This is a genomic window from Ramlibacter sp. MAHUQ-53, assembly GCF_052600055.1.
This window is the reverse complement of sequence record NZ_JBQWTS010000012.1, coordinates 1-90,709: the sequence shown is the minus strand read 5'-3', so window position 1 is coordinate 90,709 and position 90,709 is coordinate 1. Positions and strand designations below refer to the sequence as shown.

General features: G+C 71.7%; 89 protein-coding genes. 49 read left to right on the top strand and 40 right to left on the bottom strand.

Translation table 11 applies throughout. The features are described 5' to 3' along the window. Nucleotides 1-333 precede the first annotated feature (333 nt). Together ACT80S_RS17045 and ACT80S_RS17040 are read left to right on the top strand one after the other, a co-directional pair. Nucleotides 334-1,269, top strand: a complete 936-nt coding sequence (locus ACT80S_RS17045) for a LysR family transcriptional regulator (protein ID WP_377418034.1) — start codon at nucleotides 334-336, stop codon at nucleotides 1,267-1,269. A 289-nt stretch (nucleotides 1,270-1,558) separates the two neighbouring features. Further along, nucleotides 1,559-2,926 carry a glycosyl hydrolase family 8 gene (locus ACT80S_RS17040; protein ID WP_377418032.1) on the top strand — a complete coding sequence of 456 codons (1,368 nt, stop codon included), beginning with the start codon at nucleotides 1,559-1,561 and terminating at the stop codon, nucleotides 2,924-2,926. Nucleotides 2,927-2,956: 30 nt separating this feature from the next. Here ACT80S_RS17040 and fghA read toward each other — a convergent pair whose 3' ends face one another. Beyond that, complete coding sequence (fghA, locus tag ACT80S_RS17035) at nucleotides 2,957-3,802, bottom strand: S-formylglutathione hydrolase (protein ID WP_377418030.1); 846 nt, start codon at nucleotides 3,800-3,802, stop codon at nucleotides 2,957-2,959. Between the two features lie 2 nt (nucleotides 3,803-3,804). After that, nucleotides 3,805-4,911 (bottom strand): S-(hydroxymethyl)glutathione dehydrogenase/class III alcohol dehydrogenase, encoded by a 1,107-nt coding sequence (locus tag ACT80S_RS17030; RefSeq protein WP_377418028.1) that lies wholly within the window; start codon nucleotides 4,909-4,911, stop codon nucleotides 3,805-3,807. 144 nt (nucleotides 4,912-5,055) lie between these two features. Here ACT80S_RS17030 and ACT80S_RS17025 point away from each other — a divergent pair, with 144 nt between their 5' ends. Continuing rightward, a complete protein-coding gene (locus ACT80S_RS17025; RefSeq protein WP_377418026.1) occupies nucleotides 5,056-5,967 on the top strand; it encodes a LysR family transcriptional regulator in 912 nt (303 codons plus the stop codon). 70 nt (nucleotides 5,968-6,037) lie between these two features. Then, nucleotides 6,038-6,505 carry an RrF2 family transcriptional regulator gene (locus tag ACT80S_RS17020; RefSeq protein WP_377418024.1) on the top strand — a complete coding sequence of 156 codons (468 nt, stop codon included), beginning with the start codon at nucleotides 6,038-6,040 and terminating at the stop codon, nucleotides 6,503-6,505. 65 nt (nucleotides 6,506-6,570) lie between these two features. On the opposite strand, the gene ACT80S_RS17015 is transcribed toward ACT80S_RS17020, so the two are convergent. After that, on the bottom strand, nucleotides 6,571-6,741 hold the full coding sequence (locus ACT80S_RS17015) for a hypothetical protein (protein ID WP_445323092.1): 171 nt from the start codon (nucleotides 6,739-6,741) through the stop codon (nucleotides 6,571-6,573). Between the two features lie 158 nt (nucleotides 6,742-6,899). Between ACT80S_RS17015 and ACT80S_RS17010 the strand changes: the two genes are divergently transcribed. Then, nucleotides 6,900-7,580 (top strand): hypothetical protein, encoded by a 681-nt coding sequence (locus ACT80S_RS17010; RefSeq protein WP_377418020.1) that lies wholly within the window; start codon nucleotides 6,900-6,902, stop codon nucleotides 7,578-7,580. 151 nt (nucleotides 7,581-7,731) lie between these two features. On the opposite strand, the gene ACT80S_RS17005 is transcribed toward ACT80S_RS17010, so the two are convergent. Genes ACT80S_RS17005 through ACT80S_RS16990 form a run of 4 tightly spaced genes read right to left on the bottom strand, consistent with a single transcriptional unit; the run spans nucleotide 7,732 to nucleotide 11,523 of the window. Then, nucleotides 7,732-8,895 carry an acyl-CoA dehydrogenase family protein gene (locus ACT80S_RS17005; protein WP_377418018.1) on the bottom strand — a complete coding sequence of 388 codons (1,164 nt, stop codon included), beginning with the start codon at nucleotides 8,893-8,895 and terminating at the stop codon, nucleotides 7,732-7,734. Between the two features lie 19 nt (nucleotides 8,896-8,914). Continuing rightward, the gene (locus ACT80S_RS17000) at nucleotides 8,915-9,298 is read right to left on the bottom strand and encodes a cupin domain-containing protein (protein WP_377418016.1); all 384 of its coding nucleotides are present in this window, start codon (nucleotides 9,296-9,298) and stop codon (nucleotides 8,915-8,917) included. 24 nt (nucleotides 9,299-9,322) lie between these two features. Further along, the gene (locus ACT80S_RS16995; RefSeq protein WP_377418014.1) at nucleotides 9,323-10,555 is read right to left on the bottom strand and encodes a CaiB/BaiF CoA transferase family protein; all 1,233 of its coding nucleotides are present in this window, start codon (nucleotides 10,553-10,555) and stop codon (nucleotides 9,323-9,325) included. 2 nt (nucleotides 10,556-10,557) lie between these two features. Beyond that, complete coding sequence (locus ACT80S_RS16990; protein WP_377418012.1) at nucleotides 10,558-11,523, bottom strand: Bug family tripartite tricarboxylate transporter substrate binding protein; 966 nt, start codon at nucleotides 11,521-11,523, stop codon at nucleotides 10,558-10,560. A 128-nt stretch (nucleotides 11,524-11,651) separates the two neighbouring features. Between ACT80S_RS16990 and ACT80S_RS16985 the strand changes: the two genes are divergently transcribed. Then, nucleotides 11,652-12,572 carry a LysR family transcriptional regulator gene (locus ACT80S_RS16985; RefSeq protein WP_377418010.1) on the top strand — a complete coding sequence of 307 codons (921 nt, stop codon included), beginning with the start codon at nucleotides 11,652-11,654 and terminating at the stop codon, nucleotides 12,570-12,572. Between the two features lie 10 nt (nucleotides 12,573-12,582). On the opposite strand, the gene panC is transcribed toward ACT80S_RS16985, so the two are convergent. The 5 genes from panC to lplT all read right to left on the bottom strand — a co-directional run bounded on the left by panC (nucleotide 12,583) and on the right by lplT (nucleotide 16,997). Beyond that, nucleotides 12,583-13,410 carry a pantoate--beta-alanine ligase gene (panC, locus tag ACT80S_RS16980; protein WP_377418008.1) on the bottom strand — a complete coding sequence of 276 codons (828 nt, stop codon included), beginning with the start codon at nucleotides 13,408-13,410 and terminating at the stop codon, nucleotides 12,583-12,585. A 7-nt stretch (nucleotides 13,411-13,417) separates the two neighbouring features. After that, a complete protein-coding gene (gene panB / locus ACT80S_RS16975) occupies nucleotides 13,418-14,230 on the bottom strand; it encodes a 3-methyl-2-oxobutanoate hydroxymethyltransferase (protein WP_377418006.1) in 813 nt (270 codons plus the stop codon). 70 nt (nucleotides 14,231-14,300) lie between these two features. Beyond that, a complete protein-coding gene (locus tag ACT80S_RS16970; RefSeq protein ID WP_377418004.1) occupies nucleotides 14,301-14,786 on the bottom strand; it encodes a glutathione peroxidase in 486 nt (161 codons plus the stop codon). After that, nucleotides 14,770-15,705, bottom strand: a complete 936-nt coding sequence (locus tag ACT80S_RS16965; RefSeq protein ID WP_377418002.1) for an EamA family transporter — start codon at nucleotides 15,703-15,705, stop codon at nucleotides 14,770-14,772. The genes ACT80S_RS16970 and ACT80S_RS16965 overlap by 17 nt, the downstream gene beginning before the upstream one ends. 5 nt (nucleotides 15,706-15,710) lie before the next feature. Continuing rightward, the gene (gene lplT / locus ACT80S_RS16960) at nucleotides 15,711-16,997 is read right to left on the bottom strand and encodes a lysophospholipid transporter LplT (protein ID WP_377418000.1); all 1,287 of its coding nucleotides are present in this window, start codon (nucleotides 16,995-16,997) and stop codon (nucleotides 15,711-15,713) included. Between the two features lie 126 nt (nucleotides 16,998-17,123). Between lplT and alr the strand changes: the two genes are divergently transcribed. Both alr and ACT80S_RS16950 read left to right on the top strand, forming a co-directional pair. Continuing rightward, complete coding sequence (gene alr / locus ACT80S_RS16955) at nucleotides 17,124-18,221, top strand: alanine racemase (RefSeq protein ID WP_377417998.1); 1,098 nt, start codon at nucleotides 17,124-17,126, stop codon at nucleotides 18,219-18,221. Nucleotides 18,222-18,239: 18 nt separating this feature from the next. Then, nucleotides 18,240-18,764, top strand: coding sequence for a zeta toxin family protein (locus ACT80S_RS16950; RefSeq protein ID WP_377417996.1), 525 nt, complete (start codon nucleotides 18,240-18,242; stop codon nucleotides 18,762-18,764). Between the two features lie 141 nt (nucleotides 18,765-18,905). Here the strand turns inward: ACT80S_RS16950 and ACT80S_RS16945 are convergent, their stop codons facing one another. Continuing rightward, a complete protein-coding gene (locus ACT80S_RS16945; RefSeq protein ID WP_377417994.1) occupies nucleotides 18,906-19,904 on the bottom strand; it encodes a LysR family transcriptional regulator in 999 nt (332 codons plus the stop codon). A 144-nt stretch (nucleotides 19,905-20,048) separates the two neighbouring features. Here ACT80S_RS16945 and ACT80S_RS16940 point away from each other — a divergent pair, with 144 nt between their 5' ends. The 5 genes from ACT80S_RS16940 to ACT80S_RS16920 all read left to right on the top strand — a co-directional run bounded on the left by ACT80S_RS16940 (nucleotide 20,049) and on the right by ACT80S_RS16920 (nucleotide 24,711). Then, nucleotides 20,049-21,710 carry an FAD-dependent monooxygenase gene (locus ACT80S_RS16940; protein WP_377417992.1) on the top strand — a complete coding sequence of 554 codons (1,662 nt, stop codon included), beginning with the start codon at nucleotides 20,049-20,051 and terminating at the stop codon, nucleotides 21,708-21,710. An 87-nt stretch (nucleotides 21,711-21,797) separates the two neighbouring features. After that, nucleotides 21,798-22,802 carry a Bug family tripartite tricarboxylate transporter substrate binding protein gene (locus ACT80S_RS16935; protein ID WP_377417990.1) on the top strand — a complete coding sequence of 335 codons (1,005 nt, stop codon included), beginning with the start codon at nucleotides 21,798-21,800 and terminating at the stop codon, nucleotides 22,800-22,802. Nucleotides 22,803-22,822: 20 nt separating this feature from the next. Beyond that, nucleotides 22,823-23,398, top strand: a complete 576-nt coding sequence (locus ACT80S_RS16930) for a VOC family protein (RefSeq protein WP_377417988.1) — start codon at nucleotides 22,823-22,825, stop codon at nucleotides 23,396-23,398. A 7-nt stretch (nucleotides 23,399-23,405) separates the two neighbouring features. Next, nucleotides 23,406-23,870, top strand: a complete 465-nt coding sequence (locus tag ACT80S_RS16925; protein ID WP_377417986.1) for a nuclear transport factor 2 family protein — start codon at nucleotides 23,406-23,408, stop codon at nucleotides 23,868-23,870. A gap of 1 nt (nucleotide 23,871) precedes the next feature. Then, nucleotides 23,872-24,711 carry a fumarylacetoacetate hydrolase family protein gene (locus tag ACT80S_RS16920; protein WP_377417984.1) on the top strand — a complete coding sequence of 280 codons (840 nt, stop codon included), beginning with the start codon at nucleotides 23,872-23,874 and terminating at the stop codon, nucleotides 24,709-24,711. Nucleotides 24,712-24,760: 49 nt separating this feature from the next. On the opposite strand, the gene ACT80S_RS16915 is transcribed toward ACT80S_RS16920, so the two are convergent. The 4 genes from ACT80S_RS16915 to ilvD form a co-directional block, all read right to left on the bottom strand. Beyond that, on the bottom strand, nucleotides 24,761-25,675 hold the full coding sequence (locus tag ACT80S_RS16915; RefSeq protein WP_377417982.1) for a DMT family transporter: 915 nt from the start codon (nucleotides 25,673-25,675) through the stop codon (nucleotides 24,761-24,763). Next, nucleotides 25,676-26,650, bottom strand: coding sequence for a 2-dehydropantoate 2-reductase (locus tag ACT80S_RS16910; RefSeq protein ID WP_377417980.1), 975 nt, complete (start codon nucleotides 26,648-26,650; stop codon nucleotides 25,676-25,678). Between the two features lie 112 nt (nucleotides 26,651-26,762). Next, complete coding sequence (locus tag ACT80S_RS16905) at nucleotides 26,763-27,776, bottom strand: Bug family tripartite tricarboxylate transporter substrate binding protein (RefSeq protein WP_377417978.1); 1,014 nt, start codon at nucleotides 27,774-27,776, stop codon at nucleotides 26,763-26,765. 56 nt (nucleotides 27,777-27,832) lie between these two features. After that, nucleotides 27,833-29,548 (bottom strand): dihydroxy-acid dehydratase, encoded by a 1,716-nt coding sequence (gene ilvD / locus ACT80S_RS16900; protein ID WP_377417976.1) that lies wholly within the window; start codon nucleotides 29,546-29,548, stop codon nucleotides 27,833-27,835. Nucleotides 29,549-29,716: 168 nt separating this feature from the next. On the opposite strand from ilvD, the gene ACT80S_RS16895 reads away from it, so the two are divergent. The 9 genes from ACT80S_RS16895 (at nucleotide 29,717) to ACT80S_RS16855 (ending at nucleotide 38,964) form a co-directional block, all read left to right on the top strand. Further along, complete coding sequence (locus ACT80S_RS16895; protein ID WP_377417974.1) at nucleotides 29,717-30,766, top strand: NAD(P)H-dependent flavin oxidoreductase; 1,050 nt, start codon at nucleotides 29,717-29,719, stop codon at nucleotides 30,764-30,766. Between the two features lie 69 nt (nucleotides 30,767-30,835). After that, nucleotides 30,836-32,215 carry a DNA repair protein RadA gene (gene radA / locus ACT80S_RS16890; RefSeq protein ID WP_377417972.1) on the top strand — a complete coding sequence of 460 codons (1,380 nt, stop codon included), beginning with the start codon at nucleotides 30,836-30,838 and terminating at the stop codon, nucleotides 32,213-32,215. Nucleotides 32,216-32,234: 19 nt separating this feature from the next. Further along, nucleotides 32,235-32,657, top strand: a complete 423-nt coding sequence (locus tag ACT80S_RS16885) for a glycerate kinase (RefSeq protein ID WP_377417970.1) — start codon at nucleotides 32,235-32,237, stop codon at nucleotides 32,655-32,657. 44 nt (nucleotides 32,658-32,701) lie between these two features. Beyond that, a complete protein-coding gene (locus tag ACT80S_RS16880) occupies nucleotides 32,702-33,637 on the top strand; it encodes a branched-chain amino acid transaminase (protein ID WP_377417968.1) in 936 nt (311 codons plus the stop codon). Between the two features lie 11 nt (nucleotides 33,638-33,648). Further along, nucleotides 33,649-33,873, top strand: coding sequence for a zinc-finger domain-containing protein (locus tag ACT80S_RS16875; RefSeq protein ID WP_377417966.1), 225 nt, complete (start codon nucleotides 33,649-33,651; stop codon nucleotides 33,871-33,873). Between the two features lie 6 nt (nucleotides 33,874-33,879). Then, nucleotides 33,880-34,878 (top strand): lipopolysaccharide heptosyltransferase II, encoded by a 999-nt coding sequence (gene waaF, locus ACT80S_RS16870; protein WP_377417964.1) that lies wholly within the window; start codon nucleotides 33,880-33,882, stop codon nucleotides 34,876-34,878. A gap of 223 nt (nucleotides 34,879-35,101) precedes the next feature. Continuing rightward, nucleotides 35,102-36,079, top strand: coding sequence for a Bug family tripartite tricarboxylate transporter substrate binding protein (locus tag ACT80S_RS16865; protein ID WP_377417962.1), 978 nt, complete (start codon nucleotides 35,102-35,104; stop codon nucleotides 36,077-36,079). A 16-nt stretch (nucleotides 36,080-36,095) separates the two neighbouring features. Then, entirely contained in the window at nucleotides 36,096-37,646 is a 1,551-nt protein-coding gene (locus ACT80S_RS16860; RefSeq protein WP_377417960.1) for a malonate--CoA ligase, read from the top strand. 34 nt (nucleotides 37,647-37,680) lie between these two features. Beyond that, on the top strand, nucleotides 37,681-38,964 hold the full coding sequence (locus tag ACT80S_RS16855) for a malonyl-CoA decarboxylase domain-containing protein (RefSeq protein WP_377417958.1): 1,284 nt from the start codon (nucleotides 37,681-37,683) through the stop codon (nucleotides 38,962-38,964). 25 nt (nucleotides 38,965-38,989) lie between these two features. Here the strand turns inward: ACT80S_RS16855 and ACT80S_RS16850 are convergent, their stop codons facing one another. From ACT80S_RS16850 to ACT80S_RS16835, 4 genes are all read right to left on the bottom strand, one after another. Next, nucleotides 38,990-39,838, bottom strand: a complete 849-nt coding sequence (locus tag ACT80S_RS16850) for a 3-hydroxybutyryl-CoA dehydrogenase (protein WP_377417957.1) — start codon at nucleotides 39,836-39,838, stop codon at nucleotides 38,990-38,992. Nucleotides 39,839-39,941: 103 nt separating this feature from the next. Continuing rightward, nucleotides 39,942-40,925, bottom strand: coding sequence for a Bug family tripartite tricarboxylate transporter substrate binding protein (locus ACT80S_RS16845; protein WP_377417956.1), 984 nt, complete (start codon nucleotides 40,923-40,925; stop codon nucleotides 39,942-39,944). A gap of 18 nt (nucleotides 40,926-40,943) precedes the next feature. Further along, nucleotides 40,944-41,339: a nuclear transport factor 2 family protein gene (locus ACT80S_RS16840; RefSeq protein ID WP_377417955.1), complete on the bottom strand. Its 396-nt coding sequence runs from the start codon at nucleotides 41,337-41,339 to the stop codon at nucleotides 40,944-40,946. A 7-nt stretch (nucleotides 41,340-41,346) separates the two neighbouring features. After that, nucleotides 41,347-42,339, bottom strand: a complete 993-nt coding sequence (locus ACT80S_RS16835; protein ID WP_377417954.1) for a Bug family tripartite tricarboxylate transporter substrate binding protein — start codon at nucleotides 42,337-42,339, stop codon at nucleotides 41,347-41,349. A 165-nt stretch (nucleotides 42,340-42,504) separates the two neighbouring features. On the opposite strand from ACT80S_RS16835, the gene ACT80S_RS16830 reads away from it, so the two are divergent. Genes ACT80S_RS16830 through ACT80S_RS16815 form a run of 4 tightly spaced genes read left to right on the top strand, consistent with a single transcriptional unit; the run spans nucleotide 42,505 to nucleotide 46,251 of the window. Then, complete coding sequence (locus ACT80S_RS16830) at nucleotides 42,505-43,062, top strand: VOC family protein (RefSeq protein ID WP_377417953.1); 558 nt, start codon at nucleotides 42,505-42,507, stop codon at nucleotides 43,060-43,062. Then, nucleotides 43,059-44,588 carry a bifunctional 3-(3-hydroxy-phenyl)propionate/3-hydroxycinnamic acid hydroxylase MhpA gene (mhpA, locus tag ACT80S_RS16825; protein ID WP_377417952.1) on the top strand — a complete coding sequence of 510 codons (1,530 nt, stop codon included), beginning with the start codon at nucleotides 43,059-43,061 and terminating at the stop codon, nucleotides 44,586-44,588. The genes ACT80S_RS16830 and mhpA overlap by 4 nt, the downstream gene beginning before the upstream one ends. 6 nt (nucleotides 44,589-44,594) lie before the next feature. Next, a complete protein-coding gene (locus ACT80S_RS16820) occupies nucleotides 44,595-45,347 on the top strand; it encodes an IclR family transcriptional regulator (protein ID WP_377417951.1) in 753 nt (250 codons plus the stop codon). Between the two features lie 46 nt (nucleotides 45,348-45,393). Next, nucleotides 45,394-46,251: a fumarylacetoacetate hydrolase family protein gene (locus tag ACT80S_RS16815; RefSeq protein ID WP_377417950.1), complete on the top strand. Its 858-nt coding sequence runs from the start codon at nucleotides 45,394-45,396 to the stop codon at nucleotides 46,249-46,251. 63 nt (nucleotides 46,252-46,314) lie between these two features. On the opposite strand, the gene ACT80S_RS16810 is transcribed toward ACT80S_RS16815, so the two are convergent. The 3 genes from ACT80S_RS16810 to ACT80S_RS16800 all read right to left on the bottom strand — a co-directional run bounded on the left by ACT80S_RS16810 (nucleotide 46,315) and on the right by ACT80S_RS16800 (nucleotide 49,637). Beyond that, complete coding sequence (locus ACT80S_RS16810) at nucleotides 46,315-47,484, bottom strand: HAMP domain-containing sensor histidine kinase (protein WP_377417949.1); 1,170 nt, start codon at nucleotides 47,482-47,484, stop codon at nucleotides 46,315-46,317. 4 nt (nucleotides 47,485-47,488) lie between these two features. Beyond that, nucleotides 47,489-48,214, bottom strand: a complete 726-nt coding sequence (locus tag ACT80S_RS16805; protein ID WP_377417948.1) for a response regulator — start codon at nucleotides 48,212-48,214, stop codon at nucleotides 47,489-47,491. Between the two features lie 79 nt (nucleotides 48,215-48,293). After that, nucleotides 48,294-49,637, bottom strand: coding sequence for an AmpG family muropeptide MFS transporter (locus ACT80S_RS16800; RefSeq protein ID WP_377417947.1), 1,344 nt, complete (start codon nucleotides 49,635-49,637; stop codon nucleotides 48,294-48,296). Nucleotides 49,638-49,663: 26 nt separating this feature from the next. On the opposite strand from ACT80S_RS16800, the gene ACT80S_RS16795 reads away from it, so the two are divergent. Further along, nucleotides 49,664-50,548, top strand: a complete 885-nt coding sequence (locus ACT80S_RS16795; protein WP_377417945.1) for a M48 family metallopeptidase — start codon at nucleotides 49,664-49,666, stop codon at nucleotides 50,546-50,548. Nucleotides 50,549-50,563: 15 nt separating this feature from the next. On the opposite strand, the gene ACT80S_RS16790 is transcribed toward ACT80S_RS16795, so the two are convergent. Together ACT80S_RS16790 and ACT80S_RS16785 are read right to left on the bottom strand one after the other, a co-directional pair. Continuing rightward, nucleotides 50,564-51,202, bottom strand: coding sequence for an MBL fold metallo-hydrolase (locus ACT80S_RS16790; RefSeq protein ID WP_377417943.1), 639 nt, complete (start codon nucleotides 51,200-51,202; stop codon nucleotides 50,564-50,566). A 53-nt stretch (nucleotides 51,203-51,255) separates the two neighbouring features. Further along, entirely contained in the window at nucleotides 51,256-52,077 is an 822-nt protein-coding gene (locus tag ACT80S_RS16785; RefSeq protein ID WP_377417941.1) for an FRG domain-containing protein, read from the bottom strand. An 88-nt stretch (nucleotides 52,078-52,165) separates the two neighbouring features. Between ACT80S_RS16785 and ACT80S_RS16780 the strand changes: the two genes are divergently transcribed. Then, nucleotides 52,166-53,203 (top strand): acyl-CoA dehydrogenase, encoded by a 1,038-nt coding sequence (locus ACT80S_RS16780; protein WP_377417939.1) that lies wholly within the window; start codon nucleotides 52,166-52,168, stop codon nucleotides 53,201-53,203. 104 nt (nucleotides 53,204-53,307) lie between these two features. Further along, nucleotides 53,308-55,500, top strand: a complete 2,193-nt coding sequence (locus tag ACT80S_RS16775; RefSeq protein ID WP_377417937.1) for a hybrid sensor histidine kinase/response regulator — start codon at nucleotides 53,308-53,310, stop codon at nucleotides 55,498-55,500. Between the two features lie 43 nt (nucleotides 55,501-55,543). On the opposite strand, the gene ACT80S_RS16770 is transcribed toward ACT80S_RS16775, so the two are convergent. Then, on the bottom strand, nucleotides 55,544-56,428 hold the full coding sequence (locus tag ACT80S_RS16770) for a DMT family transporter (protein WP_377417935.1): 885 nt from the start codon (nucleotides 56,426-56,428) through the stop codon (nucleotides 55,544-55,546). Between the two features lie 52 nt (nucleotides 56,429-56,480). Here ACT80S_RS16770 and pyrF point away from each other — a divergent pair, with 52 nt between their 5' ends. After that, nucleotides 56,481-57,305, top strand: a complete 825-nt coding sequence (gene pyrF / locus ACT80S_RS16765; RefSeq protein WP_377417933.1) for an orotidine-5'-phosphate decarboxylase — start codon at nucleotides 56,481-56,483, stop codon at nucleotides 57,303-57,305. Nucleotides 57,306-57,318: 13 nt separating this feature from the next. On the opposite strand, the gene ACT80S_RS16760 is transcribed toward pyrF, so the two are convergent. After that, a complete protein-coding gene (locus tag ACT80S_RS16760; protein ID WP_377417931.1) occupies nucleotides 57,319-58,008 on the bottom strand; it encodes a YggS family pyridoxal phosphate-dependent enzyme in 690 nt (229 codons plus the stop codon). A 35-nt stretch (nucleotides 58,009-58,043) separates the two neighbouring features. Here ACT80S_RS16760 and ACT80S_RS16755 point away from each other — a divergent pair, with 35 nt between their 5' ends. The 4 genes from ACT80S_RS16755 to ACT80S_RS16740 all read left to right on the top strand — a co-directional run bounded on the left by ACT80S_RS16755 (nucleotide 58,044) and on the right by ACT80S_RS16740 (nucleotide 61,898). Further along, nucleotides 58,044-59,087 (top strand): type IV pilus twitching motility protein PilT, encoded by a 1,044-nt coding sequence (locus tag ACT80S_RS16755; protein ID WP_377417929.1) that lies wholly within the window; start codon nucleotides 58,044-58,046, stop codon nucleotides 59,085-59,087. A gap of 22 nt (nucleotides 59,088-59,109) precedes the next feature. Next, complete coding sequence (locus ACT80S_RS16750; RefSeq protein WP_377417927.1) at nucleotides 59,110-59,754, top strand: Crp/Fnr family transcriptional regulator; 645 nt, start codon at nucleotides 59,110-59,112, stop codon at nucleotides 59,752-59,754. 28 nt (nucleotides 59,755-59,782) lie between these two features. Then, on the top strand, nucleotides 59,783-60,919 hold the full coding sequence (locus ACT80S_RS16745) for a PilT/PilU family type 4a pilus ATPase (protein ID WP_377417925.1): 1,137 nt from the start codon (nucleotides 59,783-59,785) through the stop codon (nucleotides 60,917-60,919). Between the two features lie 76 nt (nucleotides 60,920-60,995). Further along, a complete protein-coding gene (locus tag ACT80S_RS16740; protein WP_377417923.1) occupies nucleotides 60,996-61,898 on the top strand; it encodes an NAD(P)-dependent oxidoreductase in 903 nt (300 codons plus the stop codon). Nucleotides 61,899-61,983: 85 nt separating this feature from the next. Here ACT80S_RS16740 and ACT80S_RS16735 read toward each other — a convergent pair whose 3' ends face one another. The 3 genes from ACT80S_RS16735 to ACT80S_RS16725 form a co-directional block, all read right to left on the bottom strand. Then, entirely contained in the window at nucleotides 61,984-62,640 is a 657-nt protein-coding gene (locus tag ACT80S_RS16735; protein ID WP_377417921.1) for a BON domain-containing protein, read from the bottom strand. Next, complete coding sequence (locus ACT80S_RS16730; protein ID WP_377417919.1) at nucleotides 62,637-63,236, bottom strand: phosphoheptose isomerase; 600 nt, start codon at nucleotides 63,234-63,236, stop codon at nucleotides 62,637-62,639. The genes ACT80S_RS16735 and ACT80S_RS16730 overlap by 4 nt, the downstream gene beginning before the upstream one ends. Nucleotides 63,237-63,364: 128 nt before the next feature. Beyond that, nucleotides 63,365-63,760, bottom strand: a complete 396-nt coding sequence (locus ACT80S_RS16725; RefSeq protein WP_377417917.1) for a YraN family protein — start codon at nucleotides 63,758-63,760, stop codon at nucleotides 63,365-63,367. Here ACT80S_RS16725 and rsmI point away from each other — a divergent pair. Next, on the top strand, nucleotides 63,759-64,670 hold the full coding sequence (rsmI, locus tag ACT80S_RS16720) for a 16S rRNA (cytidine(1402)-2'-O)-methyltransferase (RefSeq protein WP_377417915.1): 912 nt from the start codon (nucleotides 63,759-63,761) through the stop codon (nucleotides 64,668-64,670). The two genes, ACT80S_RS16725 and rsmI, sit on opposite strands and share 2 nt — an antisense overlap. 56 nt (nucleotides 64,671-64,726) lie before the next feature. On the opposite strand, the gene ACT80S_RS16715 is transcribed toward rsmI, so the two are convergent. Continuing rightward, on the bottom strand, nucleotides 64,727-66,763 hold the full coding sequence (locus ACT80S_RS16715; RefSeq protein WP_377418036.1) for a primosomal protein N': 2,037 nt from the start codon (nucleotides 66,761-66,763) through the stop codon (nucleotides 64,727-64,729). A gap of 366 nt (nucleotides 66,764-67,129) precedes the next feature. Then, a complete protein-coding gene (gene hemE, locus ACT80S_RS16710) occupies nucleotides 67,130-68,230 on the bottom strand; it encodes a uroporphyrinogen decarboxylase (RefSeq protein WP_377417913.1) in 1,101 nt (366 codons plus the stop codon). Nucleotides 68,231-68,350: 120 nt separating this feature from the next. On the opposite strand from hemE, the gene ACT80S_RS16705 reads away from it, so the two are divergent. Further along, nucleotides 68,351-70,126, top strand: coding sequence for a glycoside hydrolase family 2 TIM barrel-domain containing protein (locus ACT80S_RS16705; RefSeq protein ID WP_377417911.1), 1,776 nt, complete (start codon nucleotides 68,351-68,353; stop codon nucleotides 70,124-70,126). A 31-nt stretch (nucleotides 70,127-70,157) separates the two neighbouring features. Here the strand turns inward: ACT80S_RS16705 and ACT80S_RS16700 are convergent, their stop codons facing one another. Then, nucleotides 70,158-72,299, bottom strand: a complete 2,142-nt coding sequence (locus tag ACT80S_RS16700; RefSeq protein WP_377417909.1) for a protein-disulfide reductase DsbD family protein — start codon at nucleotides 72,297-72,299, stop codon at nucleotides 70,158-70,160. A 188-nt stretch (nucleotides 72,300-72,487) separates the two neighbouring features. Here ACT80S_RS16700 and ACT80S_RS16695 point away from each other — a divergent pair, with 188 nt between their 5' ends. Beyond that, a complete protein-coding gene (locus ACT80S_RS16695; RefSeq protein WP_377417908.1) occupies nucleotides 72,488-73,654 on the top strand; it encodes a hypothetical protein in 1,167 nt (388 codons plus the stop codon). A gap of 4 nt (nucleotides 73,655-73,658) precedes the next feature. Here ACT80S_RS16695 and ACT80S_RS16690 read toward each other — a convergent pair whose 3' ends face one another. Continuing rightward, on the bottom strand, nucleotides 73,659-74,123 hold the full coding sequence (locus ACT80S_RS16690) for an Lrp/AsnC family transcriptional regulator (protein ID WP_377417906.1): 465 nt from the start codon (nucleotides 74,121-74,123) through the stop codon (nucleotides 73,659-73,661). Between the two features lie 121 nt (nucleotides 74,124-74,244). Here ACT80S_RS16690 and mdeB point away from each other — a divergent pair, with 121 nt between their 5' ends. The 11 genes from mdeB (at nucleotide 74,245) to ACT80S_RS16635 (ending at nucleotide 85,554) form a co-directional block, all read left to right on the top strand. Continuing rightward, nucleotides 74,245-76,857 (top strand): alpha-ketoglutarate dehydrogenase, encoded by a 2,613-nt coding sequence (gene mdeB / locus ACT80S_RS16685; RefSeq protein WP_377417904.1) that lies wholly within the window; start codon nucleotides 74,245-74,247, stop codon nucleotides 76,855-76,857. An 89-nt stretch (nucleotides 76,858-76,946) separates the two neighbouring features. Beyond that, on the top strand, nucleotides 76,947-77,783 hold the full coding sequence (locus tag ACT80S_RS16680; protein WP_377417902.1) for a creatininase family protein: 837 nt from the start codon (nucleotides 76,947-76,949) through the stop codon (nucleotides 77,781-77,783). 130 nt (nucleotides 77,784-77,913) lie between these two features. Further along, nucleotides 77,914-78,417, top strand: coding sequence for a CBS domain-containing protein (locus ACT80S_RS16675; protein ID WP_377417900.1), 504 nt, complete (start codon nucleotides 77,914-77,916; stop codon nucleotides 78,415-78,417). Nucleotides 78,418-78,491: 74 nt separating this feature from the next. Next, nucleotides 78,492-78,968, top strand: coding sequence for a nuclear transport factor 2 family protein (locus ACT80S_RS16670; protein WP_377417898.1), 477 nt, complete (start codon nucleotides 78,492-78,494; stop codon nucleotides 78,966-78,968). 5 nt (nucleotides 78,969-78,973) lie between these two features. Then, nucleotides 78,974-80,158: a sensor histidine kinase gene (locus ACT80S_RS16665; protein WP_377417894.1), complete on the top strand. Its 1,185-nt coding sequence runs from the start codon at nucleotides 78,974-78,976 to the stop codon at nucleotides 80,156-80,158. Further along, nucleotides 80,151-80,810: a response regulator gene (locus ACT80S_RS16660; RefSeq protein WP_377417892.1), complete on the top strand. Its 660-nt coding sequence runs from the start codon at nucleotides 80,151-80,153 to the stop codon at nucleotides 80,808-80,810. Before ACT80S_RS16665 ends, ACT80S_RS16660 begins: the two co-directional genes overlap by 8 nt. 119 nt (nucleotides 80,811-80,929) lie before the next feature. Further along, nucleotides 80,930-82,297: a CmpA/NrtA family ABC transporter substrate-binding protein gene (locus ACT80S_RS16655; protein WP_377417890.1), complete on the top strand. Its 1,368-nt coding sequence runs from the start codon at nucleotides 80,930-80,932 to the stop codon at nucleotides 82,295-82,297. A 3-nt stretch (nucleotides 82,298-82,300) separates the two neighbouring features. Next, nucleotides 82,301-83,161, top strand: coding sequence for a nitrate ABC transporter permease (ntrB, locus tag ACT80S_RS16650; protein ID WP_377417888.1), 861 nt, complete (start codon nucleotides 82,301-82,303; stop codon nucleotides 83,159-83,161). Continuing rightward, on the top strand, nucleotides 83,151-84,005 hold the full coding sequence (locus ACT80S_RS16645; RefSeq protein WP_377417886.1) for an ABC transporter ATP-binding protein: 855 nt from the start codon (nucleotides 83,151-83,153) through the stop codon (nucleotides 84,003-84,005). Before ntrB ends, ACT80S_RS16645 begins: the two co-directional genes overlap by 11 nt. Nucleotides 84,006-84,029: 24 nt before the next feature. Then, entirely contained in the window at nucleotides 84,030-84,473 is a 444-nt protein-coding gene (gene cynS / locus ACT80S_RS16640; protein WP_377417884.1) for a cyanase, read from the top strand. Between the two features lie 34 nt (nucleotides 84,474-84,507). Next, a complete protein-coding gene (locus ACT80S_RS16635; RefSeq protein WP_377417882.1) occupies nucleotides 84,508-85,554 on the top strand; it encodes an RNA methyltransferase in 1,047 nt (348 codons plus the stop codon). 15 nt (nucleotides 85,555-85,569) lie between these two features. On the opposite strand, the gene ACT80S_RS16630 is transcribed toward ACT80S_RS16635, so the two are convergent. Both ACT80S_RS16630 and ACT80S_RS16625 read right to left on the bottom strand, forming a co-directional pair. Then, nucleotides 85,570-85,791: a KGG domain-containing protein gene (locus tag ACT80S_RS16630; protein ID WP_377417880.1), complete on the bottom strand. Its 222-nt coding sequence runs from the start codon at nucleotides 85,789-85,791 to the stop codon at nucleotides 85,570-85,572. A 136-nt stretch (nucleotides 85,792-85,927) separates the two neighbouring features. Next, nucleotides 85,928-86,314 (bottom strand): thioredoxin family protein, encoded by a 387-nt coding sequence (locus tag ACT80S_RS16625; RefSeq protein WP_377417878.1) that lies wholly within the window; start codon nucleotides 86,312-86,314, stop codon nucleotides 85,928-85,930. Between the two features lie 101 nt (nucleotides 86,315-86,415). On the opposite strand from ACT80S_RS16625, the gene ACT80S_RS16620 reads away from it, so the two are divergent. After that, nucleotides 86,416-86,631 (top strand): DUF6496 domain-containing protein, encoded by a 216-nt coding sequence (locus ACT80S_RS16620; RefSeq protein ID WP_377417876.1) that lies wholly within the window; start codon nucleotides 86,416-86,418, stop codon nucleotides 86,629-86,631. A 22-nt stretch (nucleotides 86,632-86,653) separates the two neighbouring features. Here ACT80S_RS16620 and ACT80S_RS16615 read toward each other — a convergent pair whose 3' ends face one another. From ACT80S_RS16615 to ACT80S_RS16605, 3 genes are all read right to left on the bottom strand, one after another. Then, nucleotides 86,654-87,520, bottom strand: a complete 867-nt coding sequence (locus ACT80S_RS16615; RefSeq protein ID WP_377417874.1) for a PhzF family phenazine biosynthesis protein — start codon at nucleotides 87,518-87,520, stop codon at nucleotides 86,654-86,656. Nucleotides 87,521-87,550: 30 nt separating this feature from the next. After that, nucleotides 87,551-88,165, bottom strand: coding sequence for a LysE family translocator (locus ACT80S_RS16610; protein ID WP_377417872.1), 615 nt, complete (start codon nucleotides 88,163-88,165; stop codon nucleotides 87,551-87,553). A 108-nt stretch (nucleotides 88,166-88,273) separates the two neighbouring features. Continuing rightward, nucleotides 88,274-90,151, bottom strand: a complete 1,878-nt coding sequence (locus ACT80S_RS16605) for an ABC-F family ATP-binding cassette domain-containing protein (RefSeq protein ID WP_377417870.1) — start codon at nucleotides 90,149-90,151, stop codon at nucleotides 88,274-88,276. Nucleotides 90,152-90,709 lie beyond the last annotated feature (558 nt).

The window sequence follows — 90,709 nt, the reverse complement described above, 5'->3', positions numbered from 1 at the left end:
TGAGCTTCTTGACGAAGGCTCGGGCCAGGCCGGAGTTGATCGCCCAGAACAGCAGGGCATGCAGCACCACCACCGCGGCGAAGCCGACCAGGTGCTTGCTGGGTTTGCGTTGGCTGCTGGCGTAGTCGTGGGTCACCGGCATGTCTCTCAATTCACGGATCAGGGGCGCAACCTTAAGGACGCGGCTCCCATTTGAGAAATTGATTCGAGACATGCGAGGAATCGAACCGGGAAATACTTTTAGGGTATCTACTTAGTTCGGGTCCCGTCCTCTGCCGCAGGCGCGCGGGCCACTACACTGCGCGCTCCTCATCCCTACCCACGAAGCGGCGCATGCGGTTCAACAAGCTGGATCTCAATCTGCTGGTGGCGCTCGACGCGCTGCTGGAGCACCGCAGCATCACGCTGGCGGCGGAGCGGGTCTACCTGAGCCAGTCGGCCATGAGCAACGCGCTCTCGCGCCTGCGCCAGTACTTCGACGACGAGCTGCTGGTGCAGATCGGGCGCCGGATGGAGCTCACGCCGCGCGCCGAGGGCCTGCGCGACGCGGTGCGCGACGTGCTCGTGCGCATCGACGCCACGGTGGCCAACCCGCCGATGTTCCAGCCGCACGACTCGAACCGGCAGTTCCGCATCGTCGTCTCCGACTACACGCTCAGCACCCTGGCGCCGCACGTGCTGGCGCTGGCGCACCAGGAGACGCGCTCGATCCGCTTCCAGTTCCTGCCGCAGGTGGACTCGCCCCAGCGCATGCTGGAGCGCGGCGACGCCGACCTGCTGGTCATCCCGAACAACTACGCCTCCACCGACCACCCCACCGAGCCGCTGGTGGAGGAGTCCTTCTGCTGCGTGGTGTGCCATGACAGCCGCCACGTGGGCCGGCCGCTCTCGCTGGAGGCCTACCAGGCCGCCGGCCATGTGGTGATGCAGCCGTCGGCCAGCCACAAGAGCTTCGAGAGCGTGGCCCTGGAGCAGCTGGGGGTGGAGCGCCGCATCGAGGTCAGCTCGTACGGCTTCACCTCGCTGCCCATGCTGCTGGCCGGCACCGACCGCATCGCCACCGTGCAGCGGCGCCTGGCCATGCAGCTGGCGAACCACCATCCGCTGGCGCTGCTGGACCTGCCGGTCGCGCTGCCCCGCATGGACCAGCGGATGCAGTGGCACAAGTACAAGTCCTCGGACCAGGGCCTGCTGTGGCTGCGGCAGCTGGCCAAGCTCGCGGCGCTGCGGATGGACCGCGCGCTCGGGCTCGCCGGCGCGGCGGGTTGACCCCGCCCGGCTGCCGCAAGCAGCGGTAACTCCATCCCCACGCCCGTAACCGCGGCGCGCCCTCGACGCCGCGCGCGGCTCGTGCCCCGCCGGGGCGCTGCGTCCCTCGGCTGAGGCAGCGCTCGCCAGCTCAGGCTCATCCACGGTCCCGCCGTCCATGCGCCGGTGCGCCTGGTTACGCGTGCAAGCAATCTCCTACATGGATGTCGGACACGTCCTACTAGAGTCGCGCCGCCTGCTGAGGCGCCAGCCCGCGCCCGGCTTCGTTCCGAGTCCTTCCGCATCCCCGATGAAACGACGCCTGTTCCTCCATGGCGGCTCCGCCGCCGCCCTCCTGACCCTGGCCGCCTGCGGCGGCGGCGGCACGTCCGCGCCGGCGCCCGATGCCGAGATCGCCCGCAAGCCGGTGAAGCCGCCGCCGGCCCCGGCCCCGGCGCCGGCGCCCGCGCCGGCCCCCGGCACCGTCGCCTACCCCTTCGGCTCCCGCAAGGACCTGGTGAACGGGCGCTACCCCTTCGGCATCCTGCCCGCCTCCGCCAGCTTCGCGGCCATGGACGCCAGCATCACCGCCTGCCATGCGGCGTGGAAGGCCCGCAACCTGGTGAAGTCGCCCGCGTTCACCGCCACGGCGGGCACGCTGGCCGGCCTGGTGATCACCGATGCCTGGCATGTGCGCTTCACGAACACGAGCTACGCCTGCGTGTCCGAGGGCATCGGCTACGGCATGCTGATCTCGGTGCTGATGGCGGGCAGCGATCCCGACGCGCGCACCGCCTTCGACGGCCTGCTGCGCACCGCGCGCGGCCGCCCCGCCTACGGCCACATCAACGCCGGCCGCGCCGAGGCGAAGTACCTGCACGAGTGGCGGCTGTCGTCCGCGATGGGCAGCGCCGGCGACGGCTGGAACGCCACCGACGGCGACCTCGACATCGCCCTGGCCCTGCTCATGGCCGACCGCCAGTGGGGCTCGGGCGGCGCGGTGAACTACCGCCAGGAGGCGCTGGCCACCATCGCGGCGCTCAAGTCGGTGAACTTCGCCGCCACCGGCGAGCCGCGCGGGCCGCAGCGCACCAACACCCGCACCTCGGACCACATGGTCGGCCACTTCCGCGCCTTCCGCCGCGCCACCGGCGACGCCTTCTGGGACCTGGCGATCAGCCGCTGCCTCAGCCTGGTCACCGGCATCGTCGCCAGCCACTCGCCGGTGGCGCGCCTGCAGCCCGGCTTCATCGTCGACTGCACGACCCGCCCCGCGCCCTCGCCGGGCAACCTCATCGAAGGGCCCTACGAGGGCCTCTACGACGCCAACGCGGTGCGCAACCCCTGGCGCTGGGGCACCGACTACCTGTTCTCGGGGGACGCGGGCTGGAAGGCGGTGGTCAGCGACATGACCCGCTTCCTCCGGGCCGACTGCGGCGGCAACCCGTTCAACGCCGCCGGCCTCTACAACCTCGACGGCAGCGCCGTCGGCGGGCGCTACTTCGCCGAGAGCACGGTGGGCCCGCTGATGGTGGGCTGCATGGTCGACGCCGAGCACCAGGCCTTCCTGGACACGCTGTGGTCGGCCAATGCCGCCCACTTCACCACCGACTACTACGACAGCGAGCTGCAGCTGATCCCGATGCTGGTGGCCTCGGGCAACTGGTGGAACCCGTGACGGGCGCCACCCGCGGGCGGCGGCGCGCCCTCAGCCCGCCAGGGCCTGCGCGTGGTGGCGCAGGTGGTCGTCGATGACGGTGGCGATGAAGTAGTAGCCGTGGTCGTAGCCCTCGTGGCGGCGCAGCGCCAGCGGCTGGCCCGCCTCGCGGCAGGCGGCCTCCAGCAGGTGCGGGTGCAGCTGCTCGGCGAGGAACTTGTCGGCCAGGCCCTGGTCCACGAGCAGCGGCGGCAGCCGCCCGCCGGCGCGGATCAGGGCGGTGGCGTCATGCGCCGCCCAGGCCGCGCGGTCCTCGCCCAGGTAGCCGGCGAAGGCCTTGGCGCCCCACGGGCACTGCGAGGGCGCGGCGATCGGCGCGATCGCCGAGACGCTGCGGTAGGCGCCGGGGTGGCGCAGGGCGAGCGTCAGCGCGCCGTGCCCGCCCATGGAGTGGCCGCAGATGCCGATGCGGTCACCGCGCGCCGGGAAGTTCGCCAGCACCAGCTCGCGCAGCTCGCGCGCTACCCAGGTCTCCATGCGGAAGCTGGCGGACCACGGCGCCTGCGTGGCGTCGAGGTAGAAGCCGGCGCCGTGGCCGAAGTCCCAGGCGGCGTCCGCGCCGTCGATGCCGGTGTCGCGCGGGCTGGTGTCCGGCGTGACCAGCATCAGCCCGAGCTGCGCCGCCAGGCGCTGCGCGCCGGCCTTGAAGGCGAAGGTCTCCTCGGTGCAGGTCAGGCCCGCCAGGAAGAACAGCACCGGCACCGGGCCCGCCGCCGCCTGCGGCGGCACGAACACGCCGAAGCGCATCGGCCCGCCGGTGGCCGCGGACGCATGCCGGTAGAAGCCCTGCGTGCCGCCGAAGCAGCGGTGCGCGGACAGGGTCTCCAGGGCCGCCATGCTCAGAACTCCACCACCGAGCGGATCGACTCGCCGCGCTTCATCAGGTCGAAGCCTTCGTTGATCTGGTCCAGGCGCAGCTTGTGCGTGATCAGGCTGTCGATGTCGATCTTGCCCTCCATGTACCAGTCCACGATCTTCGGCACGTCGGTGCGGCCGCGCGCGCCGCCGAAGGCCGAGCCTTCCCACTTGCGGCCGGTCACCAGCTGGAAGGGGCGGGTGCTGATCTCGGCGCCCGCCTCGGCCACGCCGATGATGATGCTGCGGCCCCAGCCCTTGTGCGTGCACTCCAGCGCCTGGCGCATGGTGGTGGTGTTGCCGATGCACTCGAAGCTGTAGTCGGCGCCGCCGTCGGTGAGCTGCACGATGGCGTCGACCACGTTGTCCACGTCCTTCGGGTTGATGAAGTGGGTCATGCCGAACTGGCGGGCCATGGCCTCGCGGCCGGGGTTCAGGTCCACGCCGATGATCCTGTCGGCGCCGACCATGCGCGCGCCCTGGATCACGTTCAGGCCGATGCCGCCCAGGCCGAACACCACCACGTTGGCGCCGGCCTCCACCTTGGCGTTGAAGATCACCGCGCCGATGCCGGTGGTCACGCCGCAGCCGATGTAGCAGACCTTGTCGAAGGGCGCGTCGGGGCGGATCTTCGCCAGCGCGATCTCCGGCACCACGATGTGGTTGGCGAAGGTGGAGGTGCCCATGTAGTGGAACAGCGGCTGGCCGTCCAGCGAGAAGCGGCTGGTGCCGTCGGGCATCAGGCCCTTGCCCTGGGTGGCGCGGATCGCCTGGCACAGGTTGGTCTTGCGCGAGAGGCAGAACTTGCACTGGCGGCACTCGGGCGTGTACAGCGGGATCACGTGGTCGCCGGGGCGCAGGCTGGTCACGCCGGCGCCCACGTCCACCACCACGCCCGCGCCCTCGTGGCCCAGGATGGCGGGGAACAGGCCCTCGGGGTCCGCGCCGGACAGGGTGTACCAGTCGGTGTGGCAGATGCCGGTGGCCTTGACCTCCACCAGCACCTCGCCGGCGCGCGGGCCGTCCAGGTCGACGGTCTCGATGGTCAGGGGCTGGCCGGCTTTCCAGGCGACGGCGGCTCGGGTCTTCATGGTCGTGTCCTCTTCTCGGGTCGGGGGTCGGTGCGGGCCTCGCGCCCGCGCAAGCCCGGGATGGTCGGTCACCGGCGGCTGGCTGTAAATGGAAGAAAGGGGACTTTAGAATTCCGCCGACTGGAACAATCGGCGCCGTCCTGCTTGCAAAACCACCTCGAACTCCTGCGCATCTTCCAGGCCGCCGCCGAGGGCGGCAGCTTCCGCGAGGCGGCCGCGCGCCTGGGCACCTCGCCGCAGTCGGTGACCCGCTCCATCCAGGAGCTGGAGGCGCATTTCGGCGAGCTGCTGTTCCACCGCAGCACGCGGCAGGTGCGCATCACCGCCTTCGGCGAGCAGCTGGCGGTGCGGGCGCGGTCCCTGCTGTCGGAGGCGGAGGCGCTGTTCCACCCGGCGGCGCAGGACGCCGCCACCGCCTTCACCGGGCGCGTGCGCATCACCGCGCCGCGGGTGCTGGGGCGGGTCTGCGTGGTGCCGGCGCTGGGCGGGCTGTCGGCCACGCAGCCCGGGCTGGCGCTGGACGTGCTGCTGTCCGATGCCTTCGCCGATGTGGTCGACGAGCAGATCGACGTCGGCGTGCGCATCGGCTTCCTGCGGGACAACCGCTTCGTCGCGCGCAAGGCCGGCGAGGTGGCGTTCTGCCTGGTCGCCACGCCGGGACTGCTGGCGCGCATCCGCGCCCCGCGCCGGCTCGAGGACCTGGCGGACCTGCCGGTGACGGCGCTGCTCGACCCCAACACCGGCCGCACCTGGCCCTGGCACTTCGAGGGCGGGCGCCAGTTCACGCCCGGCGCGCGCACCTTCCTCACCGACGACCCGGACGCCGAGCTCGGCGCCATCCTCGCGGGCGCCGCCATCGGCCAGGTGCCGGACTACCTGTGCGCGCCGCTGCTGCGGGCGGGGCGGCTGGTGAGCCTGCTGCCGCAGCTGGCGCCGCCGCCCTGGGGCGTCTACGTGTACCGGCCGCAGCGCGGGCCGGTGCCGGCGCGGGTGCGGCTGGTGTTCGACCACATCGTCGAGGCGGTGCGCCGGCACGGCGAGGGCCTGCGCGGGTGACGCGCCGAGCCGGCCGGCCCGGGGCAGGCGGCGACGGTAAGCTCGCCCGATCGAGACCCCGCCTGCGGCCATGAAACTCTCCGCCTTCACCGACTACAGCCTGCGCGTCCTGATCTACCTGGCGGCGCAGCCCGGGCAGCGGGCGACCATCGCCCGGATCGCGCAGGCGTTCGACGTGTCCGAGAACCACCTGGTGAAGGTGGTGCACTTCCTCGGCCGGCAGGGGTGGCTGGCCACCGTGCGCGGCAAGGGCGGCGGGATCGAGCTGGGCCTGGCGCCCGGGGAGATCGGGGTCGGCGCGGTGGTCCGGGCGACCGAGGGCGGGGACGAAGTGGCCGAGTGCTTCGGCGAGGAGCTCCGCTGCGCGATCGAGCCGGCCTGCCGCCTGCGCGGCGTGCTGCGCGAGGCCCTCGAGGCCTTCTACGCGGTGCTGGACCGCTACACCCTCGCCGACCTGGCGCGCAACCGCCACCAGATCGCGCGCATCCTGTTCATCGAGCCGGTGGCGGCCCCGGCGGACGCCGCGCGCCGGCGCTGACCCGGCCGGCCAGCGCCGCAGCGGCCGTCGTTGAGGCGGTTGTCGCTCGATGCCGGCTCCACCCGTCACAGCGCGCGCAAGGCGCCGGTGGCGACGTCGAACGGGAGCGGCCCCGGGTCCAGGCCCGCCAGCACCAGGCCGTCGCCCCTGCGCACCGGCGCCGCCATCGAGCTCATGCCGTGCGCCTGGGTGTCCTGGACCACGCTGTAGCCGCGCGTGCGGGGGTCGGCCAGCATCTTCAGCAAGGCCTCGGTGGCGACCTGCGCGAGGCCGGCGCCGTCGGGGGACGTTCAGATTTTTTGGCATGATGGGCCGGGACGCCCCGGACACAGGCGGGCGCAGGAGACATGGACATGATCGTGATGCGCGCACCCGCCGCGCCGGAGGCACCGGCATGGCGTTGATGGGAACCGCCGCCCTGGCGATGTGGTGGGACATGGCGCCGGAGATGCGCGCCGAGTTCGAGGACTGGCATTCGCACGAGCACTTCCGCGAGCGCCTGGGCATCCCCGGGTTCCGGCGCGCCACGCGCTGGGCCAGCGCCGATGGCGGCGAGGGCGTCTTCCAGGTGTACGAGCTGGAGGCCTACGAGGTCCTCTCCTCGCCCGCCTACCAGGCGCGCCTGAATGCGCCCACGCCCTGGTCCACGCGCATGATGCCGCACCACCGCCACATGGTCCGCAGCCAGTGCCGGGTGCTGGAATCGGCGGGCAGCCACACCGCGCGCCACGCGCTCACCGTGCGGCTGTCGCCGGCCGCGGGGCGTGACGGCGCGCTGCGCGGCGCGCTCGGCGCGCTGGGCGCCGCGCTGGCGGACCGCCCCGGCTGCGTCGGCGGCCACCTGCTGCGCCACGAGACGCCGGCGATCGCGCAGACCACCGAGCAGAAGATCCGCGGCGGGGACGGCACGGCGGACTGGGTCTTCATCGCCACCGGCTACGACCTCGAGGCCCTGCGCGCCCTGGCGGCCGGCGAGCTGTCCGACGCCGCGCTGCAGGCGCAGGGCGCCGCGCCCGGGGCGGCCAGGGGCCTGTACACGCTGTCCTATTCGGCCACGCCGGCCGACGTCGCCTGACCTCGCCGCAGGAGCAGAAGATCATCCAGGAGGTGGCGCTGGAAGCCGCCTCCTGCGAGCAGGCGACGGTCAAGGTCTGCCGCGACGAGATCGAGAAGGTCCGTGCCTCGATCCGCTGACGGCCCGCCGATGCCGCAGGCCGCCGTCCGGGTCAGTACGACTTGGGCAGGCCCAGGGCCTTCTCCGCGATGAAGCACAGGATCAACTGCGGGCTGACCGGCGCCAGCCGCGGGATCCAGGCTTCGCGCAGGTAGCGCTCCACGTGGTATTCCTTGGCGTAGCCCATGCCGCCGTGGGTGAAGATCGCGTTCTCGCAGGCGCCGTAGCAGGCTTCCGCGGCGAGGTACTTGGCGCTGTTGGCCTCCGCGCCGCAGGGCAGGCCCTGGTCATAGAGCCAGGCCGCCTTCTGCACCATCAGGTGCGCCGCCTCCAGCTCCATCCACGACTTGGCCAGCGGGTGCTGGATCGCCTGGTTCTTGCCGATCGGGCGGCCGAAGACCTCGCGCTCGGTGGCGTAGTTGGCCGCGCGGCGCAGCGCGGCGCGGCCCAGGCCGATGGCTTCCGAGGCGATCAGGATGCGCTCGGGGTTCAGCCCGTGCAGGATGTAGCTGAAGCCCTTGCCTTCCTCGCCCACGCGGTCCTCCACCGGGATGCGCAGGCCGTCGATGAAGACCTGGTTGGAGTCCACGCACTTGCGCCCGAGCTTCTCGATCTCGCGCACTTCGACGGTGGCGCGGTCCAGGTCCGTGTAGAACAGGCTCAGGCCCTCGGTGCCCTGGCATTCCTCCACCGGCGTGGTGCGTGCCAGCAGCAGGATCTTGTTGGCCACCTGCGCGGTGCTGATCCAGACCTTCTGGCCATGCACCACGTAGTGGTCACCCTCGCGCACCGCGCGGGTCTTGAGCTTGAGGGTGTTCAGGCCGGTGTTCGGCTCGGTGACGCCGAAGCAGGCCTTGTCCTGGCCGGCGATGAGGGGCGGCAGCCAGCGCTGCTTCTGTTCCTCGGTGCCGAATACGACGACCGGGTGCAGGCCGAAGATGTTCATGTGCACCGCCGAGGCGCCGGACAGGCCGGCGCCGGTCGCCGCGATGGTGTGCATCATCAGCGCCGCCTCGCTGATGCCCAGGCCGGCGCCGCCGTAGGCCTCGGGCATGGCGATGCCGAGCCAGCCGGCATCGGCCAGCGCGCGGTGGAAGTCGTGCGGGAAGCCGCCTTCGCGGTCCTTGCGCAGCCAGTAGTCGGCGTCGAAGGGCGCGCAGGCCTTCTCGATGGCCTCGCGGATCTGCTCCTGCTCGGGCGTCCAGTGGAAATTCATGTCGGGGCCTCGCTCGCGGTCACTGGGGGCGGACGACCTTGTCCGGCGATTCGCCGTAGGGCGGGCTGTAGATCACGAGCAGCTTCACCGGCGTGTCGCTGGTGACGGTGAAGACGTGCAGGGCGTCCGCGGGGAAGAAGCAGGTGTCGCCCGGCACCATCTCGAACGACTCGCCGGCCACTTCGACATGGGCCGTGCCTTCCAGCAGGTAGCAGGCCTGCTCCAGCCCGGGGTGGGCATGGGGCAGGGCGCCGCCGCCCTTGTGCAGGGTGCCCAGCACCACTTCCATGTGGCGCGCGCCGACGGTCTCGGGGCCGATCAGGCGCTGGTTGGTGGTGTGGTCGTGGTTGGCGGGGTGGTAGCCGGGAACGTCCGCGGCGCGGACCAGGTACTTGGGTTTCATGGGAGGACGGGAAGGAGGAAGGGGTCAGGCGGCGGCCATGCAGGCGCCCTGGTCGGCCAGGGCCCGCAGGTCGTTGTCGGAGTAGCCCGCCTCGCGCAGCACCTCGAGGGTGTGTTCGCCCAGGCGCGGGGCCGGCGCGAAGCGGCGCTCGGGCGGCGTGGCCGACCAGCGCGTGGGGTGGGCCAGCGTGTGCAGCGGGCCCTCGGTCGGGTGCACCGTGTCGTGCACGAAGCCGGTGGCGCGCAGCTGGGGGTTCGCCAGCAGGTCGGCGGGGCTGTTCATCGGCATGTTCGGCACGTCGGCGGCATCCAGCAGCGCGCGCCATTCGGCGGTGGTGCGGGTGCGCATGATCCGGGCGACCTCGGCGTACACCGCGTCGATGTTCGCGGCGCGCGCGCCGTGCGTGGCGAAGCGCGGGTCGGCGCCCAGGCCGTCGCCCTCGCCGATCGCGGCGAAGAAGCTGCGCCAGTGCTTGTCGTTGTAGATCAGGACGCACAGCATGCCGTCGCGCGTGGCGTAGGGCTTGCGGTGGCGCGTGAGCAGGCGGGCGTACCCCGGCTCGCCGCGCGGCGGCTCGAAGCTCAGGCCGGCCATGTGGTCGCCCAGGATGAACTGCGACATGGCCTCGAACATCGGCACCACCACCTCCTGGCCCAGGCCGGTCTGGCTGCGGGCATAGAGGGCCGCCGTGACGGCGTAGACTGCGTGCAGGCCGGTGACCCGGTCCGACAGCGTGGTCGGCGCGTAGCCCGGCTCGGGCGCTCCGTACTGCTGCATCAGCCAGGGCACGCCGGTGGCGCCCTGGATCAGGTCGTCATAGGCCGGGCGGGCGGCGTCGGGGCCCTCGGGGTCGAAGCCGCAGCAGCTCACGTAGATGAGGCGCCCGTTGCGCTGCCGCATCGCCTCGTAGCCCAGGCCGAGGCGGGCCATGGCCAGCGGCCGCACGTTGGTGATGAAGACGTCGCAGCCCTCGGCCAGGCGCAGGGCGGCTTCGCGCCCCTGCGCCTGCTTGAGGTCCAGCACCACGCTCTTCTTGCCCGCGTTGGCGTGCAGGAAGATGTGGCCCATGCCGGGATGGTTCATCGGCCCGACATGGCGCATGTTGTCGCCGTCGGGAGATTCGACCTTGATCACCTCGGCCCCGAGCTGGGCCAGGATCTGGGTGGCGAAGGGCCCCATGATCACCGAGGTGAGGTCGAGGATGCGCACGCCGGCCAGGGGGCCGGTGCGCGCCGGGCGGGAGTCGGCAGGCTGCATGCTCACTCGGGCCGGATGCCGGCGCGCTTGATCAGGTCCGTCCAGTTCGCGAGCTGGTCGGCCACGTACTTGGTGAATTCCTCGGGCGTCTTGCTGGGCCAGACCTCGAAGCCGAGCTGGCTCAGCTGGTCCTGCACCTCCTTCTCGGCGAGTACCTGCAGCACCTCGGCGTTGAGGCGGTCCACCACCGGCTTGGGCAGGCCGGCGGGGCCGAAGATGCCGTTCCAGGAGGTGAGGTCGAAGCCGGGCACGGCGCTGGCCACCGGCGGCACGCCGGGCAGGCTCTTGAGCGGCGCGCGGGTGGTCACGGCCAGGGCGCGCACGTTGCCGCCCTTGATCATGCCCATGCTCGAGCCGAGGTCGGCCACGTACATCTGCACCTGCCCGCCCGCCAGGTCGGTGAGCGCCTGCGGGCTGGACTTGTAGGGGACGCCCAGCACGTCGATGCCGGCGATGCGCTTGATGGTCTCCGAGGCCACCAGCGAGGTGCTGTTCGGCGTGGCGTACGACAGCTTGCCGGGCTGGGCCTTCGCGATGCCGATGAACTCCTGGAGGGTCTTGGCCGGGTGCGAGGCGTTGACCAACAGCGCGAAGGGCAGCTCGCCCACGCGCACCACCGGCGTGAAGTCCTTGATCGGGTCGTACTTCAGGTTGGTGAACAGCGCCGGGTTGGCCGAGTGCGAGGTGTTCGTCGTCATGAACAGCGTGTAGCCGTCGGGTTTGGCCTTGGCGACGAACTGCGCGCCGATCTGGGCGCTGGCGCCGGCCTTGTTGTCGACGAGCACCGGCTGCTTGAGCCGCTCGCCCAGCCGCTTGGCGACGATGCGGGCCACCGCGTCGGTGCCGCTGCCGGCGGCGAAGGGCACCACCATCGTGATCGGGGCGGTGGGGTAGGCGGGGGCCTGCGCCATGGCGGCCGCGGAGGCGGCGAGGGCGGCGGCGCCGAGGGCGCGGGTGATGAACGTCATGCGAGTCTCCTGGAGGCGGTCTGTGGTTATGTGAGTCCGGGCGAGACATCGTGGCCGGGGTGACGATTCCCGTCCAATTCATTTTTTGGCTCGTATGATTCTTTTCTCGAATCCTTGAGGTTCCCGGGATGAAGCTGCATTTCCTGCGTTATTTCGTCGTACTCGCCGAGGAGCTGCACTTCGGCCGGGCGGCCCAGCGGCTGTCCATCACGCAGCCGCCCCTGAGTTCAGCCATCAAGTCCCTGGAGGAGGCGCTGGGCGTGCAGTTGCTGCTGCGAAACAGCAAGCATGTCGCGCTCACGCCGGCCGGCACCGCCTTCCTCGTCGAGGCACAGCAGATCCTGGACCGCGTGGCCCGCGCGGGCAGCATCGCCCAGGCGGTGGCCGGGGGCATCAGCGGCCGGCTCGACGTGGGCACGACCGGCTCCCTGGTCTACCGGGACGTGCCCGCCATCGTGCAGGCCTTCAGCCACGAGATGCCGGGCATCGACGTGGTGCTGCGCGAGATGTCCACCGCCGAGCAGCTGCAGGACCTGCTGCATGGCCGCCTCGACGCCGGCTTCATCAATGCCCCGTCGGTGCCGCCGCAGCTGCAGTCGCTGCCGCTGGTGCCCGACGAGTTCGTGGTGGCCCTGCCCGCCACCCACCCGCGCAGCGGCGCGCGGGTGGTCGACCTGCAGGCGCTGCGGGACGAGAGCTTCGTGATGTTCTCGCGCGAGGTCTCGCCGGCCAACTACGACAACGTCATCGCCATCTTCAGCCGCGCGGGCATCCACCCGCGCACCGTGCATGCGGCGCGCCAGTGGCTCACCATCGTGGCGATGGTGGCCCAGGGCCTGGGGGTGTCGCTGGTGCCCCGCTCGATCGCGCAGTCGCGCGTGGAGGGCGTGCGCTTCGTGCGCTTCGCGGGGCCTGCGGCGCCTGCGCCGGCGCTGCTGGTGTGGAATCCGGCGCATGCCCGCCCGGCGCTGGACAGCTTCCTGCGCAGCGCGGCGCAGACGCTGCGCGGGCTGGGAACGGGCCGCCGGCGCGCCCGGGCGCCGGGGTGAGCCCGCGGCGTCAGGCGATCTCGAGGTTGTCGATCAGGCGCGTGGCACCCAGCCTGGCCGCGCCGAGGGCGACCAGGGGCTCCTCGCCCTGCGGGGCCTGCAGGTCGTGCTGGCGGCGCACGGTGAGGTAGTCCGGCTGCCAGCCGCGCGCGCGCAGGGCGTCCAGGGCCTCGCGCTCCATTGCGGCGAAGTCGCGGCGGCCGGACTTCACCTGGGCGGCCAGCGCCTTCAGCGCCAGCGACAGCTGCACCGCCTCCTGGCGCTCCGGGGGCGAGAGGTACATGTTGCGCGAGGACAGGGCCAGGCCGTCGTCGGCGCGCAGCGTTTCGCCCGCGACGATCTCGATGGGCAGCGCGAACTGCCGCACCAGGCCGCGAATGACCATCAGCTGCTGGTAGTCCTTCTTGCCGAAGCAGGCGTACTTCGGCTGCACGCACCCGAACAGCTTCATGACCACCGTGCTCACGCCGACGAAGAAGCCGGGGCGGAACTCGCCCTCGAGGATGTCGGCGACCTCGGTGGGCGGGTGCACCTTGTAGCCCTGGGGCTCGGGGTACAGGTCCTGCTCGGAGGGGGCGAAGACGATGTCGCAGCCGGCCGGCGCGAGCTTGGCGCAGTCGGCGTCCAGGGTGCGCGGGTAGCGGTCGAAGTCCTCGTGCGGCAGGAACTGCAGGCGGTTGACGAAGATGCTGGCGACGACCACGTCGCCCAGCGTGCGGGCCTGGCGCACCAGGGCCAGGTGGCCGTCATGCAGGTTGCCCATGGTGGGCACGAAGGCGGGGCGCTGCGCCCCGGCGAGCGCGGCGCGCAGCTCGCCGATGGTGTGGACGATCTTCATGCGGAAATCAGTAGGTGTGGACCTGCGGCTGCGGGAACGTGCCCGACTTCACGGCGTCGACATACGCCTTGATGGCCGCGGGGATGCTGGGCGAGCCGTCCATGAAGTTGCGCACGAAGCGTGGCAGGCGGCCGTGGTTCAGTCCCAGCATGTCGTGCAGCACCAGCACCTGGCCGCTGGTGTCGGGGCCGGCGCCGATGCCGATGGTGGGGATGTCGATGGCCTGCGTGACCTGCGCGCCGACCGCGGAGGGAATGAGCTCCAGCACCAGCATCGAGGCGCCGGCATCGCGCACCTCGCGCGCATGCCGCACCAGCGTGGCGGCGGCCGCGTCGTCGCGGCCCTGGATGCGGTAGCCGCCCAGGGCGTGCACGTACTGCGGGGTCAGGCCCAGGTGGGCGCACACCGGGATGCCGCGCTCCACGAGGAAGCGGATGGTCTCGGCCGTCCAGCCGGCGCCTTCGAGCTTGACCATGTGCGCGCCGGCCTGCATCAGCGCCGTGGCGCTGGCGATGGCCTGCGCGTTGGATTGCTGGTAGCTGCCATAGGGCAGGTCGCCGATGATCCAGCCCTGGCGCGCGCCGCGCGCCACGCAGGCCACGTGGTAGGCCATGTCGGACAGCTGCACCGGCACGGTGGAGGCATGGCCCTGGAGCACCATGCCCAGGGAGTCGCCGATCAGGAGGCAGTCGACGCCGGCATCGTCGAGGACGTGCGCGAAGGTGGCGTCATAGCAGGTCAGCATGGCGATCTTCTCCCCGGCGGCGTGCATCTCGCGCAGGCGGTGGAGCGTCATGGGCTTGCGGACGGTGTCGGTCATGGTCGCAGCGGTCGTTCGGAAGTCGGGGTGGAGTCTAACGAGGTCGGCTGACGGCGCGCACTGGCGGCCCTCAGCGCGCCAGGGCCGCCTCGATGTCGCGCGCCAGCGAGCCGGGCTTGGCCAGCGGCGCGTAGCGGCGGATCACGCGGCCATCGCGCCCGACCAGGAACTTGGTGAAGTTCCACTTGATCGCGCGCGTCCCCAGCAGGCCCGGCGCCTGCGCGGTGAGCCACCGGTACAGGGGGTGGGCCCCGGGGCCCTTGACCTCGACCCGCTCCATCATGGGAAAGCTCACGCCGTAGTTCGCCTGGCAGAACGCGCCGATCTCGGCGTTGCTGCCCGGGTCCTGCGCGCCGAACTGGTTGCAGGGGAAGCCGAGCACCGCCAGCCCGCGCGGGCCGTACTGCCGGTGCAGGGCCTCCAGCCCGGCGAACTGGGGCGTGAAGCCGCAGGCGCTGGCGGTGTTCACCACCAGCAGCACCTGGCCGCGGTGCTGCGACAGCGGCCAGGGCGTGCCGTCGATGCGGCGGGCCTCGAAGTCATGGGCGGTGGTCATCGGCGTGGGGTCCATCGGCCGATTGTGCGGCGGCCGGCGCGCGCGCGGGCCAGGCCGACCAGATGGCCGCGGCGAGGATCAGGGCGCCGCCGGCGAGCACGCCCGGCGTGAGGTCGGCCGCGCCCAGGGCGACCGAGGAGACGCTGGCGAACACCACCTCGGACAGCATGATCAGCGCGGTGGCCTGCGCCGGCAGGCGCGTGGCGCCGTACTGCAAGGCCACGTTCCCGAGCAGGAAGGCCAGGGCCAGGACCGCCGCCAGCGGCACGCCGTCCAGGCCCAGGCGCGGCGCGGCCACGGCACCCAGCATCCCGCCGGCCAGGGCGGTGAGCGCGGACAGGAGGGCGCCGCCGGCGAACATGGCCAGCACGCGCGAGGGCGCCGGCACCTGCTCCATGCGCCGCAGCATCAGGTTGGTGATGGCGAAGCACAGGCCCGCGCCCAGGCCGAGCCAGTCGGCCAGGCTGGCGGGCAGGGGTAGGCCGCCGTGGCCGGCCGGGTCCAGCACCACGACCACGCCGGCCAGGGCCAGCGCCAGGCGCGCCACCGCCACCGGGGTGGGTTTCTCGCCGATCAGGGGCCAGGCCAGCACGATGGACCAGGCGGGCATCAGGTAGAACAGCAGCACCACCCGCACCACGTCGCCGATGGACACGCCCCAGTTGAACCCCACGTTGGTCAGGCCGGCCACCGCGCCCAGCACCCAGGCCGAGGGGTGGCCCACCGCCTCGCGCAGCGCGCGCGGGCGCCAGGCGAGCAGGACGGCGAGGGACAGCAGGTAGACGCCGGCGGTGGCCCACAGCGGGTGCAGGCCGCGCGCCTGCAGCTCGCGGAACGGCCACCAGGAGATGCCCCAGACGAAGGCGTTGGCGACCAGCGCCAGCGCCGCGCCCGCCGCCTGGCGGTTGATGCCGTGCACAGGCCTCAGCTGCCGTGCATGTTGTCGTGGCGCGCGATCTCCAGCAGGTGGTCGACCTCGTCCTTGTGCTTGACGAGGTTGCTGGCGTGCCAGCGCTGGATCACGTACATCGCGCCGGCGACGATCAGGCCGAAGCCGGTGATGGCGCCGAAGGCCGACAGCCCGATGCCGGTGGACAGGCTGTACAGCGCGCCCAGGCCCAGGATGCAGGCCTGCTCGTTGAAGTTCTGCACGGCGATGGAGCGGCCCGCGCCCATGAGGTTGTGGCCGCGGTGCTGCAGCAGCGCGTTCATCGGCACCACCAGGAAGCCGCCGAGCGCGCCCAGCAGGATCAGGAACGGGGCGGCGGCCCAGACGTTGCTGATGAAGTTCATGAGGATCACCAGCAGGCCCATGCCGATGCCCAGGGGCATCACGCTGGTGGCCATGTCCAGGCGCATGCGCATGGAGGCGGCGACCGCGCCGATGGCGGTGCCCAGGGCCACCACCCCGGTGAGGGCCGAGGCCTGGGTGGTGCCGTAGCCCAGGGCCACCGCGCTCCAGGCCAGGATGATGTAGCGCAGGTTGCCCGAGACGCCCCAGAACAGGGTGGTGGTGGCCAGCGAGATCTGGCCCAGCTTGTCGCGCCACAGGCGGGTGTTGCAGGTCCAGAAGTCCGGCACCAGGGCCAGCGGGTTCGGCGGGATGGGGCGCATCTCGACGCCGGTGTCCGGTATGCGGGTGTTGAACCACGCGGCCAGGCCGTAGACGAAGATCAGCAGCGCGATGGCGGCCTCGGGCGGGGTGTCGACGCCGGTGGCGATGAGGGGGAAGTCCAGCGCCAGCAGCTGGCTCGAGACCGCATGGCCCACCAGCTGGCCCCCGAGCAGGATGCCCAGGATGATGGAGGCGATGGTCAGGCCCTCGATCCAGCCATTGGCCTTGACCAGCTGGGAGGGCGGCAGCAGCTCGGTGAGGATGCCGTACTTGGCCGGCGAGTAGGCCGCGGCGCCCAGGCCCACCACCGCGTACGACAGCAGCGGGTGCGAGCCGAACAGCATCATCAGGCAGCCCACCACCTTGATGGCGTTGCTGATGAACATGACCTTGCCCTTGGGGAGTGCGTCCGCGAAGGCGCCCACGAAGGGCGCGAGCACCACGTAGAACAGGGCGAACATCGGCACGAGCGCCGCGCGCTGCCACTCGGGCGCGCCGCCGGACTTGAGCAGTTCCACCGCGGTCACGAACAATGCGTTGTCGGCCAGCGAGCTGAAGAACTGCGCCGACATGATGGTGTAAAAGCCGCGCTTCATTCGTGATGCGGCCGCGCGTGCAGGGGTGCGACGCGCGGCGGGTTGCCTGTCTCCAAAATTGACGCTGGGTTATATCACGCAGGGTGGTGCCACAATCCCCGCGAAAGCCAGCGTTGCCACCGTCCCATGCCCCGTCCCATCCAGGCCACCATCCACACCGAGGCCCTGCGCCACAACCTTGCGCGCGTGCGGCAGGCCGCACCGGATGCGCGTGTCTGGGCCGTGGTCAAGGCCGATGCGTACGGCCACGGCATCGAGCGTGCATACGAAGGATTGCGTGGGGCCGACGGCTTCGCGCTGCTGGACCTGGCCGAGGCGCAGCGCGTGCGCGCGCTCGGCTGGCGCGGCCCGGTGCTGCTGCTCGAGGGCGTGTTCGAGACGCGCGACCTGGAGCTGTGCTCGCGCCTGGGGCTGTGGCATGCGGTGCACTGCGAGGAGCAGATCGACATGCTGGCGGTGCACAAGACGCATGTGCCGCACCGCGTCTTCCTCAAGATGAACTCGGGCATGAACCGCCTGGGCTTCGCGCCGCAGGCGCTGCGCACCGCCTGGGCGCGGCTGAACGCGCTGCCGCAGGTGGACGAGATCTCGCTGATGACGCACTTCAGCGATGCCGACACCGCCCGCGGCATCGCCCACCAGATGCAGGCCTTCACCGAGGCCACGCGCGACCTGCCGGGCGAGCGCAGCCTGGCCAACAGCGCCGCGGCCCTGCGCTTCGGCGAGGACCCGGCGGTGCGCGCCGACTGGGTGCGCCCGGGCATCGCGCTGTACGGCAGCTCGCCCGACTTCCCCGACCACGACATCGCACACTGGGGCCTCGCGCCCACCCTGACCCTGTCCACCCGCCTGATCGGCGTGCAGCGCCTGCAGGCGGGCGACAGCGTGGGCTACGGCTCGTCCTTCGTCGCCGAGGGGCCGATGCGCGTGGGCGTGGCGGCGGTGGGCTATGCCGATGGCTACCCGCGCCACTGCGGCACCGGCACGCCGGTGCTGGTCGACGGCGTGCGCACCCGCACGCTGGGCCGCGTGAGCATGGACATGGTCGCGGTGGACCTCACGCCGGTGCCCGACGCCGGCTTCGGCAGCGAGGTCACGCTGTGGGGCCGCGCCACGCGCGGCACGGTGCTGCCGATCGATGAGGTGGCCCGGGCCGCGGGCACGGTGGGGTACGAGCTGATGTGCGCGGTGGCGGTGGCGCGAGTGGCGAAGGTGGCGGACTGAGCACGCGCGGAGCCGGTGATGGTCGACCCGCTGCGCGTCATCATCATTGCCGGACCCAATGGCGCAGGGAAGACGACTTTCGCGCGTGAATTCCTTCCGCATGAGGCCGGCTGCCCCGTTTTCGTCAACGCAGACCTGATCGCCGCTGGCCTGTCGCCCTTTGCGCCGGAGGCCGTCGCCGTCCAGGCCGCACGGCTGATGCTCCTCGAGCTCGAACGGCATTTCACCCAACGCTCCAGCTTTGCATTCGAGACCACGCTGGCTGGCCGGGGCTACCTGCGGCAGATCCCCCGATGGCAGGCCGCGGGCTACCGCGTGAAGCTGATCTTCCTGGGCCTTGACAGTCCGCAGGAGGCCATCGAGCGCGTCGCGCAACGGGTCCGGCAGGGCGGCCACGACGTCGCGCCGGCCGTGATCCGTCGTCGCTTTGCCGCGGGACTGCGCAATTTTCGCGCGGCCTATGCGCCGCTTGTGGACGCCTGGGCCCGCTACGACAATTCGGGGATTGAGCCGGTCCTCATCGACTGGGGCGAGAAACCATGAAGCGTACGAATCTCCTTCCGATCGAGTCGGCCCGTGACGAGGACCTGCGGCTGTCACCCGCTGCCCTGCGCCGCGCCGCCTACGCCGCGCGTGAGCTCGCATTGCGCACGGGCACGGCCCTCGTCGTGAGCCGTGACGGGATCATCGAGCGGATCGACCCGTCGGCCGACGCCCCGGCGCAGAGCCTGCATGAACCGGCGGCGGGCTATCGGCGGCGCTAGCGGTGTCGCCGGGCGATGCGGCGCCTGCGCCCATGTGCCCGATCTCCCGCCGCATCATGTCGCAGAAGTACTCGGCGGCCGGCGTCAGCGGCAGGCCGCCGCGCCGCACCAGGCTGACCGGGGGCGCGGGCAGGGGCTCGCGCACGTGGATCGGCTGCACATGGTCCTTCAGCAGCGGTGACTGCGTCCACTGCGCGGGCAGCATCATCAGCAGGTCGGAGTTGACCAGGGCCACCAGGAAGGTGAGGGCCGAGTGGCCCTGCATCACCAGCCGCGGCGGCGGCAGGCCGTTGGCGGCGAACAGCGGGCCCAGCTCCTCCTCGGCCACGTGGGTGATCGAGGTCGTGATCCACTCGGCGTTCGCCAGCTCCCGCAGCGAGCGGGCCTGCGCCAGCGGGTGGCCGCGGCGGCCGACGATCAGGCGCGTGTTCTCGAACAGCGTCTCCTTGGCCAGGTCGGGCGAGACCGCGTCGGGCGCGGGCCCGATGTAGCAGTCGATGCGGCTTTCCTTCAGGTCCTGCTCGATCGTGGGGTAGACCGCGTCGATGATGTCCACCTGCACGTTCGGGTAGCGCAGGCGGAACGGCCGCAGCGCCCCGGGCAGCAGCGCGATGTGCGGCACGCTGGACAGGGCCACCGTCAGGTGCCCGTGCGTCTCGCCGCGCAGCTGGTCCAGCTCCTCCTGCGCCAGGCGCATCTCGTTGCGCATGGCCGCGGCGCGGCGCAGGAACACCTGCCCCATCGGCGTCAGCTTGATCCCCGCCTGGCTGCGCTCGAACAGCACCACCCCCAGCTCGCGCTCGAGCTCCTGGATGCTGCGGCTGATCGCCGGCTGCGAGGCATTCAGCTGCCGCGCCGCGGCGCGCAGCCCGCCGCGCTCGGCGACGGCCAGGAAATCCCGGATGGCATTGATCTTCATGGCGGTGGCTTGGGTGATCAGGCAAATGCATCACCCTCCTGAATTTTGCATCTTCCAGCATCACGTGCGCCTCCCTACTATCCCGAACCATTCCCGGGGCCAGGCGCTGCCCGGGCCGCAACGAGAAACGCAGGAGACGACACCGTGAACAACGACAAGGCCACGCCCCGCGTCCTGATCGTGGGCGGCGGGCCGGTGGGGCTGGCGCTGGCGATCGAGCTGGGGCACCGGGGGGTGCCCTGCCTGGTGGTCGAGCGCAACGACCGCGTCGGCTATGCCCCGCGCGCCAAGACCACCAACGTGCGCACCCGCGAGCATTTCCGCCGCTGGGGCATCGCCGACACCCTCAAGGCCGCCTCGCCCCTGGGCGTGGACTACCCCTCGAACGTGGTGTTCTGCACCCGCCTGGCCGGCCACCTGCTCACGCGCTTCGAGAACGCGCTGTACTGCGGCCCCGGGCGCAACCCCCTGTACTCCGAGCACTCGCAGTGGGTGCCGCAGTACACCGTCGAGGAGGTGATGCGGGCGCACGCGCAGTCCCTGCCCGGCGTGGAGCTGCGGTTCAATACCGAGCTGCTGTCGTTCACCCAGGACGCGCAGGGCGTGCGCGCCGTGGTGCGCGACCTGCGCGCCGGCACCGAGCAGGCGGTCCAGGCCGCGTTCCTGGTGGGCGCCGACGGCGCGCGCAGCACCGTGCGCGAGGCCATCGGCGCACGGCTGGAGGGCACCTACGGCCTGTCCCGCAACTACAACGTGGTGTTCCGCGCCCCCGGCCTGGCGCAGGCCCATGCCCACGGCCCGGCCATCATGTACTGGCAGGTCAATGGCGACGCGCCCAGCCTGGTCGGCCCCATGGACCGCGGCGACACCTGGTTCTTCATGCCCACCGGCGTCAAGGAGGGCTGGAAGCTCGACCCCGCCGACGCCCCGGCCCTGATCCGCCAGGCCACCGGCATCGACCGGCCCTACGAGGTGCTCTCCACGGACGAATGGGTCGCCAGCCGCTTCCTCGGCACCGCCTACCGCGACCGCCGCGTCTTCCTCGCCGGCGACGCCTGCCACCTGCACCCGCCCTTCGGCGGCTACGGCATGAACATGGGCGTGTGCGACGGCGTGGACCTGGGCTGGAAGCTCGCCGCCGTGCTCCAGGGCTGGGGCGGCGCGCAGCTCCTGGACAGCTACGAGCAGGAGCGCCGGCCGGTGCACGAGATGGTGCTGGACGAGGCCGTCGCCAACCACGCCATGCTGGGCAACCAGCTGTGGAAGGACGGCCTGGACGACGCCACGCCCGAGGGCGCCGCGCTGCGCCGGTCCGTGGGCGCGCGCATCCAGGAGGCCAAGATGCGCGAGTTCACCACGCTGGGCGTGATGCTCGGCTACCGCTACGAGCACTCGCCGGTGATCGTGCCCGACGGCACGCCGGCGCCCGGGCACGACTTCGTCAACTACGTGCCGACCTCGCGGCCCGGCTCGCTCGCGCCGCACGCGTGGCTGCATGACGGCAGCTCGCTGTACGACCACTTCGGCCCGGGCTTCACCCTGCTGGCGCACAAGGACGCGCCCTCGGCCGCCATCGAGGAGGCGCGCCTGCAGGCCCGCCGCGCCGGCGTCCCGCTGGTGGTGCTCCAGCCGAACGAGCCCGCCTTCCCCGCGCTGTACCCGACCCGCTTCACGCTGGTGCGGCCGGACCAGCACGTGGCCTGGCGCGGCGATGCCTGGCCCCATGCCTCGGTGGCCGTGTTCGAGCAGGTCGCGGGGCAGGGCAACCCCTTCATCCCCGCGGCCCCGGCCCGGGGGCGACCCTGAGGCCGCTCCCGGGCTGCAATGACGACGACGACAGCGACAGTGACAGTGACAGTGACCACGACCGACAACAACGAAGGAGACAACACCATGAAGCCGTTCCAACGCCGCCGCGTCCTGGGTGCCACCGCCCTGGGCCTGGCCTTCCTCGCCGCCCCCGGCCTGCAGGCGCAGACCGCGCAGACCGCGCCGGCCTTCCCCGCCAAGGCGGTCCGCGTCGTCCTGCCGTTCTCGGCGGGCAGCGGCCCCGACGCGGTGGTGCGCCATGTCGGCGAGAAGGTCTCCCGCGCCTGGGGGCAGCAGTTCACCGTGGACAACAAGCCCGGCGCCAACGGCTGGCTGTCCGTCGGCGAGGTCAAGCGCACCGCCCCCGACGGCTACAACCTGCTGCTGGTCGACGTGGCCACCGTGGCCCTGCAGCCGCACCTGTACAAGCAGATGCCCTTCGACCCGGTGAAGGACTTCGAGCCGGTGGCCCCGCTGTACACCGCCAACTTTTTCGTGGTGGTCGGCGCCAACTCCCCCTACAAGACCTTCGCCGACCTGGTCGCCGCCGCCAAGGCCACGCCCAATCAGGTCACCTATGGCAGCTGGGGCATCGGCAGCGTCGCCCACGTGGGCTCGGCCATGGTCGAAAACACCACGGCTACCCAGATGCGCCACATCCCGTTCAAGGAAATCCCGCAGCTGTACACCGCGGTCGCCGCCGGCGAGGTGGACTGGGCCTTCGGCTCCGCCGCCACCGTGGGCGGCCTGTACCGCGCGAAGAAGGTCCGCCTGCTGGCCTACGCCGGCCCGAGGCGCCTGGCCGGATTCACCGACGTGCCCACCGTCAGCGAGACGGCCGGCATGGGCAGCTTCGAGCTCAAGTCCTGGGTGGCGCTGTACGGCCCGCGCGGCATGCCCAAGGCGGTGGTGGACCGCATCCACGCCAGCGTGGTCGCGGCCCAGGGCGAGGCGGACGTGAAGGAGCGCTTCGCCACCGTCGGCTTCGAGGGCTGGTCGGCCCTGCCCGCCGACATCGCCCGCACCGCCGAGGCCGACAGCGCCCGCTTCGCCGAGACGGTCAAGCGCGCCCGGATTTCCGTCGAGTGACACGCCAGGAGACCCAGACCATGACGATCCGTCCCAAGACCTTTGCCCATGTCGTCTTCCGCACCTACCGCTTCGAGCAGATGCTGCAGTGGTACTTCACGGTGTTCGGCGGCAAGGTGCAATACCAGAGCCCGGTGATCGCCTTCGTCACGTACGACGAGGAACACCACCGCATCGCCCTCCTCAACATGGGCATCATCAAGGGCGAGTCGCAGGCCCGCACGCCGCGCGGCGAGCCGGGCATGGACCATGTGGCCTATGGCTACCGCGGCCTGCAGGAGCTGATGGACAAGTACCTGGAGCTCAAGGCCAAGGGCATCCTGCCGTACTGGTGCATCCACCACGGCATCACCATCTCCCTCTACTACGCCGACCCGGACGGCAACCAGATGGAGTTCCAGGCCGACTGCTTCGGCACGAACGACGACGCCAACGCCTTCATGCACGGCCCGCACTTCGAGGCCAACCCGATCGGCGTCGAGTTCGACCCCGACGAGATGGTGGCCCGGCTGCGCGACGGCGTGCCGGCTTCCGACATCCTGCCCCGCCGCGTGCAGCTGCCGGTATCCCCGGTGCGCGGCTCGCTCATGGCGTGAGGCGCCGATGTCCGCTCGCGCATCGTCCTTCAGCGCGGACGACGAAGCCGCCTGCGTCCGCCTGGGCGTCGCCTTCGCCAACCACATCGACGCCCGCCGCTACGCGCAGGTGCTGGATCTCTTCACCGAGGACGGCGTCCTCGACCGCATGGGCGCCGTGACCACGGGCCGTGCCGCGCTGGCCGCGTTCCTCGAGGGCCGGCCGGCCGGCGTTGAGACGCGCCACGTCTGCACCAATTTCCTCGTCGAGCCGGTGTCGGCCGACGAGGCCCGCGGCGCCAGCTACGCCCTGTTCTTCCAGGGCTCGCGTGCGGGGCCGGACGATGCCGTGGCCACAATGGCGGGGCTTCCCGCCGTCGTCGAGTACCACGACCGCTTCGCTCGCACGGCGCGGGGCTGGCGGATCCGCGAGCGCGTGATCCGCATGGCCCTGCGGCCTGCGCCCCTTTCCACCGCAACCTCCAAGGAATGACATGAAACTGCTTCGACACGGCCCCGCGGGCCAGGAACGCCCCGGCGCCCTCGACGCCGACGGCCAGGCGCGCGACCTGTCCCTGCTGGTCCCGGACTTCACCCCCGAGTGGATGGCCCCCGAGAAGCTGCAGGCCCTGGCCGCCATCGACCTGCGACGCATGCCCCTGGTGCCCGCCGGCACGCGACTGGGCATGCCGGTGGCGGCGCCGCGGCAGTTCGTCTGCATCGGCCTGAACTACCGGCAGCACGCCATCGAGGCGGGCCTGGAGATCCCCAAGGAGCCGGTCGTCTTCAACAAGGCGCTCACCTCGCTGGCCGGCCCCGATGACGACATCACCCTGCCGCCCGGCTCCGAGGCCTGCGACTGGGAGATCGAGCTGGGCTTCGTCATCGGCACCCGGGCGCAGCGCGTCTCGCGCGAGAACGCGCTGTCGCACGTGGCCGGCTACTGCCTGGCCAACGACGTCTCCGAGCGTGACTGGCAGATCAAGCGCGGCGGCCAGTGGGGCAAGGGCAAGAGCTTCGACGGCTTCGGCCCCATCGGCCCCTGGCTGGTGACGGCGGACGAACTGCCGGACCCGCAGTCCATCCCGCTGGAGCTGAAGGTCAACGGCGAAGTGCGCCAGCAAAGCAGCACCGCCGACATGATCTTCCCGGTGGCCGAGATCATTGCTTACCTGAGCACCTTCATGACGCTGCTGCCGGGGGACGTGGTCATCACCGGCACGCCGCAGGGCGTGGGCCTGGGCATGAAGCCCCAGCCCGTGTTCCTGCGCCGCGGCGACGTGATGACCCTCAGCGCGGGCCCGCTGGGCACGCAGCGCCAGCGGATGGTCTGAGCGCGCGGCGCCCGGCCTGCGCCGCGCGCTGCCGCTGCGTCCCAGGGCCTCAGCGCCTGCGCATCCCCAGCGCCATCACCGCGCCCACCACGATCGCGGCGCCGGCCAGCTGCATCGGCGCGATGGCCTGGTCCAGCAGGACCCAGGCCAGCACCAGGGCGCAGACCGGCTCCACGTTCATGATGGGCGAATTGCCCACCACCCCCAGCCGCGGCAGCGCGGTGAACAGCAGCGTGATGCCGGTGCCATAGAGCACCGTGAGCGCCGCCAGGCCGCCCCAGCCCGCGGGCGTCTGCGGGAAGTGGAAGCCGCCCTGCGAGGCCACCATGCCCAGGCCCACCAGGGTGGCCATGGCCATGGTGGTGGCGGTGCGCACGCGGCCGTCCACGTCGCCCGCGGCGTGCTGGGTCACCACCAGCGCCAGGCCGAACACCGCGGACGCCGCGAGCGCGAAGGCCACGCCGGCGCCGATGCGCGCCCAGTGGCCGCCCGCGCCCAGCCCGGAGGCGGCGCCTGAGACATCCAGCGCCAGCGCCAGGCCCGCCAGGATCACCGGCATCGCCACCAGCATCGGCCGCTCGGGCGGCTTGCGGTAAAGGGCCCAGGCCCAGAAGGCGGCCGCCATGGGGTAGGTGTTGAAGGCCAGCAGCGCCAGGGCCACCGGCAGCCGGGCCACCGAGGAATACAGGCACAGGCTCTGAATTCCGATGAGGAGCCCGATGAGGGGCAGGGCGCGCTTGTGGCGCGTGCTGAAGCGGGGACGCACGCCCTGCAGCGCCATCACCGCCACCAGGACGGCGGTCGTCACGCTGCTGCGAAGCGCGACGGCCGTGGCCACGTCGGCTCCGGCGTTGAAGGCGATGCGCGCGGCGACGTGGTTCGCCCCCATCAGCACCGCGATCAGCAGCAGCGTCGCGAAGGCGGCGCCGCCCAACGCTCGGGGGGCGCGGGCGGGATCCGCCATTCAGTACAGGCCGCGCACCTGCGCGTGCAGGCGCGCCAGGCCCAGCAGCGCGTCGATGGTGGGCGTGGGCACGCCGGTGCGCTGGCCGATCTCGCGCACCACCGAGACCAGGGCGTCGAGTTCGACCGGGCGGCCGGCCTCCACGTCCTGCAGCATCGAGGTCTTGAAGGCGCCCAGCTTCTTCGTCACCTCGTGCCGGTCCTCCGGCGCCTGCGTGATCGGGATGCCGATGCGCGCGCCGATCTCGCGCGCCTCCAGCATGGCGCGGGAGATGAAGTCACGCACCAGCGGGTCGGCCATGATGCGGTCGGTGGTGGCGCCGGTGATGGCGCTGACGGGGTTCACCGTCATGTTGCCCCACAGCTTGTACCAGGCGTCCTTCTGGATCTGCTCGGACAGCGTGGCCTCGAAGCCAGCGCGCTGCAGCAGCGCGGCGAGTTCCTGCACGCGGCCGGTCTTCTCGCCCGAGGGCTCGCCCACGATCAGGCCGTTGCCGAAGTGGTGCTGCACGAAGCCCGGCTCGCGCAGCGAGCAGCTCGCGTGCACCACGCAGCCGACCACGTGCCGCGCCGGGATGTGGCGGGCGATCTCGCCGCCCGGGTCCACCGACTCCAGCCGCGCGCCGGCCAGCGCGCCGCCGAAGCCCTCGAAGAACCACCAGGGCACGCCGTTCATGGCGGTGAGCACGAGGGTGTCCGGCCCCAGCAGCGGCGCGATGCGCCGGGCCACGGCGGCCATGGCGGGGGCCTTCACGGCCACCACCACCAGGTCCTGCGGGCCGAGGTCGGCCGGGTCCTCGCTGGCCTGCACCGGCACGGCGAGGGTCTCGCCGCCCGAGGCCAGGCGCAGGCCCTGCGCGCGCAGGGCCTCCAGGGTCGCGCCGCGCGCCACCACGCTCACGGCGCAGTCGGCCCGGGCCAGGCGTGCGCCGATCCATCCGCCGATGGCACCGGCGCCGTAGATGCAGACTTTCATGGGGTGATTGTGTCCTCGGTGCGAGGGCGCGCGGCCCTCGCCGGGAAATCCGGTGCGCGCCGGGAGGGCGGGCCTCCCGGTCGCCGCGGCGCGACCGGCTCGGTCCGCCCGATCAGCTCTCGGCGGTGAAGCCGATGGCCTTCACGATGGGCGCCCACTTGGCGGTGTCGCGCTTGAGGAGGTCGACCAGCTCGGCGGGCGTGGAGGACATGGCCTCCAGGCCGAAGGTGGCCATGCCGTCCACCACCTCCTTGGTGGCCAGGGCGGCCTTCATCGCGGCGTTCAGGCGGTTGACGAGGTCCGCCGGGGCCTTGGCCGGCAGGAAGAAGGCGAACCACTCGCTGTGCGTGGCGTCCCGGATGCCCTGCTCGGTGAAGGTGGGCACGTCCGGGGCGAAGCGGCTGCGCTTGGTGCCCGAGGTGCCCAGGATGCGGACCTTGCCCGAGGCCAGGTGCTGGGTGATGTCGCCGATGGGGCCGGAGACGGCGGCGATGTTGCCGGCCAGCAGGTCCAGCATGGCGGGCTGCGTACCGCGGTAGGCCACGTGCTTGAGGTCCACGTTGGCGCTCTTGCCCAGGAGGGTGCCCACGAAGTGCGGCGTCGAGCCGGCGGCGGGCGAGCCGAAGTTGGCGCCGGTGGGGTTGGCCTTGGCCCAGGCCAGGTACTCGGGCACGGTCCTGACGCTGGCCGGCACGGCGGGGCCGACGGCGAAGCCGAAGTCGAACACGCAGGCCAGGGTCACCGGGGTGACGTCGGCCAGCGGGTCATAGGGCAGCTTCTTGTAGATGTGCGGGTAGATCGTGAGGATCGAGGTCGGCGTCTGCAGGATGGTCTGGCCGTCGGGGCGCGCGTCCTTCACGGTGGTCACGGCGATCTGGCCGCCCGCGCCGGTCTTGTTCTCGACGACGACCGACTTGGCATAGCCGCCGGCGACGGTCATGGCCTGGGCCACGCGGCGGCAGGTGGTGTCGGAGGTGCCGCCGGCGGCGAAGCCGGTGACGATCTTCGCCAGCTCGAAGGGCGCGCCCGCGGCCTGGGCCCAGGCCTGCTGGCCGATGGCGCCGAGGAAGGCCGAGGCGCCGGCGGCCTGCAGCAGCTGGCGGCGGGTGGTGGATGCATGGGTCATGGGAGTCTCCTCTCGGGGTTGATGGCGGGGTATCTCGGGTGTCTCTGGGACAGGGTTCAGGACTCGTCGCGCAGCCAGGTCACGCCGCCGGAATGCGTCACCGCGCCCTGGTGGCCGGGGCGCACGGTGGCGGCGTATTTCTCGAGCAGCCCGCCGCGCGGCGCCGGGCGCGGCGTGCGCTCGGCGAGGCGGGCGGCGATCTGCTCGGGCGTGAGGTCCACGCGGATGCTGCGCGCACCGGGGCGCGCATCGATCTCGACCAGGTCGCCGTCGCGCAGCGCCGCGATCGGGCCGCCGTCGGCCGCCTCGGGCCCGGCGTAGCCGATGCACAGGCCGCGGGTGGCGCCGGAGAAGCGGCCGTCCGTGAGCAGGGCGACCTTGTCGCCCATGCCCTGGCCATAGAGCAGCGCGGTGATGCCGAGCATCTCGCGCATGCCGGGGCTGCCGCGCGGGCCCTCGTTGCGGATCACGATGACATCGCCGGCCTGGTAATTGCGGGCCTGCACCGCGGCCTGGGCCTCTTCCTCGCACTCGAACACGCGGGCCGGGCCGCGGTGCGCCAGGGTGGCCAGGCCCGCGGTCTTGAGCAGCGCGCCGTCGGGGCAGAGGTTGCCCTTGAGGACGGTGAGGCCGCCGTCGCGGGAGCGCGCGTTCTCCAGGGCGCGCACCACTTCGCCGTCGGGCGGGTTCGCGCCCTCGAGTTCCTCGGCCAGGGTGCGGCCGGTGAGGGTGAGCGTGTCGCCATGCAGGTAGCCGCCGCGCAGCAGCTCGCGCAGCAGGACCTGCGCGCCGCCGATCTCGTGCACGTCGCGGGCATGGAAGCGCCCGCCGGGGCTGAGGTCGCCGATCAGGGGCGTGCGCGCGAAGACCTCGGCCACGTCGTCGAGGTGGAAGCGGATGCCCGCCTCGTGCGCGATGGCGGGGATGTGCAGCGCCGAGTTGGTCGAGCCGCCGGTGGCCGAGACGATGGCGCAGGCGTTCTCCAGGGCCTTGCGGGTGACGATGTCGCGCGGCAGCGGGGCCTCGCCCATCACCGCACGCATCAGGGTGCGGGCGGCGCGCCGCAGCATCGGTGCGCGCTCGCTGAAGACGGCGGGCACCATCGAGGAGCCCAGGGGCGCCAGGCCCAGGGCCTCGGAGACCATGCCCATGGTGTTGGCGGTGAACTGGCCGGCGCAGGCGCCGGCGGTGGGCAGGCAGGCGTGGGTGACGGCGTCGAGGTCGGCCTGCGTGGCCTGGCCGGCGATGACCTGGCCGATGGTCTCGTAGGGGTGGACCGGGTTCACGTCCTGGCCGCGGTGGCGGCCGGGGAGGGCGGCGCCGCCGTGCACGAAGACGCCGGGCACGTTGCAGCGCACGATCCCCATCATCAGGCCCGGCAGGTTCTTGTCGCAGGCGCCGATGGCGAAGATGCCGTCCCACTGGTGGCCGCGGGTGGAGGCCTCCACGCTGTCGGCGATCAGCTCGCGCGAGATCAGCGAGAAGCGCATGCCCGAGTGCGCCATCGTCAGGCCGTCGGAGACGGACATCACCGGGCACTCGTGCGGCATGCCGCCGGCGGCGTAGATGCCGGTCTTGGCGTGCTGCGCCTGGTCCCGCAGGTTGGCGTTGCAGGGGCTCATCTCGCCGCCGGTGTGGAAGACGCCGATGTGGGGGCGGGCGATGTCGTCGTCGTCCTGGCCCAGCGCGTGCAGGAAGCTGCGCGCGCTGGCGCGCAGCAGGCCCTGGTGGACGGTGGCGGATCGGAACTTGCGGGGAGGGTCCTGGCTCATGGAACGGAAAAAAGGCAGTCGCGTAGTAGACAGCGGGTTTTGCTGCGCCGCCACAGGGAAAGTCCCTGACTGTGGGCGTCGGCCAACGCCCCGGCCGCACCCGCGGCGCCGGATGCGCCGCGCCCGCCTGGCCGCCCGAGCCTTCGGCCGGTGCGCCAGAATCCGCGCATGGCCGACCTCCTCTCCCTGCCGGGCCTGCGCGGCCTGCCGCTTCCCATCCTCCAGGCGCCCATGGCGGGCTCGCAGGGCGCCGCGCTGGCGCTGGCCGTCGGCGAGGCCGGCGGGCTCGGCGCGCTGCCCGCGGCCATGCTCACGCCCGAGGCGCTGGCGCAGGACATCGAGCGGGTGGCCGCTGCCGGCCGCCCGTACAACGTCAACTTCTTCTGCCACCAGCCGCCCGTGCCCGACGAGGCGCGCGAGGCCCGCTGGCGCCAGGCGCTGGCGCCGTACTACGCCGAGGCCGGCATCGACCCCGCCGGCATCCCCGCCGGCCCCGGCCGCCGCCCCTTCGACGAGGCCGCGCTCGCGGTGCTGGAGCGGTTCCGCCCGCCCGTGGTGAGCTTCCATTTCGGGCTGCCCGAGCCACGCATGCTGGCGCGGGTGAAGGCCTGGGGCGCCACGGTGTGGTCCTCGGCCACCACGGTGGACGAGGCGCGCTGGCTGGTGCAGCACGGCGCCGACGCGGTGATCGCCCAGGGCCTGGAGGCCGGCGGCCACCGCGGCCACTTCCTGGACCACGACCTGACCCGCCAGATGGGGACGTTCGCGCTCCTGCCGCAGGTGGTGGCGGCGGTCGGCGTGCCGGTGATCGCTGCCGGCGGGATCATGGACGCGGCCGGCGTGGCCGCCGCCCGCGCCCTGGGCGCGGCGGGCGTGCAGGCCGGCACGGCCTTCCTGCTGACGCCCGAGGCCACCACCGGCCCGGTGCACCGGGCGGCGCTGCAGTCCGAGGCGGTGCGCCACACGGCGCTGACCCGCCTGTTCTCCGGCCGGCCGGCGCGCGGCATGGTGAACCGCGTCATGCGCGAGCTGGGGCCGCTGGGCGAGGCGCCGCCCGAGTTCCCGCTGGCCACCGCCGCCATCGCGCCGCTGCGCGCCTGGGCCGAGAAGGCCGGCAGCGGGGATTTCTCGCCGCTGTGGGCGGGCCAGCATGCGGCCGCGGCGCGCGCGGTGCCGGCGGCCGAGGTCGTGCGCGAGCTGGCCCGCGGCTGGCGCTGACCGGCCGCCCGCCCGGCGGCGCGGGGCCGGCCGCGGCGCCGCCGGGGGCGGTGGTAGGCTCCCGCCCTCATGGCCAAGGAAAAGACCGTCTACACCTGCTCCGAATGCGGCGGCACCAGCCCGCGCTGGCTCGGCAAGTGCCCGCATTGCGAAGCCTGGAACACCCTGATCGAGTCGGTGCCCGAGGGCGGTGCGGCAGGCGGCAAGAACCGTTTCGCCGGCCTGGCGAAGTCCGCGCCCGTGACCGTGCTGGCCGACATCGAGGCCACCGACTTCGCCCGCACCCCCACCGGCATCGACGAGCTCGATCGCGTGCTGGGGGGCGGCATCGTCGAGGGCGGCGTGGTGCTCATTGGCGGCGACCCCGGCATCGGCAAGTCCACCCTGCTGCTGCAGGCGCTGGACGGGCTGGAGCGCGCCGGCGTGCCCACGCTGTACGTGACCGGCGAGGAGTCCGGCGCCCAGGTGGCCCTGCGCTCTCGGCGGCTGGGGCTGGAGAGCCCGCAGGTGAAGGTGCAGGCCGAGATCCAGCTGGAGAAGATCCTCGGCACCCTGCAGTCCGCCCGGCCCGCGGTGGCCGTCATCGACTCCATCCAGACCGTCTACTCCGACCAGCTCACCTCCGCCCCCGGCTCGGTGGCCCAGGTGCGCGAGTGCGCCGCCCACCTCACGCGCGCGGCCAAGGCCAGCGGCACCACCGTGGTCCTGGTGGGCCACGTGACCAAGGAGGGCGCGCTGGCCGGCCCGCGCGTGCTGGAGCACATGGTCGACACGGTGCTGTACTTCGAGGGCGACACGCACTCCAGCTTCCGCCTGGTGCGCGCCATCAAGAACCGCTTCGGTGCGGTCAACGAGATCGGCGTCTTCGCCATGACCGAGAAGGGCCTCAAGGGCGTGGCCAACCCCAGCGCCATCTTCCTGTCGCAGCACACCGAGCCGGTTCCCGGCAGCTGCGTGCTGGTGACGCTGGAGGGCACGCGCCCGATGCTGGTGGAGATCCAGGCGCTGGTGGACACCGGCGGGCCCAGCCCGCGGCGGCTGTCGGTGGGCCTGGAGCGGGACCGCCTGGCCATGCTGCTGGCGGTGCTGCACCGGCATGCCGGCGTGGCCTGCTACGACCAGGACGTCTTCGTCAACGCGGTGGGCGGCGTGCGCATCTCCGAGCCGGCCGCCGACCTGGCGGTGATGCTGGCCATCACCTCCTCGCTGCGCGGGCGCGCCCTGCCCAAGGGCTTCATCGCCTTCGGCGAGGTCGGCCTGGCCGGCGAGGTGCGGCCGGCGCCGCGCGGGCAGGAGCGCCTGCGCGAGGCGGCCAAGCTCGGGTTCTCGGTGGCCGTGGTGCCCAAGGCCAATGCGCCCAAGAAGGGCTCCCGCGAGCTGGAGGGCCTGGCCATCCACCCGGTGGAGCGCATCGAGGAGGCCATGGAGGTCGTCCGGGGGCTGGCCTGATCGCGGACAATCCGGTCCGATGAACTGGCAACGAATCATGGTCCCCCTGGGGGCCGCAGCACTCCTCTACACCGCCTGGAACTCCTTCGGCCTGCCCGGCCTGGCCATCGCCGGCGGCGGCCTGGTGATGTGGGTGCTCCTGCACTTCACCCGCCTGATGCATATCCTGAAGAAGGCCGCCGACCGCCCGGTGGGCTATGTGGGCAGCGCGGTGATGATGAACGTGAAGATCAAGACCGGCTGGCCGCTGATGAAGGTCATCGCCGTCACGCGCAGCCTGGGCGAGCAGCTGTCGCCGCGCGACGAGCAGCCCGAGGTGTTCCGCTGGACGGACCCGGGCGGCTCCCATGTCACCTGCGAATTCCGCGGGGGCCGGCTGGTGCGCTGGACGCTCTGGCGCCCCGTCGCCGAGGAAACAGGGGCCGGCCCAGCGGCGGACTAAAATCGTTTCTTTGGTTTTCCCCTGACACCCCACGAGGACGAGAGATGAGCGTTGTTCCGAGCATGGCCGACCGCGACGGCAAGATCTGGATGGATGGTGAACTGGTCGACTGGCGCGACGCCAAGATCCACGTCCTCACCCACACCCTGCACTACGGCTGCGGCGCCTTCGAGGGTGTTCGCGCCTACAACACGGTCAATGGCCCCGCCATCTTCCGCCTGCAGGAGCACACCGACCGACTGTTCAACAGCGCCAAGATCCTGCGCATGACGATCCCGTTCACCAAGGAGCAGGTGAACGAGGCGCAGAAGGAAGTGGTCCGCGCCAACAAGCTGGAAAGCGGCTACCTGCGTCCCCTGGTCTGGATCGGCTCGCAGAAGCTGGGCGTCAGCCCCAAGGGCAACAAGATCCACCTGATGGTCGCGGCCTGGGCCTGGGGCGCCTACCTGGGCGAGGAGGGCATGAAGCGCGGCATCCGCGTGAAGACCTCCAGCTACAGCCGCCACCACGTGAACATCACGATGACCCAGGCCAAGGCGGTGTCGAACTACTCGAACTCCATCCTGGCCAACATGGAAGCCCTGGACGACGGCTACGACGAGGCCCTGCTGCTGGACACCTCGGGCTTCGTGAGCGAAGGCGCGGGCGAGAACATCTTCGTGGTCAAGGACGGCAAGGTCTACACGCCCGACCTGTCCGCCGGCGCCCTCAACGGCATCACCCGCAACACGATCATGCACATCTGCGCTGACCTCGGCATCGAGGTGATCCAGAAGCGCATCACCCGCGACGAGGTCTACATCGCCGACGAGGCCTTCTTCACCGGCACCGCCGCGGAAGTCACCCCGATCCGCGAACTCGATCGCCTGCCGATCGGCATCGGCTCGCGTGGCCCGGTCACCGAGAAGATCCAGGCGGCCTTCTTCGACATCGTCAACGGCCGCAACCCCAAGTACGCCCACTGGCTCACCAAGGTCTGAGGACGCGCGCGATGACTGCCCCCGCTCCCAAGAAGGAAGCCGTCGTCGAGCTCCTCGCCAAGGACCTCAATGGCAACGGCGGCGTGTTCTGCCCCAGCCCCGTGGCCGGCATGAAGCTGTGGAACACGCACCCGCGCGTGTTCCTGGACGTGGCGCATACCGGCGAGGCCCGCTGCGCCTACTGCGGCACCGTCTACAAGCTCAAGGACGGCGAGCACTTCCACGCGGGCCACTGACCCCGCATGACCCGCTCGCTGGTCATTGCGCCGCAATGGATCGGCGACGCGGTCATGACCGAGCCGCTGATGCGCCGCCTCGCGGCGCGCGGCGAGCGCCTCACGGTGGGCGCGCTGCCCTGGGTGGCGCCCGTCTACCGCGCCATGCCGCAGGTGGCCGAGGTCATCGAATTCCCCTTCCAGCACGGCGGCCTGCAGTTCAAGGCGCGCCGCCGCATCGCGCAGGAGCTCGCGGGGCGCTTCGACTGCGCCTACGTGCTGCCCAACTCCCTCAAGAGCGCGCTGCTGCCGTTCCTGGCCAGCATCCCGCGCCGGGTCGGCTACCTGGGCGAGGCGCGCGTGGGCCTGCTCACGCACCGCCTGAAGAACCCCAAGGGCAAGCCGCCCATGGTGGCCTTCTACTCGGCGCTCGCCGGCGAGGCCGGCATCGAGGCCGACCGGCCGCAGCTGTCGCTGGCCGGGGACGAGGCCGCGCGGGCGGCGCAGGCCCAGGGCCTGGCGCCGCGCGGCTACTACACCTTCTCCCCGGGCGCCGAGTTCGGCGGCTCCAAGCGCTGGCCCGCCGCCCACTACGCCCGGCTCGCCACCCTGCTCGATGCGCCGGTGGTGCTGCTCGGCTCCGGCAAGGAGTCGGCCCTGTGCGACGAGATCGCGCAGGCGGCCCCGGCCGGCCGCTGCCTCAACCTCGCCGGCAAGACCTCGCTGATGGAGGCCTTCGCCCTCATCGCCGGCGCCCGCGCCATGGTGAGCAACGACTCGGGGCTGATGCATGTGGCTGCCGCCTTCGGCATCGACCAGGTGGCGCTGTTCGGGTCGTCCAGCCCGCTGCACACGCCGCCGCTGAACGACCGCGCCCGTGTCCTCTGGCTCAAGCAGGACGCGGCCTACCAGCCGCCGCTCGACTGCGCGCCCTGTTTCGAGCGCGAGTGCCCGCTGGGCCACCACCGCTGCCTGGTGGACATCGCACCCGAGCGGGTGGTGCAGGCGCTGGCCGCCGATGCCTGAGTCCCCGCTGCCCGAGGGCTGGCTGTACTGGCTGCACCGCGCCAGCGAGTACGTGCTGCTGAACTTGCTGGAAGACCCGGCCTACCTCGCCCTGGTCTTCTGCTGAGTCCGGGCCCGGGCTGCCCAGGGAATCACCCGTGGGCGGGCGGCGCCAATCTCGATACAAAGCGGTATTGACTCAACCGTATCCGCGCCGTGTCGAGCGCGACCCGAGGAGATTTCCATGCCCCGACTTCCCCGCCGCAGCCTGCTCGCCCTGGCCGCCACCGCCCTGGCGGGCCGCGCCTTCGCCCAGGCCTCGGCCTGGCCCTCCAAGCCCGTCACGCTCATCGTCCCGTTCCCCGCCGGCGGCGGCACCGATGCCTTCGCCCGTCCGCTGTCGGCGCAGTTCTCGCGCCTCACCGGCAAGCAGCTGATCGTGGACAACCGCGGCGGCGCCGGCGGCACCCTGGGCGCCGGCGTGGCCGCGAAGGCCGCGCCCGACGGCTACACCCTGTTCATGGGCGCGGTGCACCACACCATCGCCCCCTTCATGTACCCGCGCCTGGACTACGACCTGGAGCGCGACCTGGTGCCCCTGGTCCTGGTGGCCAGCGTGCCGCAGGTGCTGGTGGTCAACCCGCGCAAGGTCGACGTGCCCGACTACAAGGCCTTCATCGACCTGGTGCGCCGCAACCCCGCCCGCCTGAACTACGGCTCGGCCGGCGGCGGGACCTCGCACCACCTGGCCGGCGAGCTGTTCAAGCTGCAGACCAAGACCTTCATCACGCACATCCCCTACCGCGGCGCGGGTCCCGCCCTGCAGGACCTGATCGCCGGCAACGTGGACATGATGTTCGACGGCCTCGGCTCCTCGGCCGCGCACATCAAGGCGGGCCGGGTGAAGGCGCTCATGGTCTCCGGCACCAAGCGCAGCGCCGCCTTCCCGGACGTGCCCTGCTCCGCCGAGCTGGGCCTGCCCGACTACCAGGTCGCCACCTGGTACGGCCTGTGGGCGCCCCGGGGCACCCCGGCCGACCTGCAGGCGCGCGCCGTCGAGGAAGTCCGCAAGGCCTGCCTGACGGACGAGGCCAAGGCCGTGTGGGCCACCCAGGGCGCCGACTTCCCCAACCTCGCCGGCCCGCAGTTCGACACCTTCATCAAGGCCGAACTGAAGAAGTGGAGCCAGGTCGTGAAGGCCTCCGGCGCCAAGCTCGACTGACCCCCCAGCCTTCCCCATGACGGACTCCAACCTCTTCACCGCCCTTCGCGCCGCCTTCCCCGCCGACCTGTCGGCCATCGCGGTCGAGACCGAGCAGGGCCTCGCCTACAGCTGGCGCGACCTCGACCAGGCCTCGGCCCGCATCGCCAACCTGCTGGACTCGCTCGCCTTGCCGGCCAGCAGCCGCATCGCGGTGCAGGTGGACAAGTCGGTCGAGGCGCTGATGCTGTACCTGGCCACGCTGCGCGCCGGCCATGTGTTCCTGCCGCTGAACACGGCCTACCAGAGCGCCGAGATCGAGTACTTCATCGGCAACGCCGAGCCCGCCGTGGTGGTGTGCAGCCCGGGCAACCTGGCCTGGGTCGAGCCGATCGCCCGCGCCGCCGGCACGCCCCATGTATTCACGCTGGGCGACGACCGCACCGGCAGCCTGCTGGAGGCCGCGGCGGGCCACGCCGACGACCACATGCCCGCCGTGCGCGCGGCCGGCGACCTCGCCGCCATCCTCTACACCAGCGGCACCACCGGCCGCAGCAAGGGCGCCATGCTCACGCACGGCAACATGCTGTCGAACGCGCTCACGCTGAAGGACTACTGGGGCTGGCGCACGCCGGCCGAGGGCCGCGACGTGTTGATCCACGCGCTGCCCATCTTCCACGTGCACGGCCTGTTCGTCGCCATCCACGGCGCCCTCATCAGCGGCAGCAAGATGCTGTGGATGTCGAAGTTCGACCCGAAGCAGGTGGTGGCCTGGCTGCCGCGCGCCACCGTCTTCATGGGCGTGCCCACGCTCTACGTGCGCCTGCTCGCCGAGCCCGGCCTCACGAAGCAGGCCTGCGCGAACATGCGCCTGTTCGTCGCCGGCTCGGCGCCGCTGCTGCCCGAGACCTTCAACGAATGGCGCGAGCGCACCGGCCACTTCATCCTCGAGCGCTACGGCATGAGCGAGACGGTGATGCTCACCTCCAACCCCTACGCGGCGGACCCGCGCCATGGCGGGCAGGCCGAGCGCCGAGGCGGCACCGTGGGCTTCCCCCTGCCGGGCGTGCAGCTGCGCGTGCGCGGCGACGACGGCCGCGACCTGCCCACTGGCGAGATCGGCGGCATCCAGGTCAAGGGCCCCAACGTCTTCATCGGCTACTGGCGCATGCCCGAGAAGACGAAGGAGGAATTCACCGAGGACGGCTTCTTCAAGACCGGCGACGTGGGCCTGGTCGACGAGCGCGGCTACGTGCGCATCGTCGGGCGCAGCAAGGACCTGATCATCAGCGGCGGCTACAACGTCTACCCCGCCGAGATCGAGGGCTACATCAACGAGATCCCCGGCGTCGCCGAGAGCGCCCTGGTGGGCGTGCCGCACCCGGACTTCGGCGAGGTCGGCGTGGCGGTGGTCATTCCCAAGCCGGGGGCCCGCGTGGCGCCGGAGGCGGTGATCGCCAGCCTCAAGTCCCGCCTGGCCAACTTCAAGATTCCCAAGCGCTGCTTCGTGGTGGGCGAGCTGCCCCGCAACACCATGGGCAAGGTGCAGAAGAACCTGCTGCGCGACCAGTACAAGGGCCTGTTCTGAGGCCCCCCGGGCCCGCGACCCGCCGGAGACCGCGATGTTCGAACGCTTCACCCGCGACCGCCTGCTCGACGCCACCCGGCAGACCGCCAAGCGCCTGATCAGTGCGCTGGGCGAGGCCAATGCCCAGAGCATCGCGGCCCGGCTGATCGACCACTACGAGCGGCTCGACGCCGCGCAGCGCCTGGCCTTCTTCGAGTTCCTGGCCAGCGAGTTCAACCCGGACCCGGCGCAGGTCAAGGCCGTGGCCGAGGCCTACCACGCCGACCCGAGCGCGAAGAACCTGATCGCCCTGTGCACGGTGGCCGAGCCGCGCCGGCAGGAGCTGCTGCGGCGGATCAACCGCGCGCCGCGCGGCACCGCCGCCCTGATCGGGATGCGGCGCGCGCTGCTCGGGCATCTGAAGGAGCGGCCCGCCTTCGCCGCCATCGACGCGGACATGCACCACCTCCTGAGCTCGTGGTTCAACCCCGGCTTCCTGGAGCTGCACCAGATCACGTGGAACTCGCCCGCGCAGCTGCTGGAGAAGATCATCCAGCACGAGTCGGTGCATGCCATCGACGGCTGGGACGACCTGCGCCGCCGCCTGCAGCCGGACCGCCGCTGCTTCGCCTTCTTCCACCCGCAGCTGCCCGGCGAGCCGCTGATCTTCGTGGAGGTGGCCCTGGTGCCGGCGCTGGCCACCGGCGTGGGCGTGCTGATCGACAAGAAGACGCCGGTGGGCGAGCGCAAGACCTTCAAGGCGGCGATCTTCTATTCGATCAGCAACTGCCAGCCGGGGCTCAAGGGCGTCTCGCTGGGCAACTTCCTGATCAAGCGGGTGGCGCAGAAGCTGCTGGAGGAGATCCCGTCCCTCAAGCTGTATTCCACGCTCTCGCCGATCCCCGGCTTCACCGCCTGGCTGGACGCGGGCGCGCCGCTGCCCGAGGAAGCCGCCGCCGGCGGCCGCCGCCGCAAGCTCGACGAGGCCCTGCAGTCCCTGGGCCTGCGCGAACGCAAGTGGGCCGAGCGGCTCAAGGCCGGCTGGCATCCCCATGAAGCCGGGGAGGGCGAGCAGCGCGCGCTGATGCACCTGTGCGCCGCCTACCTGGCGCTGCACACCCCCACGCGCGGCGGCGACGCGGTGGCCAAGTTCCACCTGGCCAACGGCGCCACCCTGCACCAGATCAACTGGGCCGCCGACCTCTCCCGCAAGGGGCTGCAGCAGTCGGCCGGCATCATGGTCAACTACCTCTACGAACTCGACAAGGTCGAGGAGCAGCACGAGGCCTTCACGCGGGGGGTGATCACCCGCTCGAAGGCCATGCAGCGCCTCACCTGACCCCCATGACGGCCGGGCCGGTGGCTCAGTACTGGTAGAACCCGCGCCCGCTCTTGCGCCCCAGGCGGCCGGCGTCGACCATTTCCTTGAGCAGCGGGGCGGGGCGGTACTTCGGGTCGCCGAAGCCCTCGTGGAACACCTGCATCACCGCCAGCAGCGTGTCCAGGCCGACCAGGTCGGCCAGCGCCAGCGGGCCGATCGGGTGGTTGCACCCGAGCTTCATGCCGGCGTCGATCTCCTCCGGCGTGGCCAGGCCTTCCTGCAGCACCACGATGGCCTCGTTCAGCATCGGGCACAGGATGCGGTTCACCACGAAGCCCGGGCTGTTCTTCACGGTGATGGGCGTCTTGCCCACCGCCTCGGCGAAGGCCACCGCCAGCGCGTGCGTCGCATCGTCGGTCTGCAGGCCGCGGATCACCTCCAGCAGCTGCATCATCGGCACCGGGTTGAAGAAGTGCATGCCCACGCAACGCTGCGGCGCCCTGAGCACCGCGGCCAGCTGGGTGATGGAGATCGACGAGGTGTTGCTCGCGATCACCGCGTCGGCGCCGACCACGCCCTCGATCTGCTGGAGGATGCGCAGCTTCAGCGCGATGTTCTCGGTGGCGGCCTCGATCACCAGCTGCACGTCGCGCAGGTCCTCGTAGGCCACGGTGGGGCGTACGCGGGCCAGGGCGGCGTCCTTGTCGGCGGCGGTGAGCTTGTCCTTCTTGACCAGGCGGTCCAGGCTGTTGGACATGGTGGCCATGCCGCGGTCCAGCGCCTCCTTCGAGACGTCGATCAGGGTCACTTCGAGGCCCGACAGCGCGCACACCTGCGCGATGCCGTTGCCCATGGTTCCGGCGCCGATGACGCCAATGCGTTGGATCTTCATGGTCAGAAAGAGCGTGAGAGCGGGTTGGAAAAAAGGGAGGGCTGCCGGCCGGCCCGCGGGCCGCCAGCATTCCCCCATTCTGCCCGGCGATCCTTGCCGGGCCTTACTCGCGCTCGATGCGGCGCGAGTCCACCACCCGGTTGAAGCGCGCCACCTCGCCCTCCACGCGGGCCTTGAAGGCCTCCGGCGTACTGGGCGCGGCGCCGCCGCCGAGGTCGGCCAGGCGCTTGGCGATCGCCGGGTCGGCCAGCGCGCCGCGGATCGCGGCGTTGACCGCATTCACCACCGGCGCCGGCGTGGTGCCCGGCAGCGCCACCCCCAGCCAGGACTCGTACTGCAGCGAGGGGATCGTCGCGCCCATGGTCGGCACCCCCGGCAGCAGCGCCACCGGCGACGCCGAGCTCACCGCCACCGCGCGCAGCTGGCCCTGCTGCACGAAGGGCAGGGCGGCGGTCATGGTCTCGATCAGCACGTCGACCCGGCCCGCCATCACCTCGGTGGCCGCCGCCGTGCCGCCCTTGAACGGCACGTGCAGCATCTGGATGCCCTGCTCGGCGTTGATCCACTCGCCCAGGAGGTGGTGGGCCGTGCCCACGCCCACCGAGGAAAAGCTCAGGGGGCGCTTGCGCGCGGCCTCGATCACGTCCGCCATCGAGCGGATCGGGGAATTCGGCGGGACGGCCATCACCATCGGGTAGGTGGTGACGGTGGAGGTCCAGGCGAAGTCCGCCACCGCGCGGAACGGCAGCGACTTGCGCATCGCCGCCATCGTCGAGTGCCCGCTGGGCGCCAGCAGCCAGGTGGTGCCGTCGCCGGGCGCCTTGGCCACCGCCTCGGCGGCCAGCGCGCCGCCGGCGCCCGCGCGGTTCTCCACCACCACCGGCTGGCCCAGCGCCTCGCCCAGCTTGGGCGCGAGCAGGCGGGCCACGGTGTCCGAGCTGCCGCCGGGCGCGAAGCCCACCAGCAGGCGGACCGGCTTGTCGGGGCGCCAGGGCGCGGCTTGCGCGAAGGCGGGGAGGCTGGCCAGGCCGGCCAGGCTGGCGGCGCCCAGGCCCAGGGCCTGGCGCCGGGTCGGCAATCGGGTCATCGTGTCTCCTGTCAGTTCTTATTTCAGCGGCGTGCCCTGGTGCGCGCGCAGGCGCCAGGGCTCGCCGGCCGGATCATCGCGCGCCGGGTCGCGGGCCTGCCATACGGTCATGTACTGACTGCGGATGTCCAGGTCCTTGCCGTCACGGTGCACCTTGGCGACCATGCGTCCGGTCACGATGGCGGCGGTGCCCAGGTCGCGGGCCTCGACGTCCTCGAAGTCCACCTGCAGGTAGCGCAGCTTGCCGCTGGTGATGTTGGCCAGCACGCTGGCCTTGCTGTCGGTACCGCCGGAGGAGTGCACGTAGATCACGTCCTCATGCAGCAGCGCCGACAGGGCCTGCGTGTCGTTGGCGCGCATAGCCGCCAGGCGCTTGCCTTCGGCCTGCAGGGCGGGGTGCGGGGTCGTCGCCATCGTGACTTCAGTCCAGCTTGATGCCGGCGCCGCGGATCGCCTGGCCCCAGAGGTTGGAGTCCTGCTTCAGGAAGGCGGCGAAGGCCTCGGGCGTCATGGCCTTCATCTCGCCGCCATAGGAGCGCCACTTCTCCTGCAGCGCCGGGTTCTGCGTGGTGGCCTTCTGCATCGCGGCGGCGAGCTTGTCCACGATGGGCTTGGGCGTGCCGGCCGGCGCGAACAGGCCGATCCAGGCGGTGGGCGAGTAGCTGGCGGGCAGGCCGGCCTCGGCGAAGGTGGGCACGTCGGGGAAGTTGGGGTGGCGGGTGGCGCCGGTCATGGCCAGCACCTTGAGCTTGCCGGCCTTGACGTTGCCGATGGCGGCGGGCAGGGCGTCGAACATCAGCTGCACCTGGCCGGCCACCAGGTCGGCGTAGGGGCTGGAGGTGTTGTACGGGACGAAGGTGATCTTGGTGCCCGCGCCGGCCGCGAACCACTCGCCGGCCAGGTGCGAGTAGCTGCCCACGCCGGAGGTGGCAGCGACGATGCTGCCAGGCTGCGACTTCAGGCGCGCGATCACCTCCCTGGCCGTGGCCTGCGGCAGGCTGGCGTTGGCGATCATGGCCGTGTTCAGCATGCCCACGATGCTCACCGGCGCGAAGTCCTTCTCCGCGTTGTAGGGGACCTTGGCGTACAGGTGCGGCACCACCGACATCGCCGAGGTCGGGCCGATCACCAGCGTGTAGCCGTCGGGCGCGGACTTGGCCGCGGCCTCCATGCCGATCATGGACGAGGCGCCCGGGCGGTTCTCCACCACCACCGACTGCCCCAGCACCTTGGTCAGCTCCTGCGCGATCTCGCGGGTGTTCGCGTCGGGGCCGGTGCCGGTGGGGAAGGGCGCGATCAGGCGGATCGGCTTGTTCGGGTAGTCGTTGGCCTGGGCCTGCGCGGACAGCGCGAAGGGCAGGGCCGCGACGGCGGCGAGGGCGGCCAGCAGGCCGCGGCGAGGGGATCGGCGCATGGGTTTGTCTCCTGTTGCTGTTGATCTCGGATTCCGCGAGCAGGATCGGCGGAATGGATTTGATTATGCATAAAACACGTTTGAATTGTCAGAATCTGATAATTCAACTAGACTTTCGAAAAAATCCATGCCGCATCCCGTGCGGCGTTTTCACGAGGAGACAACATGAGCGACCTGCTCCGGCGACCCGGCTCGCTGGCCTTCAGCCACATGGGCTTCTACGTGCGCGACATCGAGCGCATGGCCCGCTTCTACAAGGAGGTGCTGTGCTTCACCGAGACCGACCGGGGCGACCTGGGGCCGGTGCAGCTGGTGTTCCTCAGTCGTGACCCCGCGGAGCACCACCAGGTGGTGCTGGCCTCGGGCCGGCCGGCCGACCTGTCCTTCAGCGTGATCAACCAGATCTCGCTGCGGGTGCCGGACCTGGCCACGCTGCGCGAGGTCAAGCGCCTCGTCGCCGCCGAGCCGGACGTGACCGACCTGGTCTGCGCCACGCACGGCAACGCCGTCTCCATCTACTTCCGCGACCCCGAGGGCAACCGCCTCGAGGTGTTCATGGACATGCCCTGGTACTGCGAGCAGCCGCTGCGCGAGCCGATCGACCTGGACCAGCCGGACGAGGCCATCCTGGCCCGCGCCGAGGCGCTGGCCCGCAGCCGCCCGCGCTTCCAGCCCCGTGCCGAGTGGATGGCGGAGATGGCCCGCCGCATGGGGCACGCATGACGCCCGGCGCCGACGACCGCGTGTACGACGTCGCCCTCATCGGCTACGGCCCGGCGGGCGCCACCCTGGCCAACCTGCTGGGGCGGGCCGGCCTGTCGGTGCTGGTGCTAGATCGCGAGGCCGGCATCTACCCGCTGCCGCGCGCCATCCACTTCGACGGCGAGGTGATGCGCGTCTTCCAGTCGCTGGGGCTGCGCGCCCGGGTCGAGGCGATCAGCCGCCCCGGCCTGCAGGGCATGCACTTCGTCAACGCCCGGGGCGAGACCCTGATGGTGCGCGGCGGCACGGCCTCGCTCGGCCCGCATGGCTGCGCCACCAACTACTACTTCCACCAGCCCGAGCTGGAGCAGGTGCTGCGTGACGGTGTGGCCCGCTTCCCCAAGGTGCAGGTGCGCCTGCGCGCCGAGGTCACCGCGATCGAGGAACACGCCGACCAGGTGGCCCTCACCGTGACCGACCGCGCCGGCGGCCCCGCCTTCACCGCCCGCGCGCGCTGGGTGGTGGGCTGCGACGGCGCCCGCTCCCTGGTGCGCCGCACGCTCGGCTCGCCGATGGAGGACCTCGGCCTGCGCCAGCCCTGGCTGGTGTTCGACGTGCAGCTCAAGGACGGCGCGCCCGCCCTGCCCGAGCACACCGTGCAGCACTGCGACCCCGCCCGGCCCATGACCTGGTGCAACGTCACCGGCCGCCGCCGGCGCTGGGAGATCATGGTCATGCCCGGCGACGACGAGGCCGACCTGGTCAAGCCCGAGACGCTGTGGAAGCTGGTGGGCCGCTGGATGACGCCGGCGCATGCCGACATCGAGCGCGCCGTCATCTACACCTTCCACTCGCAGATCGCGCAGGGCTGGCGCCGCGGCCGGCTGATGCTCGCGGGCGACGCCGCCCACCTCACGCCCCCCTTCCTGGGCCAGGGCATGTGCGCCGCGATCCGCGACGCCTCCAACCTGGCCTGGAAGCTGGCCGCAGTCGCCCGGGGCGAGGCCGGCGACGAGCTGCTGGACACCTACGAGGCCGAGCGCCGCCCGCACGTGCACGCCTTCATCTCGCTGGCGGTGCGCCTGGGCGACGTGATCCAGACCACCGACCCGCAGGCCGCCGCCGCGCGCGACGCCCGCTACCGCGCCGGCGAGCCGGAGGAATTCACCTTCCCCGCGCCGAGGCTGGGGCCCGGCGCCTGGCAGGGCGCGCAGGCCGCGGTGGCCCGGCCCTTCCCGCAGCCGCGCCTCGCGGATGGCCGCCTGCTGGACGAGGCCCTCGACGGCGAGGCCGGCCCGCGCTTCGCGGTGATCGCGCGGCCCGCGCTGCTCGACGCCGTGCCCGGTGCGCTGCGCCAACTCTGGCAGGATGCGGGGGTCGCCGTGCTGCCCGCGCAGGACCCGGCGCTGCAGCAGTGGCTGGACGCGCAGGGCGCGCAGGCCGTGGTGCTGCGGCCGGACCGCTATGTCGCGGGCCTGGCGTCGGACCCCGGCGAGCTGGAGGCCGCCTCGGCCTGCATCCCCTCGCGCGAGCCGCAACCCCACTGAGATCCCGTGACCGACAAATCCGATTCGAGCCTGGTGCGCATGCTGGGCGTGCTGGACCTGTTCTCCGAGCAGCAGCCCACCTGGACGGCCGACGCCATCGCCAGCGCGCTGCAGGTGTCCCTGCCCACCGGCTACCGCTACGTGCGGCTGCTCTCCGAGGCGGGCTACCTGCAACGCACCGCCGACTCGCACTACTCGCTGGGCCCGCGCATCGTGGTGCTCGACTACCTGATCCGCGTGGGCGATCCGGTGCTGCAGCACGGCATCCCGTTCATGAAGGAACTGGTGGCGCAGACCGGGCTCGATTGCGTGATCACCGGCCTTTACGGCAACCAGATGCTCGATACGCACCGCGAGTCGGGCAACCAGCCGGCCAGCCTCAGCTACGGCCGCGGCCGTCCCCGGCCCATGTTCCTGGGCGCCGCGCCCAAAGTGATCCTGGCCAGCTTCGCGCCGGCGCAGCTTCGCAGGCTGTTCGACCACCATGCGCGCGAGATCGCCGCGGCCGGCCTGCCCACGGATTGGACGGCTTTCCGCAAGTACTACAGCGCCATCCGCAAGGCCGGCTCCTACTTCTCCAACGGCGAGCTGGAGCCGAACCTCGCCGCCCTGGGCGTGCCGCTGGTGCATGCCGATGGCCGCATCCTCGGCGCGATCTCGCTGGTCAGCACCGTGCAGCGCATGGCGGTGATCGACCTGGGCAAGCTCGCGCCGCTGGTGGTGCGCGCCGCGCAGGACATCACCGCGCGCGTGCCCTGAGGTCCTCCCCGTTCCCCTTTCCTTTTCCCACCCACCCCGAAGAACCATGAAATTCATCAGCTTCCTGAACCAGGGCGCCGCCTCCTACGGCGCCGTCATCGGCACCGACGACGTGGTCGACCTCGCTCCCCTGCTCGGCGCCCGGGCGCCCGACCTGAAGGCCGCCATCGCCCAGGGCCTGCTGGCCGAGGCCGCGAAGCTGGCGCAGGCGAACAAGCCCACGCTCAAGCTCTCGCAGCTGGAGCTGCTGCCGGTGATCCCCAACCCCGGCAAGATCGTCTGCGTCGGCCTGAACTACGGCGAGCACGTGCGCGAGACCGGCCGCGAGATCACCGAGAGCCCCGCGCTGTTCGTGCGCATGCCGGCCTCGCAGGTCGGCCACGGCCAGGACATCGTGCGCCCGCCCGAGTCGCACCGCCTGGACTACGAGGGCGAGATCGCCATCGTCATCGGACAGGGCGGCCGCCGCATCAGCGAGGCCGATGCGTGGAGCCACATCGCCGGCTACAGCTGCTACAACGACGGCTCGATCCGCGACTGGCAGGTGGCCACCTCGCAGTGGACCCCGGGCAAGAACTTCTGGCGCACCGGCGGCTTCGGCCCCTGGATGGTCTCGGCCGACGAGATCGCGCCGGGCCAGCGCATGACGCTCACCACCCGCCTCAATGGCCAGGTGATGCAGCAGGCCACCACGGACATGATGATCCACAGCATCCCGCGCCAGATCGCCTACATCTCCACCTTCATTCCGCTGGAGCCGGGCGACGTGATCGTCACCGGCACCCCGGGCGGCGTGGGCAACAAGCGCAACCCGCAGGTGTTCATGAAGCCGGGCGACGTGGTGGAGATCGAGGTCGACGCCGTCGGCATCCTGCGCAACGGCATCCGCGACGAGCAGGCCTGACGCGCTGGCCTCTCCCGCCCCCGCCGGGGGCGGCCGGGGAGGCGTCGCCCCGCCCGCCGGGGCTCAGCGCCCCGCGGGCAGCCGCACCGTGAAGCACGCCCCGCGCCCGCCGGCATGGTCCTCGCAGCGCACGCTGCCGCCATGCCGCTGCACGATGGACTTCACCAGCGACAGCCCCAGCCCCACGCCGCCGGCGCGCTCGCTCGCGCCGGGCAGGCGGTAGAAGGGCTCGAAGATGCGTTCGCGCTGCTCGGGCGGCACGCCCGGGCCGCGGTCGCACACGCGCAGCACGGCGTCCCGCCCGTCGCGGCGCACTTCCACCGTCACCTCGCCGTCGCTGTAGCGGCGCGCGTTCTCCAGCAGGTTGCGCACCACCCGCCGCAGCAGCCGGCTCACGCCCTCGACCACCACCGGCGCGCCATGCTCGGACGCCGCCAGCTCCGCGCCCACCTGCGCGCATTCCTCGGCGGCCAGGCCGGTGAGGTCCACCGGCTCCCGCGTGCCCACGTCGGCGCTGCGCGCGTCCAGGCGGCTGGCCAGCAGGATCTCGTCGACCAGCTGGTCGAGTTCGTCCACGTTGCGCTCGATCTCGGCGCGCAAGGCCGCATTGCCGTCGGCCTCCAGCAGGGCCAGGCCCATGCGGATGCGCGCCAGCGGCGAGCGCAGCTCGTGCGAGGCGTTCGCCAGCAGGGACTTGTGGCTGGTCACCAGCTGCTCGATGCGTTCGGCCGCCTGGTTGAAGCGGCGTGCGAGGAAGGCCACCTCGTCGTGGCCGGATTCGTCGACGCGGGCGGACAGCTCGCCGCCGCCCAGGCGCTCGACGCCCTCGCGCAGCGACTCCAGGCGCTGCGTGAGCCGCCGCACGATCGGGTAGGTGCCGATGGCCACCGCCACCGCCACCAGGCCCAGCATCCACAGCAGGCCGCTGGTGCCGCGCATCCAGGGACGCAGCGGCGGCGGCCCCTCGCCGGGGCCGCGCGGGCGCGGCGGCAGCTGGACGACGACCTGGCGGCCGTCGTTCAGCGTCATCCCGAACTCGATGCCCTGGCCCGGCACGAAGGCCGGCCGCGCGACGGCCTGGCCCAGCACCTCGCCGGACTCGCTGCGGATCACGATCTCGCGCGGGCGCGGCTGGTAGGCGGTGGACTGCCACAGCCAGGCGAAGGCCGCGGTCAGCACCGCGACGGCCAGGACCACGGCGCCCCAGATGCGCAGATACAGCGGGATGCGCATGCGGTCAGTCCTGCTGCTTGGCGAACATGTAGCCCACGCCGCGCACGGTGATGATGCGCTTGGGGTTCTTGGCGTCGGCCTCGATCGCCGCGCGGATGCGGCCCATGTGCACGTCGATGCTGCGGTCGAAGGCCTCCAGCTCGCGCCCGCGCACCGCCTCCATGATCTGGTCGCGCGTGAGCACCCGGCCGGCGCGCTCGGCCAGCACCAGCAGCAGGTCGAACTGGTAGGCCGTGAGCTCGCGGTGCTGGCCGGCGACGCTGACGCTGCGGCTGTCGCGGTCGATCTCCAGCGAGCCGAAACGCAGGGGCGGCGCGGCCGCCGCCGGGGCCGCGGCCACCGCCTCGCCGCGCCGGCGCAGCACGGCGCGGATGCGGGCGAGCAGCTCGCGCGGCTCGAAGGGCTTGGGCAGGTAATCGTCGGCGCCCAGCTCCAGGCCGACGATGCGGTCCATCGGGTCGCCCTTGGCGGTGAGCATCAGCACCGGCACGTGGCCGGCGGCACCGGGCAGGGCGCGCAGGCGGCGGCACACCTCCAGGCCGTCGATGCCGGGGAGCATCAGGTCCAGGATGACCAGGTGGGGCAGGTCGGCGGGCGCGCTGTCCTGGATGCGCGCCAGACCGGCCTCGCCGTCGCCCGCATGGGCCACGCCGAAGCCATTGCGCTCCAGGTATTCACGCACCATGCCCGCGAGGCGGGCGTCGTCTTCGATCATCAGCAGGCGCTGCATGGGGCCATGGTAGCCCGCGCCCGTGTCACGCCGGATCAAGCCCCGGTAAACCGCCGGTAAACGCGGCGGCGGGCCCGGCTCACCCCCGCGGGTGCACCCGCGCCGCCAGGGCCACCAGCAGCAGCACCGGCAGCCCCAGGCCCGCGGTGGCCAGGAAGAAGGGGCCGTAGCCGAAGGCGTCCACGTACTGGCCGGAAAAGCCCGCCAGCCACTTCGGCAGCAGCAGCATGATGGAGCTGAAAAGCGCGTACTGCGTCGCCGAGTAGCTCACGTTGGTGAGGCTGGAGAGGTAGGCGATGAAGGCCGCCGAGGCGATGCCCGAGGCCAGGTTGTCGGCGGAGATCACCAGCACCAGGGCCTGCACGTCGTGCCCGCGCGCACCCAGCCACGCGAACAGCAGGTTGGTCAGCGCGCTCAGGACGGCGCCCAGCATCAGCACCCGCATCACGCCCAGGCGCAGCGAGAGCACGCCGCCGACGAAGGCGCCCACCAGGGTCATGATGACGCCGTAGACCTTGGTGACCGCGGCGACCTCGTCCTTCGTGTAGCCCATGTCCACGTAGAAGGGGTTGGCCATGATGCCCATGACCACGTCGGAGATGCGGTAGACGGCGATCAGGGCCAGCACGATGGCGGCCTGCCAGCGGTAGCGGCGCACGAAGTCGGCGAGGGGCTCGACCACCGCCTCGCGCAGGAAGGCGGCCAGGTTGCGCGCCGGCGGCAGCTCGCGGCGCGCCGGCTCGGGCGAGAGCAGCACGGTGAGCACGCCCACCGCCATCGAGGCGGCCATCACCAGGTAGGCGGCCTGCCAGGCGCCGTGCTGGTAGGCCGCGGCGTTGGCCACCTCGGCGCGCGCCGCCAGCCACAGCACGCCCGCGCCCGACCAGATCATGGCCAGGCGGTAGCCGGTCTGGTACGCCGCGGCCAGGGCGGCCTGGCGGTCGGCGTCGGCCGACTCGATGCGGAAGGCGTCCAGCGCGATGTCCTGCGTGGCGGAGGCGAAGGCCACCACCAGGGCGCAGGCCACCACCGCCTGCAGCTGCAGCTTCGGGTCGCTCAGGGCCATGCCCGCCAGGCCGGCGGCGATGGCCACCTGCGACAGCAGCAGCCAGCTGCGGCGCCGCCCCAGCCAGCGCGTGAGCAGCGGCAGGGGCAGGCGGTCCACCAGCGGCGCCCAGGCCCACTTGAAGCCGTAGGCCAGGCCGACCCAGGAGAGGTAGCCGATGGTGGTGCGGTCGATGCCCGCCTCGCGCAGGCGGAAGCTCAGGGTGCCCAGCACCAGCAGCAGCGGCAGGCCCGCGGAGAACCCGAGCAGCAGCATGCGCCAGGAGGCGGGTTCGAGGTAGACGCGCAGGGCGGCGATCCAGCCGGCGAGGCGGCCCGCGTCGGGCTTGGGGTTGAGGGTGTTGTCTGACGTGGGCATGGGCTCGCGTCATTATCATTTGCCGCATGTGCCTCGCCTGTTATCAAGCGCTGTCCGACGTGTCGCCGGACGCCCCGCGTTCGCCGCATCGCTGGTCCTCGCGCCGGGGCTTCCTGCTCGCCGCCGGGGCGGCGGGGGCGGCGGCCGCCGCGCCCGCGCTGGCCCAGGTGGAGGTGGATTCCGGCTCGCGCCTGAAGAACTTCGTGCCCGCCGCCGAACTCGAGGCGGCCTCCTCGCAGGAATATTCCAAGCTGGTCGCCCAGGCCCGCGAGCAACGCGCTTTGGGGCCGGACAACCACCCCCAGGTGCAGCGCCTGCGTGCCATCGCCCTGCGCCTCATCCCGCACACCTACCGCTGGAACGACCGGGCCCGCAGCTGGCGCTGGGAGGTCAACCTGATCGGCAGCAAGCAGATCAACGCCTTCTGCATGCCGGGCGGCAAGATCGCCTTCTACACCGGCATCCTGAACCAGCTGGCCCTCACCGACGACGAGGCCGCGATGGTGATGGGCCACGAGATGGCGCACGCGGTGCGCGAGCATGCCCGCGCACGCATCGCCAAGACCCAGGGCACGAGCGTGGGGCTGTCGGTGCTGTCGCAGGTGTTCGGCCTGGGGCAGCTGGGCAGCCTGGCGGCCGACATCGGCACGCAGCTGCTGTCGCTGCGCTTCTCGCGCGACGACGAGATCGACGCCGACCTGGTGGGCCTGGAGATCGCCGCGCGCGGCGGCTACCAGCCGCAGGCGGCGATCAGCCTGTGGGAGAAGATGGGGCGCGCGAACGGCGGCAGCGAGGGCCCGGCCTTCCTGTCCACCCACCCGCGCGGTCCCGAACGCATCGAGCGCCTGCAGCAGAACGTGCCGCGGGTGCAGGGCCTGTACGAGCAGGCCCGCGGCGGGCCGGGCAACTGAGGCGCGCCGCCGCGCTCAGGTCCCGCCCACGAAGGGGTTGGTCTGGCGCTCGCGGCCGAAGGTGCTCTCCGGCCCGTGGCCCGGGATGAACACCGTCTCGTCGCCCATGGGCCAGAGGCGGCCGGTGATGCTGTCGATCAGCTGCTGGTGGTTGCCCTGGGGGAAGTCGGTGCGGCCGATGCTGCCGGCGAACAGCACGTCGCCCACGAAGGCGCGGTTCATCTCGGGCGAATGGAACACCACGTGGCCGGGGGTGTGGCCGGGGCAGTGGCGCACGTCCAGCGTGTGGTGGCCGAGGGTGACGGTGTCGCCGTCATGCAGCCAGCGCGTGGGCGTGAAGGCCTCGGCCTTCGGGAAGCCGAACATCACGCTTTGCTGCGGCAGGCCGTCGATCCAGAACTGGTCGCCCTCGTGCGGGCCGATGATGGGCAGGCCCAGGCGCCGCGCCAGCTCGCCGGTGCCGCCGGCGTGGTCGATGTGGGCGTGGGTGAGCCAGATCTGTTCGAGCTTCAGCCCGCGCCGCTCCACCTCCTCGAGCAGGTCGTCGAGGTCGCCGCCGGGGTCGATCACGGCGGCCTGCTGCGTCTGGTCGTCCCAGACGATGGAGCAGTTCTGCTGGAAGGGGGTGACGGGGAGGGTGAGGTAGCGGAGCATCCCCGCATTGTCCGACAGGGCGCCCGGCCGCCGTGCCGCCGGGGCGGCCCGCCCTACATGCCCGGGTCGCTGGCTTCGGGCGACTGCCCGCGCTCGTAGTCCTCCACCAGCCGCTCCCAGATCGCCTCCAGCTCGTAGCCCAGCGAGCGGGCCAGGCCGTCGAGGTCGGGGAACAGGGTGGCGTAGGTCACGTTCATGCGATAGAGCGCGTGCATGGCCTCGTGCCGCATCTCCGGCGAGAGCACGAACTGGTGCAGCAGTTCCTCGGTGCCGCCATAGCCTTGCAGGATGTCGTCCAGCGACTTGTCCAGCACCCCCGGCACCACGAACAGGCCCGACTGCGCCGCCAGGCGCCGGTCCATCTGCGAGGGCTCGCCGAACCACAGCACCGGCAGCGTGTTGCGGGCGAAGTAGCGCTCGAAGTGGCCCGGGATGCGCGGGTCGATGCGGTCGCGGGTCAGCGTGCGGTCGAAGGCCGGCGTGAGGTGCCACAGCGCCGGCGTGTTGAGCGCGAACACCGAGACATCGGCGCGCGCGCTTTCCAGCGCGAAGAAGGCCGCCACGAAGGGCGACTTGGTGAAGTCCAGCAGCCGGGTGGCCGCGCCGTGGTGCTGCATCAGCGCCAGGCAGCGCAGCTCGTCCTCGAGGGCGGAGCGGTCCTGCAGGTGGATGTGGGCCTTGCGCCGGAAGATGCGCATGGCCCGCGCCTCGCGCAGCGGCCACAGCTTCGGGTCGGGGCAGAAGGTCTGCAGCCGGCGGGTGAGTGAACTGACCAGGGGCCAGCTGGCCGAGTGCTGGCCGCGGAAGGCCCAGCCCTCCAGGGCTTCGGTGTGTTCGACGAATTCGGACCAGCGGGTCAGGCGTGCGACTTTCATGGGGCGGCGCGTCGGGACAGCGGCCCAGTATAGGCAGGCCCGGTGACAGCCCGGGGTGACAATCGGCACCCCGAGCCCGACCCCGACCATGATCCTTTCCCCCGATGACGCCCAGTGCCTGCGCGAGGCCGCCGCCGACGGCGATGCCCGGGGCGAGCTGGCCGCCGCCACCCGCGACCTCATCGCCCGCCGCGACTGGATGCGCCTGCTGGTGCCCCGCGCCGCGGGCGGCGCCGAGCTCGACCTGCCGGCCGTGGTGCGGCTGGAGGAGGCGCTGGCCGAGGCCGACGGCAGCTGCGCCTGGGTGGTGACGCTGTGCGCGGGCGCGGGCTGGTTCCTGGGCTTCCTGCCGCCCTCGCTGGCGGCGCAGGTGGCGGCCACCCCGGGCTGCTGCCTCGGCGGCAGCGGCGCGGCCGCCGGCTTCGCCGACCGGGAGGGGGCAGGCTGGCGCGTCAGCGGCCAGTGGCCCGTGGCCACCGGCGCCACCCTGGCGACGCACTTCACCTTCAACGCCGTGCTGCGCGAGGGCGGCCGGCCCCTGCTCGACGCGCAGGGCGCGCCGCGCGTGAGCGCCTTCGTCGTCCCGGCCCGGGACGTGCGCGTGCAGCGGGGCTGGCGGGCGATCGGGCTGCGCGCCTCGGGCTCGCACGGCTTCGCCATCGAGTCCGCCTGGGTACCGCAGGCCCACGCCTTCACGGTGGCCGCCGGCCCGGTCGTACCCGGCCCGCTGTACCGCTTCCCCTTCGCCTCGCTGGCCTACGCCACGCTGGCGGCCAACGTGGGCGGGCTGGCGCGGGGCTTCCTGCAGCGCGCCGCGCCCCTGCTGGCCCACCGCGCGGCCCAGGGCCGCAGCGACGCGCGCGAGGCGCGGGCGGCGCTGGAGGCCGCGCGCGGGCGCTGCCTGGCGGTGCTCGAGGCGCAATGGGACCGCGTCGCCGCAGGCAGCGGGCCCTGCGACGAGGCCGCCCTGCGCGAGGCCTCGCTGGCCTGGGCCGCGGCGGCGCGTGCCGCGGTCGATGCCGCCTACCCCCTGTGCGGCCTGCGCGCCGCCGACGCCGCCAGCGACCTGAACCGCGCCTGGCGCGATTTCCACACCGGCGCGCAGCACGCGATGCTGGCGCCCTGAGCCGCGCCCGGCGGGGCTGACACAAGGCGGCGGCGTCTTGCATCCGCTTACGCCCGGATGGGCGATTCCCTCCGCAGGATGTGGCGGAGAGCTTGCTGTCCGCGATGAATCCTCCCGCTGCGCATGGCCAATCCTGGACGGTGCGCGCCGTCCTGCTCGCCCTGGTCCTGGCCTGCCTCCTGCCCGGCGTGCTCGGCGCCGCCGCCCTGTTCGCCTGGCAATACCGGCAGGCGCGCACCCAGCTGGCCCAGACCACGGTGCTCACCGCGCGGGCCATGGCGCAGGCGGTCGACCACCACCTGCTCAAGGTCCTGGCCGTGGGCCAGGCCCTGTCCACCTCCGCCGCCCTGGCCGCCGGCGACCTGGGCCACTTCCATGCGGAGGCGCGGGCCACCATCGACCGGGTCGGCCTGGGCACCACCGTGGTCCTGCGGGACGAGGCCGGCCGGCAACTGCTCAACACGCTGGTCGATTACGGCCGCTCCCTGGAGGTGGCGCCGCGGCCCGACCAGGTGAAGCAGGTGTTCGCGACCGGGCAGCCGGTGATCTCGGACCTGTTCACCGGCGCCGTCCTGCGCCGCCCCATCATGAGCGTGGACGTGCCGGTGTTCGTCGGCGGCCGGGTGCGCTACGCGCTCAGCGTGGGCGTGGTGCCCTCGCAATTCAATGCCCTGCTGCGGGAGCAGGAGCTGCCCGCCGACTGGGTGGCCGGCATCATGGACCGCCAGGGCGTGCTCGCCGGGCGAACCCGGGCGGCGGACCGCTTCGTCGGCACGCCGGCCTCGCCCTCGGTGCGCGCGCACATGCGCGAGCGGCCCGAGGGCGCGGGCGAGGCCTTCACCGCGGAAGGCGAGCTGGCGCTCCTGTTCTACAGCCGGGCCCCGGTGAGCGGCTGGACGGTGGCCATCGGCATTCCCCGGGCCGAGGCCGACGCCGTCTTCGCCCGCACCTCGTCCCTCATCGCGGCGGGCGTGGCCGCCATGTTCGCCCTCAGCGCCGTACTGGCCTGGTGGATCGGGGGCCAGATCGTGCGCTGCTTCGAGGCCCTGCAGGCCGCCGCCGCCGACCTGGGCGCGGGCCGCCCGCCGGTGCTGCCGTCCCTGCCCGTGGCCGAGGCGGCGCAGGCTGCCCAGGGGCTGGGGGAGGCGGCGCTGCTGCTGGAGCGGCGGCGCCAGACCCTGCAGGAGAACGCCCAGCGCAAGGACGAATTCATCGCCGTCCTGGCCCACGAGCTGCGCAACCCGCTGGCGCCGGTGCGCACCGCGGTCGAGATCCTGCGCCGCGATGCCACGGCCGACGCGCGCCAGCGCCGGGCCCTGGAGATCCTGGAGCGGCAGGTGGCGCACATGGCCCGCCTGGTCGACGACCTGCTGGATGTCTCGCGCATCGCCCGCGGCAAGATGGCGCTGAACTTCCAGCCCTGCGACCTCGCCGCCATTGCCCGCCAGACGGCCGAGGACTACCGCCGCAGTGTGGAGGCCGCCGGCCTGCGCCTGGCGGTGGACGCCGGGCCCGCGCCGCTGTGGGTCGAGGGCGACCCGGTGCGGCTGGCGCAGATGGTGGGCAACCTCCTGAACAACGCGACCCGCTTCACCGACCCCGGCGGCCAGGTGGAGGTGCGCGCCGGCGAGGGCGGCGCGCACGGCGAGGCGGCCGAGGTCTGCGTGAGCGACACCGGCATCGGCCTCTCCGCGCCGATGCTGGAGCGGCTGTTCGACGCCTTCGGCCAGGCCGACCAGGACCTGGCCCGCAGCAAGGGCGGGCTCGGCCTGGGGCTGGCGCTGACGCGCGGGCTGGCGCAGCTGCATGGCGGCACGGTGCTGGCGCACAGCGAGGGGGAGGGCCGGGGCGCGCGCTTCACGCTGCGCCTGCCCAAGGGGGTGGCCCCGGCGCCGGACCCGGGGCCGGCAGCCGGCGCCGCGCCGGCCTTGCCGGGCGCGCGGCGCATCCTGGTGATCGAGGACAACGAGGATGCGGCCCAGACCCTGGCCGACCTGCTGGCCCTGGGCGGGCATGCGGTGCGGGTGGCGGCCACCGGCGAGGCCGGCATCGCCGCCGCGCGCGAGTTCCGGCCGCAGGTGGTGATCTCCGACATCGGCCTGGCCGGCGCGCTGGACGGCTACGCCGTGGCGCGCGCCCTGCGGGCCGAGCCGGCGCTCCCGGGCCTGCGGCTGGTGGCCCTCTCGGGCTATGCCGATGCCCGGGCCCGCGAGCGCTCCCGCGCCGCCGGCTTCGACCTGCATCTGGCCAAGCCGGCCGACATGGCCACGCTCCAGCGGGCCATCGAGGACGGGTGATCAGTCTGCCGGTGTGCCGGCCGGGCCGGCTTCGACGACGGCGTCAGCTCCCCGCGCGCCGGGGCAGCAGCACCGAGGTGATGGCCACCATCATCAGGCCGACGGCGGCCCAGTCCTGCCAGTGCAGCACCTCGCCCAGGGCCAGCGCGCCGCTGAACACGCCGAGCACCGGGATCAGCATCACGCTCAGCGTCGAGGCCACCGGGGGCAGGGAGCGGGCCAGGTAGAACCAGGTAGCCTGGGCGAAGCCGAAGATCACCACCGCGTTGTAGCCGATGGCCCACTGCACCGGCACCGAGGGCAGCGCCCAGGGCCAGGGCTCGAACAGCAGCGACAGCCCGGTCATGACCGCGGCGGTGAGGGTCGTCATCCAGAACGAGATGGCCAGGATGGGGGCCTCGATGCGGGTGCGCCGCAGCAGCTGCGTGCCCAGCGCCCAGGTCGCGGCGGCGAACAGTGCCAGCAGCACGAAGCCGGGCTTGCCGGCCAGGCCGGTGAACTCGTGCCACAGCAGCAGCACCACGCCCAGGGCGGCCGCGCCCACGCCGGTCCAGCCGCGCCGCGACAGCGCGGTGCCGAACACCAGGGCGCCGACCACCGCCGAGAAAATCGGCATGGTGTAGCCCAGGATCGCGGCCCGGCCCGAGGACAGGTTGCGCACCGCCAGCATGATGCAGGCGTGCCAGATGAACATGTTGAAGGTGGCCAGCACCACCAGCTCGGGCCAGTGCCGGCGCGGGATGCGCAGGGGCACCTTCATCGCCGCCATCGCCGCGGCCAGCACCGGCAGGCCGGCCCACATCGACAGCATCCGGAAGGTCAGGGGCGGGTAGCCGGTGGCGCCAACCTTCATCACCGGCCAGTTCAGGCCCCAGGTCAGGGTCAGCAGGGCCAGCAGCACGAGCTGGAAACGGGAGAAGGCATGCATGGCGGCGATTGTGGCCGGACCGGGATCCGGGGGCGCTTCGTACAATCCGGGGATGACTTTCCTCGAGATGCTGCAGGACGCCCAGCGCCGCAACCAGTCGATGCTGTGCGTGGGGCTGGACCCGGAGCCCGCGCGCTTTCCCGGCGCCCTGAAGGGCGATGCCTCGCGCATCTACGACTTCTGCGCCCGCATCGCCGACGCCACCGCCGACCTGGCCATCGCCTTCAAGCCGCAGATCGCGTATTTCGCCGCCTACCGCGCCGAGGACCAGCTGGAAAAGCTGATGCAGCACCTGCGCCGCAACATCCCCCATGTGCCGGTGATCCTGGACGCCAAGCGCGGCGACATCGGCTCGACCGCGGAGCAGTACGCCAAGGAAGCCTTCGAGCGCTACGACGCCGACGCGGTGACGCTCTCGCCCTTCATGGGGTTCGACTCGGTGCAGCCGTACCTGAAGTACCCCGGCAAGGGCGCCTTCCTCCTGTGCCGAACCTCGAACCCGGGCGGTGACGACCTGCAAAGCCAGCGCCTGTCCTCGGTGCCCGGCGAGCCGCTGCTGTACGAACACGTGGCGCGCCTGGCCCAGGGCCCGTGGAACCTCAATGGCCAGCTCGGGCTGGTGGTCGGCGCCACCTACCCCGCCGAGATCGAACGCGTGCGCCAGGTCGCACCCACCGTGCCCCTGCTGATTCCCGGCGTGGGCGCTCAGGGTGGCGATGCGGTGGCCACCGTCAAGGCGGGCTGGCGCGCGGATGCGCCGATCGCGGTGAATTCCTCGCGCGCCATCCTCTACGCCTCCTCCGGCGACGACTTCGCCGAGGCCGCCCGCCGCGAGGCCACGAAGACGCGCGACCTGCTGCAGTCCGCGCGGGGCTGAGGCCCCCTGGCCTTCAGGCGTAGGCTCGGCCGCCGAAGATCGCGGTGCCCACGCGCACCATCGTGCTGCCGGCGGCGATGGCCGCCTCGAGGTCGCCCGTCATGCCCATGGACAGCGTGTCCAGCGGCAGGCCGGCCCGGCGCAGTTCTTCGAACAGCGCGCGGGTGCGGCCATGCACGGCGCGCTGCGCCTCGAAGCCCTCCACCGGCTCGGGGATGGCCATGAGCCCGCGCAGGCGCAGGTTCGGCAGCCGCGCCACCTCGCGCGCCAGGGCCAGCGCCTCGCCCGGGGCGACGCCGGACTTGTTGGCGCCGCCGTCGATGTTCACCTGCACGCACACGTTCAGCGGCGCCAGGCCCTCGGGCCGCTGCTCCGACAGGCGCTGCGCGATCTTCAGGCGGTCCACCGTGTGGGCCCACTGGAAATGCGTGGCCACCAGGCGGGTCTTGTTGCTCTGGATCGGGCCGATGCAGTGCCACTCCAGGGGCAGGTCGGCCAGCAGGGCCATCTTCTCGACGGCCTCCTGCAGGTAGTTCTCGCCGAAGGCGACCTGGCCGCAGGCCGCCGCCTCGCGCACGGCGCCCGCGCCGAAGGTCTTGGAGACCGCCAGCAGCGTGACTTCCTCGACGCCGCGTTGCGCGTTTGCACATGCCGCGGCGATTCGCGCCCGCACTTGTTGAACCCGCTGAGGAATAGTAGTCATAATGGTTCAGCGCAGTACGAGTGACGGGACATTTCGTGGATATTACCCAGCTGCTGGCCTTCAGCGTCAAGAACAAAGCCTCCGACCTCCACCTCTCGGCCGGCCTGCCGCCGATGATCCGCGTGCACGGGGACGTGCGCCGCATCAACGTCGAAGCGCTGGACCACAAGCAGGTCCACGCCATGGTGTACGACATCATGAACGACACCCAGCGCAAGCACTACGAGGAGTTCCTCGAGTGCGACTTCTCCTTCGAGATCGAAGGCCTGGCGCGCTTCCGTGTCAACGCGTTCAACCAGAATCGCGGCGCGGCCGCCGTGTTCCGCACCATCCCTTCCAAGATCCTCACGCTGGAGCAGCTCAACACCCCGCGCATCTTCGCGGACCTCGCGCTCAAGCCGCGCGGCCTGGTGCTGGTGACCGGCCCCACCGGCTCGGGCAAGAGCACCACGCTGGCGGCGATGATCAACCACCTCAACGAGTCCGAGTACGGGCACATCCTCACCGTGGAGGACCCGATCGAATTCGTCCATGACTCCAAGAAGTGCCTGGTGAACCAGCGCGAGGTGGGGGGCATGACGCTGTCCTTCGCCGCCGCGCTGCGCTCGGCCCTGCGCGAGGACCCGGACGCGATCCTGGTGGGCGAGATGCGTGACCTGGAGACCATCCGCCTGGCCATGACCGCCGCGGAGACCGGCCACCTGGTGTTCGCGACCCTGCACACCTCCAGCGCCGCCAAGACCATCGACCGGATCATCGACGTCTTCCCTGCCGAGGAGAAGGAGATGGTGCGCGCCATGCTCTCCGAGTCGCTGGTGGCGGTGGTCTCGCAGACCCTGTGCAAGCTCAAGGACGGCTCGGGCCGCGTCGCGGCGCACGAGATCATGATCGGCACCGCCGCCATCCGCAACCTGATCCGCGAGAACAAGATCGCGCAGATGTACTCCTCGATCCAGACCGGCAGCGCCTACGGCATGCAGACCCTGGACCAGTGCCTGGCCGACCTGGTCAAGCGCAACGTGATCAGTTCCGCCGAGGCGCGCGCCAAGGCCAAGCAACCCGAGAACTTCCCCGGCTGACGCCGGACAGCGAGGCACCTGGATGAAAAGCGTGTTCGGCCTCCTGCGGCGGGCCCATCCCACCCCGGCGAGCGACAGCAACGACTCGCTGCTGTTCTCCACCGCGTTCGTCGAGCAGGGGCTGGACCCGTCCATGCTCATTCCCTGGGACGCCCGAGCGGTGGAGGTCGGCGCCAAGCGCCTGTCGTCCTCGCAGGGCGCGCGCATGCTGCACGCGCTGTGGGGCAAGGACCGGTTCATGAGCCGCCTCTCGCCCGACGCCATCGCCCGCATGGACCGCTTCTTCGAGTACGCCGTGGTGCCGGCCGACCGGGACATCATCCGCCAGGACGAATACAGCAACTTCATGGTGGTCCTGCTTTCGGGCAGCGTCGCCATCGACCGCATCCAGCCCTGGGGCGAGCATGTGCGCCTGGCCGAGGCCCGGCCCGGCGACATCCTGGGCGAGATGTCCCTCCTCGACAGCGGCATGCGCTTCTCGCACTGCGTCACCCTGACCGAGTGCGAGGTCGCGGTGCTCGACGCCCCCGCGCTCGACGAGATGATGGCCGGCGACCCGATGCTCGCCGCCAGCCTGGTCGGCCTGCTGGCGCGCAAGCTCTCGCTGCGATTGCGCGCCATCACCGCCCGCGTCAGCGACCTCGGCGGGGCAGGCGGCGCGCGCTGAGGCGCCGCCCCCGCATGGAGAACCGCTCATGGAACGCGATCAGGCCAGCAAGTTCATCAACGACCTGCTCAAGCTGATGGTCAGCCGCGGCGGCAGCGACCTGTTCATCACCGGCGACTTCCCCCCGGCGATCAAGGTCGACGGCAAGGTCACCAAGGTCTCGCCGCAGCCGCTCAACGCCGGCCACACGCTGGCCCTGGCGCGCGCCATCATGAACGACCGCCAGGCCGCGGAGTTCGAGCGCACCAAGGAGTGCAACTTCGCCATCGCGCCGGCGGGCATCGGCCGCTTCCGCGTCAACGCCTTCGTGCAGCAGGGCAAGGTCGGCCTGGTGCTGCGGGTGATCCCGCAGACGCTGCCCACCCTCGACGGCCTGGCCATGCCGCCGGTGCTCAAGGACGTGGTCATGTCCAAGCGGGGCCTGAGCATCCTGGTGGGCGCCACCGGCTCGGGCAAGAGCACCACGCTGGCCGCCATGGTCGACTGGCGCAACGAGAACTCCTTCGGCCACATCATCACCATCGAGGACCCGGTGGAGTTCGTGCACCCGCACAAGAACTGCGTGGTCACGCAGCGCGAGGTGGGGCTCGACACCGACAGCTGGGAGGCCGCCCTGAAGAATGCCCTGCGCCAGGCGCCGGACGTGATCCTCATGGGCGAGATCCGCGACCGCGAGACCATGGAGCACGCCATCGCCTTCGCCGAGACCGGGCACCTGTGCATGGCCACGCTGCACGCCAACAGCGCCAACCAGGCGCTGGACCGCGTCATCAACTTCTTCCCCGAGGAGCGCCGCGCGCAGCTGCTGATGGACCTGTCCCTGAACCTGCGGGCCATGGTCTGCCAGCGCCTGGTGCCGCGCCAGGACGGCAAGGGCCGGCAGGCGGCGGTGGAGATCATGCTCAACTCGCCCCTGGTGTCCGACCTGATCTTCAAGGGCGAGGTCGCCGGCCTCAAGGACATCATGAAGAAGAGCCGCAACCTGGGCATGCAGACCTTCGACCAGGCGCTGTTCGAGCTGTTCGAGGCCAACGTCATCTCCTACGAGGACGCCCTGCGCAACGCCGACTCGGTCAACGACCTGCGCCTGACCATCAAGCTCAATAGCCAGCGCGCCAAGTCGCAGGACCTCTCCGAGGGCACCGAGCACCTGGCGATCGTCTGAGCGACCGCGGGCGCCGCGCGGCTCCCGCGCGCCTCCTAGAATCCGCCGATCCCCCACACACAAGACAGGAGACGGCGTGAGCAGCACCAACCCCAAGACCTACGAATCCACCCCCTCGCGAAAGGTCGCCTTCCTCGGCCTGGGCGTGATGGGGCTGCCGATGGCGGGCCACCTGGCCCTGGCCGGCCACCAGGTCACGGTCTACAACCGCAGCGCCGCCAAGGCCCAGGCCTGGCAGGCCGAGTTCAAGGGCAGCACCGCGCCCACCCCGCGCGAGGCCGCCGCCGGCTGCGACTTCGTCTTCTGCTGCGTCGGCAATGACGACGACCTGCGCTCGGTCGTCCTCGGCCCGGACGGCGCCTTCGCCGGGATGAAGCCCGGCGCCACCTTCGTCGACCACACCACCGCCTCGGCCGACGTGGCCCGCGAGCTGTACGCCAAGGCCCGCGAGCTGGGCCTGCACTTCGTCGACGCCCCGGTCTCCGGCGGCCAGGCCGGTGCCCAGAACGGCCTGCTCACCGTCATGTGCGGCGGCGACGCCGCGGCCTTCGAGGCGGCCCGCCCGGTGGCGATGGCCTTTTCGCGCGCCTTCACCCACCTGGGCGGCGCCGGCAGCGGCCAGCTCGCCAAGATGGTCAACCAGATCTGCATCGCGGGCCTGGTGCAGGGCCTGTCCGAGGCCATCGCCTTCGGCCAGAAGGCCGGCCTGGACATGGTCCAGGTGCTGGAGGTGATCGGCAAGGGCGCGGCCCAGAGCTGGCAGATGGACAACCGCGGCAAGTCCATGGTGGCCGACCAGTTCGACTTCGGCTTCGCCGTCGACTGGATGCGCAAGGACCTCGGCCTGGTGCTGGACGAGGCCAAGCGCAACGGCGCGCGCCTGCCCGTCACCGCCCTGGTGGACCAGTTCTACGCCGACGTGCAGGCCGCCGGCGGCAACCGCTGGGACACCTCCAGCCTGATCACCCGCCTGCGCTGAACGCACGGGCCGCGCCTGGCGCGCCGCAATGAAGAAGGCCGGGGCCCTCGCGGGTCCCGGCCTTCGTGTCGTGTGCGGCCTGCGCTTACTGCGGCCTGGAGGCGCCGCCCGCGGGCTTGGCCGGCGGCGGCTCGATGCGGGCCAGTTCTTCCTCGGTGAGGATCTCGAAGACCCGCACCACGCGCTGCGCGCCGCCGATGCCGCGCGCGATCTGGGTGGCGCGGTCGGCCTCGCGCTGGGTCACGCGGCCCATGAGGAAGATGGTGCCGCGCTCGGTCACCACCTTGAAGGCCGGGGAGGACAGGTCACGCGCATCGACCAGGGAGGCGCGCATCTTGCCGGAGATCAGGGCGTCGTTGGAGCGCTGGCTCAGGGAGGTGGGCGCCATGATGGCCAGCTCGTTGACCACCGTGCGCACGTTGTCCAGGCCGGCCACGATCTGCTCGGCGCGGGCCTTGGCGGCTTCGTCCGGCACCTCGCCGGTGAGCAGCACCTGGCGGTTATAGCTGGTCACGTTGATGTGGGCGCGGCTGCCCAGCGCGTCGCGCAGGCGCGAGCCGGCGCGCAGCTCGATGGTTTCGTCCTCCAGTTGCGCGCCGGAGGAGCGGCGGTCCACCGCTACCAGGCCGGTGAGGGCGGCGCCGCCCACCACCAGGGGCGCGCAGGCGGACAGGCCGCCCGCGAGGGCGGCGGCGGCCAGGGTGGCCAGCAGGAGGCGGTTCAGGGATTTCACGGGCTTCATGCAGAGGGTTCCTGGTCTCCGAGCAGTTGGGCGTCGACGCCATCGCACAGGCAATGGATCGTCAGGAGGTGCACCTCCTGGATGCGGGCCGTGCGCTCGTGCGGCACGCAGATGTGGACATCGGTCTCGCGCAGGGCCTGGGCCATCCGGCCGCCGCCGCGGCCGGTGAGGGCCACCACGGTCATCTCGCGCTCGTGCGCCGCTTCGACCGCGGCCAGCACGTTGGCCGAGTTGCCGCTGGTGGAGATCGCCAGCAGCACGTCGCCGGCCTGGCCGAGGGCGCGCACCTGCTTGGAGAAGATCTGGTTGAAGTCGTAGTCGTTGCCGACGGCGGTGAGGATGGAGCTGTCGGTGGTCAGCGCGATGGCGCCCAGCTCCGGGCGCTCGCGCTCGAAGCGGCCGACGAACTCCGCGGCGAAGTGCTGCGCGTCGGCGGCGGAGCCGCCGTTGCCGCAGGCCAGCACCTTGCCCCCGCTGGTCACGCAGGCCAGCACCGCCTGGATGGCCGCGGCGATGGGCTTGGTCAGCGTCTGGGCCGCTTGGTATTTCAGGTCGGCGCTGTCGATGAAATGCTGTTGAATGCGTTGTTCGAGCATGGCCGGGGATGATACCCGCCGGCCTTTTTCCCCGGGCCGCAACATCCGCTCACGAATCCGCCCGCGCCGGCGCCGGCGCCCGCGTCCGTGTCCGCCACCGGCATCCCGGGCACCTGTGGTCTGCGCCTTCAGCCCGCGTCGAAGGCGGCGCGCAGCCAGTCGATGCGGGGCCCGTCGACGGCCACCACGTCGAAGCGGCAGGGCGGCGGCGCCGGCAGCCGCAGCAGGAAGTGGCGCGCCGCGAACACGATGCGCCGGCGCTTGGCGGCCCCCACGCTGGCCGCCGCGCCGCCGAAGGCGCGGCTGGCGCGGGCGCGCACCTCGACGAAGACCAGGGTGCCGTCGGCTTCACGCATCACCAGGTCGACCTCGCCGCCGCCCCGGCCCGGGGTTCGATAATTGCGCTGCACCAGCCGCAGGCCCGCGGCGGCCAGGTGGGCCAGCGCGCGCGCCTCGGCGGCGTCGCCGGCCTGCTTGGTCGTGGCCTGGGCCGTGCGGCCCGACTCCCTCCCCAGGAATTTCATGAGCGCTTCCTTCCTCCCTGCCCTGAAGGCCGCCCGCGAGGCGGCCGGCGCGCAGCATTACCCGCCGGGGGCACTCTACGTGGTGGCCACCCCGATCGGCAACCTCGCCGACATCAGCCTGCGCGCCCTGCACGTGCTGGAGACGGTCGACGCCATCGCCTGCGAGGACACCCGCCACACCCAGCAGCTGCTGCGGGCCCTGGGCCTGGAGCGGCCCGCCGGCGGGCTGATCCCGCTGCACCAGCACAACGAGGCCGAGGCCGCGCAGCAGGTGGTGCGCCGCCTGCAGGCGGGCGAGCGGGTGGCCTATGCCAGCGATGCCGGCACGCCGGCGGTGAGCGACCCGGGCGCGCGCCTGGTCGCCGCGGTGCGCGAGGCCGGCCTGCGCGTGGTGCCGCTGCCCGGTGCCAGCAGCGTCACCGCCGTCCTCAGCGTGGCCGGCGCGTGGAGCGGCGAGGCCGCCTTCGTCTTCGGCGGCTTCCTGCCGGCCAAGGCCGGCGAGCGCGCGCAGGCGGTGCAGGCCCTGGCGCAGGAGTCGCGCGCGGTGGTGCTGCTGGAGGCGCCGCACCGCATCGGCGACCTGGCGGCGGCGCTGGCCGCCCTGGGGCCGCGCCCGGTGACCGTGGGGCGCGAGCTGACCAAGCAGTTCGAGCAGGTGGAGACCGTGCCCTGCGAGGCCCTGGCCGGCTGGCTGACGGCCGACCCGCAGCGCAGCCGGGGCGAATTCGCGCTGGTGCTGCACCCCTGGGCGCAGGCCAGGGCCCGCGACGAGGGCGAGGCCCTGCTGGCCCTGCTGCTCAAGGAGCTGCCGGTGAAGGCAGCGGTGCGCATCGCCGCCGAAGCCAGCGGGGGCTCGCGCAATGCGCTGTACGAGGCGGCGCTGCGGATGAAGGGCGAAGCGGCAGACTGAGGCCTGGCCGGCCGCCTCGGACCGCCTCGGACCGCCTCAGACCGCCTCAGACCGCCTCAGACCGCCAGCGGGTCCACGTCCACCGCCCACCGCAGCAACCCGGGCACGCGCAGCCCCTGCAGCACCGGCTGCCAGGCCTGCAGGAACCGCTGCAGCGCCGGCCGCGATCCGCTTTCCACCAGCAGCTGCGCGCGTTCCACGTTGGCCACGCGCTGCACCGCCATCGGCACGGCGGAATACAGCATCACCTGCCCCGTGGGGTCCAGCCCCTCGGCGGCCTCGCGCGCGGCCTCCAGGAAGGCCTGCGCGGCCTCCTGCGTGCGCGCCTCGGCCCGCACCAGCGCCTGGTAGGCGAACGGCGGCATGCCGGCGGCCGTCCGGTCCTTGAGCTGGGCGGCGGCGAAGGCGGGGTAGTCGTGCCGGCGAAGCGCGTCGAACAGCGGGTGCTGCGGGTGCCAGGTCTGCACCCACATCTGGCTGGCGCCGGCCTGCGCCGCGTCGCGTCCGGCCCGTCCTGCCGCCTGCATCAGCAGGGCGAACAGCCGTTCCGGCGCCCGGAAGTCGCTGGAGAACAGCGCGGTGTCGGGGTTGATCGCTGCCACCAGGGTGATGCGGCGGAAGTCGTGGCCCTTGGTGATCATCTGCGTGCCCACCAGCACGTCCACCTCGCCCGCATGCACCTGGGCCAGCTGGGCCTCCAGCGAGCCCTTGCCGCGCGTGGTGTCGGCGTCCATGCGCGCCACCCGCGCCGGCCGGCCGCCCTGCGACAGCAGCTGCGCGATGTGCTCCTCCAGCTGCTCGGTGCCCTTGCCCAGGGGAGCGATGTCCACGTTGCCGCAGCCCGGGCAGGCGCGCGGCACGCGCTCGGTGAAGCCGCAGTGGTGGCAGCGCAAGGTGCGGTCGGCCTTGTGGAAGACGCGGAAGGTACTGCAGTGGGGGCAGTCACTCTTCCAGTCGCAGGCGGTGCAGGCCAGCACCGGCGAGTAGCCGCGCCGGTTCAGGAAGACCAGGGACTGCTCGCCGCGCGCGATGCGCTCCTGGATCGCCTCCACCAGCGCCGGCGCCAGCAGCGTCTTCTTCGGCTGCAGGTTCATGTCCACCAGCCGCACGCGGGGCAGGGCGCCGGCGCCCACCCGCTCGGGCATCTCCAGGCGCTGGTAGCGGCCGGCCTCGCAGGCCTGCCAGCTCTCCAGCGAGGGCGTGGCCGAGCCGAGCAGCACCTGCGCCGGCTCGAGCCGGGCGCGCAGCACCGCCAGGTCGCGCGCGGAGTAGCGGGCCCCCTCCTGCTGCTTGTAGCTGGGGTCGTGCTCCTCGTCGACGACGATCAGCTTCAGGTGCGGCAGCGAGGCGAACACCGCCATGCGCGTGCCCAGCACGATGCGCGCGCTGCCGGCATGCGCCGCCAGCCAGCCCTTGAGGCGCTGCGCCGGCGTGAGGCCGCTGTGCATCGGCACCACCCGGGACTCGCCGAAGCGCTCGGTGAAGCGCGCCATCAGCTGGGGCGTGAGGTTGATCTCCGGCACCATGACCAGGGCCTGGGCCTGCGGGTCGGCCTCCAGCAGGCGCTGCACCGCATGCAGGTAGACCTCGGTCTTGCCGCTGCCGGTGGCGCCGAACAGGAGGAACGGCCCCGGCCCGGCGGCCATGCGCGCCAGGGCGGCCTGCTGCTGCGCGGTGAGGGCCGGCGCCGCCGCCGGCGGCGGCGCCTCGCCAGCCTCGCCGGCGCGGCGCTTGAGGCGGCGGGCCAGCTGGGTCGAGTCCAGGTCGCGCAGCTGCGGGGGCAGGGCGGCCAGGGCCACCTCGCCGACGCCGCGCTGGTAATAGCCGGCGGCGAAGTCCACCAGCCGGCGCCAGGCGGCGGACAGCGGTGCCAGCCCCTCCAGCACCCCGGCGACGGGCTTTTCCGCCACGCCCTCGGGCAGCGGCTCATCGGCCGGGCCATGGTCCCAGACCACGCCCAGCACCTCGCGCCGGCCCAGCGGCACCCGCACCAGGGTGCCCGGCGGCAGGGGCGTTTCGCTGCACCAGCTCAGGGGGCCGCGCAGGCCGCTGTGGGCCGGCGTGGCGACGACGATGGACAGCCGGTGCGCCATGGGAGGGCGGTTCAAGTTAGGTGCGCAACTTCCGTTGAAACATAGGAATCTGCCTTAAGTCGTTGAATCCCAAGGCCTTTTCCAGACGTCCCTGATTTCTGTGGATAACTTTGTTGATAGAGCCCCGGACACCGCCCGGGACCCTAGTGAAATCAAGGGTTTGGCTAGGATGCCCAGAAAAACGGCAGACATCGAAGCCTATATGAATCAACAACTTACGAGGGGTAGATCGTTGGTTGGGGTGACCGGGCGACCGGGAACTATTGCGTGCGTCGGGGCCCGGTTTTTGTGCATAAGTCAAGCCGCCGAGACCCGTTCCGGGGCACTTTGTCGAGTCAGGGAATGCCCCGATGGCGGCTGCGGCCCTCAAGCCTGTACGGACAAGCGCATGCGCCGCGAGTGGCGGTGCACGGCCTCGACCAGGGCGCTCACATGCTCCGGCGGCGTGTGCTGGCTGATGCCATGGCCCAGGTTGAAGATGTGGCTGGGGCCGGTGCCCGGGCCGGTGTGCGGGGCGCCGAAGCTCTCGAGCACGCGGATGGCCTCGGCCTGCACCGTCTCGGGCGGGGCGAACAGCACGTTCGGGTCCAGGTTGCCCTGCAGGGCCTTGGTGTCGCCGACCGCGGCGCGGGCGCGGCCGAGGTTGACCGTCCAGTCCAGGCCGAGCACGTCGCAATCGAGCTTGCCCATTTCCTCCAGCCACAGGCCGCCCCCCTTGGTGAAGACGATGCGCGGGATGGTCGCGCCGTCGTGGGTGCGCTTGAGCTTGGCCAGCACGCGGGCGGTGTAGGCCAGGCTGAACTCCTGGAAGCGCCCGTCCGCCAGCACGCCGCCCCAGCTGTCGAAGATCATCACGGCCTGCGCGCCGGCGTCGATCTGCGCGTTCAGGTAGGTGGCCACCGCGTCGGCGTTCACCGACAGGATTCGGTGCATCAGGTCGGGCCGCGAATACATCATCGTCTTGACCAGGCGATAGTCGTCCGAGCCCGCGCCCTCGACCATGTAGCAGGCCAGTGTCCAGGGGCTGCCGGAGAAGCCGATCAGGGGCACGCGGCCCAGGAGCGCCTGGCGGATCGAGGTGACGGCGTCGAACACGTAGCGCAGCTTGTCCATGTCGGGCACGGCCAGCGCGTTGACCGCGGCCTCGTCGCGCACCGGCGAGGCGAAGCGCGGGCCCTCGCCCAGCGCGAAGCTCAGGCCCAGTCCCATCGCGTCGGGCACGGTGAGGATGTCGGAGAACAGGATGGCCGCGTCCAGCGGGTAGCGGTCCAGCGGCTGCAGCGTGACTTCGGTGGCGTAGTCGACGTTCGTCGCCAGGCCCATGAAGCTGCCGGCCTTGGCGCGCGTCGCGCGGTACTCGGGCAGGTAGCGGCCCGCCTGACGCATCAGCCACAGGGGCGTGTGGTCGGTGGCCTGCCGCAGGCAGGCGCGCAGGAACTGGTCGTTGCGAAGCGGAGCGAAAGTCATCCCGCGATTGTCGCAGGGCGCCATCGCGCGACCTTGCGCTTCGTCACGCCCCGCCCAGCCACATGGGCGCGCCGAAACTCCTTAAGCTGCCGTCCTCCGGTCTCCTCCAAGGAGCGTCCCGTGGACCTGGCGTACCCGCGCCCCCAGCTGCAGCGCGCCGACTGGCTTTCGCTCGACGGCCCCTGGCGCTTTCGCTTCGACGATGCCTGCGCCCTGCGCCACCCCGCCGACATCGACCACTGGCCGCTCGAGATCCTGGTGCCGTTCCCGCCCGAGTCGCGGGCCAGCGGCATCGGCGACACCGGCTTCCACCGCGCCTGCTGGTACCAGCGCGAGTTCACGCTGGCGCCCGACGGTGGCCGCGCGATGCTGCGTTTCGGCGCGGTCGACTACCAGGCACGCGTGTGGGTCAATGGCGCGCTGGCCGCCGTCCACGAGGGCGGTCACACGCCCTTCGGCGCCGACATCACCGACCTGCTCGATCCCGGCGGCCATCAGGTCGTGACCGTGCGCGCCGAGGACGATCCGCACGACCTCACCAAGCCGCGCGGCAAGCAGGACTGGCAGCTCGAGCCGCACGCCCTGTGGTACCCCCGCACCACCGGCATCTGGCAGACGGTGTGGGTGGAGCGTGTGCCGCGCACCTACGTCGACAAGATCCGCTGGACACCGCGGGTGGAGGGCTTCGCCATCGGCTTCGAGGCCCGCGTCGCGGGCGACCTGGCCGGCGACCTCGCGATCGAGCTGCACCTGGCGCTGGAGGGTCGCACGCTGGCCCGCGACCGCTACCGCGTGGTGGACGGCGAGGTCGACCGCTTCATCGTGCTGTCCGACCCCGGCATCGACGACTTCCGCAACGAGCTGCTGTGGAGCCCCGAACGACCGACCCTGATCGATGCCGAGGTGCGCCTGTTCGACGGCGACCGGGTCGTCGACCAGTTCCGTTCGTACACCGCGCTGCGCTCGGTCGGCACGCTGCGTGACCGCTTCATGCTCAATGGCCGGCCCTACCTGCTGCGGCTGGTGCTGGACCAGGGCTACTGGCCCGACACCCTGCTGGCCGCCCCCAGCGACGAGGCGCTGCGTCGCGACGTCGAGCTGGTCAAGGCCATGGGCTTCAACGGCGTGCGCAAGCACCAGAAGATCGAGAACCCGCGCTACCTGTACTGGGCCGACCGGCTCGGCCTGGTGGTGTGGGAGGAGATGCCCTCGGCCTACCGCTTCACCCGCACCGCCATCAAGCGCACCATCCGCGAGTGGGCCGAGGCCATCGACCGCGACTACTCGCATCCCTGCGTGGTGGTGTGGGTGCCGTTCAACGAATCCTGGGGCGTGCCGGACCTGGCCTCGCTCCAGAGCCACCGGCACGCGGTCGAGGCGATGTACCACCTCACGCGCACGCTGGACATGACGCGCCCGGTGATCGGCAACGACGGCTGGGAGTCCAGCGCCACGGACATCATCGGCATCCACGACTACGACGCCAACACCGCGCACATGCGCCAGCGCTATGGCAGCGAGATCGAGCCCGAGCAGCTGTTCGACCGGCGCCGACCGGGCGGCCGCGTCCTCACCCTGGAGGGCTATCCGCACCGCGGGCAGCCGATCATGCTCACCGAGTTCGGCGGTATCGCCTTCGACCCGCAGCCCGGTGCGCGCCGCACCTGGGGCTACACCCGCGCCGGCGATGCCGGCGCCTTCGCCGCGCTGTACGAGGAGCTGCTGGACACGGTGATCCACACCGCGCTGTTCAGCGGCTTCTGCTACACGCAGTTCACCGACACCTTCCAGGAAGCCAACGGCCTGCTCACCGCCGACCGCCAGCCCAAGATCCCGCTGGAGCGGGTGCGGGCCGTCACCAGCCGCTCACGCACCTACATCCCGGGCGGGGTCTGAGCCCGGAGGACGGCGCATGGCGGTGCGCGACTCAGAGCGAGGCGAGCAGGGCGCGCACGTCGCCCGCCGAGAGGATCTCGGAGAGCACCACCGGCGCCCGGCCCGGAACGTGCAGCACGTACACCGGCACGCCGCTGCGCCCCAGGGCGGCCAGTGCGGCGGTGATGGCGGGGTCGCGGCGGGTCCAGTCGGCCCGCAGCAGGGCGACGCGGCGCTGGTCGAGGTCGGCCAGCACCGCCGGGTCGGACAGCGTGGTCTTCTTGTTGTACTGGCAGGTCACGCACCAGGCGGCGGTGAAGTCGACGAACACCGGCCGGCCCTCGGCCTGCAGCGCGCGCACGCGCTCGGCCGACCAGGGCTGCCAGCGCGCGCCCTCGGCGCCTGCGGCGGCGCCCGTGGCCGGCGCCGGCTCGACGCGGGTCACGTACGGCCCCAGGCCCCAGGCCAGCGCGGCGAGGCTGGCGGCGGCGATGGCGCCGACGACCCAGCGCGTGCGCCCGGCCAGGGTGACCGCCCACACGGCCAGCGCCAGCGCCACCAGCAGCGCCAGCAGCGCACCGGCGCCGTCGATGCCGCTTTGCTGGCCCAGCACCCACACCAGCCACACCACGGTGGCGAACATCGGGAAGGCCATGAAGCGGCGGAAGGTGTCCATCCAGGCGCCGGGCCGGGGCAGCAGGCGCGCTGCGGCAGGCACCCAGCTCGCGGCGAGGTAGGGCAGGGCCATGCCGGCGCCCAGGGCGGCGAACACCGTCAGCGCCTGCGCCGCGGGCAAGGCGATCGCCAGGCCCAGCGAGGCGCCCATGAAGGGCGCGGTGCAGGGGGAGGCCACCGCCACCGCCAGCACGCCGGAGAGGAAGGCGTCGGCCACCGGGTGGCGCGCCTGCAGGCCGGCCAGGCGCGAGGGCAGCATCGCGCCGAACTCGAAGACGCCGGCCAGGTTCAGGCCGATCACCGTGAACAGCGCCGCCAGGGTGGCGACCATCGCGGGCGACTGCAGCTGGAAGCCCCAGCCCAGTTGCTCGCCGGCCGCGCGCAGCCCCAGCATCAGCGCGCCCAGCGCGAGGAAGGAGGCCAGCACGCCGGCGGTGTAGGCCAGGCCGGCGAGGCGGTGGCCGCGGGTGTCGCCGGCGTGGCGGGCGAAGCCCACCACCTTGATCGCCAGCACCGGGAACACGCAGGGCATGAGGTTCAGGATCAGCCCGCCCACCAGGGCGCCGAGCAGGGCGGCGAGCAGCGAGGGCGGCGGACCCGCCGGGGTGGCCGCCGCATTGCGCGCGAGGGCCTCCTGCAGCGCGGGCGAGACGCCGGCCGCCTGGGCCACCGGCGGCCAGGCGCCGGCGACCGCCAGCTCGGTGCGCCAGGCGCGCGCGCCGTCGGCCACCACCACGGCCAGCCGCCCGGGGCTGTCGGCGCGCATCGGCGAGAGCGGGAGGTCGGCCGTCCAGGCGGCGCCCTGCCAGGCCTGGGTCCAGGCGCCGGCCGGTTCGACGATGGCGTTGGCCTCGGGGTAGACCTCGAGCCTGCGGCCCTGCGCGTCGGCCGGCAGGCCGGGCACCGTGACCTTCAGCCGGCCGCCCTCGACTCGCGCGGCGCCGGCGGCGGCGAGGGCCCGGGGGCGCGCGTCCCAGGCGGCCTGGAAGGCGGCCGCCTGCAGCGCGGTGCTGCCACGCAGCGGCACCCTGAGGGCGAACTCGCCCTCTTCGGGGATGCACTCCTTGCGGCACACCAGCCAGCTGGCCTTGAGCCTCACCTCCAGGTCCTGCGCCAGCGGGGCGGGGCGGAAGCCGGCGTCCACCGTCACCGGCACGGGCAGCAGCACGGTGCCCTCGTAGCCATAGTTGGCGAGGTTGCCGATCGGGATCTTCTTCGGCGTGGGCCAGTCGATCTCGCCCGCAGCCAGCCCTGGCGGCAGGGTCCACTGCAGCGAGGTTGCCAGGCCGGAGTCGCCGGGATTCTTCCAGTAGGTGTGCCACTCGGGCTGGTGGGCGATGCGCAGGCCCAGCCACAGGGGCTTGCCGGGGGCCACGCCCTCGGGCGCATGGGCCACCAGCTCGGCGCGCACCCGCTCGGTCGTCACCTCGGACCGGGCGAGGCCCTGGGCCGCCGCGGGCCCGGCCCACGCGCCCAGGCCGGCGAGGAGTGCGGCCAGCATGAAACGGATCAACGTCATGGGCGGGATTGTCCCCGCTCGTGCGACGTGCCGCCGGGTGACGCCCGGCTGACGGCAGCCCGCCCCGGGGCTTTCGGCGCAGGCGGCGGCGCCTTATCCTCCGCGCCCGGCGAAAAAGAGGTCTTTGGTTCTACCGTGTGTCGTCGGCGCCCGCGCAGACCCCACACGCACCTTCCGCAGAGGACGCCATGAAAACCACCCCCACGCCCCCGACGCAAGCCAACGCTCCCGCCTCGTCTTCCTCCACCACCACCACTTCGACTCCCCGGGTCTCGCCGCAAGTTCGCGTCGGCGGCCCCTCGGCGGGCGGGTCCTCGCCCGCCCTTCCTCCTGCCCTTGCCGGTGCCCGGGTCTCGCAGGCCGAGGCCCCGTCCAGCTGGTTCAGGACCCTGGCCCGCGCGGCCGCCACGTTCGCGAACGACCTGGAGGACATGCTGTTCCCCGTCCACCTGCTGCGCGCTTGCGGGGCGCAGCCGCTGACGCCGGCCCGGCCGGCCTGCGGGGATGGCAAGTCGGTCACGGCGGCGCCGGAGGTCCGGCGGGGCGGGGCCGCGGTCGCGGCCAGGAAGCAGCTGGCCACCTGGTGTGCCAAGAACCCGGCCGCCTCCCTCGGGGACCGCGCCGCCCTGTTCACCGATGCCAAGACCCAGGGCCTGCGCGATACCGTTGCCCGGGTGATTCACGCCGATTGCGGCGAGACGCTGCGCGCCATCGCCCACCGCTGCGTGGCGGCCGTGGCCGGGCCGGCGAAGGCCGCGGCCGAGAAAAACAGGCCCCTGTCGAAGGGCGCGCTCCAGAACCTGCTCGTGCAAGCCTTCCGCGCCGGATTCGGGGAGGTCGCGCAGAAAGGCATCGGCTCACCCGAGCTCTGGAAGTTCATGCTGGACGTGAGCACCCAGGTCAGAAAATGGGAGTCGCGCACCGGCCGCGGCGACATGGCGGCCGCCCACGTGGTGCCCAATCTCCTGATGGCGGCCGGCCTGGCCGCTGCCGCCCGTGACCTGGCCGCCTCCGCCTCGCCAGCGGAAAGGCGGCTCTACGAGACCCTGGTGGAACTCACGCCCGCACTGGCGGGCGCCACCCACGTGATGGAAGACCCGACGGTCGAAATGCAGGCCGCTCTCGAGGTCACCCATGCCTCATCCGACGTGATGGCGTACTGCGCTCGCCTGCTGGTCGCCGCCGACGTCGAGGAGCGGCGCAAGCTGGGCGACTCCAAGGCCCAGGGTGGGGCCCGGCCGGAGGCGGCTGCTGGCCAGCCGGGTCGGCCTGGCACCCCGTCCACGACCCTGGAGCACCCGGAGCCCTCCCGGACGGATTTCCTGACCTCGGCCGCCGCCGAGCTCGACGACTGACCCTTCACGCCGGCAGCGGCAGCGCGGTCTTGTAGCGAACCTGCTTGAGCGCGAAGCTGGAGCGGATCTTCTCCACCCCCGGGATGGGGGTGAGCTGGTTCAGGATCAGGCGCTCGAGCGCCCCCATGTCGGCGATGGCGACCCGGATCAGGTAGTCGCTGTCACCCGTCATCAGGTAGCACTCCATCACTTCCTCCAGCTCCCCGATGCGGCGCTCGAACTCCGCCAGCGCCGCCTTCGACTGCTCCTTCAGGCTGATCGAGATGAACACCGACAGCCCCAGCCCCAGCGCCTTCGGGTCGGCCAGTGCCACGTAGCGCTGGATCACGCCGGCCGCCTCGAGCGCCTTGACCCGCGCCAGGCAGGGCGAGGGCGACAGGTGGACCCGCCGGGCCAGCTCCACGTTGGTGAGGGAGCTGTCGTCCTGGAGCTGGGCCAGGATTCTGAGGTCTATCGTGTCGAGTTGCATTCGGTGCTGCGTGAGGTCTGTTTCTTGGCAGTTTATGCTGCCAAAGGCGTCTGTCGGGCTCATTTCGGAATGGAATTTTCCGGCGCCTTGCCTACAGTGCCTAGGCACTGGAGCCCGTTTCATGACCGACCACAGCATCGCCCGCTTCCTCGCCGCCCCGGGGACCGACATCGACCCCGCCGAGACCGCCGAATGGCGTGACGCCTTCCTCGCCCTGGTCGCCACCGAAGGCCCCGAACGGGCCCGCTTCATCCTCGACCAGCTCGCCATCCTGGCCCGCGACCCGCGCGTGGGCTGGTCCCCCGAGCTGGTCACGCCCTACGTCAACACCATTCCCGTGGACAAGCAGCCGGTCTTCCCCGGCGACCTCGCCATCGAGGAGCGGCTGGCCTCCCTCATGCGCTGGAACGCGCTGGCCATGGTGGCGCGGGCCAATGCCGCCTACGGCGAGCTGGGCGGCCACATCGCCAGCTACGCCAGCGCGGCGGACCTGTTCGAGGTCGGCTTCAACCACTTCTTCCGCGCCCGCAACGCGCAGCAGGGGGGCGACCTGGTCTTCTTCCAGCCGCACAGCGCGCCCGGCGTCTATGCCCGCGCCTTCATGGAAGGCCGCCTCACCGAGAACGACCTGGCCCACTACCGCCAGGAGATCACCGCCCCCGCCGCCGGCGCGCGCGGCCTCTCCAGCTACCCGCACCCGTGGCTGATGCCGGACTTCTGGCAGTTCCCCACCGGCTCGATGGGCATCGGCCCCATCAGCTCCATCTACCAGGCCCGCTTCATGCGGTACCTCACCCACCGCAACCTGTTGAACTGCGAAGGCCGCAAGGTCTGGGGCGTGTTCGGCGACGGCGAGATGGACGAGCCCGAGAGCATGAGCGCCCTCACCCTGGCCTCGCGCGAGAAGCTGGACAACCTGGTCTGGGTGGTGAACTGCAACCTGCAGCGCCTCGACGGCCCGGTCCGCGGCAACGGCCGCATCGTCGACGAGCTCGAGAAACTGTTCCGCGGCGCCGGCTGGAACGTCATCAAGCTGCTCTGGGGCAGCGACTGGGACGGCCTGTTCGCCCGCGATGCCGACGGCGCCCTGGTGCGCGCCTTCGCCGACACGGTGGACGGCCAGATGCAGACCTTCGCCGCCAAGGACGGCCGCTTCAACCGCGACCACTTCTTCAACCAGAACGAGGCCCTCGCCCGCCTGGCCCAGGGCATGACGGACGAACAGATCGACCGCCTCAAGCGCGGCGGCCATGACCTGGTGAAGGTGCATGCTGCCTACGCCGCGGCCGCGGCCCACCGGGGCCAGCCCACCGTGATCCTGGCCCACACCAAGAAGGGCTACGGCATGGGCACGGCCGGCCAGGGCCGCATGACCACCCACAGCCAGAAGAAGCTGGACGAGGCCGCCCTGATCGAATTCCGCAACCGCTTCAACCTGCCCCTCACCGACGCCCAGGCCGTGGGCCTGGAGTTCGCCAAGCCCGCCGAGGGCAGCCCCGAGGCGACCTACCTGCATGCGCGCCGCGCCGAACTCGGCGGCTACCTGCCGCAGCGCCACACCGAGTGCCCGCAGCTGCCGGTGCCCGAGGTCGCCAGCTACGCGCAGTTCGCGCTGCAGGCCGACGGCAAGGAAATGTCCACCACCATGGCCTTCGTGCGCCTCCTGGGCAACCTGCTGAAGGACAAGGCGCTCGGCCCGCGCATCGTCCCCATCGTCGCCGACGAGGCTCGCACCTTCGGCATGGCCAACCTGTTCAAGCAGGTCGGCATCTATTCGAGCGTCGGCCAGCGCTACGAGCCCGAGGACATCGGCTCGGTGCTCTCGTACCGCGAAGCCCTCGACGGCCAGATCCTGGAGGAGGGCATCAGCGAGGCCGGCGCCATCGCCAGCTGGACGGCCGCCGCCACCAGCTACAGCGTGCACGGCGTGCCGATGCTGCCGTTCTACATCTACTACTCGATGTTCGGCTTCCAGCGCATCGGCGATGCGATCTGGGCCGCCGCCGACCAGCGCGCCCGCGGCTTCCTGCTCGGCGCCACTTCGGGCCGCACCACGCTGGGCGGCGAGGGCCTGCAGCACCAGGACGGCAGCAGCCACCTGGTGGCCGCCACCATCCCGAACTGCAAGGCCTACGACCCGGCCTTCGCCGGCGAGATGGCGGTGCTGGTGGACCAGGGCATGCGCGAGATGCTGGTGGAGCAGCAGGACGTCTTCTACTACCTCACGCTGATGAACGAGAACTACGCGCAACCCGACCTCCCGGCCGGCGCGCGCGAGGGCGTGATCCGCGGCGCCTACCGCTTCGCCACCTACGGCGAGGGCGCGCCGCGCATCACGCTCCTGGGCTCGGGCGCCATCCTCACCGAGGTGATCCAGGCGGCGCAGCAGCTCGCCGCCGAGGGCATCGCCAGCGAGGTGGTCAGCGTCACCAGCTGGAGCGAGCTGGCGCGTGACGGCATCCACTGCGAGCAGCGCGCGATCCGCGGCGAGGCCCGCACCACGCCCTGGATCCGCTCGCTGCTGGCGGGCGGCCAGGGACCCATCGTCGCCGCCACCGACTACGTGCGCGCCGTGCCCGAGCAGGTGCGCGCCCACCTGCCGGAGGGCCGCCGCTTCCTCACCCTGGGCACCGACGGCTTCGGCCGCAGCGACACGCGCGCCGCGCTGCGCGCCTTCTTCGGGGTGGATGCCGCGCACATCGCCCGCGCCGCGCGCCACACCCTCGCCGCCTGATCCCCTCTCTTCCCGGCCCTCCCGCGCGGGGAAGGGCCGGGGCGGGGGCCGGGCGCGCCCGCCCGGCCCGAGGCACTAAGATCCGCCCCATGCCCACCCGCACCCGCTTCTGGTCCGACCTCACCACCCGCGAGTTCGCGCAGCGCCAGTCCAGCGGCGTGGCCGGGCGCACCGTCGCCGTGCTGCCCGTGGCCGCCACCGAGCAGCATGGACCGCACCTGCCGGTGAGCGTGGACCAGACCCTGGTCGACGGCATCGTCGCCGCCTGCCTGCCGCACCTGCCCGCGGACCTCGAGGCGCTGTTCCTGCCCACGCAGGCGGTGGGACGCAGCCCCGAGCACATTCGCTTCCCGGGCACCCTCACGCTCTCGGCCGAAACCCTGATCCGCCTGTGGACCGAGATCGGCGAGTCGGTGGCGCGCGCCGGCGTGCGCAAGCTGGTGCTGCTCAACTCGCACGGCGGCCAGGTCAGCGTGATGGACATCGTCGCGCGCGACCTGCGCACCCGCTGCGACCTGATCGTCTACAGCGTCAACTGGTACGACCTGCCGCTGGGGGACGACATCAACGCCCTGTTCCCGCCGGGCGAGCACCGCTTCGGCATCCACGGCGGCGACATCGAGACCTCGATGATGCTGGCGCTGCGTGCGCAGCACGTGGACATGACCCGCGCCCAGGACTTCCGCTCCACCTCGCAGGACCGCGCCGCCACCTACGCCATCCTCGGCAACGGCCGCAGCGCCAAGCTCGGTTGGCAGATGCAGGACTACAACCCGCAGGGCGCCGCCGGCAATGCCGCCGCCGCCAGCGCGGACAAGGGCCGCGCCGTGGTCCAGGCCGCGGGCCGGGCCTTCGCGCAGCTGCTGCAGGAGGTGGCGCAGCTGCCGCTGTCCACCCTCAGCGACCGTCCGCAGTTCCCCGACTGAGCGCCCCGCGGGGCTTCGCCGGTCGCTGGCTGGGCGCCCGCCCCGTCCTACGCCAGCTTGCGAGGCCGGGAGGCCGGGATCCGCGCCCGGCGTGCCTAGAGTGGCGCGGTTGCCAGCGAAGGAGCGCACGATGACTGCAGTCGCCGATGTCATGACCCGGGGGGTTCGCAGCATGAGCCCCGACGACACCCTGGTGAAGGCCGCCCAGGCCATGGAGGAACTCAACGTGGGCGCGATCCCGGTGTGCGACGGCGACCGGCTCGTGGGCATGGTCACCGACCGCGACATCGTCGTACGCGGCGTGGCCCAGGACCTGGACCTCAGGAACTGCCGCCTCTCCGAGATCATGAGCGGGCATGTGCGCACCGTGCGCGAAAGCGACGAGGTCAACGACGTGCTGTCCGAGATGGCCAGCTGCCAGATCCGGCGCATGCCGGTGGTGGACGCGCAGGACCACCTGGTCGGCATCATTTCGCTGGGTGACATTGCCACCAAGAGCCCGGGCGAGCAGGGCGACGTCGCCCTGTCCCTGGGCGACATCTCCACGCCGGCCGAGCCTGACCGCTCGCACCAGTCGCAGGCCAGCGGGTCGCAGGGCGGCGGGTCCTCCAGGTCACAGACGCAGTCGGGTTGACGCGTCGGTCGGCGCGGGGCTGGCCCGGCTCCTGCTTGTCCGTGGCAAGACAAGCAGGTACCCCCGAGCCCCCGATGACCCCGAAAGAACCGAAGCCGCCGCTTCCCCCCTTCACCGCCGAGACCGCCGCGCGCAAGGTGCGCATGGCGGAGGACGCATGGAACTCCCGCGACCCGGCCCGGGTGGTGCAGGTCTACACCGAGGACACCCGCTGGCGCAATCGCGCCGAATTCCCGGCGGGCCGCGAGCAGGTTCGCCAGTTCCTCGAGCGCAAATGGGCCCGGGAGCTGGACTACCGCCTGATCAAGGAGCTGTGGGCCTTCACCGGCAACCGCATCGCGGTGCGCTTCGCCTACGAGTGGCATGACGACTCCGGCCAGTGGTTCCGCAGCTATGGCAACGAGAACTGGGAGTTCGATGCCGACGGCTTGATGCAGCGCCGCTTCGCCAGCATCAACGACCTGCCGATCGCCGCCGGGGAGCGCCTGTTCCACTGGCCGCTCGGCCGCCGGCCCGACGACCATCCCGGCCTCGGCGACCTGGGGCTGTGACGGTCATGCCCGCGACCTTGCAGGTCTCGCAGGCCGCGCCGCCCGCGTCCGTGGCCGACCCGCTGTGGCAGCACCAGCTCGGGCTGCTGCTCGCGTCCACCGGGGAGGGCATCTTCGGCATCGACCTGGGCGGGCACTGCATGTTCATCAACCGCGCCGCCGCCGAGATGCTGGGGTGGGAGGCGCCGCAGGTGCTCGGTCGCAACATGCACGACCTCACCCACCACTCGCACGAGGACGGCTCCCCGTACCTCGATACCGACTGCCCCATCTTCAACGCTTTTCGCCGCGGCCTGCCCTGTCGCATCGACACCGAGGTGTTCTGGCGCCGTGACGGCACGGCGTTCCCGGTGGAGTACTCCAGCTACCCCATCCTCGACGGCGAGGAGGTACGCGGCGCCGTCATCACCTTCGTCGACATCACCGACCGCAAGCGCGCCGCCGACGCCCTGCACCGCGCCAAGGCCGAACTCGAGCAGCGCGTGGCCGAGCGCACGCGCGAGCTGTCGCAGGCCCTGGCCCGCCAGCGCGAACTGGCTGCCTGGTCGGAGTCGGTGCGGGAGGAGGAGCGCACCCGCATCGCGCGCGAGGTGCACGACGAACTGGGCAGCCTGCTGGTGGCCCTCAAGATGGACGTGAACTGGCTGGACAAGCGCCTGGCCGAGCTCGGCGACGGCGAGCCGCAGCTGCGCCTGCGCTGCAAGTGCCAGCGCATGGGGCGGCTGATCGAGGACGCCGTCGACAACGTGGGACGCATCATCACCGACCTGCGCCCCAGCATCCTCGACCACCAGGGCCTGTGGGCCGCGCTCGAGTGGCAGGCCCACGAGTTCGTGCAGTCCGCCGAGCTCGCCCTGGACTGGGCCATGCCCGAGGCCGCCGGCTTGCCCGACCTTCCCGAGCCGCAGGCGATGGCGGTGTTCCGTATCTTCCAGGAGATGCTCAGTAACGTCGGCCGGCATGCGCAGGCGCGCCGCGTCGCCATCACGATCGCCGTCGGCGAGGCCTTGCGCATCACCGTGCGCGACGACGGCCGCGGCGCGCCGCCCGAGGCCTTCGAGGCGGCCACCGCCTATGGCGTCATGGGCATGCGCGAGCGCGCCGGCCACTTCGGTGGCCGCCTGGCCATCGACAGCGCGCCCGGCCGGGGCGCCGCCTTCACCCTCACCATGCCCCTGACCCATGACTGACCCGATCCGCGTCCTCATCGGCGACGACCACCGCATCGTGCGCGAAGGCCTCAAGCAGCTGTTGTCCGACGCGCCCGAGGTGGTGGTGCGGGCCGAGGCCATCGATGGCAACCAGGTCCTCGCCGAGGTCGCCACCCTGGGCGGCCCCGAGGGGCTGGACATCGTGCTGCTGGACATCGCCCTGCCCGGTCGCGACGGCCTCGACGTCCTGCAGGCGCTGCGCCGGGAGTGGCCGCGCCTGCCGGTGCTGATGCTCTCCACCTACCCCGAGCGCCAGTACGCGGTGCGCTGCATCAAGCTGGGAGCGGCCGGCTACCTCAATAAGAGCGCCGATGCCGACGACATGGTCGCGGCCGTGCGCAAGGTGGCGGCTGGCGGCGTGTACGTGACGCCAGCCACTGCCGAGGCCCTGGCCACCGCGGTGGGCAGCGCAGGCACCCGGTTGGGGCCCGAGGCGCTCTCGCACCGTGAGCATCAAGTATTCAGGCTCCTCATTTCGGGGCATACCGTGAGCGAAATCGGTGCGCAGCTCCAGCTGGCGCCCAACACGGTGAGCACCTACCGCGCGCGCATCCTGGAAAAGACCGGCACCAAGAACGACGTGGAGCTGGCGCTGTACGCCGAAAGGCATGGCCGCACCGCCGGCGTGTAGGGCCGCCCCTACACGCCCTCGACGCGGCGTCGACGATCTGCATCTGCCTGGCCTGGGCGGGCCCGAACAGGCTTGGCGCTTGCAAGGCATCGGCATCTTCAAGAGAGGAGGTGCCCACGATGCCCGAACACCACGATGCCTACGATGCCGACCGCCCCCTGATGCTGCGCTGCGCCTGCGGCCAGGACCATGCGCCCGGCGAGCATGACGCCGCCACCCGCGCGGCCCTGAGCGAGGAGGAGGCCTCGCGCAACTTCATCGAGGCCGCCCTCGTCAAGGCGCTGTTCCCGGTGGACAGCGTGCGCCGCGGCTTCCTCAAGGCCGTGGGCGCAGGCACCGCGCGGGCGGCCATTGCCTCGGTGCTGCCGGTGGCCTCGCTGCAGGCCATGGCGCAGGACAAGGGCACGCCCGAGAAGCGGGACCTGAAGGTGGGCTTCATCGCCATCACCTGCGCCTCGCCGCTGATCATGGCCGACCCCCTGGGCTTCTACAAAAAGGAAGGCCTCAACGTCCAGTTGATGAAGACCGCGGGCTGGGCCCTGATCCGCGACAAGATGATCAACAAGGAGCATGACGCGAGCCACTTCCTCTCGCCCATGCCGATCGCCATGAGCATGGGCCTGGGCTCGAGCCAGGTGCCGATGAATGTGGCCAGCATCCAGAACACCAACGGCCAGGCGATCACGCTGCACGTCAAGCACAAGGACAAGCGCGACCCGAAGCAGTGGAAGGGCCTGAAGTTCGCCGTGCCCTTCGAGTACAGCATGCACAACTTCCTGCTGCGGTACTACCTGGCGGAGAACGGCCTGAACCCCGACACCGACGTCCAGATCCGCGTGACCCCGCCGCCGGAGATGGTGGCCAACCTGCGCGCCGGCAACATCGACGGCTTCCTCGGCCCGGACCCGTTCAACCAGCGCGCGGTGTACGACGAGGTCGGCTTCATCCACATCCTGTCCAAGGAGATCTGGGACGGCCACCCGTGCTGCGCCTTCGGCGTGAGCGACGAGTTCATCAAGCAGAACCCGAACAGCTTCGCCGCCCTGTACCGCGCGGTGCTCACCGCCTCCCACATGGCCAGCCAGCCCAAGGACCGCGAGCTGATCGCCAAGGTGATCGCGCCGGCCCAGTACCTGAACCAGCCCGAGGCGGTGTTGAACCAGGTCCTCACCGGCAAGTTCGCCGACGGCCTGGGCAACATCCGCAACGTGCCCGATCGCGCCAACTTCGACCCGGTGCCCTGGCAAAGCATGGCGGTGTGGATGCTCACGCAGATGAAGCGCTGGGGCTACATCAAGGGCGACGTCAACTACCGGCAGATCGCCGAGAAGATCTTCCTGCTCACCGACGCCAAGAAGTACATGGCCCAGGCCGGCTTCAAGCCGCCGGAGGGCGCCTACCGCAAGTTCAAGGTCATGGGCCGCGAGTTCGATCCGGCCAAGCCCGAGGACTACGTCAAGAGCTTCCCGATCCACAAGATGGCCTGACGCATGAAGACGCTGAAATTCAAGGCCACCCTGGTCTCGCTGCTGCTGCTCGCGGCCCTCCTGGGGATCTGGCATGTGGCGACCCTGCCGGCCGGCGGCTCCGCCGCCAGCACCGCGGGCATGACGGCCGAACAGGTCGAGTACCTGAAGATGATGGGCAAGGACCCGGGGGCGCAGAAGTCCACCGGCTTTCCCACCGTCGGCCAGGTCGCGGTCGCCATCGGCAAGCAGCTGGCCGACCCGTTCTACGACAACGGCCCCAATGACAAGGGCATCGCCATCCAGCTGGGGCACTCGCTGGGCCGCGTCGGCCTGGGCTTCCTGTGCGCGGTGCTGGTGGCCGTGCCGCTGGGCTTCGTGATCGGCATGTCGCCGCTGCTGCATCGCGCGCTCGACCCCTTCATCCAGGTGCTCAAGCCGATCTCGCCGCTGGCGTGGATGCCGCTGGCGCTCTACACGATCAAGGACTCGTCCATCTCCGGCGTGTTCGTGATCTTCATCTGCTCGGTGTGGCCGATGTTGATCAACACCGCCTTCGGCGTGGCCTCGGTCAAGCGCGAGTGGCTGAACGTGGCCCGCACGCTGGAGGTCACGCCCCTGCGCAAGGCCTTCCTGGTGATCCTGCCGGCCGCGGCGCCCACCATCCTCACCGGCATGCGCATCTCCATGGGCATCGCCTGGCTGGTGATCGTGGCCGCCGAGATGCTGGTGGGCGGCACGGGCATCGGCTACTTCGTCTGGAACGAGTGGAACAACCTGTCGCTGACCCACGTGATCTTCGCCGTCCTGGTGATCGGCGTGGTCGGGATGCTGCTGGACCTGGCGTTTGCACGCCTGCAGAAGTGGGTGACCTATGTGGAGTGAAGAACGCATGAACCAAGCCGCGCCTGCCGCCCCGGCGTCCGCGCCGGCCTTCCTCAAGATCGAGGGCCTGGCCAAGACCTATGTCCCGGGCAAGCCGGTGTTCTCCGGCGTCTCCTTCGACATCGCCCGCGGCGAGTTCGTCTGCATCATCGGCCACTCGGGCTGCGGCAAGACCACCATCCTGAACGTCCTCGCCGGCCTCGACGAGGCCAGCGAAGGCCTGGTCTTCATGGACGGCCGCGAAGTCTCCGGCCCCAGCCTGGAGCGCGGCGTCGTCTTCCAGGGCCATGCCCTGATGCCCTGGCTCACGGTGCGCCGCAACGTCGCCTTCGCGGTGCAATCGCGCTGGCCCGAATGGACCCGCGAGCAGGTCGATGCCCAGGTGGAGAAGTTCGTGTCCATGGTCGGCCTGCCCCACGCCATCGACAAGAAGCCCTCGCAGCTGTCCGGCGGCATGAAGCAGCGTGTGGGCATCGCCCGGGCCTTCTCCATCCAGCCGAAGATGCTGCTGCTCGACGAGCCTTTCGGCGCGCTGGACGCCCTCACGCGCGGCACGATCCAGGACGAGCTCATGGCCATCGTGCGCGAGACCCAGCAGACCGTCTTCATGATCACGCACGACGTGGACGAGGCCATCCTCCTGGCCGACCGCATCGTCCTCATGACCAATGGCGCCGAAACCGCCGGCGGCTATGTCCCCGGCGGCATCGCCGAGATCGTCGCCAACCCGCTGCCGCGCGAGCGCACCCGCGCGGGCCTGCACCACCTGCCCGGCTACTACGAGCTGCGCAATCACATCGTCGATTTCCTCGTCTCCCGCGCCCGCGCGGGCGGCGGCCACTGAAAAACAACCAAGGAGCCAACGCACATGAACCGCAACGACATCACTGAAAAGATCATCGCCACCAAGGTGTCCAAGGGCATCACGTGGGAGTCCGTGGCCAAGAAGGTCGGCCAGTCCAAGGAGTGGACCACCGCCCTGTGCCTGGGCCAGATGACCGCCACCGCCGCCCAGGCCAAGGTCCTGGGCAAGATCTTCGGCCTCACCGCCGACGAGCAGAAGTGGCTGCAGGTCGTCCCCTACAAGGGCTCGCTGCCCACGCAGGTGCCGACCGACCCGCTGATCTACCGCTGGTACGAGATCGTCAGCGTCTACGGCACCACCATCAAGGAGCTGATTCACGAGGAGTTCGGCGACGGCATCATGAGTGCGATCGACTTCTCCATGGACATCGTGCGCCAGCCCGATCCGAAGGGCGACCGCGTCAACGTGGTCCTCTCGGGCAAGTTCCTCCCGTACAAGACCTATTGAGCGTCGCGTCCCCGCATGCCGGGATAATCCTGGCATGCGCATCGAGACCCTCCAGCAACGCCTGCGCGCCCTCCAGGCGCTGCCGCGCCACGAGCAGCGCGTGCTGCGCCTGTGGTCGCAGGCCCTGCCGCAGGACCAGGGCGCGCGGCGGCTGGAGACCTTCATGCCGCGGCCGCTGCTCGAGGCGCTCCCGGACATCGAGCGCGAGCTCGAGGGGCTGGCCCGCATCCAGTCCATCCACCCTGGCAGCGACGGCTCCGAGCGCCTGCTCGTGGCGCTGGCCGACGGCCAGGCCGTCGAGAGCGTGCTGCTGCCCCGCGACGGCCTGTGCGTGTCGACCCAGGTGGGCTGCGCTGTCGGCTGCGTCTTCTGCATGACGGGCCGCGAGGGCCTGGTGCGCCAGGTCGGCAGCGCCGAGATCGTGGCCCAGGTCGCCCTGGCGCGGCGCCGGCGGCCGGTGAAGAAGGTGGTCTTCATGGGCATGGGCGAGCCCGCCCACAACCTGGACAACGTGCTCGAGGCCATCGACCTGCTCGGCACCGTCGGCAACATCGGCCACAAGAGCCTGGTCTTTTCCACCGTGGGCGACGAGCGCGTGTTCGAGCGCCTGCCGCAGGGACGGGTGAAGCCGGCGCTGGCGCTGTCCCTGCACACCACCAAGGCCGACCTGCGCGCCGAGATCCTGCCGCGCGCCCCGCGCATCGACCCGCGGGACCTGGTGGAGGCCGGCGAGCGCTACGCGCGCGCCACCGGCTACCCGATCCAGTACCAGTGGACGCTGATCGAGGGCCTGAACGACGGCGACGATGAACTCGACGCCATCGTGCAGCTGCTGAAGGGGAAGTACGCGGTGATGAACATGATCCCGTTCAACACCGTCGAGGGGCTCGATTTCCAGCGCCCCTCGTGGGAGAAGGCCGCCGCCATCGCCCGCCACCTCCATCGGCGCGGCGTGCTGACCAAGCTGAGGCAGTCGGCCGGCCAGGATGTCGAGGGGGGCTGCGGCCAATTGCGGGCCCGCGCGGCGCGGCCGGCGGGCCGGGTCATCCCGGTGCTGCCTGCGGCGCCCGCCGCAGGCTGACCGGGGGCGCCAGCCTCAGCGGCTGCCGCCGGACTTCGTCGAGCGGTTGTTCTGGCTGCGGGCCTGGCCGCCCTTGCGGCCCGCCTCGCGGGCCTCCTCGGAACTGAACTCGTGGGCCGTGCCCTTCTCGTGGGCCGCGCGGCCGCCCTGGCTGGCGATCTCGCGCTGGCGTTGCGGGTCCATCGAGGCGAAGCCGCGGTTCGAGCCGCCCTTGCTGCTGCCGGGGTTGGATGCCATGGTCGGTACTCCTTGGGAAATGCGAAGAGAAGAATCCATGGCCAGCACCGTGCTGACCATGAAGGCATTGAGTGCTTCGCTCCCCCTGGCGCTCGTCAGGTGGGAAACCAGAGCCTTGTAGGACGAAGGCGCTTGCCTACACGGGCTCGAGTTGCGCGGCGCGCAGGCGTTGCAGCAGCGGGCCGGCTTCGGGCGGCAGGGCCACGCTGCGGTCGTCCGCGCGCAGGCTCTCGAGCAGGCGGCCGATCGCGGTGGCATGGGGCAGCACCGGGCCCAGGAAGCGGGCCTGGTCGCCATGCGCGATCAGCAGCGTCGGGAAGGTTTCGATGTCGACGTCCCCCACCGCGTCGGCCTCGTCCTCGATGTCGACCCACGCGAACGACACGCCCGGGTGCAGTTTGGCCTCGGCGGCGAGGTCCCCGCGCCAGCCGCGGCAGGTGCCGCACCAGTCGGCGCACAGGCAGATCACCTGCCAGTCGCCCGCGGGCGCTTGGGACTTCTCGGTGGCGTGGTGCGTGGTCATGGGTCAGGCCGCAGTGTAGCGGGGGCTCAGGCGGCGCCCGGTGAACCCGCGGCGCCCGGGTCGCTCCAAGGCCTGCCCCACCCCGTCAAGAAGGAGCCGCCATGGCCCGTCGCTACGCCCCACTGGCCCAGCACAAGGTCGAGGAAAACATGCACGAGTTCAAGCGCGGCACGCTGCGAAGCGGCACCGGCGCGAAGGTCACGAACCCCAGGCAGGCCGTGGCCATCGGCCTGTCCGAGGCGCGCAAGGCCGGCGCCAAGGTGCCGCCCGGCCCCGGCAAGCCGCAGGCGCCCAGCCGCCCGCGGACGCCGCGCTGAACGGCCGCTCAGAGCTGCCCGCTCAGAGCCGTACCTGGCCCTCGACGCAGGTCACCGAGTCGCCGCCGACCCAGATCGTGCCGGTGGCGGCGTCTCGGACCACGTGCACGCGCCCGGCGCGTCCCAGCGCCGTGCCCTGGCTCGCCACGTACTGCGCCGGCGCCAGCCCGGCGCCGATCAGCCACTGCGCCATCGCGGCATTCAGGCTGCCGGTCACCGGGTCCTCGGCGATGCCGCCGTGGCCGGGGAAGAAGGCCCGTACCTCGAACGCGCAGTCGCCGTCGTCGCGCGGGGCGACCACGCCGACCTTGCCGCGCGGTCCTGCCACGCCCACGAACAGGCCGGCCAGCACCCCGCCGTCCGGCTTGAGCGCCAGCACCTGCCCGGACGATCGCAGCATCACGCCGCGCCATCCCGGGCCGTTGTCGCACCAGGCGTGGTGCAGGATGTCCGAGCGGGCCACGCCGAGGCCGCGGGCCACCAGGTCCAGGTCGGCCTCGTCCAGCGGGCCGCCGCGCACCAGGGGCGGCGCTGCGAACGCGAGCCGCGCGCCGTCACGGCGCAGCCGGACCAGGCCGACGCCGCACTCCTGCACCACGTACTCGCCCTTCGGCTTGCCGCCGGCCTGCAGCCAGGCGTGGCAGCTGCCGAGGGTGGGGTGGCCGGCGAAGGGCAGCTCTCGCCCGGGGCAGAAGATGCGAAGCCGGTAGTCGGCCTCGGGGTGCGTGGGCGGCAGCACGAACGTGGCCTCGGACAGGTTCGTCCAGTCGGTGAAGCGCTGCATCTCCTCGGTCGACAGGCCGGTGCCATCGAGTACGACGGCCACCGGATTGCCGAGGAACGGGGTCGGCGTGAATACGTCGACCTGCTGGAAGGGGCGAAGGCGCATGGGAGTCCTGCGAGGGGGCGGAGGGCGGGGTCAGACCTGGAGCATCCAGGCCGCCGTGACGACCAGCACCACGGCCAGCACGCGGTTGAACCACAGCAGGCGCCGGCCCTGTGCGAGCCAGGTCCGCAGCAGCGAGCCCGCCAGCGCGTAGGTGAAGTTGCTGCCGAAGGCGTACAGCACCATGAAGGCCGCGACGATCGCCAGGCGCTCCCCCGGGTTGCCCGCGGGCTGCCCGCCGGCGTTGATCACCCAACCCGCGGTCAGCGTCAGCGCCAGCATCCACGCCTTGATATTCACGAACTGCAGCAGCACGCCCTGGCCGAAGGTCACGTGCAGCTTGTGCGCGTCCACCTGCGAGAGCGTCGCCTGGCGTGCCAGGTTGCGGGCGAGCCAGAGCATGTAGCCCACGCCGGCCAGCTTCACGCCCCAGCGCAGCGCCGGCACGCCGGTGACGACCGCGCCCAGGCCCAGCCCGCAGGCCAGGATCAACAGCGCCCAGCCCGTGGGCACGGCCAGGCAGAAGCGCAGGGCGCGGCGCAGGCCGAAGTTGGCGGCCAGCGCGGTGGACAGGGTGGTGTTGGGGCCGGGCGAGAAGGTCATCGCCGAACAGAACACCAGCAGCGCGGTCAGTTCACTGGCATTCATGGATGCGGGCGGGAGGGCGGGGCATGCGCCGCACTGTAGCGGCTCATCGCACCGGCCCGCCTCGGGGGAAGCCCCGGCCGGCCGGGGCAGGGGGGACTGCGGAAGTCGTCAGAGCGCGCCGAGCGCCTCCCAGCGCTCGAGGGCGGCCATGAGCTGGTCCTCGATCTCGGCGCTGCGTGTGGCGAGTTGCGCTGCGCGAGCGCCATCGGTGCTGTAGAGGCTGCCGTCGGCGAGGAGGTCGGTGATCGACTGCTGCTCCTTCTCCAGCGACTCGATCAGGGCCGGCAGGCCCTCGAGTTCACGCTGCTCCTTGTAGCTCAATTTGCGCTTCGCGCCCGGAGCCGCCGAGGTCGCCGCGACCGGGGTCGGTGCCGGCGCGGCGGCCTTGGGGGCGGGCGCCGCGGCCTGGGCAGCCAGGGCCTGGGCGCGGCGCGACTGCGTCAGCCAGTCTTGCACGCCGCCTTCATATTCGCGCCAGCGGCCGTCGCCTTCGAAGGCAATGGTGCTGGTCACCACGTTGTCCAGGAAGCTGCGGTCATGGCTCACGAGGAACACGGTGCCGGCGTAGGTCTGGAGCAGTTCCTCCAGCAGTTCCAGGGTGTCGATGTCCAGGTCGTTCGTGGGTTCGTCCAGCACCAGCACGTTGGCCGGCCGGGCGAACAGGCGCGCCAGCAGCAGGCGGTTGCGTTCACCGCCCGAGAGCGAGCGCACCGGCGAGGCCGCGCGCGCCGGCGAGAACAGGAAGTCGCCCAGGTAGCTCTTGACGTGCTTGCGCTGGTCGCCGATCTCGATCCACTCGCTGCCGGGGCTGATGAAATCTTCCAGCGTCGCGTCCAGGTCCAGCGCGTTGCGCATCTGGTCGAAGTAGGCGACCTGCAGGTTGGCGCCCTGGCGCACCTGGCCCCGGTCCGGCGCCAGCTCGCCCAGGATCATCTTCAGCAGCGTGGTCTTGCCCGCGCCGTTCGGGCCGATCAGGCCCACCTTGTCCCCGCGCAGGATGGTGGCCGTGAAGCCCCGCACGATGGTCCGGTCGCCGAAGGACTTGGAGACATCGGTCAGTTCGGCCACGATCTTTCCGCTCGGAAGCCCGGAGGCCACGTCCAGCTTCACCCGGCCCAGCGCCTCGCGGCGGGCGGCGCGGCTGCGGCGCAACTGCTCCAGCCGGTTGATGCGGCCCTGCGCCCGCGTGCGGCGCGCCTCGACCCCGCGGCGGACCCAGACTTCCTCCTGCGCCAGCAGCTTGTCCGCCTTGGCATTGATCACGGCCTCCTGGGCCAGCTGCTCCTCCTTCAGCGTCTGGTAGCGGCTGAAGTTGCCGGGGTAGGAGCGCAGCTGCCCCCGGTCGAGTTCGACGATCCGCGTGGCGACGCGATCCAGGAACGCCCGGTCGTGGGTGATGGTGACCACGCTGCCCTTGAAATCCAGCAGCAGGTCCTCCAGCCACTCGATGGCGTCCAGGTCCAGGTGGTTGGTGGGCTCGTCCAGCAGCAGCACGTCGGGTCGCGTCACCAGCGCCTGGGCCAATGCCACCCGCTTGCGGGTACCGCCCGAGAGCGTGCCGATGCGCGCCTGGCCGTCGAGGCGCAGCCGGTGCAGGGTTTCCTCCACCCGCTGCTGCCAGTTCCAGCCGTCCTGGGCCTCGATCTGGCGCTGCAGGCTGTCCAGGTCGCCCTGGCCGTGGGTGTACTGCTCGATCAGCGCCAGGACGGGTGCGACGCCCGCGCGGACGGATTCGAAGACGGACGCCTCAGGGTCCAGGTCCGGCTCCTGCGCGACGTAGGCGATCCGCAGGCCTTGCTGGAGCTGCAGCAGCCCGTCGTCCGGCTTTTCGAGCCCCCCCAGGATCTTGAGCAGCGAGGACTTGCCGGCGCCGTTGCGCCCGATGAGCCCCACGCGTTCGCTGGTCTCCAGGGCGAAGTCAGCGTGATCCAGCAGTGGCACATGGCCGAAAGCGAGCTGGGCATTGGAAAGAGTCAGGAGAGCCATGCGGACGCACAAAAAGAGAGGCGGAGTAGGTTATCATCGCGCCCCCTCAGGAACTTCCTGACGGCCGGATCGTCACAATCGATCGCCTGCGGCAACCCTTCTCATGGAGATGTGGGAGCCGCCACTTGAAAAGCGAGAAGTTGCCAGCACTTCCAGTGCCGGGATCCAGCCCGAAAGTTGTGTCATAATCGAGGGCTTCGCTGATTGCGGCGCTTGTTTCCAAGGAGGCGGCGCTGCGGGTGGTGGAGGAAGTCCCTGACTTCTGGGTGGCTCGAAGAAATCTTCAGAAATTTTCGAGTTGCTCGCCGAAGATGAAAAATTCGGTATAGAATCGAGGGCTTCGCTGATCACGGCGCTGAGTTGGAAACGACGAGGCGAACGAGGTTGGCGAGTAGCGAGTCTGGTCGGTAGCGACGAGGCAAGCGACGAAGAAAAGTTTGCCGGTTCTTAAAAAATCGTGCTAGAATTCAAGGCTTCGCTGATCGCAGCGAAGGCGGCAAGAAAGAAGCGGGTTGCTTTGATTTTGCGAAGTGTTCGTTAACAACACACAGCCGATAA

Excerpts from the sequence above, each read along its gene's own strand:
- ACT80S_RS17045 (WP_377418034.1), top strand. The coding sequence starts at position 334 with ATGCGGTTCAACAAGCTGGATCTCAATCTGCTGGTGGCGCTCGACGCG.
- ACT80S_RS17040 (WP_377418032.1), top strand. The coding sequence starts at position 1,559 with ATGAAACGACGCCTGTTCCTCCATGGCGGCTCCGCCGCCGCCCTCCTG.
- fghA (WP_377418030.1), bottom strand. The coding sequence starts at position 3,802 with ATGGCGGCCCTGGAGACCCTGTCCGCGCACCGCTGCTTCGGCGGCACG.
- ACT80S_RS17030 (WP_377418028.1), bottom strand. The coding sequence starts at position 4,911 with ATGAAGACCCGAGCCGCCGTCGCCTGGAAAGCCGGCCAGCCCCTGACC.
- ACT80S_RS17020 (WP_377418024.1), top strand. The coding sequence starts at position 6,038 with ATGAAACTCTCCGCCTTCACCGACTACAGCCTGCGCGTCCTGATCTAC.
- ACT80S_RS17015 (WP_445323092.1), bottom strand. The coding sequence starts at position 6,741 with ATGCTGGCCGACCCCCGCACGCGCGGCTACAGCGTGGTCCAGGACACC.
- ACT80S_RS17010 (WP_377418020.1), top strand. The coding sequence starts at position 6,900 with ATGGCGTTGATGGGAACCGCCGCCCTGGCGATGTGGTGGGACATGGCG.
- ACT80S_RS17005 (WP_377418018.1), bottom strand. The coding sequence starts at position 8,895 with ATGAATTTCCACTGGACGCCCGAGCAGGAGCAGATCCGCGAGGCCATC.
- ACT80S_RS17000 (WP_377418016.1), bottom strand. The coding sequence starts at position 9,298 with ATGAAACCCAAGTACCTGGTCCGCGCCGCGGACGTTCCCGGCTACCAC.
- ACT80S_RS16995 (WP_377418014.1), bottom strand. The coding sequence starts at position 10,555 with ATGCAGCCTGCCGACTCCCGCCCGGCGCGCACCGGCCCCCTGGCCGGC.
- ACT80S_RS16990 (WP_377418012.1), bottom strand. The coding sequence starts at position 11,523 with ATGACGTTCATCACCCGCGCCCTCGGCGCCGCCGCCCTCGCCGCCTCC.
- ACT80S_RS16985 (WP_377418010.1), top strand. The coding sequence starts at position 11,652 with ATGAAGCTGCATTTCCTGCGTTATTTCGTCGTACTCGCCGAGGAGCTG.
- panC (WP_377418008.1), bottom strand. The coding sequence starts at position 13,410 with ATGAAGATCGTCCACACCATCGGCGAGCTGCGCGCCGCGCTCGCCGGG.
- panB (WP_377418006.1), bottom strand. The coding sequence starts at position 14,230 with ATGACCGACACCGTCCGCAAGCCCATGACGCTCCACCGCCTGCGCGAG.
- ACT80S_RS16970 (WP_377418004.1), bottom strand. The coding sequence starts at position 14,786 with ATGACCACCGCCCATGACTTCGAGGCCCGCCGCATCGACGGCACGCCC.
- lplT (WP_377418000.1), bottom strand. The coding sequence starts at position 16,997 with ATGAAGCGCGGCTTTTACACCATCATGTCGGCGCAGTTCTTCAGCTCG.
- alr (WP_377417998.1), top strand. The coding sequence starts at position 17,124 with ATGCCCCGTCCCATCCAGGCCACCATCCACACCGAGGCCCTGCGCCAC.
- ACT80S_RS16950 (WP_377417996.1), top strand. The coding sequence starts at position 18,240 with ATGGTCGACCCGCTGCGCGTCATCATCATTGCCGGACCCAATGGCGCA.
- ACT80S_RS16945 (WP_377417994.1), bottom strand. The coding sequence starts at position 19,904 with ATGAAGATCAATGCCATCCGGGATTTCCTGGCCGTCGCCGAGCGCGGC.
- ACT80S_RS16935 (WP_377417990.1), top strand. The coding sequence starts at position 21,798 with ATGAAGCCGTTCCAACGCCGCCGCGTCCTGGGTGCCACCGCCCTGGGC.
- ACT80S_RS16930 (WP_377417988.1), top strand. The coding sequence starts at position 22,823 with ATGACGATCCGTCCCAAGACCTTTGCCCATGTCGTCTTCCGCACCTAC.
- ACT80S_RS16925 (WP_377417986.1), top strand. The coding sequence starts at position 23,406 with ATGTCCGCTCGCGCATCGTCCTTCAGCGCGGACGACGAAGCCGCCTGC.
- ACT80S_RS16920 (WP_377417984.1), top strand. The coding sequence starts at position 23,872 with ATGAAACTGCTTCGACACGGCCCCGCGGGCCAGGAACGCCCCGGCGCC.
- ACT80S_RS16915 (WP_377417982.1), bottom strand. The coding sequence starts at position 25,675 with ATGGCGGATCCCGCCCGCGCCCCCCGAGCGTTGGGCGGCGCCGCCTTC.
- ACT80S_RS16910 (WP_377417980.1), bottom strand. The coding sequence starts at position 26,650 with ATGAAAGTCTGCATCTACGGCGCCGGTGCCATCGGCGGATGGATCGGC.
- ACT80S_RS16905 (WP_377417978.1), bottom strand. The coding sequence starts at position 27,776 with ATGACCCATGCATCCACCACCCGCCGCCAGCTGCTGCAGGCCGCCGGC.
- ilvD (WP_377417976.1), bottom strand. The coding sequence starts at position 29,548 with ATGAGCCAGGACCCTCCCCGCAAGTTCCGATCCGCCACCGTCCACCAG.
- ACT80S_RS16895 (WP_377417974.1), top strand. The coding sequence starts at position 29,717 with ATGGCCGACCTCCTCTCCCTGCCGGGCCTGCGCGGCCTGCCGCTTCCC.
- radA (WP_377417972.1), top strand. The coding sequence starts at position 30,836 with ATGGCCAAGGAAAAGACCGTCTACACCTGCTCCGAATGCGGCGGCACC.
- ACT80S_RS16885 (WP_377417970.1), top strand. The coding sequence starts at position 32,235 with ATGAACTGGCAACGAATCATGGTCCCCCTGGGGGCCGCAGCACTCCTC.
- ACT80S_RS16880 (WP_377417968.1), top strand. The coding sequence starts at position 32,702 with ATGAGCGTTGTTCCGAGCATGGCCGACCGCGACGGCAAGATCTGGATG.
- ACT80S_RS16875 (WP_377417966.1), top strand. The coding sequence starts at position 33,649 with ATGACTGCCCCCGCTCCCAAGAAGGAAGCCGTCGTCGAGCTCCTCGCC.
- waaF (WP_377417964.1), top strand. The coding sequence starts at position 33,880 with ATGACCCGCTCGCTGGTCATTGCGCCGCAATGGATCGGCGACGCGGTC.
- ACT80S_RS16865 (WP_377417962.1), top strand. The coding sequence starts at position 35,102 with ATGCCCCGACTTCCCCGCCGCAGCCTGCTCGCCCTGGCCGCCACCGCC.
- ACT80S_RS16860 (WP_377417960.1), top strand. The coding sequence starts at position 36,096 with ATGACGGACTCCAACCTCTTCACCGCCCTTCGCGCCGCCTTCCCCGCC.
- ACT80S_RS16855 (WP_377417958.1), top strand. The coding sequence starts at position 37,681 with ATGTTCGAACGCTTCACCCGCGACCGCCTGCTCGACGCCACCCGGCAG.
- ACT80S_RS16850 (WP_377417957.1), bottom strand. The coding sequence starts at position 39,838 with ATGAAGATCCAACGCATTGGCGTCATCGGCGCCGGAACCATGGGCAAC.
- ACT80S_RS16845 (WP_377417956.1), bottom strand. The coding sequence starts at position 40,925 with ATGACCCGATTGCCGACCCGGCGCCAGGCCCTGGGCCTGGGCGCCGCC.
- ACT80S_RS16840 (WP_377417955.1), bottom strand. The coding sequence starts at position 41,339 with ATGGCGACGACCCCGCACCCCGCCCTGCAGGCCGAAGGCAAGCGCCTG.
- ACT80S_RS16835 (WP_377417954.1), bottom strand. The coding sequence starts at position 42,339 with ATGCGCCGATCCCCTCGCCGCGGCCTGCTGGCCGCCCTCGCCGCCGTC.
- ACT80S_RS16830 (WP_377417953.1), top strand. The coding sequence starts at position 42,505 with ATGAGCGACCTGCTCCGGCGACCCGGCTCGCTGGCCTTCAGCCACATG.
- mhpA (WP_377417952.1), top strand. The coding sequence starts at position 43,059 with ATGACGCCCGGCGCCGACGACCGCGTGTACGACGTCGCCCTCATCGGC.
- ACT80S_RS16815 (WP_377417950.1), top strand. The coding sequence starts at position 45,394 with ATGAAATTCATCAGCTTCCTGAACCAGGGCGCCGCCTCCTACGGCGCC.
- ACT80S_RS16810 (WP_377417949.1), bottom strand. The coding sequence starts at position 47,484 with ATGCGCATCCCGCTGTATCTGCGCATCTGGGGCGCCGTGGTCCTGGCC.
- ACT80S_RS16805 (WP_377417948.1), bottom strand. The coding sequence starts at position 48,214 with ATGCAGCGCCTGCTGATGATCGAAGACGACGCCCGCCTCGCGGGCATG.
- ACT80S_RS16800 (WP_377417947.1), bottom strand. The coding sequence starts at position 49,637 with ATGCCCACGTCAGACAACACCCTCAACCCCAAGCCCGACGCGGGCCGC.
- ACT80S_RS16795 (WP_377417945.1), top strand. The coding sequence starts at position 49,664 with ATGTGCCTCGCCTGTTATCAAGCGCTGTCCGACGTGTCGCCGGACGCC.
- ACT80S_RS16790 (WP_377417943.1), bottom strand. The coding sequence starts at position 51,202 with ATGCTCCGCTACCTCACCCTCCCCGTCACCCCCTTCCAGCAGAACTGC.
- ACT80S_RS16785 (WP_377417941.1), bottom strand. The coding sequence starts at position 52,077 with ATGAAAGTCGCACGCCTGACCCGCTGGTCCGAATTCGTCGAACACACC.
- ACT80S_RS16780 (WP_377417939.1), top strand. The coding sequence starts at position 52,166 with ATGATCCTTTCCCCCGATGACGCCCAGTGCCTGCGCGAGGCCGCCGCC.
- ACT80S_RS16775 (WP_377417937.1), top strand. The coding sequence starts at position 53,308 with ATGAATCCTCCCGCTGCGCATGGCCAATCCTGGACGGTGCGCGCCGTC.
- ACT80S_RS16770 (WP_377417935.1), bottom strand. The coding sequence starts at position 56,428 with ATGCATGCCTTCTCCCGTTTCCAGCTCGTGCTGCTGGCCCTGCTGACC.
- pyrF (WP_377417933.1), top strand. The coding sequence starts at position 56,481 with ATGACTTTCCTCGAGATGCTGCAGGACGCCCAGCGCCGCAACCAGTCG.
- ACT80S_RS16760 (WP_377417931.1), bottom strand. The coding sequence starts at position 58,008 with ATGACTACTATTCCTCAGCGGGTTCAACAAGTGCGGGCGCGAATCGCC.
- ACT80S_RS16750 (WP_377417927.1), top strand. The coding sequence starts at position 59,110 with ATGAAAAGCGTGTTCGGCCTCCTGCGGCGGGCCCATCCCACCCCGGCG.
- ACT80S_RS16745 (WP_377417925.1), top strand. The coding sequence starts at position 59,783 with ATGGAACGCGATCAGGCCAGCAAGTTCATCAACGACCTGCTCAAGCTG.
- ACT80S_RS16735 (WP_377417921.1), bottom strand. The coding sequence starts at position 62,640 with ATGAAGCCCGTGAAATCCCTGAACCGCCTCCTGCTGGCCACCCTGGCC.
- ACT80S_RS16730 (WP_377417919.1), bottom strand. The coding sequence starts at position 63,236 with ATGCTCGAACAACGCATTCAACAGCATTTCATCGACAGCGCCGACCTG.
- rsmI (WP_377417915.1), top strand. The coding sequence starts at position 63,759 with ATGAGCGCTTCCTTCCTCCCTGCCCTGAAGGCCGCCCGCGAGGCGGCC.
- ACT80S_RS16725 (WP_377417917.1), bottom strand. The coding sequence starts at position 63,760 with ATGAAATTCCTGGGGAGGGAGTCGGGCCGCACGGCCCAGGCCACGACC.
- ACT80S_RS16715 (WP_377418036.1), bottom strand. The coding sequence starts at position 66,763 with ATGGCGCACCGGCTGTCCATCGTCGTCGCCACGCCGGCCCACAGCGGC.
- hemE (WP_377417913.1), bottom strand. The coding sequence starts at position 68,230 with ATGACTTTCGCTCCGCTTCGCAACGACCAGTTCCTGCGCGCCTGCCTG.
- ACT80S_RS16700 (WP_377417909.1), bottom strand. The coding sequence starts at position 72,299 with ATGACGTTGATCCGTTTCATGCTGGCCGCACTCCTCGCCGGCCTGGGC.
- ACT80S_RS16695 (WP_377417908.1), top strand. The coding sequence starts at position 72,488 with ATGAAAACCACCCCCACGCCCCCGACGCAAGCCAACGCTCCCGCCTCG.
- ACT80S_RS16690 (WP_377417906.1), bottom strand. The coding sequence starts at position 74,123 with ATGCAACTCGACACGATAGACCTCAGAATCCTGGCCCAGCTCCAGGAC.
- mdeB (WP_377417904.1), top strand. The coding sequence starts at position 74,245 with ATGACCGACCACAGCATCGCCCGCTTCCTCGCCGCCCCGGGGACCGAC.
- ACT80S_RS16680 (WP_377417902.1), top strand. The coding sequence starts at position 76,947 with ATGCCCACCCGCACCCGCTTCTGGTCCGACCTCACCACCCGCGAGTTC.
- ACT80S_RS16675 (WP_377417900.1), top strand. The coding sequence starts at position 77,914 with ATGACTGCAGTCGCCGATGTCATGACCCGGGGGGTTCGCAGCATGAGC.
- ACT80S_RS16670 (WP_377417898.1), top strand. The coding sequence starts at position 78,492 with ATGACCCCGAAAGAACCGAAGCCGCCGCTTCCCCCCTTCACCGCCGAG.
- ACT80S_RS16665 (WP_377417894.1), top strand. The coding sequence starts at position 78,974 with ATGCCCGCGACCTTGCAGGTCTCGCAGGCCGCGCCGCCCGCGTCCGTG.
- ACT80S_RS16660 (WP_377417892.1), top strand. The coding sequence starts at position 80,151 with ATGACTGACCCGATCCGCGTCCTCATCGGCGACGACCACCGCATCGTG.
- ACT80S_RS16655 (WP_377417890.1), top strand. The coding sequence starts at position 80,930 with ATGCCCGAACACCACGATGCCTACGATGCCGACCGCCCCCTGATGCTG.
- ntrB (WP_377417888.1), top strand. The coding sequence starts at position 82,301 with ATGAAGACGCTGAAATTCAAGGCCACCCTGGTCTCGCTGCTGCTGCTC.
- ACT80S_RS16645 (WP_377417886.1), top strand. The coding sequence starts at position 83,151 with ATGTGGAGTGAAGAACGCATGAACCAAGCCGCGCCTGCCGCCCCGGCG.
- cynS (WP_377417884.1), top strand. The coding sequence starts at position 84,030 with ATGAACCGCAACGACATCACTGAAAAGATCATCGCCACCAAGGTGTCC.
- ACT80S_RS16635 (WP_377417882.1), top strand. The coding sequence starts at position 84,508 with ATGCGCATCGAGACCCTCCAGCAACGCCTGCGCGCCCTCCAGGCGCTG.
- ACT80S_RS16630 (WP_377417880.1), bottom strand. The coding sequence starts at position 85,791 with ATGGCATCCAACCCCGGCAGCAGCAAGGGCGGCTCGAACCGCGGCTTC.
- ACT80S_RS16625 (WP_377417878.1), bottom strand. The coding sequence starts at position 86,314 with ATGACCACGCACCACGCCACCGAGAAGTCCCAAGCGCCCGCGGGCGAC.
- ACT80S_RS16620 (WP_377417876.1), top strand. The coding sequence starts at position 86,416 with ATGGCCCGTCGCTACGCCCCACTGGCCCAGCACAAGGTCGAGGAAAAC.
- ACT80S_RS16615 (WP_377417874.1), bottom strand. The coding sequence starts at position 87,520 with ATGCGCCTTCGCCCCTTCCAGCAGGTCGACGTATTCACGCCGACCCCG.
- ACT80S_RS16610 (WP_377417872.1), bottom strand. The coding sequence starts at position 88,165 with ATGAATGCCAGTGAACTGACCGCGCTGCTGGTGTTCTGTTCGGCGATG.
- ACT80S_RS16605 (WP_377417870.1), bottom strand. The coding sequence starts at position 90,151 with ATGGCTCTCCTGACTCTTTCCAATGCCCAGCTCGCTTTCGGCCATGTG.